Genomic DNA, 115343 nt, shown 5'->3' on the forward strand with positions numbered 1-115343 from the left:
ATTCTCCTACAATTCTATAAGGAATTGTCTTATTTCCTGCCGCATAAACTTTGAAATCTTCTTCTGTTTCTGCTAAGAAATATGGTTTACCGAATTGTTTAGCAACCAATGGTTTTCCTAAAATTACGCGAATTGGCTCAAATGTATATTGATTGAATGTTTCAACTACAACATAATCGATATTTGGACCAACTGTCAGTGCTGTATTTGATGGCAACGTCCAAGGTGTTGTTGTCCAAGCTAAGAAATACACATCTCCATCAAAATTATTGAATAAAGTTGTAGAATCTTTCTTTACTTTGAATTGAGCAACAATCGTTGTATCCGTAACATCTTGATAAGTTCCTGGTTGATTTAACTCGTGTGAAGATAAACCTGTACCAGCTTTTGGAGAATATGGTTGAATTGTATAACCTTTGTACAACAAATCTTTGTTATAGATTTGTTTCAATAACCACCAAACAGACTCCATATATTTTGGTTTATACGTGATATATGGATCTTCCATATCCACCCAATAACCCATTTTTTCAGTCAAATCATTCCACAAATCAGTGTAACGCATTACTGTACGTTTACACGCTTCGTTATATTCTTCAATTGAAATTTTAGTTCCAATATCTTCTTTGGTTATTCCTAATTCTTTCTCAGTTCCCAATTCTACTGGTAAACCATGCGTATCCCAACCCGCTTTACGAAAAACTTGTTTTCCTTTCAAGGTTTGGTAACGACAAAATATATCTTTGATAGAACGTGCTAAAACGTGGTGAATCCCTGGCTTTCCGTTTGCAGAAGGAGGACCTTCATAGAACACAAAAGATGGATTTCCATCGCGCGTAGAAATACTTTTCTCGAAAACATTATTTTGTTTCCAATCTTCTAACGTTTCTTTTGAGACTTGTACCAAGTCTAAGTGCTTATATTCTCTAAACTTTTTTGCCATCGAATTCTTTCTTATTTCTTCTAAATCAAGGAGTGCGAATATAAGAAATTTTTACATATTTTTATTGCTATAGAAACGAAAATCATATTAATAATTGCTTAAATTTATCCCAATATTACAGATTTAACAATTCTTGAATAAAAATCAGATGATTTCAGATTTAATTCAGCATTAACCAAATAATTAACAACAATTCTCAAGATATTTTTTCGATGAAAAAAGGCTTCAAATATTACTCAATTCTATTTCTAATTTTGCTTTTTGCAAGTTGTTCCAAAAACGAAGATTATACGGTTTTGATTCCAACAGATGCAGATTTTGTTGCGTTGATAAATCCAAAATCAATTGCAGAAAAAGGTAATTTTCAGAAATTAGAACAATACAAAATTTATCAATTAGCCGAAGGCGAACTTAGAAATCAAGATCCAACTTTTGATCAATTATTAAATGATATCAAAAACAATCCAACTTCTGCCGGCGTAGATATTATCAGTCCTATTTACCTTTTTGGGCAAAAAATTAATGGAAAAAACATGGTTGCGTTAATAACAAATATGCGCGACAAAGATCAATTTGAAAAACATTTACCAACCATTTACAAAGGTTTATACAAAAAAGATATTTCGTTTGAAAAGAAAGAAGGTTTTACAACGATCTCTGGATTCAATAAACCGTTTATGGCTTGGAACAAATCTCAATTTTTATTGATTGTTTCTGAATTTGGTGTTGGAGAAAAAGCGATTCAAGATTATTTTACAAAAATTATCAACGATAAACATTCACTTGCGAAGGAAAATAATAGTTTTGGAGATTTTGTCAAAAATTCGCAGGATATCAACATTTGGTACACTGGAAATTTTTTGAAAAACTTCTCGAAACATGAAAATTCTGAAAAGAAAAACCTTGATTTTACAAAAAGTTCTTGGGTTAATTTTATTTCCTTTACTTCGGACGGAATTAGTTTTACGCAGAAATTTCATCCAGATGCGATTACAAAAGTTGAATTGCAAAAACATCCGATGTGGAAATCAAAAATCAATACTGATTTTTTTAAATATTTTCCTGCACAAAGTTACATGAATATTGGACTTGGTATTTATCCTGCCAACACGCGATATGTGTTCGAAAATCAAAATTTCTTGACTACTTTTTTAGAGCAATACGAAATCGATTTGAACAAATTAGAACAAAGTTTTGAAGGCGAAGCATTGTTTAGCGTTTATGATTTTGAGATCGGAAAAGCATTCAATCCAAATGATTTTTTTGGTAAGAAAGAAGCTTTTATTAAGCAGGTAGTTTATCCGCAATTTGTTTTGGGTGGAAAAATGAAAAATGATCTTTTCTTCAACGAATTTATTAAATCTCATCAAGAAAATATTCAGAAAATTGGACCTTATTATATGTTACCAATTTCTACAAGTATGAAGATTTATATGACGTACAAAAACAATTTGATGTACATCACAAATAATCAATCGATCATGAATCAATATTTAAACAACATGGTAAGTTCTTCAAATTTTGTTACATCAGAATATGCTACAAATGCTTCAAATCCGATGTTTGGTTACGTGAATTTAAATTTTGATCAATATCCAAAAGAAGTTCAAAATTATATTTATCAACAAATTCCGTTCGGAAATACAAAAGAAATGCAAACGGTTTTATCTTATTTTGATCACATCGATTACCGCGTTTCGAATGAATACACAAAAACAGGAAAAATACATATGAAAAAGACGGATAAAAATAGTTTGGAAGTTATTTTCTTACTTTTAGACCAAGCTTATTCACTATTTTTCAATCAAGCTGCACAACAAAATGGAAATTAAAATCAGTCAACTTGTTCCGCATCCTTTGAAAGAATTTGGGTTCGAACAATCTGAAATTTGGAAAAATACATACACTTTTTCGAGCGGAAATATTTATCAAATCGTTGCACATTCTGGTGTTGGAAAATCGACTTTGATTAATATTTTGTACGGTGATAGAAAAGATTATGACGGAGAAGTTTTATTTGATGGACAAAATATTAAGAATTATTCTTTGAATGATTGGACAAAAATGAGACGCGAAAAAATAGCCTATGTTTTTCAAGGTTTACATTTGTTTGAAGAATTGACTTTGATGGAAAATATTCAATTAAAAAATGTATTAACGCAACATCAATCCGAAAATCAAATTATTGAATGGATTGAAAAAGTTGGTTTAAAAAGTCATTTACATCAAAAAGCGATTCATCTTTCTTATGGTCAACGTCAACGAATTGCTGTGATTCGTGCACTTTGTCAACCATTTGATTTTTTACTTTTGGACGAACCTTTTAGTCATTTAGATGAAGTAAATCAAGAACTTCTGATTGATTTGGTTACCGAAGAAGCTACAAAAAATAACGCTGGAATCATCTTTACAAGCTTACACGAAATTCACGATAAACGCCTTGCAAATGTCATTCAACTCTAAAACTTTAATCGAAAAATTAGTTCGTAAAAACCTAAGTTTCTTGCGAATTACAACCTTTTGTCTTTTCTCAATCATTGGATTTTTCATCTTGATTTTGGCTGGAACAATTTATTTGGATTATGCCAAAAATTTTGGAGAAGATAGTTCAGTTTGGAAAGCAAATTATGTGGTCTTAAACAAAAAAATATCGTCTTTACAAACGTTGACTGGTGAAAAACCAAGTTTTAGTGAAGATGAAATTAATGATTTGAAATCACAGAATTTTGTTGCAAAAGTTGGAACATTCAAAAGCAGTCAATTTCCTGTAAAATTGCAAGTTGGTGGTGTTGCTGGAATTCGTGGTTTTTCGACTGATTTATTTTTTGAATCTGTTCCTGAAGATTTCATTGATGTAAAAGAATCAAATTGGAAATGGCAAGAAGAACAAGATTTTATCCCGATTATTATCCCGAAAAGTTATTTGAATTTGTACAATTTTGGTTTTGCAACAAGTCAAGGTTTACCACAAGTTTCGGAAGGATTATTTACTAAAATTCCTTTTCAATTGATTTTAGGAAAAGGAGAAAATCAGAAAGTATATCAAGCGAAAATTGTCGATTTTACCACAAAAATTAATACGATTTTAGTTCCTGAAAACTTTTTGGAATGGGCAAATCAAACGTATGCCCCTCAAAAAAATACAGAACCTTCGCGAATTGTTGTTGAAACAAAATCTCAAGGTGATGAAAATGCTTCGACTTATTTTGAGCAACAAAATTATGATATCAACAAAGATGAATTGAAAAATAATGAATTGACGTATTATCTAAAATTAGCTTTTTCGTTGGTTTTATTTATTGGTTTAATCATTGTTTTTGCAGCGATTTGGTTGATGATTATTAATTTTCAATTGATGATTGAAAAGAACAAGCATAAAACGAAAGATTTATTTTTGATTGGATATAACATCAATCAATTAGCTCGTCCGTATCTTAAATTTTCGATTATATTTATGTTAATCAGTTATATTATTTCGATTCCGTTAGTTTATTTTGTTTTAGATATCATCAAAGAAAAAGTCGGAAAATTTATGGCAACAGAAAGTTCTCACGTTTGGGAAGTGATCGGTTTTGGATTAATCATCGTGATCATTTTATTCATCATTAATAAAATAATTTTGACACAATCGATCAAAAAAATTGCGTTGAAAGATTAATACTAAATTTTATAAAAGCATAAAAAAGGATTCTGAGTTTTTCAGAATCCTTTTTATTTATACTCAAATATTCTCGACTAGAACGAATACCCTACTCCGAAAGAAAACGAATGATTTTTCACATCTGGTCCTAATTGAGTTCCGTTATTTGTGTTTTCAGAAATCTTAGTCAATCCCATATAATATCTTGCTCCAACATTGATATTATCAGTTACATTATATCCTAAACCAAAGTTAACACCAAAATCAAAATTCTTTACGTTATCTTTCTCATCAAATTTTTCTTCTGTTGTGTAAACTGTATTATTAGCATATGTACTTATTTGTTTTTTATTACTTGCGTACATATTAAATCCAAATTGTGGACCTGCTTCTACATTAAAACGAGAACCTGCTGGATAATACTGAAACATTACAGGAACTTGAATATAGTCTAAAGTTGTTTTGTTTTTACTTTTTACTGTTGTATTTCCTATTTCCGTTACTTCATCTTTGTGTTTTCCTCCCATTCTGGTAAAATTAACCTCTGGTTGAACTGCAAAGCGATCTGTAAGAGGAAAATGTCCATAAACACCTGCACTAAAACCTACTTTATAATCATTATCTTTCACATCTTTTCCGTTAAAAGAAGACATATTAACACTTGATTTGATACCAAATTGTGATGATGTCGTTTTTTCTTGTGCGCTCAAACTTACAACACCTAACATTGCAGCAGCAATAAAAAATAATTTTTTCATCTTTTTAAAATTTTATAGTTCTAATTATGATGCATACATAATTTCAAGTGCTGTGCCAAATAATGTTAAAACCATACTTTAAAAACCTTAAAACAATGACTAACAATAGTTTAAATTCAAACATTTAACATTTAAAGAATTGAATTTAAATGAAAAAGCTACATCGAGAGATGTAGCTTGTATCAATTATAAGTTGTTCTTTAATTAGAATTTGTAAGCAAACCCTACAGATATTGCATCAGCATTGAATTTTTTGCCATCCAAATATTTACTATCTGTAGCTATTCCTTTATATCCTGCATAAACATCAAAGTTAGCAGCAGAATATCCTAATTTAGGCTGCCAAAATAAACCTCCGTCCATTTCACTTTTTGTAGCAAAAGCATAACCTAAATCAGCACCGATAAATATGTTATTACTAAATTCATATTTTGCAGTAGCTGCTAATGGAACAAATCCGAAATCTTCTACTGTATAAACTGTTTGATTATTAATTTTTAAGTCTTTACCAATAAAATGATCATATCCAACTTTTGCTCCTAATTTGAAATTACTTGCAATTGGGTGTAAATATGCAACATCAGCTCCTAAGTTGAAAGACGAAATATCTGATGCACTTCCGACTGGAATACCAATATGAACACCTCCTTCTATACCTGTTGTTTGAGCTGACACTCCTACCATACCTGCTACTGCGAAAGCAGCTGTTAATAATACTTTTTTCATTTTTATAATGTTTTAAAATATTTACAATTTTGTTAAACTTATTTGTATAATTTCAATTTGTATGCCAAACTTAAAATTTCAGAACTGATAAATTTCGTGAAAATTTACAATTACTTAATATTCAAAACTTTATTTCACAAAAAAAGCTCCAAAATTATTTAGGAGCTTTTCTGTTTTTATTGATTTGACTTATTGTCCGACCATTTTGTATAAAATATTCTGTTGTTGTTTCGCATAATTGGTATCAATTTCTGCTGCTACACCAATCATTTCGTCTAAATAATTAAACTGATTCATGATTTTTGCTTGATCTGCTGCATCAACTTTTCCATCTGCAATTACTTCTTTATATAAAGTTTCAAATTTTTTTAAAACTGGATTATAAGCTGATTCAAAAACTTTTAATGCTTTGTCTTTATCACCTCTTTCTCCTAATGCAGAAGCTTCGTTGTAAATTGACATCATCAAATCATTTTTAGCTGCTGCTAAATCTGAACCAATTGAATATCCTTTTCCTGAAGGTAACGACTCGAAAAAAGCAATTTTTGCATTAGCTTCTTTACGAACATGCGCAAACAACTCTTGTGCTTTTTTATCTTCTCCAGCTTTCAAATAAATTCCAGCAATTCTACTTACGCCATAACCAATATCATATTTTGCCAAAGCTGGAATTTCTAACATCACTTTATCTAGAACCTGAATTGCCTCTTTTTTACGTCCTGCTTTCAACAAATCGTCTGCTAAACGAACTGCAGTATTTCTATAAGTAGATGCATAATTACGTTCAGTTAAACTAAAAGATGCATCAGGATTATTATACCCAGACCACTTATATGAATTAAATGTTCTTAGTAACATATCATTATCAGAAGCTCCAATAATTCCTCCTTTACCAAAAGGTGTATAAATTGGAACTAACTTATAACTCATTCCAGCATTTAATAAATAATCATTCATATAGAACGTATTTTCTGGATCAGAAATTCCTCCTCCACTAAAATAAATTGGGCGATCCCAATTATATTTCGCCATCATTGATAACAATAATAAATTGTTTTTAAACAAACTTGATGCTTTAATATTAATTGTAATAGAATCTACCATTTTATCCGCATCTTTTGCACTTACAATTCCATACTTCAAAGCATTTGCTTTATTTACTGGAACTATAATTTTAGAAACAGGTAAATAGTTTGCTTGTCCAATTGAATAACCAAAGTAATCTGCTAAAGCTTGCTTCTCTGGAGATTTATTATTTAAAATAAAATCCATCGCTTCTTTAGCGGTCATACTATCTGTTGTTATATATTTTTGTAATGGTTTCAAGTTTTTATAAACTGTCATCACTTGATTAGGATCAATTTCTGGATCAGCTAAATATTGAGCAACTTGTTCAATTGGCATTTGACTTAATGTTTCCAAAGTTTGATTAGATTCTGGTTTGATGAAACTATTCAATTGATCAAAAATATTTTTGATAGAACCTCCTACCACAAAAATTTGATCGTTTGTTCCAGATTGATAATCTTTCGGTTTCAAATCACTTGGAAGTGGCGCTGCATTATACGTTTTACGTAACAATTGTTCTAAATTCCATGGAGAAGCAGCTAATGTTAAATTCGCTATTTTTATATCATCACGGAAATTCTCCGTTTCTTGCAATCCCCAAAGCGGATACGTATCATTATCACCATATACAAAAAGAATAGCGTTTTTATCTAATGGATTTAAATAATTATAAGCTAACGAATAGGCTACTGAACGCTCTGAACGATCGTGATCATCCCAGTTTTGAGCTCCCATTAAAATTGGAATTCCAGCTAAAATTATAGTTGTTCCTATTGCTAAAGAAGGTTTTAATTCTTTCTTCATTAATTTCTGAATCAACAAATATACTCCTTGCACACCTAATCCAACCCAAATAGAAAAAGCATAAAAACAGCTTACCAAAGCATAATCACGTTCGCGAGGCTCGAAAGGTTTTACAGATGTATAGAAAATAATTCCGACACTAGTTAAAATAAATAATGATAATAATGCCCACCAATTTACAAAGTTTCTATTTAATTGTGTAAATAAACCAATTAAACCTAAAATTAATGGTAACATAAAGTATACATTTGTTCCATCATTTTTATACTCATCTGGTAATTTTGATTGATCTCCTAAACGAGGATTATCAATAAATGGAATTCCAGAAATCCAATTACCTTTTGTTATTTCGAAATTACCTTCTAAATCATTTTGTCGACCAGAGAAATTCCACATAAAGTAACGGATAAACATATAGTTTATCTGATAATCGATAAAATAATTAAATTGTTCTCCAAACGTTGGTGGTTCGATATCTAAAATCTCACCATATTTCTTAAGTTCAGCAACTTTTAATTGTCTATTTTGACGTTTTTCAACCAATTCAGCATACATTTTCTGCGCTTCTTGATCTCCAGCATATTGTGCATTTAAAGAAAATTTTGGAAAAGCATAAACTGCAGCATAATTTTCCATAATACTAGGATCTGGACTGAACATTTTTGGAAAAAACTTGACATATTTATCATCATATGTATAATCTAAACGATCCGAAACTTTCAAGTATTTTCCTGTGCGTTTATCTTTAATATATTCAGAGCTACGAACTGTACTTTCTGGCGCTCCGTTTGCATCACGCTTAATCCCGTCATTTGCAATATGTGCTGTAAAAACAGGTCCGTACATAACTGGCCATGATCCATATTGTTCACGATTAAAATAATCTAAAACTCCTAAAGCTGTATCTGGATCATTTAAATTCATGTGAGGATTCGCATTGGCACGAATCGGAATTACTAACCAACAAGAAAAACCTATCAACATAAAAATCACACACCACGAAATTGTATTCAATAATGCTGAACCATATTTCTGCGTTAATTTAATTGCAAAATAGAAAATTGCAATTAAAATAATAGTAGCGATAATTGTTCCTGAATTGAAAGGCATTCCCAAATTATTGACAACATAAATCTCTGTTCTACCAAAGAATGTCATTACAACTGGGAAAATTATTTTGAATACAAAAGCTAAAATAACTAATGTAATTACATTCGCAATTAAGAAACTTTTGATTGTAAATCTATATTTACGAGCATAGTAAACAAAACAAACAGCAGGTATTGCCAGCATTGCCATTAAGTGGACACCAATTGATAAACCAATCACCAAAGAAATAATAACTAACCATTTGTTTCCTCGCGGTGTATCAGCAACTTGATCCCATCTTGTTATCAACCAAAACAATAATGCTGTAAAGAAAGATGCCATTGCATATACTTCTCCTTCAACTGCTGAAAACCAAAAAGTATCACTAAACATAAAAACTGCTGCTCCAACTAATCCACTTCCTAATGCTATTATTTTTTGAGAAGTATTCATCTCAATTGCATCTACATTAATTGGATCTTGAGTTTTTGCAAACATTTTTCGAACAAAATACGTAATTGTCCAAAACAATAGCATAATCGTTCCTGCACTGTATAAAGCAGATGTACTATTAATTAAAATTGCATATTTGCTACCATCTCCAAATGCTAGACCTGACCAAACTGCTCCTACAATTTGAAATAAAGCTGCACCTGGCGCATGTGTAATCCCTAATTTTGCTGATGATACAATATATTCACCACAATCCCATAAACTTAGGTAGCGTTCCATTGTTGCTAAGTATAAAACCGAGGCTATCAGGAACATAGCTAAACCTAAGGTGTTATTCCATTTTTTGAAATTTATCTCCATCTTATTCAATAAACTATCTTGCGAAAATAAGATAAAAATTTGATATACCTCAGGATTAAAAAGATTAAATTATGATTAGAATCTCTTTAATACAATAATGATTTTACGATTATTTAAAACTTATTTTTCTTATTTGTAATCACTTAATAATCATATTAACAAAACATCAAATACTTCAAAACTTGATTATATTTTCTCAAATAGTTTTGATTCTAAACTTTTTTCATCTAAATTTGCAATGCAAAAAGCAATGCCTTTAACAGACAAAATTCTACAAACGGGCTTCACTTTTGACGATATGTTATTAGTGCCTGCCTACTCAGAGATATTACCGAACCAAGTATCTCTACAAACAAGATTCACAGACAATATCACCCTTAACATTCCGATAGTTTCTGCTGCAATGGATACTGTATCCGAGGCAAGATTAGCGATTGCATTAGCTCGTGAAGGAGGTTTATCTTTTGTTCACAAAAATATGTCAATTGAAGAACAAGCGAATGAAATTGATATGGTAAAACGTTCGGAAAACGGAATGATTTCTGATCCAATTACTTTATCTCGTCATCACAAGTTACAAGACGCTGTAAACCTAATGGAGAAATACAAAATCTCTGGTTTACCAGTTGTTGAGGAAGATAGAACATTGGTTGGAATTATTACAAATCGTGATATTCGCTACCAAGAGAACTTTGATCAATTAGTAGAAGATGTGATGACAAAAGAAAATATCGTAACTTCTGATATTGATACTGACCTTAAGAAAGCAAAAGAAATTCTTTCTCGTTACCGTATTGAAAAATTACCAATCGTTGATGAAAACAATAAATTAATTGGATTAATCACAATTAAGGATATCGATAATTTAACTGAATTCCCTAACGCATGTAAAGATACAAAAGGTCGTTTACGTGTTGGTGCAGGTGTAGGAGTTGGTGCAGATACATTAGAGCGTGTTCAAGCTTTAGTAAATAAAGGTGTTGACATCGTTGCGTTAGATTCAGCTCACGGACATTCAGCGGGAGTTATCAGTAAAGTAGCCGAAGTTAGAAATGCTTTCCCTGAATTAGATATCGTTGGTGGAAATATTGTAACTGCAGAAGCTGCAAAAGCTTTGATTGATGCTGGAGCAAATGCTTTAAAAGTTGGTGTTGGACCAGGATCTATCTGTACAACTCGTGTTGTAGCTGGTGTTGGTGTACCTCAGCTTTCTGCTATTCATGATGTTCATTCTTATGCAAAAACAAGAAACGTTTCAATTATTGGAGATGGTGGGATCAAATTATCAGGTGATATTGTAAAAGCAGTTGCTGCTGGTGCAAACTTGGTGATGTTAGGAAGTTTATTCGCTGGAACGGATGAAGCGCCAGGAGAAGAAATTATTTTCCAAGGTCGTAAATTCAAAGCATATCAAGGAATGGGTTCTTTAGCTGCAATGAAACGTGGTTCTAAAGATCGTTATTTCCAAGCTGATGCGAAGAAATTAGTTCCAGAAGGAATTGAAGGTCGTGTTCCCCACAAAGGTTCTATTGCAGAAGTTGTTTACCAATTATGCGGTGGATTACGTGCTGGAATGGGATACTGCGGAACTCCAACTATTCAAGATTTAATTGAAAACGGAAAATTTGTACGTATCACAGGTGCTGGTCTACACGAATCTCACCCACATGATGTTGTGATCACAAAAGAAGCTCCTAATTATTCGAATTAAGAAAAGAGTATTATAAAAAAGAAGGCAGACTAATTTATTTAGTCTGTTCTAATTTAGACACAAAAAAAACCACCTCGTGCGAGGTGGTTTTTTTATATATAACTACATGATTACTATATTATTTAGCAAAAAATAATTTAGAATCAATTTCGTCTTTGTTTGAAAGCTTCTCTTTAGCTACCTCCCAGTTCTTTCCATTTAATGTTTGTTGAAGAGCTGGATATCTTAAACGAGCTGGAATGTCTTTTGCAACAACATTTCCAGATCTTTGAGGAGTAAATGTATAAGTTGTAACCCCATCCATTAACGTCCCTTGAGCTCCTGGCATTAATAAAATACTACTATTTGGATAACCAGTTCTACGGTATTCATTCCAAGCCTCATCAGCTTGCATAAATAAAGCAATATATTTTTGTACCAATACATTTTCTTGATTAGCAGTAGGTAAACCAGCTAAATAAGTTGTAATATCAGATTTAGCTACACCCCATTTATCCATTGACAACTCAATTCCTTTCACATATTCTGCTTGACTCCAACCATTAACTTCTGATAAAATAAAGTTAACTTCTGATGCTTCAATAAATATCTCAGGTCTTGTTGCATTCAAAACGTCAGGAGAAAATAAATTGAATTTAAAATAATCTTCTACTTGTGCTTTTAATGAATTCGGAATACCATATGGTAAACCTACATAGTCTGATAAATTATTTTTAGTCATCCCTAACCCTCTCTTTCTATCATTATCAATATCAGGTGAATACCAAAAATTTTCACCTTTATTATACTCTGCCCAGTTCATTCCTTTTGGAGCAGCAAACTTAAATAAACGAGGATCTACTTTCTTAAATGTACCTTTTTCTCCTTTTAACAAAGTAACAAAAGTTCTATTTGGAAAGAAATCTATACGAGCTGTACCTGTATAATACATTTTCCAGAATGGATTACCATTAGCAGAAGAATTTTCAAATGCCATCTGAGCATTTTCTGCATTTTGAGTAATTACTCCTTTTGCTATCGCATCTTTAATATGATCATTCGCTTCTGGTAATTTAGCTTTCACACGATTTGCAATTCTCAAACGTAAAGAATTAGCAAACTTTTTCCAAGCAGCAATATCTCCATCATAAATTAAATCTCCTTGAATTCCTTCTTTAGATGCTGATAATTGAGCTTCTGCTTCTTTAAGTTCTTTCAATAAATCTTTGTAGATTTTTTCTTGACTTGCATAAACAGGAGTTTTAAATTTGTCAATATCTAAAGCTTGAAAATCTGGATCTTGATTTCCATAAGACCAATATGGAACATCACCAAAGTGAGTAATCAAATTATCAAATGTATAAGCCAACATAATACGTGCTGAAGCGATTGTATTTTCACCATCAGCATAATTATACCTTTTTAAATAATCAGGATCCTGAGCATACTTAATAATTTGTTTATAATTTGAAGCAGCTCTAAAAGATTCTAACCATCCAGCTTGAGCTTGACCAGCATCACGATAAGCATAACGATCCTCATCTAGATATATATTTTGAGCTGAATATTGCATCCAAGGTAATGAAATACGTGCAGACCACCATCCATTTCTTGTTTGTTCTATCAAATACCTATTAGTACCATTAAACAATGTGCTCATAGGCACTTCTTCTGGGTTATTAGGATTTCCATTAATTTCTTCAAAATTAGTATCACAACTCGTTAATCCTAGAGAAGTAAACCCTAACGATAATGCAACTAATAATATTTTAACTTTTTTCATTTTTCTTTTAGTTTAGAATTGCAATTTTAAATTCATACCAAATGATCTTGTCGAAGGTAAAGAACCTCCTTCAAAACCTTGAATGTTACCACTACCTGCTGTAGTCATCTCTGGATCAAAATTTTTATTATCTAATCCCCACGTAGCTAAGTTTCTACCAAAAGCAGTTACAACGACATTAGCAAAAGGACCTCTAAATCTTTCTGGAAATGTATATGAAAGTGTAACCTCACGTAACTTCACATAGCTAGCATCAAATACATTTTGAGCAGCAGGGCCAGAATAATAATGAGGGAAATATTCCATCGCCTCAACTACTTTTGTATTTTCAACATATGCCCCCTGATTACCATTTGCTGTTGCATCCCAAACAACTCCTTTAGATACAATACCATTCTCACGCACCCCATTAGCAGCTGTCTCTTCTAACATACCTGAGTTCATTCCAAAAATATTAGATGTAGAGAAATATTTTCCTCCTTTTTGAATATCTAATAAAGCACTTAAACTAAATCCTTTATAAGAAAATGAATTTCTAATACCTAAGTTATAATCTGGTAAAATTGACCCTAAATTTTTAATATCACTTGATAGATATAATCCATCAGCACCTACAACTTTATTACCTTTATCATCATAAACAAAATCAGTACCTCTAATTTGTCCATACTTCTCGCCTACAGCAGCAACTAATTGCGCATTAAAAGGAGCATTTGTCAGAACTAAATTTTCAATATCTTCTGTTAAAGACAATAATTTATTTTCATTTTTCGCGAAGTTAAATGACATTCCCCATTCAAATTCTTCTGTTCGAATCGGAACAATATTTACCATTGCTTCAATCCCTTTATTTTCCATTTCTCCAGCATTTAAATACTGTCTATTGTATCCTGTATCAGGTCCAACTTGAACTGGAAAAATTAGGTCAGATGTTTTTTGGTTATAGTATGTTACATCAAAAGATAATCTACTTTTGAACATTGCCATTTCTAAACCAATCTCCCAAGATTTTTTTGTTTCAGGTCTTAAATTAGGGTTATTTTTATCTAAACTCATCATGAAATAAGGATCACCTCCAAATGAAACTGAATTATATATACTATTCAAATATATATCATTCAATTTATAAGGATCTGTATCATTTCCAGACTTAGACCATCCTCCACGAATTTTACCAAATGTTAACCAATTCTGTTTAATTACTTCAGAGAATACAAAACTTAATGTAGCTGAAGGATAGAAAAAAGAATTATTCGATGAAGGTAATGTAGATGACCAGTCATTTCTAACTCCTAAATCTAAATATAACATATCAGCAAAACCTAAAGAAGCTCCACCAAATACAGAATTAATTCTCTTATGATACTCTCCATTTGTTACTGTAGCTGGCTCGTATCCATTAGAAAGATTGTATAGATTTTTAATAATTAATCCTCCATTTGTTGTAGCATCTATTAATGAATTTTTAAAATCTCGTCCTTTCTTACCACGTTTAGTTGTAATTAAAATAACTCCATTACCAGCACGAGACCCATAAAGTGCTGTTGCGGGACCTCCTTTTAAAACACTCATCGATTCAATATCATCTGGATTGATATCAAAAGAAGCATCTCCATAATCACGCCCTCCAGCTCCTCTCTGAGTGTTTGTTGAATTATAATTTGAGTTATCTAATGGAACCCCATCAATAACTATTAAAGGTCTATTTTCACCAGTAATAGAACTAATACCACGTAAAGTAATACGAGCAGATCCACCGATATTACCACTAGGAGTAGATATCTGTGCTCCAGCAACATTACCAGACAACGCTGCTAAAGGATTTGAAGATCTAGAATTTGTTAATAAATCTCCTTTTACTTCTTGTGAAGCATATCCAAGAGATTTCTTATCACGTGTAATTCCTAATGCTGTTACAACAGCCCCTTCTAACTCTACAATCTCAGAAGGTTTAAGAGTCACTTTATAATCTGTTCCTGCTCCAACTGCAAATGTTTGTGTTGGTAATCCCACAGCTTCTACTGTCACTAAATCTCCTTGCTTAGCTTCTATACTAAACACTCCATTTTCATCAGTATAAACTTCTTTTCCTGACGTTGTTTTTACAACAGCATCAGCAACTGGAAAACCTTCTGGATCAGTCACAGTACCTGTAACTGTCTTTTCTTGTGCGTATAAAGAAGTTCCCAAAAGAATTCCTCCTAATACAAACAAGTTTTTTAAATTTCTCCTCATTTGTTAAAATATTTTTAAAACTGTTATAAACTTAAGATTTCTCTAACATTTACAAAACTTTTTTTTATTAAAGTTTAATATTTTTATCAGAATTTCAAAAAAAAATATAATCTTTTATCAAATTAAGAAATATATTAAGCTTTATTTTAATATGATTTTAGTCAGAGAATAAAAATCATTGGTTTCTTATTTAAAAAATATTAATTTTTTTCATAATCATAATCCTTATTATTAATGTTTATACTTTTGTAATAAAATTATATTTTGGAAAAAGTATTAACAAACTTCGAATATGAAATTGGTTGTGATGAAGCTGGAAGAGGTTGTTTAAGTGGTCCTGTTGTTGCTGCTGCCGTTATTCTTGGAAAGGAGTTTGAAAATGATATCATTAATGATTCAAAACAATTATCAGAAAATAAAAGAAATTCTTTAAGAATTTTCATTGAAGAAAATGCTCTTTTTTGGGCTGTTGGAATTGTTTCTCCAGAAGAAATAGACGAAATAAATATTCTTAATGCTAGTTTTCTAGCAATGCATAGAGCAATAGATCAATTAAATTGTCCTAAAGATATGATTATTGTTGATGGTAATCGTTTTAATAAATACAATGATGTTCCGCATAAATGTATTATTAAAGGAGATTCTAAATATATGAATATAGCTGCAGCTTCTATCTTAGCAAAAACTTATCGTGATGAGTACATGGAAAAAATTCATAATGAATTTCCTATGTATGATTGGAAAAAAAATAAAGGATATCCAACAAAAGCTCATCGTTTAGCTATAAAAGAATATGGAGCTTCTCCTTATCATCGAATGAGTTTTAAACTTTTACCTGATCAATTAAGTTTAGATTTATAAAATAAAAAAGGATACAAAATGTATCCTTTTTTATTTTATAAATCTAATTATTTTTTAGTTACTTTCTGTGTATAAGTTCTTTTATCTGTTTTTATACTTAATACATAGATACCTTTTGGATAATTTGAAAAATCAATTTTAGCTTCTTTTTTATCTAATTTATTTAATTTAGATAATAATTTACCTCCCATATCATAAACCTGATAGCTAACAATACTTTCTTTACTTGTTAGTGTTACAAAATCCGTAGTAGGATTTGGATAAATTGAAAATTCTAGTTTATTGATATCTTCTAACCCTAAAGAATTACAATTAATTTGAGCTTCCCATCCTTTTAATTCTAATCCTCCATCAGATCTAAATCTAATTGTAATAGCTCCTGAATCGTCAGTAGAAATAAATGGTCCTGGAATCTTATTTCCATTTAATTCTTTTCCATTTTCAAATAATTTTGAAGCATTACTAGATGTTCCATTATAAACATTCATATAATCATAAACTCCATTTTCATCAGCAGGTTCTACATCAAATTCTGTAAAAGTGATTGACACTTTTTCGCCCGCAACAAGAGGTTTAAATACTTTTATAAAATTTTCGTTAGGAGAATAATTCCCATTTGCTCCTCCAGAATCATAATACAAATCTCCATTACAATAATCTCCTGGAATTTCGATAATTGCCGTTACTGAAGATGAATTAGATGTTTCAGAACATTTATTTGCTACTTCAATTCTATAATAAGCATTTTTATCTAAATTATCAAACTTTAATGTTTTTGTTTTTGTTTCTTTCCATTGAGCTTCTACATCTCCTATTTTTTGAAATTTATAAATCCAAACTGTTCCTATATCATCATTCAACGTATAAGAAATACTCTGCCCATTAAGAGTACCTGAAACTGATTTTATTGTTTGTTGACAAGTCATACTACAATCTGTACTTAAACAAATTTTACCATCAACAGTAGCACGAATTAAATTCCCTGGTTGTTCTCCAAAACCATTAGAAAAGTTAATACCTACTCCACCAACTAAATGACAATAACTCATAATTGTACCTTTATCAGCATAAGGTATTGGTCCTGTAGGACAAGTTCCTTCTGCTAAACTAGGATCATAAGTTGGAGCACAACCATCTATCGCAGTATTATCTCCATTCCAAGAACATGCATGTGTATGAGGAGATCCAAGTGCATGCCCCATTTCATGCGTCATCGCCATAATTGTCCAAGAATAAACTGGTACATCTCCATATGTCATATTAATCCCAGAATAAGCATAATGATATTCATTATTACACATCGAATTTAGGTAAGCAACAGAAGTAGTAGATGGATAATTTACTAAATGTGCAAAATCTCCATCAAAATCCGTTCTCGTTGTTCTGAATTTGTTCAATTGAGCACTGTAATTTCCTGTATAAGGATCTTGTTCTTTCCAAATCATCACCTTAGATAAAGATGTTCTAATGTAATCATTTGTATAAAGTGTAGCTATATTATTATGAATAGCAGTTAACCAATTCAAGGTTTTTGTTTCATCTAAACCATTCTGCTTATAAGGGGCATAAGCAATCTCATAATAAACACGAACACATTTTTCTGTCATTTCATTCGTAGTCTTCTTTAAGATTTTTGGATCATAATTAGGTTTGTAGTTTTTATTTTCTTCTAATTGATCTACAGCACACTTTACATTATTTTTAGCTTCTACATTATAAGAAGAATACGTAACATACTCCTCTGAATTTTGTAGTTTACCTATCACAACATCTCCTAAAGCTGTAGAAGAAGCTACACCAATTACTTGATCTTCAAAAATAGAAATCGCTACGACAGAAGTTCTATCTCCTTTAATAATTCCTTGATAATACAAACCAGGTTTATAGTTAATTAATTGATTATTCTGATCAACCGCTCTAAAATTATCTGTAAATAAAGCTTCATTTTTAATCAATTCTAAACTAATTTCGCGATTTTCGAATGGAACTTCTAATGTTAACGAAACTGGTTTTGATTGATACAATTTAGATAACTCAACTTTTTCTAGCTTAAAAACAGAAACACCTTTTGCAAAATCAGCAAATTGATTTCCTTTTTGTTGAATAGCATTACCAAATACATTGTAAGATTTAAAACTGCGACTCGTTAATTTAGCTTGTTCCACTTTTTTAGCAATTGGTCTTTCTTGACCAAATGTTAGCGTGCTAAATACGAATGCAATTAATAGTAAAATTAATTTCTTCATATCATTCATTTTGTGTTAATTGTTGTAAATATATTGCTTTTCAATTTTTATAACACAAAAAAAGAGCAGATAAATTATCTACTCTTAAAATATTTTATAGAAAAATTTCTTCCTAAATCCTCACAACATCGGGAACAAGAATTTCATATTTACCTCCATTTCGCATTACATCTCGAACAATACTAGAACTAATGTATGCTTTTCCAGAAGACGTCAATAAAAAGATTGTTTCTATATTATGATTCGTGATTGCTCGGTTTGTATGAGCAATTGCCTTCTCAAACTCAAAATCGGCTGGATTACGAAGTCCACGTAAAATAAATTGTGCATTTACTTCATCACAAAAGTCAACTGTCAAACCTTCATAAGCCATTACTTCTACATTTTCGAATCTCGCAACAGAATCTTCAATAAACTTGATTCGTTGTTCCAAGGAAAACATATAATTTTTCGATGAGTTTGTTCCAATTGCAACAATTATCTTATCAAATAACGGAACTGCACGTTCTATTATATCTAAATGTCCCAAAGTAATTGGATCAAAAGACCCAGGGAAAACTGCTATTCTTCTATCCATGGTGAAGATCTATTTAAGGCAAATTCTATTTCACTATCCATCAAATCTTCCAAAGCAATTCCTGCGTAAGCAGCTTGCTGAGGAAAAATACTTGCAGGAGAAAAACCTGGTAACGTATTCATTTCAATAAAATGCGGTTCTCCATTTACAATAATATATTCAGAACGAGAAAATCCAGACATATTAATACATTTATATGCTTTTGCAGCAACATCACGCACACGTTGTTCAACTTCTGGCGTTAAACGAGCTGGAGTAATTTCATCAGACAATCCATTATATTTTGCATCATAATCGAAAAATTCAGTGTGCGAAACGATTTCTGTAATCCCCAAAACCATTGTCTCTCCTTTGTAATTTAAAACTCCGACCGAAACCTCAGTTCCATCTAAGAAAGATTCGATCAAAACTTCTTTATCTTCAAGAAAAGCTTTTTGCATTGCAGCTTCAAATTCATCTTCTTTATGAACTTTAGAAATTCCTAAACTTGATCCTGAACGATTTGGTTTTACGAAACAAGGTAAACCAACTTCATCAATAATTTCTTTTGAAGTATAATTGTCTCCTTTATTAATATATATTGATTTTGCATGTGGTATTCCATATTTGCTCAATACTGCAATACAATCTTTTTTATTAAATGTTAAGGCAGATTGATAAAAAGGACATCCATTGTATGGTAAATCAATCATTTCAAAATACGCTTGCAAATAACCATCTTCTCCTGGCGTACCATGAATTGTATTAAAAACGACATCAAACGTAATTTTTTCTCCATTTTTTTCAAATGAGAAATCACCTTTATTAATTGGATATTTTTCGCCTTCAATTTCGGCAAACCAACCTTCTTTTAAGATTCGAACCCTTGTTCTGTCGTACTTTTCTGGATTTAGACTTGAGTAAATTAACTCGCAACTTTTTAACGAAATCACACTTTCATCCGTATATCCACCTGCTACAACTGCTACTCTTAACATGTTTAATTTAAAATTTATTCAAATATAGAACTTTGACATCAATCATAAATATTATTTTTAAACTATATTTGTGCGACAATTTATCATTTCAATGAAAGGAGTAAAATCAATCATTCAAGTTTTGCTGAATGTAGCTATTGTAATAGCACTATCATTTGGGCTTTACCATTTTATTTTTAACGTTTGGTTAGATTCGTATACAAATCACAATGAATTTGTTGAAGTTCCGGATTTATCTAAAATGAATATTACTGATGCTACAGCCAAGTTAGAAGAACTTGGGTTGACATACGAAGTAGATAGTTCTCGTTTTGATCCAAATACGAAACCTTTTGCAATTATGGATTTTTATCCAGCAGCAGAATCACGTGTAAAAGAAGGTCGTCGTATCTTTATTAAATCAAATCCGAAAACATATCGTCCAGTTGAATTACCAGATTTAATTGGAAAATCAAAACGTTTAGCTTTTACACAATTAGAAATTTCTGGACTTAAAATCGGAAAAATTATTTATGAACCAGATTTAGCAAAAGATGCCGTTCTTAAAATATTATACAACGGAAAAATTGTAAAAGCAGGTGAACAATTACCTCGTTTTGCAACAGTTGATTTGGTGTTAGGACGCGGAATGTTATCTGGAGTTAGAATGCCTAATTTGGTTAATTTAACACTTACAGATGCTAAAAAATCAATTAAAGACAATTTCTTCGAGATTGGTCAAATCAAATTTATTGGAACTTCTCATGATACAATCAATGCAAGAGTTGTTTATCAATTTCCTTTTGCAACAGATACATATGATCAAGGTCAGCCAATTGATATTTGGTTATCTACAGAACCTCGAGAAAAAATTAGAACACAGCTAAGAGAACTAGATATTCAGTACAAAAATTTTGGCGAAGATACTATTAGCGGTACTCAATACAGAGATATTATAACACAAAAAGCTGAACAGCAAATCAAAGATATGCAACAGCAACAACAAAATAATCCAACAACAGAGCTACCAAAGCCTACAGAAACGCCTAAAGCTCCAGAAGAGATTATTATAGAATAGAAAGAGAATAAATGACAGAAGATTTAGAAGATTTCTTACAAGAGGAAAACGACAATAAATTATACGAGCATTTTTCAATAACGGTTGACAAAGGTCAATCGTTATTGCGTATAGATAAGTTCTTAATGGTTAGAATTGAGAACGCAACAAGAAATAAAATTCAACAAGCAGCTGATAACGGAAACATTTTAGTTAACAATGAATCTGTAAAATCGAATTATAAAGTAAAGCCTGGAGATTTTATTCAGATTATGTTAGAAACTCCTCCTCGCGAGAATGAAGTTATAGCAGAAGATATTCCAATCAAAATTATTTACGAAGACGATCAAGTTGTCGTAATTGATAAAGAACCTGGAATGGTTGTACATCCTGGACATGGAAATTACACAGGAACTTTGGTAAATGCCTTAAAGTTTCATTTTGATAATTTACCATCAATGTCAGATCAAATGGAGCGTCCTGGTTTGGTACATCGTATCGACAAAGACACAAGTGGACTTTTAGTTATTGCAAAAACGGAAGTTGCGATGACAAGTTTAGCAGAGCAATTTGCGGCTCACACAACAGACCGTTTGTACAATGCATTGGTTTGGGGAGTTTTGGCAGAACAAGAAGGAACAATCACAGGACATATTGGTCGACACTTAAAAGATCGTATGCAAATGGCAGTTTTTCCTGACGGAGATCAAGGTAAACATGCTGTGACACATTATAAAGTAATGGAGAATTTTTCTTACGTTACATTGGTCGAATGTAAATTAGAGACAGGTCGTACACATCAAATTCGTGCGCATTTCAAACATTTGGGACATCCATTATTCAATGATGCTCGTTATGGCGGAGATCGCATTTTGAAAGGAACAACATTCAACAAATACAAACAGTTTGTTGACAATTGTTTCGCAGCTTGTCCTCGCCAAGCTTTACATGCACGCACATTAGGGTTTGATCATCCTACAACAGGAGAACGTATGTATTTCGAATCTCCGATGCCTGCAGATATGATAGATATTTTAGAACGTTGGAGAAATTATTCAGCAAACTCTGTTCATGCAACAGAACCTGATGAAAAAATTGATCGCAACGCAAAAGAAATGGAATAGATTTATTTTTAATTATAAAGCACTTCTACGGAAGTGCTTATCTATTTCTATATAAACTTACACGATTTTAATCAATGAATTTTTCAGAATTAAATATAATTGAACCAATTTTAAAAGCAATTGAAGAGGCTGGATATACAGAACCAACCGAAATTCAAGAGCAATCTATTCCTTTAGTTTTAGAAGGAAATGACATTATTGGTTGCGCACAAACAGGAACAGGGAAAACGGCATCTTTTGCAATTCCTATTCTACAAAATTTAACAAATTCTCCGAGCAAAGGAAGAAAAGTTAGAACATTAATTTTAACGCCAACGCGTGAATTAGCCATTCAAATCAACGAAAGTTTTAAATTATATGGTAAAAACTTACCGTTAAAACATTTAGCTATTTTTGGAGGTGTTAATCAAAATCCACAAATCGGTGCTATCAAAAATGGTGTTGATATTTTAATTGCAACACCTGGTCGTTTGTTAGATTTGATTGGACAAGGACATTTAAAAATTAATCAAATCGAGATTTTTGTTTTAGATGAAGCCGATCGTATGTTGGATATGGGATTTGTTCATGAAATCAAAAAGATTTTAGAAATCATTCCAAAAGAAAGACAATCACTTTTCTTTTCTGCAACAATGCCAAAAAACATTCGAAAATTCTCTCATTCAGTTCTTCGTCGTCCAAAAGAAGTTAGCGTAACACCTGTTTCTTCAACTGCCGAAACGGTTGAGCAATTTGTTTATCATGTAGACAAGGATATGAAAGTGAAACTTTTAGTCAGCATTTTAAATGAACATCCAGAAGATCGTACTTTGATTTTTACACGTACAAAACATGGCGCAAATCGTTTGGTAAGACACTTGGAAAAGGCTGGAATTCCAGCTGCTGCGATTCATGGTGATAAATCTCAAAATGCAAGACAGCGTGCTTTAAATGATTTCAAAGAAGAAAAGTTGAAAGTTTTAATTGCGACTGATATTGCTGCTCGTGGAATTGATATTGATCAATTACCTTATGTGATCAATTATGAATTACCGAATGTTCCTGAAACGTATGTACACCGAATTGGACGTACTGGTCGTGCGGGACGCGAAGGAAAAGCAATTTCTTTATGTGCTGCTGACGAAAGAGGTGATTTGGCAAATATTGAGAAATTAATTGGTAATTATGTGACAGTTATTAAAACGCCAAAAGAGTTTTATAAATTACCTGACGCGAATAGCAACAATAATAATTTCAAGAAAAATAATACAGGTTTTAAACCCAAAAAAGATACAAAACCAAAGAATCCTCATCGAGGAAAAAGAAAATAAATTCCAATCCCTACATTAAAATTTTTAATATAAGAATATTCACTAAACTTTGTCAATCCCCAAGATAAGCGCAAGCCAGCTTCTAATCTATCATTTATCTTATACCCTCCACCAACAGCTATAGCAGCTTGAAAATGTTTTATATTTTCCAATTTACCGTCCTCAGAAGGAATTTCATTTAACTTATCAGTATATTTCCCATGTACTGATAGTAAATAGGCTAACTCTGGACCCGCTTCAACATAAATTTTATTTGGTTGATACTTTAGTAACAAAGGTAATTTAATAAGATGTGTTTTATATTTAAAATCAAAACGTGGTTCGGTTGTATTATCATTTTGTCCAATTTGAAAATATTCAGTGTAAGAAACATTTACATTATTAAAAGATTGATAAGAATACATCAATTCTGGTTGAAAACTAAAATTATCTTTCAACTGAATTGTATAAAATCCTCCAACGTAAAAACCATATTGATTTTGATTATCTCCCATTTCTGCTTTTGTAATCCCTGTTGTTTGTCCACCAACTTTTATCCCATAAGATTGCTGTGCTAAACTCGGAACAGAAAACAAAATAGCTCCAATTAAAAATAGTTTATTCATAAATTTTGTCAAATAATTCATTAATATATCTATTAACGTTTATTTTAAAAAAATATTATGCTTTTGGATTTTCTGTATATTTATCCACAATCATACTCAATGCACCATCAGTTGTAATGTTACATGCTGTTCCAAAACTATCCTGCAATGCGAAAATAGTCAAGATTAAAGCGACTCCAGCTTCATCAAATCCTAAAACATTTGATATTAATCCTAACGAAGCGACAACTGTTCCACCCGGAACTCCTGGTGCTCCAACTGCAAAAATTCCTAAAAGTAAAACAAAAGTTACCATTGTTCCTAGATCAGGAATATGACCATACAAGACTTGAGAAACCGTCATCACAAAGAAAACTTCAGTCAATACTGAGCCACATAAATGTGTATTCGAGAAAAATGGAATCGTAAAATTAGAAATCGTAGGTTTGATTACTTTACTATCATTCACCGCTTTTACCGCAACTCCCAAAGAAGCCGCCGAAGACATTGTTCCAACTGCCGTTAAGTAAACAGGTGGATAATATTTTAAGAGTTTGAATGGATTAGTTTTATGATAAAACCCAGCAATTGTATACATTAATGTCATCCAAATAAAATGACCAACAATGACTATCAAAATTACTTTTAAGAAAACAGGTAATTGCTTTTCAATAGACCCTTCGTAACTTAAAACAGCAAAATTTGCTGCAATGAAAAAAGGTAAAATTGGAATCAAAACTTTATTCACCAAAAGAATCACTATATCTTTAAATTGATCAAAAATCTTTTCTAATTCCTTTGCTTTTGTAATCAAAATTCCCATTCCCAACATCAATGAAATAACCAAAGCTGTCATCACCGAAAAAATTGGCGGAACATCTAATTGAAATAAAATTTTTGGAACTTCACGCAACGAATCGACTGAAGTTGGAATTGATAAATTTGGAATAATTTGATAACCTGCAATCATCGAAAATAACCCCGCTCCTATAGAAGATAAATAGGCAATTAATAATGAAAAACCTACTATTTTAGCTGAGCCTTCGCTTAATTTCGTAATTGAAGAAACAATAAAACCGATTACAATTAACGGAACCAAAAAGAAGATTAATTGTCCTGTAAAATATTTTAAGGATAATACAACTTGAATTGTATTTTCGTTCAGATAATTTCCTAAAACCAAACCGGCAATCACACCCAAAAGCAATCGAAATAATGTATTGCTCGCAATCTTTTTTAACATTTGACACAAAATTTGCGACAAATATAAACTCTATTAATTTAATAGACTAAATATGTTTTAGGAAATATTTAAATCTTTTTACTAAATTATATGACATTAAAAAAGTACAAAATAAAAAGTACACTGTCACTCTGAGCCTGTCGAAGAATCTTTTCTATTTTTTGATAATAAAGGTAAATCTTCAAATCTATTATTAATTAAAGCTTCTTTTTTAGCTCTACTCCAACCTTTCAGTTTCTTCTCAAAAATTATTGCATCGTTTACGTCTAAAAATTCTTCATTAAAAACTAATTTAATTGGTCTTCTCGAAAAAGTATGACTCATAGGATTTATTCCGTCGTTATGCTCATTAATTCTTTTTTGGAGATTATTTGTCACTCCTACATAATACGAATTGTCTGAACATTTTATAATATAGACATAATATATTTTTCTCATAACAAAGCTTTATTCTTCGACAAGCTCAGAATGACCGCTGTATTATTTATAATCTTTTCATATCACTTTGAGTGTCCAAGAGTTATTATTTTAACACTCCTCTCTCACAAACTGAATTGCCAAATTAAGTGCATTATTGGAAACAATTTTGGTGAAATCTTCTCGGTCCAAATAGGGATAAAAATATTTTTTATTCAATGTTATATTACCATTTGTGATCGAAATCCAAACCGTTCCAACCTCTTTTCCGTCTTCACCTTTATTTGGACCAGCAACACCAGTTGTAGAAATACTAATATCAGTTTTTAATTGATTTCGAACACCTTTTGCCATTTGTTTAGCAACTTGTTCCGAAACAACTGTAAATTCATCAATGTCAGATTGACTCACGTTTAGCAAATTTACTTTTACCGAAGTGTCGTACGAAACAATTGTTCCGAAATAATAAGCAGAACTTCCCGAAACAGACGTGATCAAACTTGCTATATTTCCTCCTGTACAACTTTCGGCAGTCGAAATTGTCAATCTTTTTTCTCGTAAAATATCACCCAAAACTTGTTGCGCACTTCCAGAATTTTCGGAAATTAGAAATTCTCCAGCAATTAATTTGAATTTATTAATCTGATATTGAATTTCATTTTGTAAAAATTCTTTATTCGTTCCAAAAGCTGAAAATCGTAAATCAATAGAAGTTCTGTTGGGTAAATAAGCCAAGTGAATAAATTCGGGCAAATTATTTTCCCACTCTTCAACTAAAAGAGCCAAATCACTTTCAGGAATTCCACTCACCAAAATATCACGATGAACAATAGTTTCTGATTGAAATTGGTTTTGTAATCTTGGAATAATTTCATCGCGTATCAAACCTTTCATTTCAAAAGGAACACCTGGCAAATTGATGATAATTTTATCATTAACAGTAGTCCAAAGACAAGGCGCAGTTCCATATTTATTTTGAATAAAAGTAGATTTCTCTGGAATTAATCCTTGATCTTGATTCAAACTATTTAACTCTTTTGCGTAACCTCTTGTTTGAAATAATTGAATAATATTCTCTAAAACCTTAGGTTCTTGAACTAATTCACAATTCAAAAATTGACACAAAGCTGCTTTGGTTTTATCATCTTTTGTTGGTCCTAAACCACCTGTTACAATTACAATATTTGATTTAGAAATTCCTCGTTGAAAAGCTTCGACAATATGATTCATTTCGTCTTGAACAGAAATAATTTCTTCCACCTCAATCCCAATCGTATTCAATTGTTTGGCAATAAATGCAGAATTTGTATCCACAATTTGTCCGATAAGAATTTCATCACCAATTGTAAGTAATGTCGCTTTAATTTTCATACACAAAAAAACTTGCTTAAAGTTAAGCAAGTTTAATGTCATTATCTATTTTTTATCAATACCTTCATTGTTAACTTCATTTCTTCTTTTATCAAGATCGTCCCATATTTTCTCTAATTCATCATTCGAAATTTTGTTTCCTTTTGTAGGAATAACAATCTTATATTTTGATTTTTCTTTTACTGAATTTGCTTTATAAAAACCAAAATATTCTCCCATTTCATCTTCATAACTAATCTCAAGATCAAGAACCAAACCTCCAGGACTCATGAAATTAATTAGCATTAAATCTGTTTTAATTTCTGGAACAAACCAAGCAACAAAGATTCTGTCATTAAAATTTGCAGTTGCTTTTTGTGCTTTATATCCGAGAATTTCTTTTGTTTCATTTGATAATTTCCAATCAAGATTATTTATTTTATCATAAACAATATATTTTTTTCCATAAACATCTTGTTGCATCAACACTTCTTGTTTTTCAGTATTGAAATAAGTTGTTCCAAAATACATATATGGTGCACTTTTCTTAATAAAAACAATTTGTCCTTGTACATTCTCAACTTTTGGTAATTCAATTGTGTTTGCTTCGTCTTTATGCAGAATAAATTTAAACTCTAAAGCAGCTGGATTTTCATTTTGATCAATATTTTGTTTTCTTAACTCAAAATCAGTAATATCTTTATAAAAGTCTAAACCTTTTTGATTATATTTTACTTTAATCTGTGTTTCATATTCTACCTCATAAAATTGTGCATTCACATAGCTAGAAACTAAAACTATTAGTACGATTAGTTTTTTCATATTAGATATTATTAATATCTAAATATAACAAAAAAGAGACACAACTAATTGTGTATCTTTAAAATATAATAAAAAAATTTAATTATAAAATATGTTTCTCAGCATGATAAGAAGAACGAACCAATGGCCCAGATTCTACATGACGGAATCCTAATCCGCGTGCAAAATCTTCGTATTTCTTGAATTGTTCTGGCGTGATAAATTCTTTCAAAGGCAAATGTTTTTTTGTTGGTTGCAAATATTGACCAATTGTAATAACATCTACTTTTGCATTAGCAACTTCCTGAATTGTTTCAAAAACCTCATCTTCAAACTCACCCAAACCAAGCATAATTCCAGTCTTTGTACGACGTTGACCTGCTTCTTTTGCGTAACGTAAAACTTCTAACGATCGATCATATTTTGCTTGTATACGAACTTCTCTTGTTAAACGACGAACAGTTTCCATGTTATGAGATAATACTTCTGGTGAAGCCTCAACTAAACGATCAATGTGTTTTTCAATTCCTTGAAAATCTGGAATCAAAGTTTCCATTGTTGTTCCTGGACTAATTCTACGAACAGCATGTATAGTTTCTGCCCAAATAATAGATCCCATATCTTTCAAATCATCACGATCTACAGACGTTAAAACTGCATGCTTTATTTGCATTAATTTGATAGAACGAGCTACTTTTTCTGGCTCTGCCCAATCCACCTGTTCTGGACGACCAGTTTTTACACCACAAAAACCACACGAACGTGTACATACATTTCCCAAAATCATAAATGTTGCAGTACCTTCTCCCCAACATTCACCCATATTTGGGCAACTACCACTTTGACAAATGGTATTCAATTTATATTTATCAACTAAACCTCTTAATTCTCGATGTTTTTTTCCTGTTGGTAATTTAACACGTAACCATTCAGGTTTTTTTACTCTTCCATCTGGTAATAGCTCAACACTCATACATTACTTTTCTGATTGGCTAATTTACAAAGATTTTTTGGAAGATTTTACATTCTAAACATTGGATTAAATTTTGAATAAAAACAAAAAAAATACAATTTTTAACATTATTTGGAATATTATTTGGGATTAATTTCATATAAAATATTGTGTAAATTAAATATCAAAACTCAATGAAAAAATTAATAATGGCTATTTCTTTCACTAGTTTAATAATCTTTAGCTGTGAAACTAAAAAACATGAAAACATAAACAAGACAGAAGATGTAACATTGGATTCATCTACCACTAACCTTCCTAAAGATAGTTTAACTACAGGTCATGTTGATGAACATAATTCTAAAACATCTATTGATTGGGTTGGTACTTATGAAGGAGTTTTACCTTGTGCTGATTGTGAAGGAATAAAAACAACTTTAACTATTAATAAGGATGAAACTTTTACTTTATCTCAAGAGTATTTAAACAAAAATTTCAAATTAGAAGACAAAGGTAAATTAGAATGGTCTAAAGATGGTGGATCTATCAAAATTACAACTAAAGAGAATGGTAATTTTAATTATAAAGTCGGTGAAAATAAATTATTTTCATTAGATCAAGAAGGAAAAGAGATTACAGGTTCTCTTGCTGATAAATATGTTTTAATAAAACAATAATTTGATAAAGAAATCCCGATACTTTTCGGGATTTTATTTTAAAATAATTTTAATTGTTTAGATTCTAGTTCTAATAGATATTGTTTACGTTTTTTTCCTCCAGCATAACCTGTTAAAGATCCATCAGAACCAATAACTCTGTGACAAGGCACTACTATTGCAATTTTATTTTTCCCATTAGCATTTGCTACAGCTCTTATCGCTAATAAATCTCCAACAGCTATCGATTGATCTTTGTACGATCTTGTTTCTCCAAACGGAATTTTAATTAATTCGTTCCAAACTTTTTTCTGGAAATCAGTTCCAATCAAATCAAGTGGAATTGTAAATTCTTTTAGATTTCCTTCAAAATAATCATTCAATTCATTTTCTAAACGATTCAAAACTTCATCATCCTTTTCCAAAATTTCACCCAAGTTTTCTATTTCTTTGAGTTGTTTTTCGGTCGATTTTCCATCAAAAAACTCTAACATACAAAGTCCTTTTTCCGACTTTATTGCAAGCATTTCTCCAAGAGGTGTTTGTATTTTTTTTGAGCGAAACATTTTATAAAATTTTAGTTGAAAGTTAGAAAAATATAGTCGTAATTTGGTATCAAATTTGTTGTTAAAAATATCATAAAATTAATTTATGAAAAAATCTATTTTTGCGAGTGTTTTCGCATCATTCATTATATTCTCTTGTCAATCAAAAGGTGTTCAACAAGAACAAAAAAATACAGATTCCTCTACAGAAATTACAGAAGCTGTAAAAAAAGAACACAATTCTATGAATTCGTTGGATTGGGCTGGAAAATATGAAGGAACTTTACCTTGTGCCGATTGCGAAGGAATAAAATATATTGTTGAATTGAAAAAAGATGGTAACTTTTTTATTGAGCAAGAATATCTAGGAAAAGAAACAGTTTATCAAGACGAAGGATTTTATAAATGGGATGCTTCTGGAAATGTTTTACATTTAAATTCGAATGTAAGTCCGTTAGTATTGAAAGTTGAAGAAAATAGATTGAAAGTTTTGGATCAACAAGGAAAAGAAATTACAGGAAATTTGAAAGATAAATATATCTTGAAAAAGACTAAATAATAAAAAGCAAAAGGCAATTTCGATTACGGATTGCCTTTTATTTTTGAAATTATATTTAGTTCAATAAATGATCTTTTGTCAATTTGTCAAAAACTTTGATTACACCTATTACTTGAATTTCTTCTTGTAAATATTCTTCAAAAGTAAAATAGTTGTAAGCTTCAATTTCGTTTGTTGGTATTATTTCTTCATTCAAATCGTACAAAAAACAATCTTGTTCCATCAAAAGATTCAGTTCTCCATATGCTTCAGCTGTAATATGACAATAAAAATTGAGATCTTCTTTTACCAAATCTAAACTCAATTCTTCTTTTATCTCTCTTATCAAAGCTGATTTAGAATTTTCACCTTCATCAATTTTCCCTCCAGGTAAATACCACGCCTTTTTATTTTTGCTAAATGTCAAAAGCAGTTTATTGTTTTTAATTACTAATAATCCTGCTGTTGGTAATTGAATCATTTTTATTTTTTTAAACTTTTCTGCCATTCCCAAGCTGTACGCATACTTTCTGCAAGTTTAGTTTCTGGCTTCCATCCTAATTCTTTTTCTACAAGTGAGTTATCCGCATAAGCTTCGATAATATCTCCTGCACGACGTTCTTTTATTTGATAATTTAGTTTCAAATCATTTGCTTCTTCAAACGCATGAACAACTTCTAAAACAGTCGATCCAGTTCCTGTTCCAAGGTTAAAGAATTCTAGCTTCGCTTTATTTTTATTTTCGATCAAACGAGTTACAGCTTTTACATGCGCATCAGCCAAATCATTTACATCTATATAATCACGAATCGCCGTACCATCACGTGTTGGATAATCGTCTCCCCAAACCGATAACTCTTCTCTAATTCCAGCTGCAGTTTGTGTTACATAAGGAATCAAATTATTTGGAATTCCTTTTGGTAATTCTCCAATTTTAGCTGTTGGATGCGCACCTACTGGATTGAAATAACGTAAACAAATCACATTTTTGTCAAATGCAGTAGAGAAATCTTCTAAAATTTCCTCTCCCATTTGTTTCGTTTTTCCATAAGGAGATTCAGGTTTCTTTAAAGGAGTTTGTTCATCTATAGGCATCTTATCTGCTTGCCCATAAACCGTACAAGATGAACTAAAAATAATATTATCAGCGTCAAAATCTTTCATTGCGTCTAAAAGATTAATTAATCCTAAAAGATTGTTACGATAATACATCAACGGTTTTTCAACAGATTCTCCAACCGCTTTATGCGCTGCGAAGTTAATAATTCCATCTATTTTATTTGTTTTGAAAAATTCGTTTACTTTTTCTTGATTCTTTAAATCTATTTCAAAAAAGGCTGGTCTTACATTTGTAATTGATGTAATTCTATCCAAAAAATCAATATCTGTATTTGATAAATCGTCAATTATTACTACTTCATAACCTGCATATTGTAAAGCAACAACAGTATGAGATCCTATATAACCTAAGCCTCCAGTTACTAATATTTTACTCATTTCGTATTTTAAAGTTTCTTTAGTTATTCAAATTTAGGAAAATAAAAAAAGCTTCTGAAACAAATCAGAAGCTTTTAATTTTATCTTAATAAATTATTTTGCAAAAAATTCTCGAACAGCAGATGTGATATAAGCTAATTGCTCTTCATCCAACTCTGTGTGCATTGGTAAAGAAATTACTTCTTCTACCAATTTATTTGTATTTGGAAAATCTGCATCATTATAATGTCCATTATCATATGCCTTTTGCTTACGCAATGGAACTGGATAATAAATCATAGCTGGAATTTCTTTTTCAGTCAAGAAAGCTTGTAATTCATTACGTTTTCCATTTGTTACACGTAATGTATATTGATGGAATACGTGAGTTGTATCTTCCTCTTTTACTGGCGTTAATAATGCGTCAATATCTTTAAAAGCTTCTGTATAATAAGTCGCTGCTTTATTACGAGCCGCATTATAATCATTCAATAAAGGTAATTTACGACGTAAAACTGCTGCTTGAACAGAATCTAAACGAGAGTTCACACCTACTTCATCATGGTAATAACGTTTGTACATTCCATGATTTACAATTCCACGTAAACGATGCGCCAAATCATCATCATTAGTAAAGATTGCTCCACCATCACCATAACAACCTAAATTTTTAGATGGAAAGAAAGATGTACAACCAATATGACCAATTGTTCCAGCTTTTTGCCCTTTGTAATCGGCTCCAATTGCTTGTGCAGTATCTTCTACAACATACAAATTGTGTTCTTTTGCAATTGACATAATCTCGTCCATATTTGCACATTGACCAAATAAATGAACTGGAATAATCGCTTTAGTTTTTGGTGTAATTGCCGCTTTCAATTTCTCTGTATCAATTGTAAAAGTATCATAATCAACATCAACTAAAATTGAATTTAATTTCAATAAATCAATAACTTCTACTGTTGCAGCAAATGTAAAATCAGCCGTAATAACCTCGTCACCTGGCTCTAAACCTAATGCCATCAAAGCAATTTGCAACGCATCAGTTCCGTTTCCGCAAGGAATTACGTGTTTTACATTTAAATAATATTGCAATTCAGTTTCGAACTGTTTTACTTCTGGTCCATTAATAAAAGCAGCCGAATCTAAAACATTCATAATTGCTGCATCAACGTCTCCTTTTATTTTTTGATATTGACTTTGTAAGTCAACCATTTGTATTTTTTTCATAACTTAATGAATCTTTCAAAATCTACAACTTTAAAAAGTCGTTATTATTACAACAAATGTACAAAAAAAGCTCATTCTAAATTTTTAACTTTGCAACATTGTGCAAGGATTTTATAACACATCAATTAAGGCGTACGGAATGGCGTTAAAATTGGCTTCGAATTTCAACGAAAAAGCAAAACTTTGGGTAGATGGCAGGAAAAATTGGGAAGAAAAAATAGCTTCTAAAATTTCTGAAACAGATAAAGTTTTGTGGATACATTGTTCATCTTTAGGCGAATTCGAGCAAGGTCGACCTGTCATTGAAGCGTTAAAAGAAAAATATCCAACACATAAAATTGCTGTTTCGTTTTTTTCACCTTCTGGTTATGAAATCAGAAAGAATTATCAAGGTGCAGATGTTATTTTTTATTTGCCTTTGGATACAAAATCGAATGCAGAAAAGTTGATAAAAGTGCTTCATCCAGAGATTTTGGTTTTGGTAAAATACGAATATTGGTTCAATTTGATTACAGAATTACATCAACAAAAGATTCCAATAATTGTAGTTTCATCTATTTTTAGAGAAAGTCAAAACTTTTTTAAGAAAAATGGAAATAATTGGTTTGCAAAAAAATTGAGTTTAATTAATCACTTTTTTATTCAAAACCAAAAATCTAAAAATTTATTAGATTCGATTCAAATTACTCAAAATACAATTGCTGGTGACACGCGTTTTGACCGTGTAAAACAAATTGTTCATCAAGATAATCAGTTGGATTTTATGAATAGTTTTAAACAAAATTCAAAATTAATTGTGGTTGGAAGTTCTTGGCCAAAAGATGAAGAATTATTTATTAATTTAATCAACCAAAAATTAACTGATGATTGGAAAATTGTTTTTGCACCACATAATTTGAATGATGCTGAAATCAGTTCTTTTCTGAGTAAAATCAATCAAAAAGCAGTTAAATTTTCTGATTTAGAAAAAACATCACAACAAGATTTAATTGATTCGAAAATTTTTATTCTGAATACAATTGGTATTTTATCAAAAGTCTATTCTTATGCAGATATTACGTATATTGGAGGAGGTTTTGGTGCTGGAATTCATAATACGTTAGAAGCCGTAACATTTGGAACCCCTGTTATTTTTGGTCCTAAATACAAGAAATTTCAGGAAGCAGTTGATTTAATTGAAATTGGCGGAGGATTTTCTATCACTAATCAAAATGAATTTGATACAATTATGAATCGTTTGATGAATGATGAAAATTATCGAAAAGAAAGTGGAAAAAAAGCAGGAGATTTCGTTCAAAATTCGCCAAATGCAACTAAAATTATTTTACAATATTTAGAGAATATGTTGTAAATCTTTAAATTTTATCACTTTTCAACAAAAAAGGCATAGATATTGTGAGTCAAAAAAGCATTATTGATTTTTTTGATAATGAATCAATTATAATATATGAATAAAACTTTACTTTTGAATTTTATATAAATAACTCAAACTTAAGTAATAAAAAAAATGAAAAAACTAATCTTAGGGATAGCACTTTTCGGTGGATTAAGTGCAGCAAACGCGCAAATTGATTTAGGAATAAAAGGAGGTCTTAACTTCCCTACTTTATCAGGAGACTCAAGACAATTGTATGAGAATCAAACAAAATTTAGAACAGATTTCTATGTTGGTGGTTATGCAAACTACAAAATAACGGATCAAATTAGTTTTCAACCAGAACTTTTGTATTCTAAACAAGGTGCTGGATTAAAAACAAATGATAATTCAAAAGCTAAATTAATTACGCATAATATTAATATTCCTTTAATGGGACGTTACGAAATTATGGACGGTTTAAATGTTGAATTTGGTCCACAATTAGGTTTCTTAGTTTCTGCTAAAGAAAAATATGAATTAGGTAAAGAAAATACGAAGATAAAAGCTACTGACAATTTCAAAACATTTGACTTCGGCTTAAATTTTGGTGCAGCATATAAAATCACTGATGAATTAGAAATTAATGCTCGTTTTACAAAAGGATTATCAAATATTAATGATTATTATCCGCAAGCAATAAATGATAATTACAAAATTACTAACACATATTTTAGTGTTGGTGTCGCATATAAATTAACAGAAATGTAATTTATTTCAAATAAAAATATACAAAGGAGCTAAAAGCTCCTTTTTTTTGTGGTTAATTGTAAAACAATTTTGTCTTGTCAAATTAAATTCTATATTTGTAGTAATTAAATTACAATTGTAGATATGAAAGTTAAATTATCAAGAAGAGAAGAAGAGGTTATGGAAGTTATTTGGAGCGGAAAACAAGTTTTTGCGAAAGATATTATTGATTCTTATGACGATCCGAAACCTGCAAATACTACAATTTCCACCTTATTAAAAAGGATGCATGACAAAGGATATATTGATTACGAGCAAATGGGAAACTCGCGTCGATACTATGCTTTAGTAAAAAAGGATGATTATTTTTCGAAAGAAGTAAAAGGAATTATTTCAAACTTCTTTAATAATTCGGCAACACAATTTGCTTCATTTTTTGCAAAATCGAACAATATGTCAGTCGAAGAATTAGAAAAATTACGTGATATAATTGACAACGAAATAGATCGCAAAAAGAAATAGCCTATGGTTGCTTTTTTTATAAAATTTATTCTTTGTTCCGGATTTTTATATTCGTTTTATAAACTTTTTTTGGAACGCGAAAGCATGTATAAAATCAATCGTTTTTATCTGTTGTTTTCGTTGATATTTTCGTTGATGGCACCTTTGTACAAAATCGATTTGCCTATAACAGCGACTGAAGCGAATATTTCACCTGAACTCTTAGCTTTTTTAATGCAAAATCCTGAATTATTGCAACAAGAAAAAGGAGTTAATTTTGGTGATATTTTGAATGTTATTTACATTTTGGTTGGTGTAATTTTTCTTGTAAGATTTATCTACAATTTGTACGAATTGATGTTCAAAATAAAGACAGAAGAAAAAATAAAAGATCAAAATATTACTTATATTCTTGATTTAGATTCGAATCAACCGTATAGTTTTTGGAAATATATTTTTATTCCTGAAAAACAACTTAAAAATTTACATCAAAATTTAATTGACCACGAAAAAGCACATTGTATTCAGAAACATAGTTTGGATATTTTGTTAATTGAAATTTTTCAAATTCTTTTTTGGTTCAATCCGTTTGTTTATTTCTATAAAAAATCAATCAAACTAAATCATGAGTTTTTGGCTGATGAGTATGTATTGAAAAAGAACTCAGATTTAAAAACTTACCAATATCAAATTTTAGATTGTATTGCAACGCAAAATCCATCAATGATGGCAAGTAATTTCAATTTTATTCTAACTAAAAAACGCCTACTTATGATGACGAAAAATACATCAAAACGAAAAGTAAAAATTCTTTCTTTTGCTTCATTGCCTTTTATATTGAGTGCTTTTGTTCTTTTTAGTCAAAAATCGTTTGCGCAAGAAGTAGAGAAAAAAGCTCAAAAAGTAGAACAAGCCTTGGAAAAACCTGTTCAATCTCAAGCTGAAACTCTTCTAAACCATGCTAATAAATTAAGTGATTCTCTTCTTAAAACAGCAAAAATTGAAGATGTAAAAAAAGCTGATCAATTAGAAAAAATTTTGACAAAAGATGAATTAAAAAATATTCTAAAAAGTAATCCGCAAAACAAAATTATCTTAAATGATGCTGGAGACATTATCCTAAATGATTCAATCAAAATAAAAGATATTGTCTTGAGAAAAGACTTAGTTCCTACAATTCTATATGGAACAGATAGAAAAGTTTTGCAAAAAATTGATCCAAAAGAGATTGACAAAATGTTTGTTAAAAAGAATGAAGGTTTAATTGAAATTATCAAAAAAGATTCAAGTGTCATTAAAATTTTTAATTTAGAAAAGAATATTCCTAATATTGATAAAAAAAATATAGGAAAAACAACTCCTACAAAAATGCTAATGATAACGAATAACATAACATTTAAAGATGGTTTGTCTATTTATACAGATAAAAATGAAGTTGAGCATAAAATCCAAAATTCTGAAATTGATAAAATTTATATCACAAAAAATAAAAATGGAATAACCGAAAGTAAAGAGTTCGATATGTCTAAATTTCCAAAAACAATTACGAGTCTAAAGATAAATAAGAAAAATGATAACGATGATGACGTAAATATCACTGTTCTTCCTAAAAATGGATATTCTTATAATTATACCTTTACAAAATCTAATCAGCCTTTATCAAAACAATTAGATCTACGAATGAAAGAATTAAAATTACAAGAAGAAAATACAAAAAAACAAATAAAGGAAATCGAGAGATTACAAAAAGAAGAACGTAAAAATAATAAATAGAATTAGTATCTTTTTTATGTTATTGTTATATTTTTACAGAACTTTAAAATTTTACTTATATGAAAAAATATTTATGTTTTATTCCATTATTAGCATTAGCTATTAATTCAAACGCTCAAACTAAATTTGGAGCTAAAGCAGGTCTTAATATTTCAAATTTATCTGGAAACAGTCAAAATGCTGATGCAAAGGTTGGTTTTCACGTTGGAGGTTATGCTAATATCAAATTTGCAGATAAGTTTGCTTTTCAACCAGAATTATTATATTCTACACAAGGAGCTAAAGAATCTGGGGAAATTTATGTTAATGAACAAATTGGTGATGTAAATGCTGATGTAAAGTATAAACTAGATTATATTAACGTTCCTTTAATGTTTAAATTTTATCCTACACAAGGTTTCAATATTGAAGCTGGTCCACAAGTAGGCTTTTTAGTAAGTTCTAAATTAAATGTAAAAACTACTGCTCTAGGACAAAAAATTGATCAAGATGTAGATATGAAAGATTACTTAAAATCTATAGATTTCGGATTAAACATTGGATTAGGATATGAGTTTTCAAATGGTCTTAATGCAGGAGCTCGTTACAATTTTGGGCTTTCAAATATCTCAGATGAAAATGGAGGTAAAATTAAAAACTCAGTATTTTCAATTGGTTTAGGATATTCTTTCTAATTAATATCATAAAAATATATAAAAAAGGAAACTTACATGAAGTTTCCTTTTTTTAAATACAATAAAAAAATGTATTAATAAAATAATTATATCTAATTAAAATCATAAACAAATTGAAAATATAAAATTTTAATTGACTTTAAATTACGATATTTTTAAAAAAATCACTTTTTTCACATTTTTTAAAAATATTAATGTTAATATAATATTGATAATTTGAAACTTATCTGTTTTATAAACGAATATATATAACTATCTGATTTTAATCATTTTACAAACGATTCATTCGCTATACATTTGTTGAACAATTTAAATCATATAAATATGAAAAAAATATTTTTACTAGTTGCAACTGTTTTTGCTTTTTCTAATGCTAATGCCCAAGAAAACGAAGGTTTTAAAGGGAAATGGTTCTTAATGGGACAAGCTGGTTATGGAACTTCTAATGATGGTGATACTCAAAATTATAGTATTTTACCAGCTGTTGGTAATTTTATTTCACCAACTGTCGCTGTTGGAGGAGCTGTTGGATATGTAGGAGGCAAAAATGAAACAGGTGTGTCTACAATTAAAACAAATCAGTTTATTGTTCAACCTTTAGTAAGAAAATACTGGGGAATAAATGATAAATTATTTATTTTCGGACAAGCTGCTGTTCCTCTTGTTTTTGGAAAAGACACTTATGAACCTCTAACTGGAGGAAAAGACGAGTCTAAATACACTGCATATGGAATTGAGATTGCACCAGGTTTAGATTATTTCTTATCTTCTCATTGGTCTATTGAAACAACTTTTGGTCTTGCTTCTTGGAGCTCTGTAAAACCTAAAGATGGAGATGCTTCAAATGACTTTAACTTCGGATTAAATTCAGGTTTATTAAGTGGTGTAAAAATTGGAGTAAAATATATATTCTAAATAATTTAGAATATAAACTTTTTTCATTATAACATTTCTATGGAAGCTCAATTGAGCTTCCTTTTTTATTACGTCATGTTTTGTCTTTCTGATTTCTTATTTTTGAGAAGATTGTTTAACTTTCCTAAAAATTCAGAATTTGTTACAAGCAGGCGATTTCAAAATTTACAATGCTTCCGCTGGAGCAGGTAAAACTTACACCTTGGTAAAGGAATTTCTTTCGTTGTTATTAACCAATGAAAGCGATTATCATTTCGAGCATATTTTAGCCATTACGTTTACCAACAAAGCGGCTGGCGAAATGAAGGAACGTATCATCGAAACCTTAGAAGAAATTGCTAAAAATCCTAACCCAAAAGAAGATCAATATATTCTCGAATTAGCTTCTGAACTGAATTTGAAGCCTGAAATTATCAAGACAAAAGCGTACAATATTCTGATTGCAATTCTTCATAATTATTCTAAATTTTCTATTTCTACGATTGATAAATTTAATCTACGATTGATGAAATCTTTCGCACAAGATTTAGGTTTATCAATGAATTTTGATGTCGAAATGAATACGAATGAGATCATTAACGAATCGGTTGATTTGTTGTATTCAAAAATTGGAGAAGACGAAAAATTAACGCAAACAATGATCAAAATTGCGTTGGATAATATGGACGAAAATAAATCGTGGGATATTCGAAAAACGCTTTCTTCAGACACTTCGGACATTTCTAATGATCGACATTTACAAGATTTAGAAAAATTAAAAAACATTTCGTTAGACGAATTTATTCGTTACCGAAAAGTTATTTTTGATGATATAAAAACTTTGAAAGATGGTTTGATTACAATTGGAAATGAGTTTTTCGAGTTGCTTGCAAACAATGGAATTTCGGTAAATGAATTACCAGGAAAAAGTCGAGGAATTGCTGCTTTTTTCCAGAAATTAAAAAACTTTGATGGTTTTGGTTTGATTTTACCAACCGATGCGAATACAAAAGATATTTTGGAAGAAGGATATCTTTCGAAAGTGAAAGATGCAATTGCTGAATCTATTTTTCCTCAAGTGAAAGATTTGTTCGAAAAAGCTGCGAACATCAACGATCACTTACTTTTATTAACTTCAATTCAGAAAAATATTTCATCAATTTCGTTGATTAATGAGGTTGAAAAATCATTGGATTCGATCAAAAAAGATTCGAATGTTTTGTTGATTAATGAATTTAACACCATTATCAGTAAAAATCTGCAACAACAACCTGCCAATTTTATTTATGAGAGAATCGGTTCGCGCTATAATCATTATTTTATTGATGAATTTCAGGATACATCGACGTTACAATGGAATAATCTGAATCCGTTGGTCGAAAATGCACGCGCCCAATCTGACACGATTATGCTAGTAGGTGATGCAAAACAGTCTATTTATCGTTGGCGTGGTGGGAATCCAGCGCAAATGATTGATTTAATTGACAGAAAAGAGGAAGAAAATATAAAAGTTGAAGAATTAGAAAAAAATTGGCGAAGTCACGAAAATATTATTCAATTTAACAATGAATTGTATTCTTTTATCGCGCCACAACTCAATTTACCGAGTTTTCAATATTTGTACGAAATCGGAAATAAACAATTAACTAATCATCAAAAAAATGGTTTTGTCAAAATAAATTTCATTGAGCAAGAAGGTCGCTCGAAAGATTTATTTAAAGAACAAAATTTAGAATTGGTTCTAAAAACAATTGAAGATTGTCGAGCAAATGGTTTCTCATTAAATGATATTGCGATTTTGGTTCGTAGCAATGCGCAAGGAATTTTATTAGCGAAATATTTGACCGAAAATAATTTAATTGTCATTTCTAATGAAGCCTTGTTGTTAAAAAATTCTTTCGAGATTCAATTAATTGAATATTTGTTCAAAATCACATCAAATCCACAAGACGAACAATCAAAAATTCGTTTTTTGATGGTTGCTTACGAATTAGAATTATTCAAAACAGAGGATTTAACAATCACAGTTGAAAAAGCATTAAAAGGTGATTTGTCAAAGTTTTTAAAATTAACCAAATTACTTGGAATTGATTTAGATTTTATTCAAGATCAAAACCTTTCGTTATATGATTTTACAGAAAAAGCTATTCGAACGTTACATTTACAAGAACGTTCACCCGCTTATATTTTAAGTTTTTTGGATATTATTTTAGAATATTCATCGAAGAATGAATCTGATCTGAATTCATTTCTTGAGTTTTGGTCAACTATCAAAGATAAAGCGAGTATCAAAACACCAAAAGGTGTCGATGCAATCCAGATTATGACGATTCATAAATCAAAAGGTTTGGAATTTCCAATTGTAATTTTACCATTTTTGGATTGGCAAAGTAAGAATTCTAAAATTTGGATTCCATTACAAAAAGATGAAGAAAATCCCTTCGAAACATTTTATGTTGGAATTAATAATGAATTGAAATCAATCAAAAATAAGGCGATAAAATCGAAGATTGATGAAGAAGAAAATTTGGTTCAATTGGATGAAATTAATACGCTTTATGTTGCAACAACGCGTGCAAAAGAGCAATTGTATATGATTGCGCTAAAACCAAAAGAGTCTTCAAAATCAAAAAACATTGCAAATTATTTACACGAGTTTGTTTTCAGTAAAGGTTTTTCTGAGGATGAAGTTATTTTGAAAGGTTCTCCTGAACGAATTTCAACTCCAAAAATTATAGAAAACTCTTCGGCTGAGTTAAAAATTTATTCTTCGGATTGGAATACGCGTTTAGTAATTAATACCAATTCGGAAAAAGCGCAAGAAAAGTTGAAATTCACCGAATTTGGAAATACAATTCATAACATTTTATCACAAATTGTTATACAAAATGATTTGCCAAAAATCATTGAAAGTGAAAAACAACGTGGTACAATTTCTGCCGAAAATGTTGAACATCTACAAAAAACCTTGCAAAATTTATTACAAGACGCTAAATTAGTTCCATATTTTGCTGAAAGTTTAACGGTTTTGAATGAACGCGATTTTATTGATGAAAATGGACAGATTTTCAGAGCCGATCGTGTGGTAATTGATGTAGAAAATAATTGTTCGATTATCGATTATAAAACTGGTCAACCCGATTTAGATCATCATTTTCAAGTGAATAGATATGCTGATTTTTTTAGAAATTTAGGTTATAATATTCAGACCAAAATCTTGATTTATATTGATGATGAACAGCAAAAAATAAATGTTGTAGAGGTATTTTGATGAATGAAAATGTAAAATTAAAATTAGCGAGTTTACCCGAAACGCCCGGTGTTTATCAGTATTATAACAAAAAAGGGGATTTGTTATACATTGGCAAAGCGAAAAACTTGAAGCGTCGCGTGAATTCGTATTTCAATAAACAACACGATTCGAAACGTTTGCGTGTTTTGGTGAGTAATATTGATAACATCGAAACCATCAACGTAAATTCTGAATATGACGCATTGTTGTTGGAAAATAATTTGATTAAAGAACATCAGCCGCGATACAATATTTTATTAAGAGATGATAAAACCTATCCTTGGATTTGCATTAAAAATGAACGATTTCCACGTATTTTTTCGACTCGAAATGTTATCAAAGATGGTTCGGAATATTTTGGACCATATTCTAACGGAAAAGCGATGAAAGTTTTGTTAGGTTTGATCAAAGAATTGTATCAACTAAGAACGTGTTCGTATGATTTGAGCGAGAAAAATATCGAAAATCATAAGTTCAAAGTTTGCTTGGAATATCATATTGGCAATTGTCTTGGACCTTGTGAAGCTTATCAAATAGAAGAAGAATATAACGAACAAATTTCGGCAATTCGTAATATTATCAAAGGAGAATTTAACGAAGCAAAGCAATATTTGGTTAACCAAATGACGAAATATGCTGCTGAATTGAAGTTTGAAAAAGCGCAAATGATTAAAGAAAAAATCGAAGCGTTGCAGAATTATCAATCTCGTTCTACAATTGTTTCGCCTACCATTACCAATGTTGATGTTTTTTCGATTACGTCGGACGAAGAATATGCCTATGTCAATTTTATGAAAATTTATCATGGCGCAATTATACAGTCGCATACGGAGGAATGGAAAAAGAAATTGGACGAAACGGATGAAGATTTATTGGAGCGTGCAATTATTGATTTTTCGGAACGATTTAATTTAACTTCTAAAGAAATTTATATTCCATTTGAATTGAGTTTAGAAATTCCGTTCAGAAAAATTACAGTTCCAAAAATTGGAGATAAAAAACATATTGTCGATTTATCGTTAAAAAATACCCGAATTTATCGTTTAGAACAGCTTAAACAAACCAAAATCGTCGATCCTGATCGTCATACAAATCGTATCATGAATCAGATGAAAGTTGATTTACGTTTGCCTGCAGAACCTCGACATATCGAAGGTTTTGATAACTCTAATATTCAAGGAACGAATCCTGTTTCGGCTTGTGTGGTGTTCAAAAATGGAAAACCAAGTAAGAAAGATTATCGCATTTTCAATGTTAAAACCGTAGAAGGACCGAACGATTTTGCTACGATGGAAGAGGTGATTGAAAGACGATATTCGAGAGTTTTGGCAGAAGGCGAATCTTTGCCTCAATTAATTTTGATTGATGGTGGAAAAGGGCAATTAAGTTCGGCTCTAAAATCGATTGATCGTTTAGGATTACGCGGAAAAGTTTCGGTGATTGGAATTGCGAAACGTTTAGAAGAAATTTATTATCCAGATGATCCTTATCCGTTATATTTGGACAAAAATTCTGAAACCTTGAAAGTGCTTCAACATGTGCGAGATGAATCGCATCGATTTGGAATTACACGTCACCGAAATCGACGTAGTAAAAACGCTTATAATTCGGTTTTGGAAGATATAGAAGGTATCGGTCCGCAAACAATTAAAGAATTATTAACAAAATTTAAATCGGTCGAACGAATAAAAAATGCATCTTTGTTAGAATTAACCGATTGTATAGGAAAATCTAAAGCAAAAAAAATAAAAGATTATTTTTCGAATGATGAAAAATCTACTAATTGACAGAGATTTAACGTCTCTTTTGAACAATCCAAAGCTACAAGCCACTTTGGCAATTGTTCCTATCACTTTATTTGTACTTGGCTTGTTAAGTTATTTTGGAATTTTTTATTCTATGTTTAGCACGCTCGATGCGCAGCTAGGACATTTAGGAAGTTCTAAATCGTTATTGAGTGCGTTATTAGGAAATCTTATCATTTTTATCTTTTTGGTATTAATGAGTTTTTTCACTGGCGTAATCTCTTTTGTGTACTTTATTGTGCATGCTTTAAAGAATCCAAATTTGATAAAAAGTGACGATCGTTTAGTTTGGATTACAGTTATTATTTTTGGGAACGGAATCGGAATTTTTGTTTATTGGCTTTCGCAAATTAAACGAAAATCACCTAGACCAATTATTGATTTATACACAGATGATATTTAAAACTATAAACTGCTTTACAATTTAGTAAAGCAGTTTTTTTATGAATTATTTCAAAAATTTGTACCTTTTAACTACAAATCAAAAATTATGAAAATAGTAGAATTATTAGCAAAAGAACTGCAAAATGAATATCAAATTACAAAAGAATTCATTGCTAAATTTCCTGAAAAGAAAACGGATTATAAACCACACGAAAAAAGTATGGATATTACAACCTTGACGAATCACATTGTCGAAATATTTTCGTGGCCAGCTTTGATCTTGACAACTGATAAATTAGATTTTACTGCGGGAGATTACAAACCTACAAGTTTTACTTCTGTGCAAGATTTACAAAAAAAATTAGACGAAGATTACCAATCTGGTGAAAAAGCATTAAAAAACGCAACAGATGAAGAACTGAATAATAACTGGAAAATAGTAGCTGGAGATACAGTCTATGCAGATTATTCAAAATATGAAGCAATTCGTCATGCCTTAAATCAAATTACACATCATCGTGCTCAATTGGGAGTTTATTATCGTCTTTTAGAAATTTCCCTTCCATCGAGCTATGGGCCTAGTGCTGATTCTCAAAAATTTTAAAAATAAAAAAGACCTCTAATAGAGGTCTTAAAATCATAATTAGTGTTAATTCATATCACTGATAGTAATATTATTTTCTCAAAAATATAATATTTATCATCTTTAAACAAACCAAATTAAGTTTATTTTTAATAATTATTAACATTTTTATTAGATTCTCACTTTTAAATCAGTATTTTTTATTTTATCTAAATAAGACATCAAAAAAAATATCAAATAATATGAATTCATAAAAAAAGCTTTCGAAATCCTCGAAAGCTTTTTTATATTTTGACTTTATATTGTTTTAAACAAAAGGAGTTTTTACAACTTCTGCTAATACATTTTTATCACGAATTTGAATTCTAATTGTTGTTCCAACTTTTGCAAAATCTGTATGAACATATGCTAAACCAATTCCTTGTTTCAAGATTGGAGATTGCGTTCCTGAAGTCACAATACCTATTGTATTTTCGTTATCGTCTACAACTTTATAATCGTGGCGAGGAATTCCTCTTTCGATCATTTTGAAACCAATCAATTTCTTCTCAACTCCAGCCTCTTTTTGAGCTTTCAAAATATCAGAAGAAATAAAATTTGTATCCAATTTCGTTACCCAAGCAAGACCAGCTTCTAATGGAGTTGTATCATCGTTGATATCATTTCCATATAAACAGTAACCTTTCTCTAAACGCAATGTGTCACGAGAAGCTAAACCACAAGGCTCGATATCAAAAGACTTTCCAGCTTCCATTACTTTGTCCCACATTTCGTTTGCTTGCTCATTCGCAAAATAAATCTCGAAACCTCCAGAACCAGTGTAACCAGTTGCAGAAATAATTACATTTTCCATACCTGCAAACGTACCAATTGCGAAATGATAGAACGGAATTTCAGCTAAATTAACATCTGTCAACGATTGCATCGCTTCGATTGCTTTTGGACCTTGAATTGCTAACAAAGACATCTCATCAGATTTGTTTGTTAATTCTGCACCAAACTTATTGTGTTTGTTCATCCATTCCCAATCTTTATCAATATTAGATGCATTTACAACCGCCATCCACTCATCATCAGAGATTTTATAAATGATTAAATCATCTACAATTCCTCCTTTTTCGTTTGGCATTGCATTATATTGAGCTTGACCAATGGCAACTTTCGTTACATCATTCGTCAATAAGTGTTGTAATAAATCTGTTGCTTTCTCTCCTTTTACAAAAAATTGTCCCATGTGAGAAACGTCAAAAACACCAACTTTTTCGCGAACAGCAAAGTGTTCTTGGTTAACACCTGCGTATTGCACTGGCATTTCATATCCAGCAAAAGGAACCATTTTCGCACCTAAATCTTTGTGCTTTTGGTTTAATGCAGTTACTTTCATTGTTTGTTTGCTTTGATAAGTTTATAATTCACCCAAAAATAAGGAATTAATCGTTAGGAAAATTTCTTAAATAGAAGATTATCTAATTTTGTGAATAATTTTTAAATTTCCTTCCGTGGCTTTATACGGTTCAAAGCGCATGACTGATTTCCCTTTACCAAATTTGTTCATAAACTTTTCGTTTATTTTTCCAGCTAATTTCAATGGTTGACAACCTTCGCAAGGAATAATTAAAATAGTATCGTTTGTTTTGCCTTTTACTTTTACAATTTCATACGAATAATCTGTATCCAAACGAGAATTAATAACATTTTCAATTGGTTTATCAAAGCTCTCAATAAAGAAAACGCGTCGATCTTTGTTGCTTCCAATAATAATTGCAACACCAACTAAAATCAATAAAACGACAATTGATATGGTCAAAATTTTTTTAAAATCCATCTTTTTGGTTAATTCGTAGTTTAAAAGTAATAATTCATTCCGAATGAAAAAAATATTCGTTTTATTTCCTATCTTTTTACTCCTATTTACATTGACAATGAATAGCTGTACAAAAGCAAAAATATTAAAAGAAAAACATACAATTTCATTACAAAATATCCAAAATGGAGATTTGATTTTTGTTGGTGCGCAAACAGAAGAACTTTCAGGCGCGATAAATAGGGTGACAAAAATAAATGATGAAACAAATTTTGATCATGTTGGATTGATTGAAAAAACTGATGATTCTATTTTTGTTTTACACGCCGCTCCAATGGGCGGATCACAACGAGAAGAAATTCATCATTTTTATACTTCTCAAACCGAAAAAAACAATAAAATTGTCATTTATCGTCTCAAAAATGAATATCAATCAACGATTCCTCATGCAATTAAAAAAGCTAAAACAATGCTCGGAAAACCTTATAATTGGTTATATATTTTGAATGATGACGAATTATATTGCTCCGATTTTATAGAAAGAGCCTTTCGTGATGATAAAGTTTTTGAACTAATTCCGATGAATTTCAAAAACAAAGAAACCGGAATTATTGATGATTTTTGGATAGATTTTTATCGTAAAAAAGGAAAAAAAGTTCCGCAAGATGAACCTGGAACAAATCCAAATCAATTGGCAACTTCTAAGAAATTAATTAAGGTTGGGGAGGTGATTTTATGAAAAAGAAAAAAATAATAGGAGTTATATTTCTAATTATATGCTGCACATCTCTCTATTTTAATTCTAATTATTATATAAATAATCAGAATTGGAAATATAGAAATGGGTATTATATTGGAGACATTTTAGATAAATCTAAAGATGTTTCTAACAATGAAACTCAGTATTGTTTTGGATATATTTTAATTATAAAAAATAATCAAACCAATGAAAAAGGGTATTATATTAGAAAGTAATATGACGCAATAACAAATATCTAGTTTCTAACCTTTACTTTTCATTAACCGCAAAAGAAACAAGTTTCGAAGTTCTAATTAGAGAGTTGAAGTTTTAAGACAACCCTAAACATCATAAATTATTAAATGAGAAATTGTAAAAAACTACTAAACAAATCTATCTGCCTAATCCTAGAAAATTCAAATAAAGAAGATGACATAAAAATATATTATGGTAAAGTTTTAAAAGACAAAAATGAATCATATTATTTTACTGATAATTCATCAACAATACATTTAACTTTAGATGAAGAAGATTTAGATAATGCGAAAGTAATAACCCAAGAAAAACAGAAAGAAAATGAAATATTTAGAAATTGTGATTATTCTATTTGGATAACAGTAAATATAATAGAAATTGATGAACCAACAGACGATATGAAAAAAACTAATATGAAATGGGATTAATCCCTACTTTTACAATATGAAACAAAATATAATTTATAGTATCATTTTCTTTTTCGTGTTATTTGGACTAAAATATTTGTTCGATAAAAGCGATGTACAAACAATGTTGGTTTATTCGGCAATTGGAACAGTTATCTTTTTTATTTATCGCGTTGTTGTAAGAAAAATGTTATACAAACAAAAAGACCAAGAAAACTAATTTCCTTGATCTTTTTTTATTGCTTTCATTGCTTCCTCGATGTGTGTTTCTGCTACATTTGAAACAATGTGTTTGATTAATTGTCCTTGTTTATTGAATACAAAAGTTTCTCGCGGGGTGATTAAACCAAATTTCTTTTTAATTCCCAACAATTTCGACAACTTTGCTCCTTTATCAGAAAGCAACGGAAAGTTTAGTTGATGTTTTGTATAAAACTTTTCGTGAGAAGATGTTGATTGTCCATTTATTCCAACAATCACAGCATCTAAACCATTAAAATCTGCATTTACATCACGAAACTGGCATACTTCTTTTGTACACATTGGCGTAAAATCCATCGGATAAAAGAATAAAACAAAATATTTTTTGTACAAAAATTCGTCCGAATTAAACCAATTTCCTTTGTTATCCTCCAACGAAAAAGTTGGAATATGATCGCCTAATTTCATTCGCCTGCGTATTCTACAAAATTACGTGGAGTTTCGTATAAGGTTACTTTCAATTCTAAATCAGTCGCTAATTTTGCTCTAATTTTATTCCAAATCAAAATCACAATATTTTCGGCAGTTGGATTGATAGTTTTAAATTCTTCAATATCAACATTCAAATTTTTATGATCCAAATAATCTTCAACTTCAACCGCGATAATTTTTCGTAATTCGTCCAAATTCATCACAAAACCTGTTTCTGGATCAACTTCACCTTTCACCGCCACAATAATTTCATAATTGTGTCCGTGATAATTTGGGTAAGAACATTTTCCGAAAACTTCAAAATTCTGTTCATCGCTCCAATTCTTGTTAAACAATCGGTGCGCAGCGTTAAAATGTGCTTTTCTGTTGACAGTAACCTTCATCTGTATAAATTTTTATTCTTCGATATACGAAACGTAATGTTCAAAAATTATTTTGAACCAAGCTGTATAATTCTGAGGATTTTTTTCCATATCTTTTTTCAAATCATCTAATTCTACCCAACGATAAGCCATCACTTCATCAGGATTTAGCTTTGGTTCGTCATCAAATGTTCCGATAAAAACATGGTCTAATTCATGCTCAATCAAATCATTTTCTAAATGTGCTTTGTAGATGAAATTAAATTTATATTCTAATTCGCAATCAAATCCCATTTCTTCTTCCAAACGTCTGTGCGCCGCTTGTTCGTATGTTTCGTTATCGCGCGGGTGACTACAACATGTATTCGTCCACAACGTTGGCGAATGGTATTTGCTCGCAGCTCGTTGCTGAATCATCAATTCTCCTTTGGAATTAAATACAAAAACAGAAAATGCACGATGCAACAAACCAGCTACATGAGCCTGTTGCTTCTCCATCAATCCTAATTTTTGATCGTCCTGATCAACTAAAACTACAAATTCTTCCATAAAACAAAAATAACCTTTTCTATATGATTAAAAAAGAAGTTCGATTTCTTTGTGCTTAAATTCTTGCAATTCTTGATTGATTTCGATCAGTAAATTTCCCGCTTCATTTACATCTCTAATAATTCCGTCTACTCCTACTCCATCCAATCTAAAATGTGAGATTTCATCTTTTCTAAATAGATTATCTAAATATGTTTGATGAATTTGTTCGAAATTTTTCTGTTCTAAAATTGAATATTCTTTTTCGAAATAATGCATTAAATCTGCCAAAATTTCCTCGATGTCATATTCTTTGTCAGTTACTTTTCGAATAGATGTTGCTTTTGGTAAGTGATTAAAATCAGCTTCATTGACATTAATTCCTATTCCAATCACAGAATTCATTATTCCATTGGAACGATGATTTTCGATTAAAATTCCGCAAACCTTTTTATCATTTAAAATGATATCATTTGGCCATTTTACGTTAGTTTTTGGATGAAATTGTTTTAAAAATAGGCAAATAACATTAGAAATCCATTCATTAAAATAAATTAATTCTTGAAAACTATAATCCGTTTTCAGTAAAAAACTAAAGGTTAAATTTTCTCCTGCAACAACTTTCCATTCATTTCCTGCATAACCTTTTCCTTTTGTTTGATTTTTAGCATGTATGACAGTCCAACTATTGGCATCTTTTTTGGACAAATCCATTAAGAACTCATTCGTATTAGGCAAAGAATCAAAACTAATTAAGTACATTTTATTTTACTATTTTTATAGAGTGGTTAAAGTTATTTTAAAAAGTTTAAACTTTAACAAGGATTCATTAAATTTGCGAATTACAAAATAAAAGATGATAGATACTCAATATACAAAAGACTTGCTAGATAGCATTGTTGACGGAATTACAAATGTTAAAGGAGAAGAAATTACAATTTTAGACTTACGTGAAATTGAAAATGCATTTTGTCAATATTTCGTTATTTGTACCGGAAATTCGAATACACAAGTTAGTGCTTTAGCAGGTTCGATTGAAAGAACAGTAAAAACAGAAATGTCTGAAAGACCTTTTCATGTAGAAGGAACACAAAATAATCAATGGGTTTTGTTGGACTACACAAATGTTATTGTCCATATTTTCCAAAAAGAATACAGAGAATATTACGATATCGAAAGTCTTTGGGGTGATGCTGTAGAGACACGTATCGAAATGGAATATTAATCATAACTGAAACCAAAAAAAATTGAAAAAAAATAATTTAAAACCTTCGGGGTTTAATCCTACATGGATATATGCTATAATAGGATTATTGCTTATTGCAATGCTACTTTTTTCTGATAGTTTTGGAGCTATAGGAGGAACATCAAAAGATATTGACCGTACAACTTTTCTTTCTTATGTTGAAAAAGGTTATATAAAACAAGCTAATTTAGAAAAAGAAACAGGACGAGTTAGTGCATATCTAACAGATGCAGCATTAAATTCAGAAGAATTTAAAAAGTATAAACGATCAAATGATAATTTTAAAAATCCTTTTACTGCCGACACTCCAAATTTGACTTTAAATGTAGCTGATGCTGGTAACTTTGAAAAAGATTTTTATGCTAACGTAGAAAAGAGTCCTAATAAAACTGCTGTTCTTAACACACAAGTATCAAGTGGTTTTGGTGGATTATTCATGAATCTTTTCATTTCACTTATTTTCTTCGGATTAATTTATTTCTTATTATTCAGAAGAATGGGAGCTGGAGGTTCTGCTGGAGGTGGTGGCGGAATTTTTTCTGTAGGAAAATCTAAAGCAAAACTATTTGAAGGTGATGATCATATAAAAACTACTTTTAAAGATGTTGCTGGTTTAGAAGGTGCAAAAGAAGAAATTGAGGAAATCGTTGAATTCTTAAAACACCCTGAAAAATTCACAAAATTAGGTGGACGTATTCCAAAAGGGGCATTATTAGTAGGACCTCCAGGTACAGGTAAAACATTGTTAGCAAAAGCTGTTGCTGGAGAAGCAAAAGTTCCTTTCTTCTCTTTATCTGGTTCTGATTTTGTTGAAATGTTTGTAGGTGTTGGTGCTTCTCGAGTACGTGATCTATTTAAAAATGCAAAAGAAAAATCTCCTTCAATTATATTTATTGATGAGGTTGATGCTATTGGACGAGCTCGTGGAAAATCAAACTTTACTGGTTCTAATGACGAACGAGAGAATACATTGAACCAATTATTAACAGAAATGGATGGTTTTGGAACAGAATCTAACGTTATCGTTCTTGCTGCTACAAACCGTGCTGATGTATTAGATAAAGCTTTAATGCGTCCAGGTCGATTCGATCGTATTATTCATGTTGATTTACCTGAATTAAACGAACGTAAAGAAATCTTCGCGGTTCATTTACGTCCATTAAAATTAGGTGAAGATGTAGAAATCGAGTTTTTAGCAAAACAAACTCCTGGATTTTCTGGAGCAGACATATTTAATGTTTGTAATGAAGCAGCTTTAGTTGCTGCTCGTAAAAATAAAGAAGTTGTAGAAAAACAAGACTTTTTAGATGCTGTTGATCGTATTATCGGTGGATTAGAAAAGAAAAGTAAAGTTATTAAACCTTCTGAGAAAAAACGTATTGCTTATCACGAAGCAGGACACGCAACAATCGGATGGTTAACAGAACATGCTGCACCATTAGTAAAAGTAACAATCGTCCCTCGCGGAAGATCATTAGGAGCCGCATGGTATTTACCTGAAGAAAGACAAATTACAACGACAGAACAATTGTTAGACGAAATGTGTATGACAATGGGAGGTCGAGCTGCTGAAGAAGTAGTTTTTAACAACATTTCAACAGGCGCTCTAAGCGACTTAGAAAAGGTTACAAAACAAGCTTCTGCTATGGTTAGTATTTACGGTCTTAATAAAGAAGTTGGGAATGTTTCATATTATGACTCTTCTGGACAAAATGAATATGGATTTAGTAAACCTTATTCAGAACAAACTGCTCAAGTAATTGATAAAGAAGTCAAAAAAATGATTGAAGCTCAATATGAAAGAGCAAAAGATATTTTACATGACCATCGTAATCAATTGGACATTTTAGCTCAAAAATTAATAGAGAAAGAAGTAATTTTTAGAGAAGATTTAGAAGAAATTTTCGGTCCAAGGAAATTTGAAAATGAATTAGATCTAATAGAAGAAAAACAAGAAGAAGCTATTGATGCTAGCCCAGAACAAGTTATTCAACCTGAGTCAGGCAATGACATATAAAATATATTCAATATAAATTTTTTTAAAAAATCGTCTTAGTAAGACGATTTTTTTTTTACATCACATTATATTGTTAAAAATTATTACCTTTAGACTGAAATTGTATAATCCAATACAAAAATCATAAATTTCCATGTGGAAAGCAATTAAAAATCTACTTAAGAAAGCAATAGAAAAACCTAAGAATAAAGAGGATGATAATCAAATTGATTTATTTCACCCTAATTATTTTGAGGACAATATTTCTATGGACGAAGTTTTTGCTACAAACTTCAATGCTGGTGGTGGGCATTTTCTATTCTGTGGTAACGATCAAGAAGCTTTTCAAAATTTAAAAGAAATTACTAACTATGAGAATGTAACGGAATTAATCTGTCTTGACCCTACACTTCAAAAAATATTAACAAGTATTGATATTCCTTATGTAGAGAACCCATGTGATTCACGTTACACTCTTAGCTTTCTTTGTTGTGAATTCCTAATTGCCTTCGATGGTAGTATTATGTTATCTGCACATCAAACTTGTGGTAGAAATATAGATGATTTTCCGTCAAATTTTATTATCTATGCACGTCCGTCACAATTAGTAGAAAATGTTGGTGCGGCATTACAAAAATTACGAACATTAAAAAAAGATAACCTTCCATCTAAAATAACTTCGATTCGTGGGAAAAATATGCACAAATTTCCAAACATACAGAATGCGAAGAATATTTATTTGTTATTGGTTGAAGAATAGTAATGAAAAACTTAGCAATTAGAGCTTTCTCGGGACTTATTTATGCACTTATAATATTTTTTGGCACAACGATACATCCAAAAGGTTTAATCGTTTTGATGATGATCTTTGGACTTTTTTGTTTGTACGAATTCTTCAAAATTACCAATCTTAAAAATAAACTTTATCAATTAGGAGCTCTTTTAGCTGCTTTGGTTGTTTTTGGATATTATGGAAAGGAATTTCTAGAAGCTTTTGAAACTTCAAACCATTATTATTTCTATCTAAGAAGTTTATATTTTATTATTCCTGTATTATTTATTTTTAGCATTTATGTTATTTTTAAATCAACAAACGAATTGTTAAATGATTTTGGAAAAGCTACTTTAGGCTTAACCTATGTTATTGCACCTTTTGCTATTGCTTTAACATTACCAAGTTTTGATTATAATCTTGGCGAAAAAGTAATGCATTACGAAGTTTTCTTCGTTTTCTTATTACTTTGGTGTAGTGATACATTTGCTTATTTGACAGGGAATTTAATTGGCAAACATAAATTAGCTCCAAAAATTTCGGGAGCAAAAACATGGGAAGGCTTTTTTGGTGGAATTATTTTTACTTTATTAGCTGGTTTTTTTATTCAAAAATATTTTGGAGAAAACTTACATGGAAACTGGATGATTATTGGTTTAATTGTCGCTGCATTAGGACCTTTAGGAGATTTAACAGAATCTAAATTAAAACGATTTTTTGATGTAAAAGACAGCTCTAACCTTATTCCCGGTCATGGTGGTTTTTTAGATCGATTAGATAGTTTTATATTTGTCGTACCATTTGTTTATTTATATTATTTATTAGTATATACTTTATGAAACTTCACAGAGAAGGAACAGCAATTTTGATAGGTTGCTTAATTTTATTTGCAATCGCAACAGGAATATTACATTACTTTTTTCCTGTATATGGCTTTTATTTTGCCTTACCATTATGGATACTTTATGGATTTATCGTTTGGTTTTTCAGAAACCCAATTCGAGAATCACATTCATCTGAAAACTGCGTTATTGCACCTGTAGATGGAAAAGTTGTTGTATTAGAAGAAGTATTTGAAAGCGAATTTTTGAATCAGAAATGTATTCAATTATCAATTTTCATGACACCACTTAATGTACATGTAACGCGTTATCCTGTAAACGGAAAAGTTATTTATTCTAAATATCATCCAGGAAAATTTTTGGTTGCATTTCATCCAAAATCATCAGAATTGAATGAGAGAACAACTGTTGTTGTAGAAAATGCAGATCACACAAAAATTCTTTTTAGACAAATAGCAGGAGCTGTTGCACGAAGAATTGTTTGTTACAGTAAAGAAAATGACGACGCTGTAGCAGGTAAAGAATATGGTTTTATCAAATTTGGATCTCGTGTAGATATATTCTTACCACTTGATACTGAGATAAATGTAAAAGTTGGTGATAAAACAAAAGGTGGAATTCAGAAAATTGCACAATTGAAATAAATCAGTTAGTTGAACTCAATGTTTTTAACTAATTTTGTCAAAACAATTATAATAATATACCCATACAATAAATTTGTAAGACATGAAAAAATTAATTCTTTTAGTAGCTGTTGCGGCATTTGCTACTTCTTGTAACTCTAAGCCAGGAGTAAATCACGGAGTTATTCCTGTAGTTCATGAACCTGCAACTGCAGAAGAAATGCACCACAAAGCTGAAGCTGCTCACGAAGGACACGGAAAACATGAGGAAGCTGTTGAAGAAAAACACGAAGAAGTGAAAGATTCTACAAAAACGGCAGAAACTCCGAAAGTTGAGAAAAAAGATACTGTAAAAGCTGGTCATTAAGATTCAGCTTTTTTTTGTTTTATAGGAATTAACTTTTCTAGAAAAGTTTGTTCGTATTTATTTTTTGAAACCTCATCAGGAGAAATTAAATGAATTACTTTTGCTAATTCAGCTAAAGGAAAATCGTCATAAGAATCTGTAAACAAAATATCGAATTCTTCTTTTGGATTTAAAAAACCTTGCTTTATTAAGTTTTCTACTTTTCTTAATCCAAAATTATCATTTAAAACATTTTTTTCAATTGTTGTTCCTTCCACTAAAATTTGTTTGATTGGAATATATTTTTCTACAAATTCTTTCAAATAATTTTCAGGTGCAGCAGAAGAAATTGCAATCTTATAATCATTTTTAGCTAATTCAATTAGCTCATACAAAACATCTTTATTTATAAATTCAGCTAACTTTACAAGAAACAACTCATTATAATCTTTTCTTATATCAAGTTCTACCAAAGCTTTTTTGAAATTTTGATGTGAAATAGTTTTGATTATTTTTCTCTTAAAAATTAAAATGGATACTTTATAAAACAATTTATAATCTCCATTTTTAAAAGATTTAGACAACAAAAAAGCAACCCATTTTGTAAAAGAGTTTACATAAATCAAAGTTTGATCAAAATCAAAAACAACTTTTTTATCCATCTAAAGACCAAGGAAATCTAATTAATACATCTGAATATAAATAATAATCTGGAAGCATGACTGCTTTTGTATTCGTAACAACTACAGATAATGAATAAATCTTTTTATTAGAATAAGACTCTTCTAATCTCGCAATCACATTTTTTAATGTATAGCCTGAATCCACTGCATCGTCTACTACTATTATTTTATCATATTCTCTTAGATTTAATTTAGAAGTAAAAACAATATTTCTATCCAAATTATTTTTCTGTCTCATCAATAAGTTATGTTCAATAATCCTAATTCCATTTAAAATAAGCCGAGGTGTTATTTTAAACACTTTCTTCAATATTTTTTTTATGAATTGATTATTTTTTTTTCGTTCTGTAGATGGACGTTGACATTTTATAACTTCCAAATCAACTTTATCAAAAGTTGTTGTTTTTAAATATTTTACAACAAACTCTGCCAACGGAACACCTCCTTCTTTGATTCCTATGACCAAACATGAAGCATCTTCAACCAAAAATAAATTTAGCTTTTCCTTTAAAAAAGTCTCAAAAAGATTTTGATCAAAGTTGATTACTTTCATATTTAAAATTTATTTTCAGAATACGGAATTCGATGTTGTATAGAACGAACAAGCGTTGCTTCGTCTGCATATTCTAGCTCATCTCCTACTCCAAGACCTCTCGCAATCGTAGAAAAAACAATTGCAACATTCTTTAATTGTCGATACAAGTAAAAAACTGTTGTATCTCCTTCCATTGTAGAACTTAAAGCAAAAATTATTTCTTTTACATTTTCATTCTGAACACGATCAACCAACGTTTGTATATTCAATTGCCCTGGTCCAACTCCTTCCATAGGGGAAATCTTACCTCCTAAAACGTGATATTGCCCTTTAAATTGTCCTGTATTTTCTATTGCCATTACATCCCGCACATCTTCTACTACACATATTATAGTTTCATCTCTCAAAGGATTATTGCATATATCGCAAACATCATCATCTGAAATAGTATGACAGTGTTGACAATATTTAACATCATTCACTAAATGAGAAAGCGCTTCAGACAAAGCTGTTGTTTGGGACTTTGGACGATTCAACATATGTAAAACAAGTCGTAAAGCTGTTCTCTTTCCTATTCCCGGCAAATTTGACATCTCTTCTACTGCTCGCTCTAAAACCTTGCTTGGGTAATTCATTCGTTTTAAAAAATTATAGACGACAAATTTACAATTTTATCTTCTTTAAATTAATCTACCATCATTAAACCAAAAATATTAAATTTGGGCTTATTTACTAAATAAATTATGAACTCAACAATTTTACTACTTTGTGTTATCGTATACTTTGTAGGACTTTTAGTTATCTCTTACTTCACCAGTCGAAATTCGGACAATCAATCTTTTTTTAATGGAAACAAAAAAAGTAAATGGTGGTTAGTTGCATTCGGAATGATTGGTACAAGCCTTAGTGGAGTTACCTTTATTTCAGTTCCAGGTACAGTAGGAAAGTTAACTGGTTCCGAATATATTTATGGTGGATTCGAATACTATATGATGGTAATCGGGTTTTTCCTTGGTTATTTTATCGTAGCTGGCGTATTGCTTCCACTTTATTACCGTATGAATCTGACCTCGATTTACACCTATTTAGGAAAACGTTTTAATGTTGAAGCACACAAAATAGGTTCGGTTTTCTTTATTATTTCACGTGGAATTGGTGCTACTGCTCGTTTATATTTAGTAGTAAATGTGTTACAAATCTTTTTGTTAGACAATTTAGGCGTACCATTTTGGGTAACAACATTCGTGTTATTATTGATGATATTATTATACACGTTTGAAGGTGGTGTAAAAACAATTGTAGTTACAGATACATTACAAACTTCCTTTATGATTATTAGTTTGATTGCTTGTATATGGTTTATTCTTTCGCATCTTAACTTATCTGTGGGTGAAGCTTACGATATGATGCAAGCGAAAAACTACACACATTTCATTAACCTTGACCCAAACTCGAAAACATATTTCTTGAAAACTATTTTGGGTGGAATGTTTATCACAATTGCAATGACTGGTCTTGACCAAGAAATGATGCAAAAAAATATTTCGGTTGACAACCTACAAAACTCAAAAAAGAATATGTTAACATTCGCTGGAACGTTACTAATTGTCAATTTAGCCTTCTTATTTTTGGGCGGATTACTTTATTTATATGCGATGAGCGAAGGTGGTTTTTATACTGCCGACGGTTTCTTTATGGAACAAGGAGGTCAAAATATTATGGGTGATGACATGTTTCCAGCTCTTTCTCTTTTAGGACATCATTTCCCAATGATTATTTCGATTATCTTTATTATCGGATTAATCTCTGCATTATTCCCTTCTGCCGACGGAGCATTAACAGCTGTTACAAGTTCTTATTGCGTCGATTTATTAAATATTAACGAGGATAAAGTAAAATCAGAAAAGGAAAAGAAGAAGATTCGTATTCGTGTTCATTTAGTATTCACTGTCGTTTTCTTTATTTTGATTATGGTTTTCAAAATGATTAATAACAAATCAATTGTATATTTGGTAATGGAAGTTGCAGGTTATACATACGGACCTTTATTAGGTTTATTTGCTTTTGGTATTTTGACAAAGCGCAACATTTACAAAAAATATTCAATCATTACAGTCGCTTTATTAGCTCCTGTTTTAACTTATATCATCAATGAAATGGTTATTAATTTTAGCGACTATAGAATTGGTGTTGAGTTAATTATTTTAAATGGTTTATTAACATTTATCGGTTTATGGCTTGTAAGTTCTAACCAACAAAAAGAAGTTTCACATTAAACTATACATCACTAATTCTAACACTATACTACTTATGAAAAAGATTGCAATTATTGGAGCAGGAAATTTAGGCATCTCTATTATAGAAGGTCTTATAAAGAATAAAGCTTTTGATGGTAAACAAATCATTGCAACGCGAAATAATTTAACTAAAATTGAGCATCTTAACAAACAAGGTGTCACAGTTACTAATGACAATCATTATGCAGTAAAAGAAGCTGATTACGTCTTGCTTTGTGTAAAACCATACAAAGTAGAAGAAGTTTTGACGCAATTAAAAGACGATTTTACCACCAACAAAATATTAATATCAGTTGCGACTGGTATTTCATTGCAAACGTATCAAAACATTTTACCGCAAGGAATGTCAATTTTTCGTGCAATGCCTAATACAGCTGCTTCTGTGGAAGAATCGATAACTTGTATTTGCGGAAATAAAACAGATAGTACATTAGTCAACGAAATAAAAGCGATTTTCAATCCAATAGGTGAAACTGTTGTTATTAACGAAGAATTGATGAACGCAGCAACTGTTATTGGTGCATGTGGAATTGCTTATGTTTTACGTTTTATAAGAGCAATGATACAAGGCGGAATAGAAATTGGGTTTGATACACAAACTGCATCTAAAATTGTAACACAGACAGTAAAAGGAGCCGCTGAACTTTTAATTGAAAATGGCTTACATCCTGAACAAGAAATTGATAAAGTGACAACACCAAAAGGTTGTACAATTGCAGGATTAAATGAAATGGAACACCAAGGATTTAGTTCTGCTCTAATAAAAGGAATTAAAACCTCATTTGAAAAAATTTAGAATGGAAAAGAAATTAAAATTAATCTGGGATTTCTATGGTCCCGATGCTATACCAACTGCTAAGCACCACGCAATTCACTTGAAGCAATATGCAGAGAAAGAAAAATTACAAAGTACATTTTCCGAATTTGTAGAAGTTGAACCCGAATATGCAGTTGCTTATCTGGTTGTCGTAGAATCTGAAATGATACAAGTTCGCGATGCTTTAATACCTCATCGTGGTGAGTGGCACGTAGACGAATAATCACTAACGGATGTAGTAATAACTACATCCGTTTTGTTTATAAACAAGCCTTATGTACCCCTTATCAGTAGAGGCTTACAAAAACCTAGTGAGGAATCAAGCAAAACCTAGTTAAGAGTTTAGTGAAACCTGCGCAGCTTTTGATCAAAACCTAACGAGGTTTGCCTTAAAAGCTGCGCAGGTTTTTCTTTATCAAAAATTATCCTCCCCAATTGTAGTGATTTATCTACTATCATTTTTTTGCCCATTAAAAAAGAATTATTTTTGTTCAAATTTTTATAAACAAACAATGACACTTCAAGAACTTCAAACACAAGTACAACAAACAAGGAGAGATATTTTGAGAATGGTACATGCCGTAAATAGTGGACACCCAGGTGGATCATTAGGATGTGCAGAATTCTTTGCCGCATTATATGGTAAAGTAATGACGTATTCTAAAGATTTCTCTATGGACGGAAAAGGAGAAGATTTGTTCTTCTTATCAAATGGTCATATTTCACCAGTTTTCTATAGTACATTAGCTCGTTCAGGATTTTTCCCTGTAAGCGAATTAGCTACATTCAGAAAACTAGATTCTCGTTTACAAGGTCACCCTACAACACACGAAGGTTTACCAGGTATTCGTATTGCTTCTGGTTCTTTAGGACAAGGATTATCTGTTGCTTTAGGAGCTGCACAAGCAAAAAAATTAAACAATGACGACAAATTGGTCTACACATTACATGGTGATGGTGAATTACAAGAAGGTCAAGTTTGGGAAGCTTTTATGTATGCTGCTGGTAAAAAAGTAGATAACGTAATTGCTACAATTGATTACAATGGTCGTCAAATTGACGGTGATACAGATGTAGTAATGCCTTTAGGAGATTTAAAAGCTAAGTTAGAAGCTTTTGGATGGATTGTTTTAGAGGAAGAAAATGGTAATGATTTAGAAAAAGTAATTGCTGTTTTAGAACAAGCTAAAACATTAACAGGAAACGGAAAACCAGTTTCTATCTTATTACATACAGAAATGGGTAATGGCGTTGACTTTATGATGGGAAGTCATTCTTGGCATGGTAAAGCTCCTAACGATGAGCAATTAACATCTGCATTAGAGCAAAACCCTGAAACTGAATTAACAGATTACTAAAATTAACATTAACCCCAAAAATACTATGAAAACGTTATTTTATTCTATACTTACGCTTTGTTCTTTGACAGCCTTTGGGCAAGAAAAAACATTTTCTTTTGACAAAAAAATCTCTTATAAGATTAGTATGCCTGATGAAATTCAAGGTTATTTAACAGGAGAAGAAGAAATGTTTTTTATTAATTATCTCTCAAAAGAAGCAATATTAGGAACCTTTGAAGGAAATAATTATATCTATCAAACTGATGTAACAAATAGTTTCAATCACGAATCTTTTTTAACATTGAATAATAGACTTTACAATGTCTTTGCAAACTCTTTAGAAAATGATTTAAAGATTAAAATACCATATTATTATGAAGGTATTGACGAAAAGAACTTGTTACCTTATGATGATGAATTTTTTCCTGAAGTTCTTTCAATAAAAAGCATGAACTCTACACAAACTATTAATGGATATAAGTGTAATGATTATGAAATAGAATCGAAAGCTTTTGAAGAAGTAAAAAAGTCTACAATTTGTATTGATGAAAAAAATCAATTGGATAACATGAGTCATTTGTTTCCAAAAAGTAAATTGAAAGGTCTTTTAGTTCGTATTGATGCAGGAGATTTTGTTGGTTTTACAATCGATAAAGTATCCAATGCTAACGTAAAAGTGAAGTTTGATGAAAAGAAAGAAATCGAAAACTTTACAAATGTAATAGCAAAAAAGAAGCAAGAATATGACAACCTAATGGCAAGTGTAGATACCACTTATGCTACTGAAGCTTACACACCAGACAATCGTTACGAAGATCCGATTATTAATTATTATACATATCAAACATCTGATAATAGTAATGTCAACAATCTTTTTGGAACTATTGCTTCTCTCAACTATAGCTTAGTCTATACAGATAATGATTATGATGGAAATCCTGACATTGATCGTCCTAGAGCTTTATCAACAGCTGAAGCTTCTACAAGTCAGTTAGTAAAACAATTCAAAAAGAATAAATTAGCAAACAAAGGTGAAGTAAAAGAATTAAATAATCTTTTCAAAACATATTTTGATGATGCTAAAAAGTTTAAGTTAGCAGAAGTAACAACAGATTATGAAGCAGCAGCCGTTGCAGTAGATTCAGCTGTGGCTGATTATTCTATGGCAGACTACTATGATCCATATTCTTCTGTTTACAAAACAACAGATATTAGCAAAATAGATTTAGCAATAGACAATCCTAATGTTCAAGACTTTATGAAAGTTGCTCCTGAACATTGTAAAGATTTAAAAACTAAAATTCCTACTTTTCTTGATAAAGAATTAGGAAACTTAGTTTACAATTATGCAGGACAAGTGTGCGATTTGTACATCTATCAAAGCGGAAGTGTTGGTTTATCTGAAACAATTGATGCAATGAGAAAAAGTGTTTTAGAAATTAACAATAAATACGATAAACTGAAAAAAGAAGACAAAGATAAATTAACAACTTTCTTGAATTCTTTGGATTAATAATTATCAAATGTCTCGATAATGAAAAAGTCTATCAGCTTCATTTTAATAATTTTGACAAGTTTTACTTTTGCTCAAATGCAATCGTATAAATTTGAAAACGTTATACAATATCGTATCAAAAGTGATTTCTATTCAGATTTTCTGGATATTTTATCGACAAAAGATTACAAAACACATTTGATGATAACAAGAACTCCTATGGGAAATTTTGCTTCATTAAAAGTAAACGACAATATGTATTCTGTTTACAGTGAAGAAAAAAATCCTAAGGTTTTTAAAATTGACTTTGAAGGAACAAAAGATTTATTAGGAAATACATTTTTAGTAACTGATAATCCTAGTTTAACGAATTCAATTATAGGAAATAAGTATGTTGCAAACAGAACAGGTCAAAAAGAAACGATTCTAAATCAAAAGTGCGAAGTATTCAACATTTTTAGAAAAGATAACAACAACGATGATGGAACAGAAATTTGTATCGACACAAATTCTAATATCAACACCGTTCCGTTTATCAATTCTGAACTAAATTTGAAAGGCTTGATTTATCGAGTTGGACATAATATTGTGTTAGAAAATGTTGAAACACTACAAAATTGGATAAAAAAGAGCGCTGGAGAGGAAGAAGTTAATATTTCACCAAATGATTTCATTTATCAATTTGATGAAAAAACAGAATTAGAAGAATACAGAAACGAATACAAAAAACAAAAACAATGATAGACTTAACATACACAGAAAAAAAAGATACACGTAGTGGATTCGGAGACGGATTAACAGAATTGGGAAGAACAAACCCTAATGTTGTTGCATTATGTGCTGACTTGATTGGTTCATTAAAAATGGATCAGTTCATTAAAGAAAACCCAGAGCGTTTTTTCCAAATTGGTATTGCAGAAGCAAATATGATGGGAATTGCTGCAGGTTTAACTATTGGAGGTAAAATTCCTTTTACGGGAACTTTCGCTGAATTTTCTACAGCTCGTGTTTACGATCAAATTCGTCAATCTATCGCTTACTCTAACAAAAATGTAAAAATCGCTGCTTCTCACGCTGGTTTAACACTAGGAGAAGATGGTGCAACTCACCAAACATTAGAAGATATTGGTTTGATGAAAATGTTACCAGGAATGGTAGTTATCAATCCTTGTGATTATAATCAAACAAAAGCTGCCACTCTTGCTGCCGCTGAGTATGAAGGTCCTGTTTACTTACGTTTCGGACGTCCTGCTGTTCCAGTTTTCACACCAGCTGACCAAAAATTTGAAATTGGTAAAGGTATATTAATGAATGAGGGTTCTGATGTAACAATTGTTGCTACAGGTCACTTAGTTTGGGAATCTTTAGTTGCTGCTGCTGAGTTAGAAAAAGAAGGAATTTCTTGTGAGGTAATCAATATTCATACAATTAAACCATTGGATGAAGAAATTATTTTAAACTCTGTAAAGAAAACAGGAAAAATTGTAACAGCTGAAGAACATAATATCTTAGGAGGTTTAGGTGAATCTGTTGCAAGAGTTTTAGCACAAAAATTACCCACAAAACAAGCTTTCGTTGCTGTAAACGATCAATTTGGTGAATCTGGAACTCCTTCAGATTTAATGAAAAAATATGGTATTGATTCTACTGCTGTAATTGAAAAAGTGAAATCTTTACTTTAATCCATTTTATAAAATAATAAAAAGGAGCTTATAATAAGCTCCTTTTTTAGTAAATTAGAAAAATGATATTTCAAATCATTTAGGTTGGTTGATAAGCAAAATGCTTTTCTATCCATAGGTATTTTGCAAATATAGACCAACTTATCCGAATAAAAAATACTCATTAATTAGTATAAATTTTTGATTTTAATTCATGAAAAAATTAAGCCAAAAATCTTTCGAAGAACATGTTAATACTGTAAAAAAATTTTGGAGTAAGAACACTGAAAAAAGGATTAATTCAGAAGAGAATAATAATTTTAAAACAATTGATGATTTTCAGCGTATTTATGGTTGTCTTTCTATTGGTGAATATTTCATATACATAATTAATCCAAATAAAGGAACTTTTGAATATGTTTCTCCTCAAGCAGAAGTTATTTTAGGTTATCCTGCTAACGAATATAGTGCAGAGCTATGTGTTCAGATGGTTCATCCAAAAGATTTAGAATATGTTATAGATATTCAACAGAAGATAGCAAATTTTAGCATGGAAATAATTCCAGAAGAGAGAGTTAATTATAAGTTTACTTACGATTTTCGTGTTCTTGATAATAATGATAATATTCATCAAATTCATCTTCAACATTTTTTTTATGAATTGGGTAAAAACCTATTACCAAACCGAGTAATTTGTTTAGCAACTGATATTACACAATTAAAGGTTGGAGGAATTCCAAAAATGCTTGTTTATGATATTAAGAATGGATTGAATAACCTTCTAAATCCTAAAGTAAACTCTACTCTTCATTTAACAAAAAAAGAAAATGAAATTATAGAATATCTAATAAAAGGTTATACGAGCCAGGATATAGCAAACGCTATAGGTTTAAGCAAACATACTGTTGATACGCATCGTAGAAATATTTTGAAAAAGAACAACTGTTCTAATACTTCAGAATTATTTAGTCTTTATTTTAAAAAATAAAAAAGCAAGCCGATAAGCCGGGTTCTGTCATCTTAATGAATTAAAATGCTTTGTCATTTATCTAGTATTTTAGTTACCTAAAACATCAATCTGCCTACCCCCCAGCAACGAACGAGTAGCCCTTAACTGCTGGTATACATGGCATTGCTCCGCATAGAGTTTACCTGGTTTCACTACAGCCGAACTGTACATACTTTCTGTTGCACTTGTCCTCGCCTCTCGACGGACGGGCGTTACCCGCTATGCTTACTCTTTGGAGCCCGGACTTTCCTCTTCACATACATGAAGCGACAAAGTGGCTTGCTGAGCGCAAATGTACGGTAAAAGTTACCGAAATAAAAAAAGGCTCGAACAAAAATATTCAAGCCTTTCTATTATAGAAACTTAGATGTTATTCTGATTTTTCTTCTTTTGTTTTTCCTTTTACAGAAATTTTAACGCCATCTTTTGCTTCATTTAAATCAAGGATTAATTCATCTCCTTCACTAATTACAGCATTGATGATTTCTTCTGCCATCGGATCTTCGATATATTTCTGAATAGCACGTTTCAACGGACGAGCACCATAATCTTTATCAAATCCTTTGTCAGCTATAAAATTCTTCGCTTCCTCAGTTAATTCGATATGATAATTTAAAGCTGTTAAACGCTCTATTAAACTTGCCAATTCAATATCGATGATTTTCATGATATCTTCTTTTGTTAACGAATTAAAGAAGATAATATCATCAATACGATTTAAAAATTCTGGAGCAAAAGCACGTTTTAAAGCTGTTTCAATTGTTGATTTTGCGCGTTCATCAGCAGAATCTTTTTTAGATGAAGTTCCAAATCCAACACCATCTCCAAACTCTTTCAATTGTCTTGTACCAATGTTAGACGTTAAAATGATAATCGTATTACGGAAATCAACTTTACGACCTAAACTATCAGTTACATGACCATCATCTAAAATTTGTAATAAAATATTGAATACATCTGGATGCGCTTTCTCAATCTCATCTAACAAAATTACCGCATATGGTTTACGACGAACTGCTTCTGTCAATTGTCCACCTTCTTCGTAACCAACGTAACCCGGAGGTGCCCCAACTAAGCGAGAAACGGCAAATTTCTCCATGTATTCTGACATATCGATACGAATTAATGAATCGTTAGAATCAAAGATTTCTTTTGCCAAAACTTTCGCTAATTGTGTTTTACCAACCCCCGTAGTTCCTAAGAAAATGAATGAACCAATTGGTTTGTTTGGATCTTTCAATCCTGCACGATTACGCTGAATTGCTTTCACAACTTTCGTTACCGCTTCATCTTGACCAATTACTTTTCCTTTCATTAACTCATTCATCTGAGCTAATTTTTTCAATTCTTTCTCAGCTACACGATGTACAGGAACTCCAGACATCAACGAAACAACTTCCGCTACATTTTCTTCTGTAACTGTTTCACGATTCTCTTTCGATTCTTGTACCCATTTTGCTTGCTCACGTTTCAAATCACTTTCTATCTGTTTCTCTGAATCACGTAAACGAGCAGCTTCTTCGTATTTTTGAGATTTTACAACTTTCGTTTTCTCTTCGCGAACTTCTTCTAATTTTGCTTCAAGATCTAAAATTTCTTGTGGAACTTTTATATTCTTGATATGTACACGAGAACCCGCTTCATCTAAAGCGTCAATCGCTTTATCTGGCAAGAAACGATCTGTAATATAACGTGTTGTCAAATTAACACAAGCTTGTAACGCTTCGTCTGTATAATTTACATTGTGATGCGCTTCATACTTATCTTTGATGTTATGTAAAATCTGTAATGTTTCTTCTGGAGTTGTTGGCTCAACCATCACATTTTGAAAACGACGAACTAATGCGCCATCTTTTTCAATATATTGACGATATTCATCTAACGTTGTGGCACCAATACATTGTAATTCACCTCTTGCTAATGCAGGTTTGAACATGTTAGAAGCATCTAAAGAACCTGTTGCTCCTCCTGCTCCAACAATTGTATGTAACTCATCAATGAAAAGAATAATGTCATCATTTTTCTCTAATTCATTCATGATTGCTTTCATACGTTCTTCAAATTGTCCACGATATTTAGTGCCAGCAACTAATGACGCTAAATCTAATGTTACCACACGTTTGTTAAACAACACACGTGAAACCTTACGTTGTACAATTCTTAAAGCTAAACCTTCTGCAATTGCAGATTTACCAACACCTGGTTCTCCAATTAACAATGGATTATTCTTTTTACGACGAGAAAGAATTTGAGAAACTCGTTCTATTTCTTTTTCACGTCCAACTACAGGATCTAATTTTCCTTCTTGCGCAATCGCTGTTAAATCTCGTCCAAAATTATCTAAAACTGGAGTTTTACTTTTCGAAGTAGATTTACTTGTTGACGCACGCTCAAAATCGTTATCAGAATCACCTCCATCAAAAGATGGATTTTCTGCACGAGGAGATTGAATTTCCTCATCTTGAAATTGAAATTTGAATTCTTCCTTTACAGTATTGTAATCAATATCCAACTTATTCATCAATTTTGTAATCGGATCGTTTTCATTACGAAGAATACACAATAATAAGTGAATTGTATTTACAGTCGGACTTTTAAACAATTTAGCCTCTAAGAATGTTGTTTTCAACGCTCTTTCAGCTTGTTTTGTCAAACTCAAATTTTTTATATTATTACCTGGAGTTTCTTTTGCTGGGTTAAGGTTTTCTATTTTTTGACGCATTTCGTCTAAATCGACATTCAATGCTTCTAAGACAGAAATGGCTTTCCCTTCACCGTCGCGAATAATCCCCAACAGAAGGTGTTCCGTTCCTATTTGGTCGTGGCCTAATCTCAACGCTTCTTCCTTACTATAAGAAATAACGTCTTTTACTTGTTGTGAGAAATTATCGTTCATTTTATTATTTAAGCTGTCTTTAACAAATATAATTATTCTGATAGACTATAGCATAAATTATGCCTATGTCCGAAATGATTTGATGATTCCTTAAAATAACGAATTATTGTCTATTAATTTCAAAATAGCTGACAATATTTCATCTCAATTCTTAAAGAATTCATAACAATTTGAGAGATAGATGTCGTTGCTAAAAAATCGTACAAATCGCCTTTTTTCATTTTCATATCATCGTGAAGTTCTAAAATTTCTTCGGAATTCAACTCACTATTTTGACTAAAAATTTCATCAATTTCATTTCTTCTTTCAGGACTGTACAATGTCGACGAACACCATGTCACAATTTTTTCTTGCGAAACATCTTTTACACTCAGTTTATTTTCATTCCAAAACAAAAGGTAAGCATTTTTAGTTGTTCTTTCAAAAACAAAAATTGTAAAAGGTGCGATTTCTGACAAATTTTCCGAATTAATAAACTCATTTACAGAATTATATTTCAATAAATCTAACAAGATAATTCCTCTACTTTCTCTGTATTTTTCTTTGAAATGCGTTGGTTTTTCTATTCCTCCATTCAAAATACACGCAACATATTGCTCCGAATAAAAAATCCAAGTTCCATTCGCACGCTCATCTACAGGCGAAAAATAGGTTTTATCAAAACGCTTTTGCTCCACAATCTCTTTAGAAGAAGAACGATTAATTTCCTCATCTCGGTTGTGCGTCAACACAAATTCATCTTCATTTCTGTAAAAACTGATTATACACATCTCATTTTTCAATTTAGTTCAAATGTAAAAATTTATCTTTGCAAAGAATTATGAGTATTCAGAAAACTATAGCGCATTCTTTTGATGAAATGAAATCGATTCTTTTGCAATTTGACGATATGTCTTTTCAAAAGGAATTAGAAATCATTTCTGATGCTTCTGTTGGTCAACATTTTCGCCATATTATCGAATTTTATTCGTGCTTTTTACACGCACAAAAAAACAATTGCATTTGTTATGATGAGAGAGAACGAAATCGAGCTTTAGAAAATTCGGTTGTCGAAAGTTTGAATACGTTAAATCTGCTAAAATCAGAAATAGAACATTTAGATTTAGAAAAAACAATTCAGCTAAAACAGAATTATTATGGAGAAAAATTCACAATTAATACCACAAATTATCGCGAATTAATGTATTGTTTTGATCATAGTATTCATCATTTTGCGTTGATTAAAATTGCGATTGAAACTCATTTTTCGTCAATTAAAATTCCACAAAATTTTGGAATTGCATCTTCTACAATTGCTTTTCAAAATCAAGAGAAATGAATCCGAAAATAACAAAATGGACACGATACGAATTTTGGCCATTCTGGTTATTTTATGCGCCATTGACGCCTTGGTATATTTATAAAATTTTTCAAGCTGGCGCTCCAGCTTACTTTTGTTCGGCAAATCCGAAAATGAAATGGGGCGGATTTATTGATTATTCTAAAATAGATTTACTCAATCAAATTGATAAAAATTATAAGCCAAAAACCATTTTTTTTGAAGAATTTACAACACAAGAAATTCCGTTTGATTTTCCTTTTATTGCGAAACCAAATCTTGGTGAACGTGGAATTGGTGTTGAATTAATCAGAAATAAAATTGATTGGAAAAAATATTTAGAGCAAAATAATCGCGATTTAATTTTACAAGAATATATTCAATCTAATTTTGAGTTTGGTGTTTTCTATGTTCGATTACCAAAGGAAAAAAATGGTAAAATACTTTCAATAACAGCAAAAGATTTTTTGACGTTTACAGGTAATGGAAAATCAACTTTGAAAGAATTAATAGAGCAAAATTTAAGAGCTTTTTATCGAAAAGATTATTTGTTTAAACGTTTTCAAAACGAGCTAAATTCAGTTCTCAAAAAAAATGAAAAATTATTGGTTGAACCAATTGGAAATCATAGTCGAGGAACAACTTTTTTGAACGGATCTTCTCTAAAAACATCTAAATTAGAAGAAAATATAGATCAAATTGCAAAAAAAATTGACGGTTTTTATTACGGACGAATCGATTTGAAAGCAAAAAGCTTAGAAGATTTTCAGAACGGAAATTTTGTCATACTCGAAATTAATGGAGCAAATTCTGAAGCAACTCACATTTACGACCCTTCATTTAATCTGATAAAAGCTTATAAAGAAGTGATTAAGCATTTAAATTATCAACATAAAATTGCTATTCAAAATCATCAACTTGGTGTAAAATGGACAGATTGGAAATTGCTTGCGAGAGAGTTAATAAAACGCTATCAAACTTAATTTAACCAAAATTGGCAGATTTTATGGAAAGGAATAAAGATTGAAAGATGTTTTCGAAACCAATTTTATGAGTTATCCTTTTCCAAAGAAAACTATTATAATTCCTTTCTTATTACTTATTCCAATGTGGATTATCTTTTTGTTTCAACAAAACGGATACAATTTAGACAGTTGTTACGGCGTTATTCCGAGAACTTTCGTAGGATTGAAAGGAATACTTTTTTCACCACTTTTTCATTCTGGTTGGAAACATATTATCAGCAATACTTTTCCGTTAGCTTTTCTTAGCTTTATAGCACTATTGATGTATGATAGATTAGCTTATTATGTTATTTTTTTTGGTTGGATTTTATCAGGAATTATTCTTTGGATTATTGGAAATCCGCTCTTCTTAGATGATAATGTAAGCTGCCATATTGGAGCAAGTTCTATCGTTTATTTATTGGCTTCATTCATATTTTTCAGTGGTATCATTAGAAAAGAACGTGGTTTAATGGCGATTTCATTAATCATTATTTTATTATACGGCGGAATGATCTGGGGAATGGTTCCTCAAGAAATATTACCTCAACTAAAATCAGAAGTTGGAAATAATTCTATTTCTTGGGAAGGACATTTGAGTGGTTTCATATCAGGCGCTTTTTTCGCTTTTCTATTTAGAAAAATTGGTCCGCAAAAAGAAACACCTAAATGGGATCAAGAAAATTATTATGATCCACAAGCCGAGCATTTATGGGAAGTCTACCAAGAGCAAGAACGATTAAAAACTGAATATTTACAATCAGTAGAAAAAGAAGAAGATTATTCTGACAATGATTTTAAAAACATGTCTAATTCATAAATTTCTTCTGGTGCTCTTCCTGCATCGTAACTAGGAGAATAATAATTAATTTCGTTTTCTTTTACAGATAAATTAACAATTGGCGCTCCATCAAATTGATGCCTTTGAGCGCTTTTTTCAACAACAATATATTCTAATTTCGGTAGATTAACCTTTCGTGATAAATCCTTTACTTTCTTCCAATCTTCCTTTTTTGTTTGTCGAATAATTGTATCGAAATTATGTATAATATATGTTTTCTCGAAATTAATAATTTGACTTTCACTATTTCCTCTTGTTGATTGGATTCTTGTAACTTCAATAGTTTTCGAATCATTTTCGATCAACTTATTATTTGTAGAACAGCTCGTTATTATGAATAACATAACTATTATTGTATTTATTTTTAACATGTTTTGTATTTTATTTTCTAATTTAATGAAAAATTACTCCTAATAGACCATTTTTTTTTCCATCTATTACACTCAATACCTTTCTCCAAATATGTTCCTCTCATATTCAGTATACTAAAAAATTCCATAAAGTTTTTACTGTTTGTCATTTATTGTAAAAAACAGTTTGTCAACTAAATAAAATAGATCTTTTCATTCTACTGATATTCACTAAACTAAAATACAAAATTCATTATTTTTATTTAGATTAAATATAAATATTTATTATTTTTACTTTGTTTGTTAATTTTTTTAAGATAGTTTTGTCTAAATTTAAAATACTTATGAAAAAAAATATATTTTATTTATTTCTTTTACTTTCCTCAAATTATTCTTTTGGACAAAACTGGACGTTAGTAAGTGAATCTGAAGCTTATCCAACTGCCAGAAAAGAATATCAGGATAAAAGGAACCAGAAAATTTTCAAATTAGATCGAAGAACATTAGATCAAAAATTAGTAAACGTTTCTTCTCGTAATACAAATCAAGGAGGTACAGTAATTAGTATGCCTAATGCCAATGGTACTATTGAACGTTTTGAAGTATGGGAAGCTTCTAATTTTTCAGCAAAAGACCAAGCAAAATACACTAACTTACGCTCTTATGTTGGAAAAAGTTTAGAAGATCCTTCAGCTTACTTACGTTTTAGTACAGGCCCTTCGGGAATTAGTTCTACAATCTTCAGAACTCATGACAAATCTGAATTTTTAGAAACTTATTCAAATGATGGCAAGTTCTTCGAAGTACATTCTAAAAATGGAAAAAATAATTTTAATTGTTCTACTCCAGAAGAACATGCAACGCATAAAACGGCTGAAATGATTGATGCAAAAAGTAACGATCAAAAATTCAGAACATATCGTTTAGCTTTATCAGTCACAGGAGAATATAGTCAGACTTTTGGCGGAACATTAGAAAAATCTCTTGAAGCCATGAATAATACGATGACTCGTGTAAATGGTATTTTCGAAAAAGATATGGCAATCAATTTCGTTTTTGCTGATGACATTCAAAAGCTTATTTACTTAGATCCTGAGACAGACCCTTATTCTACTTCTGATGTAGGTCTTGACGATGACCCCGTATATGGAGGTTACCCTGAATATGCATCTGTCTGGAATGTAGAGTTACAGCGTAATTTACGTGATAATTTTGGAGAACAAAACTACGATATCGGGCATTTATTTGGACACGATGGAGGTGGTGGAAATGCCGGCTGTATAGGTTGTATATGTGAAACTGCTTTTCCTCAAGGAAAAGGAAGTGGTTTTACATCGCCTGGTAGCGGTTTGCCAAAAGGAGATAGTTTTGATATCGATTATGTGACACATGAAATAGGACATCAAATTGGAGCGAATCATACGTATTCACATCGAAATGAAGGTACTGGTGTTAATGTTGAACCTGGTTCAGGATCTACTATCATGGGATATGCTGGTATTACTTATTTTAATGTTCAATCTCATTCAGATGATTATTTTACCTATAGAAGTATTCAACAGGTTCAGAATAATTTGAAAAATAAAACGTGTGGTATAGAAAAACCTATTTTTAATACACCTCCAAAAATAGAACTAGCCAAATCTCTTTATAATATTCCTGTTGGTACAGCTTTTAAATTAGATGCAACAATCTCTGATGCCGAAAATGATGCATTTTTAACTACATGGGAACAAAATAACTCTGGAAATTCTTCTACAGCAAATGAAAATAGTAGAGTTAAAGGTACTAAAACTATAGGTCCTAACTTTAGGTCTTTTAAACCTACAAAAGAATCATATAGATATTTTCCTAATTTCACTAGTATTTTGAACAATAGATTGATTCATACAGGAACAGGTAATGCTGTGTGGGAATCGTTAACATCTGTTCCTAGAACATATGATTTCACTGTGACAGCAAGGGATTATAATATTACAGGACCTCAAACGAATACAGAAGCTGTTAAAGTAATCGCAACAGCAAATGTAGGTCCATTTATCATTACGTCTCCTGAAAAACTAGCCATCAATACGGATGAATTTACAGTGACTTGGGATGTTGCAAATACAAATACAGCTCCAGTTAACACGACAAAAGTTAAAATTTCTATTTCATGGGATGAAGGGACTTCTTTCAAAGAATTAGGAATCGTCGATAATAATGGTTCTGCTACTTTTGCAATGCCTCAAGATGCTATTTCAGTTACAAAAGGTTATGTTATGATAGAAGCAGTAGATAATATTTTCTTAGCTGTTAAGAAATTTGAAACTGAAGTATTAGCGACAAAAGATTTAACAACAAAAGAATCTAAACTTTATCCTAATCCATCAAATGGAACTTTTACAATAGAGCAAAAAATAACAGGGAAAGTTAAAATAGATATTTTAGATTTGAATGGACGAATAGTATATGCTACTACAGAAGATGCTATTGGTAATTTCAAAAAACAAATTAATACAAAACTACCTAGCGGGATTTACTTCGTTCGAGTTTCATCAAATGAAGGAGAAAACACTTCGAAATTAATTATAAAATAACTCGGTATTATCTATAAATAAAAACCCCTGAAATTAATTTCAGGGGTTTTTATTTTTTTTAAATTCTTCTTAGAAAGGCATTCCAGGAATGTTTGGTAAGTTTTCTTGAGCCGTTTTTTTCGCTCTGTCAATTGCTTCTGTTTTTACTTGTTCCAACGCTTTGTTTAACGTCATTACTAACAAATCTTCAATTTCTTCTTTTTCCATTCCTTCGGCAAGTTCAATATCTTTTACTGTTGCCAATTTAGACATTGTAATTTTTACTTTTCCATCGTTAGAAGTCGTTGTAAAAATTTCTCCATCTAATTCATTTTTCAAATCAGAAAATTTATCTTTAAATGAATTGATTTTTCCCATCATTCCCATGATGTCTCCAAAATTTCCAAACATTTGTTTTTATCTTTAATAATTAGTTATTCATGTAGTTTTTTCCACAATAAATCTTTCAATTCTGTGATTCCTTTTCCAGAAACAGACGAAATAAATATTGTATCAATATCAGTTGGTAATTGCGCTTTAATCTCAGCTTCCAATTCATCATCTAACATATCTGACTTAGAAATTGCTAAAATTCGTTCTTTATCTAACAATTCAGGATTGAATTTTTTCAATTCATTCAACAGAATTTCATATTCTTTTTTATAATCTTCTGTATCGGCAGGAATTAAAAATAATAAATTAGAGTTACGCTCAATATGACGCAAGAAACGATGTCCAAGACCTTTTCCTTCTGCCGCACCTTCGATAATTCCAGGAATGTCTGCCATAATAAATGACTGATGATTACGGTATTCTACAATTCCCAAGTTAGGTGTTAACGTTGTAAATGCGTAATCTGCAATTTTTGGTTTAGCAGCCGAAACAGCTGATAACAAAGTAGATTTTCCTGCATTTGGAAAACCAACTAAACCAACATCTGCCAAAATTTTCAACTCCAATGTAACTTGACGTTCATCACCATCCAAACCTGGCTGTGCATAACGAGGCGTTTGACGCGTTGCAGAACGGAAATGCCAGTTTCCTAAACCGCCTTTTCCTCCTTGCGCAATAATTAATTCTTGCCCATTTTCTGTTACTTCGCCAATAATATTTCCTTCCTCATCTTTGGCAATTGTTCCGATCGGAACTTCCAAAATAATATCTTCACCGTCAGCACCAGTAGAACGAGATTTACCTCCACGTCCACCGTTTTGCGCACGGAAATGTCTTTTGAATCGAAATTCTAACAAAGTCCAAAGATTTGAGTTTCCTAGAAGCGTGATGTTTCCTCCACGTCCACCATCTCCACCGTCTGGTCCACCTTTGTCAATATATTTTTCGCGATGCAAACTTGCTGAACCCGCACCTCCATGTCCGGCTCTACAATTTATTTTTACGTAGTCAACAAAATTTGATTGCATAATTTTTCTCTTTTAATTAGTCTGCAAAAGTACAATTTCTAATTTGTTTATTAAAATCTTGTATTATCTATTTTGAATGAATAATTTATAATGACTCAGATTTTTATTTATATTTATTCAATTAATTAACACACTAATATGAATACTAAAAAAAATCTGTCCGATTATACTGATGAAGAACTTCTAATAACTCAAAAACAAACAAAAACTATTGTAATTGCATTGGGATCTTTTATGTTTCTTGCGTTTATATTCTTTATCTACACTGCAATAAAAACAAGTAATTATGCCTTCATAGCTATTGGATGTGGAACTTCTGTTTCATTAATGCCTCTAATCGCTAAACTTTCTATGATTAATAAGGAGATTAAACTACGCAAAAAATAGATTGAAGATTTATGAATAACGAGCATATACAACGCTTACTTCCTTTTGGTTACATTTATTTAGTTATCATGGGAATTATTAAAGAATCTATTTTTTACTATCAATTGGATATTAATATTCTGAAATTTTCGAGCATTATGGATATTTTAATTAGTCCAATTGCCGAAATCACTGCACATCCTTTCTTACTTATATTTTTTATTCTTCTTGTTTTTTCACTTTATGGTTTCAAACAATATTCATTAAAATATCCTGAGAAAAAATTTATTAAAAAATATTACAAAATAAAAGAGACAGAAAACATCACTAATGAAGAATTTACAAAGAAAATTAATCAAAACTTAATTGGATTCTTTTTTGTTATGTTGATTTGTTTCTTTTTAGGATTTGGAATTGGTGGTGGTAATTTTCTATCAAAACGAATAAAAAATGGAGATTTAAAATTCGAAAAATATGGACAAACCTTAACTTTCAATTCTGGTGAGAAAAAAGAAATTTATCTTATCAATACCAATAGTCTCTACTATTTTTATGTTGTAAAAGGTCAAAAAACTGTTGAAATTTCGCCAATTGGCACAATACAATCAATCGCAAAAAATAAGTAATCAAAACATATTTTTATAATGAATAAGATTGATTAATTTTGCAGCATGTACAAACAATTCAAAAACATTTTATTTCAATTACAGCCCGAAGATGCGCATCATTTCGTTACGCGAAATCTAAAAAATTATGCTGCATTTCCTGGAGTTGGAAAATTATTAGATAAATTTTATCAATACAATCATCCAAGTTTAGAACGAGAAGTTTTTGGAATTAAATTCAAAAATCCAATTGGTTTAGCTGCTGGTTTTGATAAAAATGCTGAATATATTGAAGAATTGAACCACTTCGGATTTGGCTTTATCGAAATTGGAACCGTTACACCAAAACCTCAACCGGGAAATGACGCGCCACGTATGTTTCGTTTGGTAGAAGATGAAGCGATTATCAACCGAATGGGATTTAATAACAAAGGTGTTGATTTTGCTGTTTCGAAAATTAGAGAATTAAAAAATCGTGAAAACTATATTATTGGTGGAAATATTGGTAAAAATAAATTAACGCCAAACGAAGATGCTGTTGATGATTACATCAAATGTTTCAATGCTTTGTTTGACTATGTAGATTATTTTGTAGTTAACGTGAGTTCGCCAAACACGCCTGGATTACGTGATTTGCAAGAAAAAGAACCTTTATTGTACATTCTAAATTATTTGCAACAATACAATAATCAGAACGAAAAATCGAAACCAATTTTACTTAAAATCGCACCAGATTTAACAGATTCGCAATTAGACGATATTATAGATATTGTATTAGAATCTAAAATTGCTGGAGTGATTGCTACAAATACAACCATTTCAAGAGAAGGATTAAAATCTAGTCCTGAAATTGTAAAAGAAACTGGTGGAGTTTCGGGAAAACCACTTAAAAATCGCTCAACAGAAGTAATTCGTTATCTTTCTGAAAAATCAAACAAAGCATTTCCAATTATCGGAGTTGGTGGAATTCATACAGCCGAGGATGCGAAAGAAAAACTGGAGGCTGGTGCAAGTTTGTTACAAGTTTATACAGGTTTTATTTATGAAGGTCCTGCTGTTGTAAAAAACATTTGCAAAGGCTTGGTTTAAAATCTAAAATTTTTATATTAATTTGGTATTTAGTTATACTTAATTAGCACTGATGAATACAGTTAAAATAGGTGATGAATTTGAAAATATTTCATATAAATTAATCAAAAACTCCATTCAGAATGGAGAACTAGGAATTTTAGAAAGTTCTGCAAAAGTTTTTCAGAAAAAAGGATATTATTCAAAAGATAGAGAAAAAAATATAATTTTTGATATATCTATAGAAATTTGGCCAAATAATGCTGATAAATATAGTATTCTTTATTTAATTGAATGTAAAAGTTCAACTAAAGGAAATAAAGTTCCTGTTGATGACGTTGAGGAATTTTTCACAAAAGCTTCTCAAGTTACAGGAAGCGGTGTCAAACCAGTAATGATTACTAATTCTTCATTTCAATCTGGTGGTCTAACGTTTGCTAAGAATAAAAATATAATGTTAATTGAAGTTGATAACGAAAATAATCACAAAGTCAAATTATACAGAACTAATTCAAGAACAATAACAGAATCTGAAAATATTGATAAAACCATTAGCATTTTTCTAAAGAAAACTTTATCAAAAAATAAAATTAGTGGATTAAAAAAGTTGAAATCAGAACAAATTGAAGAAATAACCAAAAATTTACTAACTGATTTTAATAATTATCGTCCTATAAATATTCATTCTTTAATTAATTACTTAAAAAGAAGCTATAACTTAAATTTCGATTTCAGTAAATCTCTAGAAACTATAGATGGAAACGAATTAATGGGGTATTTCGATAATTCTATAAATACAATTTTTATTGACAAATCTTTGGTTAATAAAGAACAATTTCCATTTATTTTAGGACATGAAATAGGGCATTTCTTTCTACATAAAAATTTAAAAATCGATCAAGAACTTTATAATGATTTTGCTGATTCTGAATATAATTATTTTCTAGATAAACATATTTTACAAAATGATCGAAATTGGATTGAATGGCAAGCAAATAAATTTTCTATTTCATTATTTGTTCCAAAAGATTTATTTTACGGTCATTTAATATTATTTCGAAAAAATAAAGGAATTAGCAAACCTCATTTAATATATTTAGATGAGCAAACAATTAACATCCGTGATTATAATGATACTATTAATTTTCTTTCAAAAAAATTTGGAATTAGTAAAACTGTAATAAAATATAGAATTGACGAATTAGGTATTTTAACTTATGGTAAAACCAAGATAGATACTAGAAATTTAAGAGACTTTATATATTAAAAAAAGGATTCTCAATGAGAATCCTTTTTTTATATAATGTAAAAGTTGTTCTTATAAAACTTCTTTAATTGCTGCGTTCAATTTTTCGGTAATATCTTCAATAGAACCTACTCCATCAATCTCAATCCATTTCCCTTGCGCTTTGTAGTGTTCTGCTACAATTGCAGTTTTTTCGTAATATTCTGTAATACGATCACGAATAATTTTTTCGTCCACATCATCAGCACGACCAGAAGTTTTTCCGCGCTCTAATAAACGTTGAACCAAAATTTCGTCATCCACAACTAATGCTAATGTAATCGAAACTTCGCTTTCGTATTTATCTGCTAAGATTTTATCTAAAGCTTCTGCTTGAGATGTTGTACGTGGATATCCATCAAAAATATATCCATAAGAATTTGGATTATTATCTAAATGATCAACCAACATATTTGTTGTTACCTCATCTGGAACTAATTGTCCCTTGTCCATATAAGATTTCACAAGAGCGCCTAATTCTGTTTCATTTTTAAGGTTGAAACGAAATAAGTCTCCTGTAGAAATTTGAGGAGTTTGGTACTTTTCTTCTAAAAATTTAGCTTGTGTTCCTTTACCACTGCCAGGAGGTCCGAACAATACAATGTTTAGCATTTTGTTTTAATGTTTTATTTGATAAATATCTGGTAAATTTCTTCCTAATCCGTCAAAATCTAATCCATAACCTACTACAAATTTATCAGGAATAGAGATTCCTACTAAATCTACCTTTAAATCTTTTTTGTAAGCATCTGGCTTAAATAATAAAGTTGCTACTTTTAATGATTTTACCTTTTTCTCTTTCAAGATTCGGTGCAACTCTACTAACGTATTACCTGTATCTACAATATCTTCTAAAATAATTACGTGACGTCCTTCAACATTCATCGGAATATCCATCTCAATAGTAATTTTCCCTGTTGATTCTGTTCCTTCGTAAGATTTTAATTTCAAGAATGAAATCTCACATTCTCCTTGATATTGTTTTAAGAAATCGCTGAAGAACATTACAACTCCGTTCAATACACCAACAAAAATCGGTCTTTCGTCTTTGTATTCTTCGTAAACTTCGTTTGCCATATTTTTGATGGCGTGTTCTATTTCTTCAAAAGCGATGTACGGAATAAATTTTTTACCGTGAATTTCTATTTCTTTCATTGTTTGAGATATTCAAATATATACTTTTTTTGATAAAGTTTAAAACATTTATCTATTTTATTAGATTGTCATTGAGAAAATACGTGTTTCTGGCTCGTTATCTATCATTCTCTTATCGAATGTCATACACACATTTCTAACATATGGACGTCCTTCTTCTTTTACGATCAAACCATTTTCTACAAATTCAATCAAATTATCGTCAACCATATCTTGCAACATAGTTTTAATACGATCTACATCATCAAATTTCATATTATCATCAGCCCAAGAAGTTTCTAAATTACACATTAAATTTAGAATATGACGACGCATAATCAAATCTTCTTCTGATAAAATATGACCTTTGAAAACGGATAATTCTCCGTTATTTATTGATTTTTCATACTCTTCTACCGTCTTCTCGTTTTGTCCAAAACTGTACCAAGAATCGCTGATAGAAGAAACTCCCAAACCAAACATTAATTGTGTTTTCGAAGAAGAATATCCCATAAAATTACGATGTAATGTATGGTTTTTCATCGATTGATACATCGAATCTTGTTCTAAGGCAAAATGATCCATTCCAACTTCGAAATAGTTCATTTCCTCGAACATTTTCTTTCCTTTTTCATATAATGCACGTTTCAATTCTGGCGAAGGCAAATCATCATCATGAAAACCACGTTGTCCAACACCTTTTATCCACGGCACGTGCGCATAACTGTAAAATGAAATACGATCTGGATTTAATTCTTTTGTTAAATTAATTGTTTCCATCATACCTTCCATTGTTTGATGTGGAAGACCAAAAATCAAATCGTGAGAAATCGATGTAAAACCAATTTCGCGCGCTTCTTCTGTTGCTCTTTTCACATTCTCGAAAGGTTGAACACGATTAATCGCTTCCTGAACTTTCAGATCATAATCTTGTACACCATACGAAATACGTCTAAAACCTAAATCGTATAAAGCCTGTAAATGTTCTCTTGTTGTGTTATTTGGATGCCCTTCTAAACTAAATTCATGTCCTTCGGCAACATCCGCATATTCAAAAATACCATCAATTAATTTCTTCAAATTTTCTGGAGAGAAAAATGTTGGTGTTCCTCCTCCTAAATGAATTTCTTTAATTTTTGGTCGAGATGAAAATAAATCCACATATAATTTCCATTCTTTCAAAACTGTATCAATATACGGAACTTCTACCGAATGCTGTTTCGTAATACGTTTGTTACATGCACAAAACGTACACAACGATTCGCAATAAGGTAAATGAATATAAATTGATATCCCTTCTTCAGCATTGCTTTCATCGAAAGATCGTTGAAAACTTTCAATCCAACCTTGTTTAGTAAAATCATCATTGTCCCAAAACGGAACAGTTGGATAACTTGTGTAACGAGGTCCTGGAATATTATATTTCTGAATTAAATTATTCATTATCTAAAAAATTAAAAATACTTAATCAACTTGACTAAGTATTATTTAATAAATTTTCTTTAAAAATTATTTTTATAGAATTGCCTGACGAACTCTAACTAATTTCGTTAATAATTCTTCTAACAAATCTAATTGTAACATGTTTGCTCCGTCACTTTTTGCGTTTTTAGGATCTGGATGCGTCTCGATAAAAATACCGTCAGCACCAACAGCAATTCCAGCTTTTGCAATTGTTTCGATTAATTCTGGCTTTCCTCCTGTTACACCCGAAGCTTGATTAGGTTGTTGCAAAGAATGTGTGATATCTAAAATAACTGGCGCATAATTCTGCATCACAGGAATTCCACGATAATCTACCACTAAATCTCCGTAACCTAACATAGTTCCACGCTCGATAATTGCAACATTATTATTACCAGAATCTGTTACTTTCTCTACAGGAAATTTCATTGCTTCTGGCGAAAGAAATTGACCTTTCTTCAATGTAACATGTTTCCCTGTTTGTGCAGCTGCAACCACTAAATCGGTTTGACGAACCAAGAAAGCAGGAATTTGTAACACATCTACATAAGCCGCCGCCATTTCTGCATGAAAAGGTTCATGGATATCTGTAGTTGTTGGCACATCAAATGTTTCTCCTACTTTTTGGATAATTTTCAATGCTTTTTCATCTCCAATTCCTGTAAAACTATCAATACGAGAACGATTTGCTTTTTTGAAAGATCCTTTAAAAACATAAGGAATCTCTAATTTATCAGTAATTGTTACTACTTTTTCAGCAATTCTCAAAGCCATATCTTCACTTTCGATGGCACATGGACCAGCAAGTAAAAAGAAGTTTGGCGAATCTTTGTGTTTTATCTTTGATAAAGTTTCTATCATTGTGCAAATTTACACAAAGTTATCGACTTATTTTTCATAATTTTGCCTATACTTTATCATTCTTATTTATCGTTTTATGGATTTTTTATCTAACATTAGTATAGCCGATATTTTTGGCTATCTTGCTTCAGTCTTTATTGTACTAGCATTCTTTTTTTCAAAGATTACAATTATTCGCATTATCAATGCAATTGGTTGTGTATGTTTTGTAATTTATGCTGCTATGATTGAGGCTTGGCCAGTCCTTATTCCAAATGCAATTTTATTTTTAGTTCAGGCATATTATATTGCTTTCAAACCTGGAAAATAATCTTAAAAAACCATAAAATTGAAAATCCTATCTGCTGTACTAAATAATATTGAAACCGATCAAAGATTAGATAAAGTTTGCCATTCTTTGTTAAAATTTGGGTACGATGTAGAATTGATTGGCGCAACTATAAACGGAAGACCAGAATTGAATAAACCGTACAAGACATTTTTGATGGAACAAAAAAATCAATCAACAATGAAAAAGTATGCAGAATTTAATTACAAATTGTTTTTCACCTTACTTAAAAAAGCTGATAAACAAACTATTTTATTAGCCAATGATTTGGATAGTTTACTTCCTTTTTATTTGGTTAGTAAAATCAAAAAAATTCCTTTAGTTTTTGATAGTCATGAAATTTATTCAGAATTACCATCATTACACAATCGTCCTAAAACAAAAAAAATTTGGAAAACTTTAGAACGTTCTCTTGTTCCAAGAATTAAATATTTTTATACGGTAAGTAATGGATATGCCAATTGGTTTCGCAAGGAATATGGTGCTAATCCGGCTGTGATTAGAAATGTTCCCAACCGAACAAAACTTAACGATAAACAAGATTTAATTTTCTTTCGCTTACCCGAAAATCCAACAAACGATAAAATATTATTGTATCAAGGCGTAATTAACATGAGTCGAGGAATTGACAGAATGATTGAAGCCTTCAAATACATTGATAATTGTCAATTTTGGATTGCTGGCGAAGGGCCCAAAAAAACTGAATACGAACAATTGGTAAAAGATTTAGATTTAACTAATCGCATTCATTTTTTAGGAAATATTCCCCCAAAAACTTTAAAAACTATAACACCTTTAGCTGATGTAGGAATGAGTATGGAAGAAGATTTAGGATTAAGCTATCGCTACGCTCTACCGAATAAATTATTTGACTTTATTCAAGCTAGAGTACCAATTTTAGCAACAAATTTACCAGAAATCAAAAAAATGGTCGAAGAATATAAAGTTGGAAAAGTGATTGACAACCACGAACCAAAACATTTGGCTGAAAAACTACAAGAAATCTTAAACGAAGGAAAAAGAAGTTACCAAGAAAACCTTGCAAATGCTGCAAACGAACTTTGTTGGGAAAATGAAGAATTAAAATTGAAGGAGATATTTGATCGTGCAAAATAGATGATAAGTATTTGTATTCCGATATATAATTTTGATGTAAAACCGTTAGTTTACGAACTTTCGAAACAAATTTCTATGCAAAATAATATCGAAATCATTGTGATTGACGATGCTTCGGATTTATATTTTCAAGAAATTAATTCTGAACTAAAAGATCCCTTCAAATTTATACAATTAAAAGAAAATATTGGTCGCTCGAAAATCAGAAATTTATTTCTAAACTATGCGACTCAACCTTATTTACTTTTTTTAGATTGCGATGGTTTAGTTCATCATAATCCTCATTTTATTTCAAATTATTTAAAAACAGTAAAACAAAATTTAGATGTTGTTTGTGGAGGAAGAATTTATCCTGAAAAATGTCCTAATAAAAACGTTTCTCTGAATTGGAAATACGGCAAAAAAGTAGAAAGTCCGGCTATTATTAGAAGTTTTATGTCAAATAATTTTCTAATTAAACGTACAGTTTTTGAATCAATCCTATTTGATGAGACTATTCGAAATTACGGACATGAAGATACTCTTTTCGGAATTGAACTAGCGAAAAATAATATTCAAATCACCATTATAGACAACTCTGTTTTTAACGCACATTTAGAAAACAACAAAACGTATTTAGAGAAAAATATTTCAAGTTTAAAAAACTTAAATTTATTAATTAACTCGAATAAAATTAAAGTTGAGGATTTTCAGTACATCAAACTTTTAAACTTTTATCTTCAATTAGAAAAATATCGATTAACAAGTATTTATTCAAAGTTTTATTCTGTTTTCAAACAATATATTTATTCTAATTTACTTAGTCAAAATCCGAATCTGACTTATTTTAATTTATATAAACTTGGCGAATTTATTCGCATAAAAAAAGAGTCTACAACTAAGTAAACTCTTTCTTTAAAATTATATTGTGTGATTTTTTCTTATTCTGTAATTGCTTCTGCAACTTCAAATAATTTTCCGTCTTCGCAACGTACTTTACGCGCAGGATAACGACGAATAATTTCGTAATCGTGTGTAGCCATCAAAACTGCACAATTATTTTGCTTCGAAACTGACAACAACAAATCCATAATGTCATTCGACGTTTCTGGATCTAAATTTCCTGTTGGCTCGTCGGCTAAAATTAATTCAGGATGATTTAACAATGCACGAGCTATAGAAACACGCTGTTGTTCACCTCCAGAAAGACGAAACGGCATCATTTTCTTTTTAGACAACATTCCTACCGAATCTAAAACCTCATCAATACGTTTATCGATTGTCGCTTTATCTTTCCAACCTGTTGCTTTCAAGACGAACGTTAAATTTTGTTCTACCGTACGATCTGTTAACAATTGAAAATCTTGGAAAACAATTCCTAAATGTCTTCTAAGATCTGGAATTTTACTTGTTTTCAGTGATTTCAAATCCATTCCAACCACAGAACCTTGTCCAGATTGAAGCGGTAAATCACCATAAAGTACTTTTAATAAACTACTTTTTCCACTTCCTGTTTTACCGATTAGATAAACAAATTCTCCTTCGTTAAGTGTAAAATTAACGTCAGATAATACTAAATGATTTCTTTGATATATAGATGATTGACTTAACTCAATTACATTTTTAGCTTCCATACTTTCTACAGTCTTTAAAACAAATGTAAAAAAAAAGCTTGAAAGAACGACCTTCAAGCTTATTTTTTATGAATTGTAGCGATTATCTTTTAGCTCTTACTTCACTAACAGTTAATGCTTTTCTTCCTTTCTTTCTACGAGCAGCTAATACTTTGCGCCCGTTTTTAGAAGCCATACGCTCACGGAATCCGTGTTTGTTTCTTTTTTTTCTGTTACTTGGTTGAAATGTTCTCTTACTCATCTTTACTAAGTTTCTAATCCATTACTCGAATGGGTTGCAAATATACAGTTATTATTATTAATTCAAAAATCAAATTGATAGAAAATTACAAAAAAGCTGAATTAATAGTAAACCGTGTTCCGTTCTACACTTTGTAATTTTCGAAGTGCAAATATAGAAACTTTTTTTTGTTAAGCAAGAGAAAATTAAAACAATAACATTTAAAACTTATCAACAATTTTATTTTTGAAGATCTAACAAACCTATTTTCGGAAGGAACAGAAAAGTTTCCTTAAAACTTTCATAAAACATCAAATATCTTGTTTTTATCAGTCTTTTTTTAGCTTAAAATTCGTATATTAGCCACCTTATATAACAAAACAATATGACTGAAGGAGAAAGACTAATCCCAATTAACATTGAGGATGAAATGAAATCCGCTTACATCGATTATTCGATGTCGGTAATCGTATCTCGTGCGCTTCCGGATGTGCGTGATGGTTTAAAACCTGTACACCGTAGAGTATTATTCGGAATGTATGAATTAGGTGTTTTTTCTAATCGTTCTTACAAAAAGTCGGCACGTATTGTAGGGGAAGTTTTAGGTAAATTTCACCCACACGGCGACAGTTCTGTTTACGACACAATGGTACGTATGGCGCAACCTTGGTCTTTGCGTTACTTACTAGTTGACGGACAAGGTAACTACGGTTCTGTAGATGGTGATCCACCTGCTGCAATGCGTTATACTGAAGCAAGACTTCAAAAAATTTCAGACGAATTACTAGCTGATTTAGATAAAGAGACAGTTGACTTTCAACTAAACTTTGACGATACTATCCAAGAACCTACTGTACTACCTACTCGTGTTCCAAACTTATTAGTAAATGGTGCATCTGGTATTGCGGTTGGTATGGCCACAAATATGGCACCACATAACTTAACAGAAGTTATCGATGGAACAATTGCTTACATTGACAATCGTGAGATTACAATTGATGAATTAACACAGCATATCAAAGCACCTGACTTCCCAACAGGAGGTACTATTTACGGTTACGATGGTGTAAAACAAGCTTTCGAAACTGGACGCGGACGTGTTGTTCTACGTGCAAAAACTAATTTTGAAGAAGTGCATGGTCGCGATTGTATTATAGCAACAGAAATCCCTTACCAAGTTAATAAAGCAGACATGATTGCAAAAACTGCAGAGTTGGTTAAAGATGGTAAATTAGATGGTATTTCTGAGATTCGTGACGAATCTGACCGTAAAGGTATGCGCATTGTTTATGTTCTTAAAATGGATGCGGTTCCTAACGTTGTTTTAAACAAACTATATAAATTTACTCAATTACAATCATCTTTCAGCGTAAATAATATTGCCTTAGTTAATGGTAAACCAGAGCAATTGAATTTGAAAGATATGATTTATCATTTCGTAGAACACCGTCACGAAGTGATTGTTCGTCGTACTGAATACGAATTGAGAAAGGCACAGGAAAGAGCACATATCTTGGAAGGTTACATGAAAGTAATCGGAACACAAGATGATCTTGATCGCGCAATTAAAATCATTCGTGAATCTGCAACACCAGAAGAAGCTCGCACTGGATTAATGGTAGCTTTCGAGTTATCAGAAATTCAAGCACGTGCAATCTTAGATTTACGTTTACGTACATTAACAGGTCTTGAAATTGATAAGATTCGTGAAGAATACGAAGAAATCATGAAAATGATTAATCATTTGAAAGATATTTTAGCAAACGAAGATTTACGTATGCAAATTATCAAAGATGAGTTATTAGAAGTTCGTAAAAAATATGGAGACGAACGTCGTACTGATATCGATTATGCAGGTGGAGACTTAAATATCGAAGATTTAATTCCTGATGAGCAAGTTGTTTTAACAATTTCTCATATGGGATACATCAAACGTACGCCTCTTTCTGAATATCGTAAACAATCTCGTGGAGGAGTTGGTAATAGAGCCGCTACAACACGTGACGAAGATTTCTTAGAGTATATGGTTTCAGCATCTAACCACCAATACATGTTATTCTTTACAGAAAAAGGAAAATGTTATTGGATGCGTGTATACGAAATTCCAGAAGGTTCTAAAACATCTAAAGGTCGTGCAATTCAAAACTTGATCAACATCGAGCCAGATGATAAAGTAAAAGCATATATCCTTACACACGATTTAATGAACGAAGAATACGTAAATAATAATTACGTAATCATGGTAACTAAAAATGGTATCATCAAGAAAACATCTTTAGAAGCTTATTCTCGTCCACGTGTTAATGGTATCAACGCAATTACAGTTCGCGAAGGAGACACATTATTAGAAGCTTTACTAACAGATGGTAAATCTCAAATTATGATCGCTTCTAAATATGGTAAAGCTATCCGTTTCGAAGACGAAAAAGTTCGTCCAATGGGACGTACTGCTTCTGGTGTTCGTGGTATCAATTTAGGAGATCAACCAGATAATGAGGTTATCGGGATGATTGTTGTAACTGATGTAGAAAAAGAAACTGTATTAGTTGTTTCTGAACAAGGTTATGGAAAACGTTCTTCTATCGAAGATTATCGTGAAACAAATCGTGGTGGTAAAGGTGTAACAACACTTAACATTACTGATAAAACAGGAAAATTAATCGCAATTGAAGCTGTTACAGACGAAGATGATTTAATGATTATCAATAAATCTGGAGTTGCAATTAGAACTGGTTTAGATGAAATTCGTGTAATGGGTCGTGCAACACAAGGTGTTCGATTGATTAACTTGAAAAAGAACGATGAGATTGCAGCAATTGCAAAAGTACAAGTTGAAGAAGAATTGGAAGATGAAGTAGAACTTGATGAAGAAGGAAATCCAATTGTTGTAGAAAACACAAACGAAAACAACGAAACTCAAGCAGAAAAAACAACTGCTGAGGATCCAAATAATGAATAATCAATGAAAAAATTATTATTTAGTTTAGGTTTAGTTTTAGCAATGTCAACATCGTTTGCTCAAACAAACACAGAAGAATTAACAACAGAACCTACAGTTTTAGCTGAAAAATACAATAAATCAGCAAAAGAAAACTTATCAAAAGGAGATGTTACGAAAGCAAGCCAAGATTTAGCAAAATTATCTAAGTATGAAAACGGGAAAGTTTGGCAAGTCAAAAACAAAGACACTAAAAAAGATGAGTTTTACTATTCTCAAGCTGATTTAGATAAAGCTACATCTACTGGTAACTATGCTAAAGCGAAAGAAGTTACATTACAACCAAAATACGGTTTCTTGTTACAATCTGAAGTTTCTAATTTGGCAAACAAAGAATTAGAAGCTGCTAATAAAGCTATGGATACAAAACAGTTTACTGAAGCTGGAACAAAGTTTTTAAATGTTTACAACTTAGTAGAAGCATTAGGAACAAAAGAAGACATCTATAAGTATCAAGCGGCAATTTGTTTTTACAATGCAAATGATTACGATAAATCATTAACAATTTTGAAAGAATTGGCGGCAAAAGGATTTACAGGTAAATCTACTAATCAAACAAAAGATTACAATCGTGATATGTACGTTTTAGCACTTAATGGCTTGTATAACGCTAAGAAATACGATGCTATTGTAGAGGAGGCTATTGCTAAATATCCTGGAGATGCAGATATCAATAACATTGCAACAGGCATTTACCAAGTTTCTGGAAACTCTGATAAAATGTTAAAACGCATCGAAGAAGCTATTAAGATCAGTCCTAATGATGCACAAAATTATTATAATTTAGGAGTTTTATATTTAGATGATACTTCAAAAGCTGAAGAATCAAAAAAAATGTTCAAAAAAGCGATTGAATTAAATCCTAAACATTTCGAGTCTTACAACAATTTAGTTTTAGCTATTTTGCAACCAGACAAAGAAATTGTTGAAACAATGAACAACAATTTAGGAACATCTAAAAAAGAGAAAGAAATTTACAATACAAACGAAGTAAAACGTAAAGCTTTGTTTACGGAAGCAGTTCCTTATCTTGAAAAAATGTACGAAATTCAACCAGAAAATCGTCAAGTTATTCGAAACTTAATTCAAGCTTATAAGACGTTAGGAAACGAACAAAAAGAAACTTTCTATCGTGATGCTGAGAAAAAATTAGTGAAATAATAATTTTCACATAAAATAAAAAAGGACTTCAATTGAAGTCCTTTTTTATTTATTCAAATGAAGATTTACAAATCCCAATTTCTTAAATCTGTCAAGAAATGATGAGCTGTCAAATCATAACGTACAGGTACAACTGAAATATAACCTTCTTCTAAAGCTCTTTCATCTGTATCTTCTCCTTTATCAAGATTCTTAAATTCGCCACTCATCCAATAATACGTTCTTCCTCGCGGATCTTCTCGCTTATCAAATTTTTCTTCCCATTTAGCATCAGCTTGGCGACAAACTTTTATCCCTTTTATTTCTGTTTCTTTCAGTTTAGGAATGTTAACGTTTAACACAACTCCTTTTGGTAATTTATGCTCAAGAACTTGTGAAATAATAATTCTGATAAATTTCTCTGAAGATTTAAAATCTGCATTATAAGAAAAATCACACAACGAAAATCCTATCGCAGGAATCCCTTCAATACCTGCTTCCACAGCAGCAGACATAGTTCCTGAATAAATTACATTTACAGAAGAGTTTGATCCATGATTAATTCCTGAAATACACAAATCTGGCTTACGTGGTAATATCTGAGAAACAGCCAATTTAACACAATCTACTGGTGTTCCAGAACATGCATATTCTTTTATATCTCCATCTACTTCTATCTCATCACAAAATAATGTTGAGTTTATAGTTACTGCATGTCCCATTCCACTTTGCGGACTATCTGGCGCAACAACATAAACATTCCCAAATTCTTTTGCGATTTCTATTAAAGCTCTTATTCCCGGAGCAGTAACTCCATCATCATTTGTCACTAAAATTAGCGGTCTTTCCATATTTTATTCTTACTTTTATTCATCATTTTTGCAAATGTAAAAAACTTCCTTCTAATTTCTTTTTTGTTTTATATTTGAAGGACTCTTAAATTATTAATTTATATAACACCAACGCAATATGTTAATTAAAAAAACGTATGTTTTACTATCGTTTTTATCAATGAGTTTACTTGCTTTTTGTTTTTGTAAACCCATGCTTGACACTAACGAAGAAAAAGAAAAGCTAATCGTAAAAAACGCGAGAAATACTTTAACTTATCTACATTACAAACCCGCTACAATTGACGATAAATTTTCAGAAAACGTATTTAATAAATACTTAGAGTATATCGATCCAAGTAAACGCTTCTTATTACAATCTGATTATGACTTATTCAAAAAAGATTATCACAATTTAGATGATTATTATAAATCTGAAAATCTAAGTTTCTATAATTCTACTGCAGACACAATCTATAAAAGAATTGCTGAAGCGGAAAAGTATTCAATGAATGCTTTATCAAAACCTTTCGACTTTAATCAAAAAGAGAATTTCAATATCGATTACAAAACGTCTAAATATGCAAAAGATAAAAACGAAGCAAAAGATTTATGGCGTAAATATCTAAAATATAACGTGATGTTAGAAATCGTTTCAATGCAAGAAGAATTGAAAGGAGAGAAAAAAGATACAATTGATAACGGAAAGTCTTTAAAAGCAATCAAGGATCCTTTAGCCGATAAAGACAAAAAGAAAATCACAAAAGAAACGCCTTTTGCTGAAGTAGAAAAAATGGCTCGTGAAGAAGTTAAAGATTTAATTTCTGACTATTTCCGTCGTATCAAACAAACGAAACGCGAGAATTATTTCTCTATTTACCTAAATTCTTTTACAGAGCAATATGATCCACATACGACATACTTCTCTCCAACAAGTAAAGAGGATTTCGATTTCGAAATGTCTGGACAAATGGAAGGAATTGGAGCTAAATTACAAGACAAAAAAGGATATGCGACAATTGCAGAATTAGTAATTGGAGGTCCTGCTTGGAAAAATGGTAAACTAGAAGTAGGAGATCAAATTATCAAAGTTGCGCAAGGGAAAAATGGAGAGGCTAAGAATATTGTAGGAATGTTACTTAACGATGCAATACGTTTAATTAGAGGTAAAAAAGGAACTGAAGTTGTTCTTACTGTTAAGAAAAAAGACGGTTCTCAACAAACTATTTCTTTGATTCGTGATGTAATCGAATACGATGAAGTATTTGCTCGCTCATCTGTTATAACAGATGAAAAAGGAGATAAATATGGAATGATTTACTTACCTGAGTTCTACACTCCAATGGGAAAAGAAGGTGGACGTTACCCTTCAGATGATATCAAGAAAGAAATTGAAATATTGAAGAAAGAAAACATCAAAGGTCTTATTTTCGATGTTCGTAATAATGGAGGAGGTTCTCTTGATGAAGTTGTAAAAATATCTGGATTATTCATTAACAAAGGACCAATTGTACAGGTAAGACGTTCAGACGGAATGCTTAAAATTCACGAAGACAAAGATAATTCTATCGCATACGACGGGCCTTTAGTAGTAATGGTTAACGAGCTTTCCGCATCTGCGTCAGAGATTTTTGCAGCAGCAATGCAAGACTATGGTCGCGCTGTTATTGTAGGTTCTCCTCAAACGTTTGGTAAAGGTACAGTACAAACTATCTTACCTTTAGATCGTCAATCAGGAAGTGATGAGTACGGAGCTATTAAATTAACAATTCAAAAATTCTACCGTGTAAACGGAGGATCAACACAATTAAAAGGAGTTCAATCAGATATTTCTCTAGTTGATCAATTCACTTACGAAGATATCAGTGAAGCATCTCGTCCAGAAGCCTTGAATTGGGATCAAATCAAACCATTGGTTATTGCAAAATGGCCTACAACTTTCGACTTAACTAAGATTAAAGCAAATAGTAAAAGTCGTTTAGAAAATAATGCTCACTTGAAATTAATGAACGAAAGTTTCAAGTTCATTAAATCAATGGAAGATGTGAAAGAGGTTCCTTTAAACTTAACAGATTACAAAGCTTTTCGTAAAACTCGTGAAGATAAAATAAAGAAATTCGAAGCTTTAGATAAATATAAAAACAATTTCAAATTTACAATGAATCAAAATGATTTAACTACAACTAAAACAGATACTGTTTTAAAAGCTAAACGAGACAATTGGTTCAAAGGAATGCAAAAAGACTTTTATTTAAACGAAGCTGTTAACGTTTTAAGAGACATTAAATAATGGAACAAGAAAACGGTTCATTTTCTCATATCGTATTCAATAAATTAAGAAAGAACACCCTTGGTGTTCTTTCTTTTAGTGTAATAGTATTAGCTGCAATCATTTCTATTTTTGCCTATGTCTTTGCGTCTGATAAAACAGAAAATGCAAACAGACAAGACCTAACTATTGCATATGCTCCTATAGGTTATCAGCAAAAAACAATCGAAATCCCTTTACCAAATTATTCAGGAAAAACAAGCTTTTCTGATTTTATATTCGGGAAAGAGATCGATACCGAACAAATAAGTATCACATCTTACAAGAAAGATGAAAAAAGCATCACTTATGTTCCATATATAGGAAACGGACTAAGTGGTGAAGCAATAAAGATAGATTTATCAACTTGGACTAATCATAACATCAAAATACAAGATATAGAGAAAGATTTTATCTACACAAAAACTTATTTACTTGGTACAGATTCTTACGGAAGAGACTTTTATTCGAGATTAATTATAGGGACAAGAATTTCTTTTCTTATCGGGTTTATCGCTGTTTTCATTTCATTAGTTGTCGGAATCTCCTTGGGCGCGCTTGCAGGTTATTACAAGGGACGAACAGATAACATAATAATGTGGTTGATAAACGTTGTGTGGTCTATCCCAACACTACTATTGGTTATTGCTATTACCTTAGCTATCGGAAAAGGATTTTGGCAGATATTTATCGCTGTTGGACTAACGATGTGGGTAGAAGTTGCACGTGTAGTTCGTGGACAATTCCTATCATACAGAGAAAAAGAATTTGTAGAAGCAGCAAAAGCATTAGGATTTTCGGACACTAGAATTATCTTCAACCAAATATTACCTAACGTTGTTGCACCTATCATCGTTATATCTGCTGCCAATTTTGCTTCGGCAATTTTAGTAGAAAGCGGTCTTAGTTTCCTTGGAATTGGAGCACAACCTCCTACTCCGTCTTGGGGAAATATTATTAAAGAACATTATAATCATATTATTTTAGGGAAACAACATTTGGCAATTCTACCGGGATTAGCTATTATGTTATTGGTTCTTGGGTTTAATATCTTTGGGAATGTTCTACGAGATATAATGGATATTAAGCAATAAGAAATATAGATTTCAATAACTTACAAAGCTGTTAAATATAATTATTTAGCAGCTTTTTTATTCAGTCAAACAATATTAACCAAGATTAACTTGTTATATTAAAACTGATTAATCATTAGTTATGTTAAAAAAATATTTCATTTTCTTATTGTTTCCACATATATGTATAACTCTTTTTTCTCAAGAACATATATTTAAAAACACATGTTATATAGGAGGAGAAGTACATACTCAATCTTTTGATACCATACAATCCAAAGAAAAATTAGATTTATTATTCTATAATAAACACTTTGATTTATATACTCCAACTTTTTTTCCTGATCAATTAGTAACAAAGACTAAACAAACAAAACCTCGTTTATCAAAAACTAAAGAAGGATATATTGTTGAATATTTCAATGAAAAAAATCAATTAATAAAGTATTCCTATGACATGCAACCAGGTAATTTTGATGTATATATTGTTTATTCTGATAAAGATTACCCAGTATTTTTAGTCGAATCATTTTTAAATCTTGGTCATGTTTACAATTTAATTAATTCAGTATCTTATAATTTAAAATATAATACAAAAGGAGAAGTTATTTATATAGAAATGATTGATTATAATAATTATATATGTGAATTAGAAAAAATCAATTAATCTATTTTATAAAACCTCTCTATCTTTTATATAAAATGTAAGGAGATTTTAAACAAAATGTCAAGTAATTTCATTCAAAATCACTTGACATTTTTAATTACTTCAATTAGAAATTAGAAAAACTATTGAATTATTTCTTTTTTTCATACTTTAAAGTAGCTAAAGTATCTCGTAAATCAAGACCAGGTCTAAAAAGTATTTTAGCACTTTTTATTAAAGATGCATTTACTTTATTAGCTGTATCTACTCCTTCACTACTGATACTAATCTGAAAAGAACCAAAATCTCCTAATCGAACAATCTTTCCATCAGATAAATGTTTTGATAACATTTTAGCCAAATCAATTAATGTTGCATAAACATCACTCTCACTTATAGAAGATGTTTGAGCTATTTCTTTACTAAGATTACGTAATGTAACTTCTCCATCTGCAACAGAACTTGCATAAAATTTTTTAGGCGCTGTAGGATCTCCAGGATATCCTTTTTCGATAACATTGTACTTTACTGACATAGGTAATAAGATTTAATTGTTAATTCATAATGTCTTCTAATCTAGTGATTTATATTTAATAAACAAAATAGAACTACTGATTATCAGTAAAATACATTATATCATAAAAATAAAAAAGGCTTTCTTATATAAGAAAGCCTTGCTATTATCTTGAAACTTTGGTCGAAAGTTTAGCTGTTGTTTTTGGTACGATTGGTTTTTGATGCAACCTCATCGAATCTTTATTTGGTGCTTTCAGCGGATAAGTTCCTGTAAGTCCAGCCAATTTAAACGCACTATATATATTTTTATTCTGTTTATTTCCTAATGCAATTATAGTAAACTGATTGTTAACATCGTGTACAAAAACAGTATTATTTCCGTGCCACCAACCATTATGATACAATAATTTTTTACCATTATCATATTCTAATAAACGCATTCCAAGCCCATAATTCTTGAAACCTTTTTGCTCATAACTATATCCCTTAAAAGCTTCTTTCTTTATCTTCTTTGGTAAGAAATCATCCGAATACATGGCAACATCTAACTTATATAAATCTCTTGGTGTAGAGTATATATTTTTATCTCCATATGTACGGTCAAAATCATCCCAAGCCCACTCATATCCATTATATTTATAAGAACGAGCTACTGTATCTTTATCGCGATCATAGTCAAAAACAAAGGTATGATTCATTTCAAGAGGATCAAAAACCATGTATTTCATTGCTTTTGGATAATCCATTTTCATAATCTTTTCAATGACAAGTGCAAGAAAAGCAAAATTGGTATTCGAGTAATAAAACCCTTTATCTGCGGGACGAATTTGTTTAACGTCAAATTCTCTAAAGATATCTAACACATCTTGATTAGAAATTGGTTTCTCGCGATCCATCATTACCTTCTTGTTATTCCATAAAACGTTAGCATAATTTGGCAAACCACTGCGGTGATTTAACAAATTACGAACCGTGATATCATTGTAAGGGAAACCTTCTAATATTGTATTTACTTTTTGATCTAATTTGATTTTACCTTTTTCTACAAGCTTAAGAATCGCCATAGATGTAAAAACTTTCGAGATAGATGCGATGTGAATTGGTGTTTCGGCAGTAATTGGACGTTTATGTCTTTCGTCTGCCATTCCTTGATATTCCTCTAAAAGTACTTGTCCATTCTTCACTACAAGCAATCCTCCACTTACTTTTCCATCAACCCAAAAGTCTTTATAAAAGGTATTAAGTTTATTTCTGTAATCATTAAGTTCTGCTTGTGTGTACTTCATTGGTTTGAAATCTGCTTTCCAATCCAACGAATCATAGCGTAAGGCATGAGGATCCTTCTTTCTAACTTCTTCTTTTTGTTCGTTTTTCTTGCTACAGCTTCCCATAAACAGCATTGCAGACGCAAGAACAACCGCTACATATTTCATGTGTTTTTTCTTAATCTTATTGTTTGTTTCTACTAAAGTATATATTTATTTGTGGAATAGTTACCCGTTTATAAACATTAAGTTTTTTTTATGATTTATGAGAAAGTTGAGACTTAAACTCGCCCAATATGACACTTGTTGCAACAGCTACGTTAAGACTTTCGGTAGAACCATTTTTCCCAAAGAACGGAATGCTTAGTTTATTTGTCGTTAACTTCTCGATTTCTGGTGAAATTCCATTCGCTTCGTTCCCCATAACCAAGATACCTTCTTGCGGAAGTGTTTGTTCGTAAATAGATTCTCCTTCCATAAAAGTCCCGAAAATGTTTCCTTTATATTCAGATAAATATTTCTCCAAATCTATATAATGTACTTTTACGCGTGTAAAAGATCCCATTGTCGACATCACAACTTTTGGGTTATACATATCCACAGATTCTTTGGTACACAAAATATCCTCTACACCAAACCAATCAGCCAAGCGGATAATTGTTCCTAAATTACCTGGATCCCGAATATCATCTAAGGCAATGGATAAACCGTTCAATTGGATATCTTCATCATAATTTGGCAGTTCACAAAGTGCTAAACCTACATTTGGAGTAGTCAAGAAACTGATTTTTTTCAAATCTTTTTCTTCAATAAAAGTCTTTTTAATATGAGTAACTTCTGGCCAAAAGTCTTCAATTATAAATAATTCTTTAATATTTATAGAACTTTTTATAACTTCCCCAATATTTTTAACACCTTCTACGACAAACAAATTATATTTTTGTCTATATTTTTTAGAACCCAGAGAAGTTATTATCTTAATAACGTTATTTGATAACATATTTATGCAAAAAAAAATTACAACAAATATAGCACTTATCTCTTGTTTAGGATTACTTTTTTATAGCTGTAGTACAACTAAAAAAGTTCCTGAAGGAGAATATTTGTTTGTAAAGAACAAATTTGTCTATGACAAAGACGATCCTGATATTAAGAAGAAAAAATCTATAATCAACAAAGATTTAAGTGATTACGTAAAACAAAAACCAGCTGGAAAGTTTCTTGGATTTTTTCCTCTTTGGCAATGGGTTTACAATTGGTCACCTGCAAAATTTGATGAAACTTTTCATGAATATTATCGTCAAGACGCCTCTGTTCGTAACCAAAAATTATTAGACAGTTTATTAACAAAGAATAATTTGAGTGAATATGTTGGACAGAGTTTGTGGAAAGAGCGTCTTTATTATAGTCAAGGGGAAGCGCCTATTTTATTAGATGAAGAGCAATCAGAATTTTCAGCAAAAAACTTAAATCGATTGTTTCATGATAAGGGATATTTTGACTCGAAAGTAGTTGTTTCTTATGATAAGGATTCTGTATCAAAAAAAGCAGAGACTGTTTATGATATAAAATTAGGAGAACCTTCTTACATAGAAACTTATAGTCAAAAAATTTCTGACATTAAAATTGAAGAGTATTTAAATTCTACATTAGGTCAACAGAGCTCTTTACATGCTGGAGATCAATATAAGTTTGACAAATTTGAAGAAGAGAGAGACAGAGTTGTTGATCTATTAAAGAATAGAGGTTACTATGACTTTAATGATTCCGGAGAAGATTTATATTTTGAGGCTGATACTTTAAAAAGTAATAAACGCCTTGATATTACCATGTTTATTGATAAATATAATCAAGACTCTATAAAAATAGATAGTATAACACCTTTCACACAATATCGCTTTGGAAAAATTAATATCTATGCTGACGTGCGTAGTCAAGTTGATGATGAAAGTAAATTAATAAAGGAAGAGTACAAAGATTATAATGTCTTCTATTCAAAAGAAGCAGAATATAAACCAAGATATTTTACAGATGCATTTGTTATCCGTCCTGGTCAGTTATATCGTCAACGACAAGAGATACAGACTAAACGAAATATTTTCAAAAAAGAAAATATTAATCTTCATGGATTTAGAGTATCTAAACAAGATTCCATTCTTAATGTTGATGTTTTCTTTACGCCTAAAAAGAAGTATGATTTAAATCTCTTTGTTGAAAGTTATGCTTCTCGTTATATGAATTTTGCTATTTCTCCCGGTATGACATTAACTTCAAGAAATTTATTTGGAGGAGGAGAAAACTTAGAAACAACCTTAAAAGGAACTTTAGGTTCTGTTGATAAAGATTTTTCTTTGAACAAAGCTTTCTTAAATGCTTATGAAATTGCTATTGAAACAAAACTGAAGTTTCCATATTTATTAACCCCAATTAATTTAGACAATATTTTACCAAAGCGTTTTTCTGCAGAATCTGCAATTCGAATGAATGCAAGTACACAAAAAAATGTAGGTTTAGATAAAACTACTTATGGTTTTGGTTTTGATATGGATATCTCTAGTTCAGAGTTTCAACATAAAGTATCTTTATTTAATACAGAGTTTATTAGCAATCGAAAAAAAGATCGATATTATGATGTTTTTACAACAGATAATAGAACGAAAGAAAAAGTAAAAGATTTATATTATCAATATGATCCAAATGCGCCAATTTATTTAACTGATGACGAATTGACTAATGCGATTGAAGCAGACAAAGCTTTTCAAAATTCACTAACAGGAGATGATGCAAAACTTTATGTTGACTTTGAGAACATGTTGTATAGAAAAGCAAATATTTCTCAAAATGTATTAATCAATTCCTTTATTTATCAGTTTACATATAATCAGGAAAATGCATTCCGACCAAAAAGTAATCCTTGGTTTATACAAGCAAGAGTTGAATTAGCTGGAAATGTATTAAGAGGTTTAGACAAGGCTTTTGGTTTTAATAAAGCTGAACCTGATCGAGATGGAAATCAAACAGGTTTGATATTTGGAATTCCATATTCGCAATTTATAAAGTTAGACATTGATATTAGAAGAAAATTTAAATTAAATTATAATTCAAGCGTAGCTGGACGTTTTTTATTTGGGATTATACAACCTTATGGAAATTCAGACTCGGCACCATTCGTAAGAAGTTATTCTGCTGGTGGAGCGAATGATGTTCGTGGTTGGGCTCCATTAACACTAGGACCAGGTAGTAAACCTCGTATCAATTCTAAAAATCAAAGTTTAGAATTTGAAAGTATGAAATTGTTATTCAATGCAGAATATCGTTTCAATCTTTTTGGAAGTTTAGAAGGCGCATATTTTATTGATGCAGGTAATATTTGGGGCGTTAACAAAAGTCGTCAAGAAACTTTATTCAAATTCAAAGACTTTTATAAAGAATTCGGTATCGGATCTGGAGTTGGTTTCCGTTACCACATTGGTACCTTTGCAATTGTAAGATTTGATTTAGGTTATAAAATTTATGATCCTTCTTATGAGTTGGGTAATCGTTGGCAATTTGATAATTTTAATATTCTAAAACCAAGATTACATTTCGGAATTAACTATCCTTTCTAAAAAAACATCTATATTTGTTTCACAAAATACTAACATAATGAGCAGAAAATTTCCTGCCGGTGTTGCTACCGGTTCATTAGTTCAAGACATTATCAATGATGCAAAAGCAAATCAGTACGCTTTACCAGCGTGTAATGTCATCGGTTCAGACACAGTTAATGCAGCAATGGAAGCTGCTGTCGAGGTAAATTCTCCTATTATTATTCAATTTTCAAACGGAGGTGCTTCTTTTAATGCTGGAAAAGGCTTAAAAGGTGAAAATCAACTTTCTGCTATTAAAGGCGCTATCGCTGGAGCAAAACATATTCATACTTTAGCTGAATCTTATGGAGCTACTGTAATTTTACATACAGACCATTGTGCAAAAAAATTATTGCCTTGGATTGATGGAATTATGGATGCTAATGAAGAACATTTCAATAAATTCGGAAAAACTTTATTTAGTTCTCACATGTTAGATTTATCTGAAGAACCTTTAGAAGAGAATGTAGAGACGTGTAAAAGATATTTAGAAAGAATGTCTAAAGTTGGAATGACTCTAGAAATGGAATTAGGTATCACAGGTGGTGAAGAAGATGGAGTTGACAACTCTAATGTTGATAACTCTTTACTATACACACAACCAGAAGAAGTTGCTTACGTTTATGAAAACTTAAAATCAGTATCTGATAATTTCTGGATTGCTGCTGCATTTGGAAATGTACATGGTGTTTACAAACCAGGAAATGTTGTACTAACTCCAAAAATTTTAGACAATTCACAAAAATACATAAACGAGAAATATAGTGTAGATAACGCTGTAAACTTTGTTTTCCATGGAGGTTCAGGTTCTACTTTAGAAGAAATCAGAGAAGCAATAAGTTACGGAGTTATCAAAATGAATATTGATACTGATTTACAATATGCATTTATGGAAGGTGTTCGTAAATATTTTGACGAAAATGCAGCTTATTTACAAGGACAAATTGGTAATCCAGAAGGACCAGAAGCACCTAACAAAAAATACTATGATCCTCGAGTGTGGTTAAGATCTGGTGAAATATCTTTCAAAGATAGATTAATTCAATCTTTCCACGATTTAAATAATATTAATACTTTAGGATAATCTTTTTATAAAGATTTTCTATTCAAATAAAAACAGAGAATATGCCTTGGTTTATTAGAAGCAAGAAAAATATTACAACGCCTACAGAGTCTAAAAAAGACGTTAAAAAAGGCTTATGGTATAAAACACCTTCGGGAAAAATTATTGAAACTGAAGAATTGAAAGCAAATGCGTACGTAAGTCCAGAAGACGATCACCACGTACAAATTGGTTCTCAAGAATATTTTGATATCTTATTTGACGAAGGGAAATTTACAGAATTAGATACAAAAGTTGAAAGTAAAGACCCTTTAAATTGGACAGATACAAAACCTTATAAGGATCGTTTAAAAGAAATTAAAAAGAAAACGGGAATGACAGATTCTATTCGCAATGCGACAGGAAAAATTCATGGACGTGATATTACAATTTCTTGTATGGATTTCAAATTCATTGGTGGTTCTTTAGGATCTGTAATGGGAGAAAAAATTGCTCGTGCAATAGATTATTCTATTAAACATAAAACCCCTTATATTATCATTACACAATCTGGTGGTGCACGTATGATGGAAGCTGCTATATCCTTAATGCAATTAGCAAAAGTAGAAGCTAAATTAATCCAATTAGCAGATAACAATATTCCTTATATCACTATTTTAACAAATCCATCTTTTGGAGGAATTACAGCTTCTTTCGGATCAATTGGAGACGTTATTATGGCAGAACCAGGAGCTTTAATTGGTTTCGCTGGACCACGTGTTATCAAAGAAACAATTGGTAGAGATTTACCAGAAGGATTTCAAACTTCTGAATTTTTATTAGAAAAAGGTTTCGTTGATATGATCGTTCACCGTAAAAAGATGAAAGATAAAATAAAAGAAGTAGCTGATATGTTAATGCCTATCAACTAATTAAAATAAGTGCAAATATATTTTTAAAGTTTTATTCAAATTTGATTTGGATTATTAAGGATTGATTTTATATATTTGCACTCCAATCGCGAGAATAGCTCAGTTGGTAGAGCGCAACCTTGCCAAGGTTGAGGTCGCGGGTTCGAGCCCCGTTTCCCGCTCTTTGAAATATAAATTCAAAAATCAAATTTTGCCTTGGTGGTGGAATTGGTAGACACGCAGGACTTAAAATCCTGTGTCCATTAGGACGTGCGGGTTCAAGTCCCGCCTGAGGTACTTTTTTAATTTGATTTTGAAATTTACACGCGGGAATAGCTCAATTGGTAGAGCGTCAGCCTTCCAAGCTGAATGTTGCGGGTTCGAGTCCCGTTTCCCGCTCTAAAAAGCCAAAGAGAAATTTCTCTTTGGCTTTTTTTATAATTTTATAGTCAAATTATAAAACAAAAAAGTTCTCAGTTTTGAGAACTTTTTTGTTTTATTTTACTACAAACGTTATTTGCTTTGTATTAGATGGAGCAACTTCTTCCCAACCTCTTTTGTAATCAAATTGAATTGTACACTCTCCTTTGCTACCTGCTTTCACAGTATATACATTTTTACTTGGTACACCTACCATTCCTTCTTGTTGTTTTTTAACATTCACTTTATTTACAATTTTCACGTTACAACCTTCTGGCTCTGCAGTAAACCAATCGAAACCTGTAGAAGGATTGGCTGTTACTTCTAATTTCACTTGATCACCTTCATTCAATTTAATTGTTTTTACGTTTTCGACTGTATCCAAACTGATTGTTTGTTCTTTGCTCGAATTTGTTGCACATGCTGTCAACAAAGCTACACTTCCCATAATTAGTAAAGTCTTTTTAATCATACTTATTTTATTTTGGTTATTTTTTTATAAAAACAGTTATAAAGCTATTCAACTAAGTGCTTTTTCAACTAATTTTGTACTTTATTTTTTTAGTCAATAATTATGCCTCAAAATGTAACGATACGAATTTCTCCTACAGAAGCTGCAAACGAGAAAATTTTGAAACAACGTTTAGCATCTGCTGTTAAAACAAAACCAGAGAATATCAATGCTTACCAAATTATTCGTCGATCTTTAGATGCGCGAAGCCGAAATATTATTTCCCAATTACAAGTCAATGTTTTTATAAATGAAGAATTTTCGGATGCTTTCGAATTTCATCCAAATCTTCAAAATGTAGAAAACAAACATGAAGTTTACATTGCTGGTGCTGGTCCTGCTGGATTATTTGCTGCGTTAGAATTAATTGAACAAGGTCTGAAACCAATTATCATCGAGCGTGGTAAAAATGTTCGTGATCGTCGTCGTGATTTAGCAGCAATGAATAAAGAAGGAAAAGTAAATCCTGAATCTAACTATTGTTATGGTGAAGGTGGTGCTGGGACTTATTCGGACGGAAAATTATATACACGTTCTACAAAACGTGGAAATATCCTGAAATCATTGCAATGGTTTGTACATTTCGGTGCGACAGAACGTATTTTGCAAGAAGCGCATCCACATATCGGAACGAATAAATTACCTGGAATTATCGCCAACATGCGCGAAGCAATTATCGAATGCGGTGGTGAAGTTTGGTTTGATACAAAATTAACGGATATTATTATCGAGAATAATCAAATCAAAGGAATTGAAATCAATCATGATAAAAAAATTAAAACTTCTTCTTTAATCTTAGCAACGGGACATTCGGCTCGTGATATTTTCAGAATGTTAGATAAAAAAAACGTTTTAATCGAAGCAAAACCTTTTGCATTAGGCGTTCGTGTAGAACATCACCAAAGTTTGATTGATTCTGTTCAATACCATTGTCCAATCGGAACGGAACGGAACGAGTTTCTTCCTCCCGCATCTTATTCGTTAGTTTCTCAAGAAGCTGGTCGCGGCGTTTTCTCTTTTTGTATGTGTCCTGGTGGAATTATTGCACCTGCATCTACAGACGAAGGAGAATTGGTAGTAAATGGTTGGTCTCCTTCCAAACGTGACGGATTTTTTGCAAACTCGGGAATGGTTGTGACAGTTGATGAAAAAGATTTTGCTAAATATGGTTTTACTGGACCTTTGGCTGGAATGAAATTTCAACAAATGGTCGAGCAAAAAGCGTGGCAAGTTGGTGGAGGTAAATTAAAAGCACCTGCACAACGAATGACCGATTTTGTTTCAGGGAAGTTATCTAATTCATTAAATGATTGCTCTTATTTACCAGGTTTAACATCAGGTTTATTGAACGAAGTTTTACCAAAAGAAGTTCATCAATCTTTGAAATTAGGTTTTCAAACATTTGGTAAAAAAATGAATGGTTACTATACCGAAAACGCAAATATTGTCGCAACAGAATCTCGAACTTCTTCACCTGTTCGTATCCCGAGAAATGAAGAAACTTTAGAACATACGCAAGTTACTGGTTTATTTCCTTGCGCTGAAGGGGCTGGTTACGCTGGTGGAATTATTTCTGCCGCAATGGACGGAGCAAAAGTTGCGATTGCTGTGAAGAATTTTATCGAAAAATAGTTTTATATTTAATACTCAAAATAAAATACAGATGTCAAGCTGAACTTACTTCAGCTTCGCATCTTTAAAAATGATGAATCTCTTAAAATATATAGTATTAATTTTTATTTCTTCTATAAGTTTTGCTCAAGTAAAAGTTTTAGAAGATTATATTTCTGTTGAAAATAATTCATCTGAAGTTTCAAATAAGATTATTTCAAATGAAGATTTTTTAAGAGTTTTAATTGATGAATACTATAAACTAATATTTGAAGAAGATTTAATCGATAATGAATTGATAAATTATCAAATTGTAAAAAATGAATTTGATTTCAATAATATTAATCTAAGAAAAAATATCAATCATAAATTTTCTTTTAAATCTAAAAAAAATAATAAATACAGATATTCAAATCCACTTATTTCAAAAAACAAAAATTATGCTATCATTTACGAACTTGATAATCCAAATGGATTAAGCGGTGGTGGAGATTTAATTTTATTAAAACTTGAAAATAATAAATGGAAAAAAATAAGAATTTTATATAGTTGGATGGCATAATGAATCTTTTAAAATCTATACTATTTGTTGGTTTAGGTGGCGCTTTTGGTAGTGTTGCAAGATTTTTAATTTCATACGGAATCGGAAAATATTATTCGCAACCTTTTCCATTTGCTACGTTTTTGACAAATATTATCGGTTGTTTTTTGATTGGCTCTTTATATGGATATTCAATCAAAAATGATTTAGGAAATTCCTATTTCAATTTTTTACTGATAACAGGAGCTTGTGGAGGTTTCACTACTTTTTCTAGCTTTTCGTATGAAAACTTCAATTTAATTCAACAACAAAATTACATCACTCCAATTATTTATATTTTATTGAGTGTATTTATTGGGATAACTTTTACAGTAATCGGTTTTAAATTAATAAAATAAATCATTTTCAATATTCTATCTTTCCTCAACAATAGATAATAAAAAATTCTTATTTTAGGAAAATAAAATTTATCTCATGAGGAAATCGTTATTAATCTGCGGAATCATTTTTGGTTCTGTATTTACTCACGCACAATTAAAAACAGTGAAAAAAACTGACAACAAAGGATATACCTATGAAATGGTAGAAAACGATCCTTCTAATACTAGAATTTACACATTAAAAAATGGTTTAAAGATTTATTTGGCTCAATTAAAAGATGAACCAAGAATTCAGACTCATATTGCTGTAAAAACAGGCTCTAACAACGATCCAGAAGACAATACTGGTTTAGCTCACTATTTAGAGCACATGGTTTTTAAAGGAACTTCTAAAATTGGAACACAAAACTGGGCAGTTGAAAAACCTTTAATAAAACAGATTTCTGATTTATACGAACAACACAAAGCAGAAAAAGATCCTGCTAAAAAAATCGAAATTTATAAGAAAATCGATCAAGTTTCTCAAGAAGCATCTAAATATGCTGTTGCCAATGAATATGACAAATTAATTTCTTCTTTGGGAGCCTCAGGAACTAATGCACATACATCTTTAGAAGAAACAATTTACCATAATAATATTCCAAATAACGAATTAGAAAAATGGTTAAAAGTAGAATCTGAACGATTTAGTGAATTAGTTTTAAGACTTTTTCATACAGAATTAGAAGCTGTATATGAAGAGTTTAATCGATCTCAGGATAATGATGGACGCTTAGTTTTCTATAAAATGATGGAGACTTTATTTCCTAAATCCCATTATGGAACGCAAACAACAATTGGAACTTCAGAACATTTGAAAAATCCATCAATGGTTGCTATTCATAATTATTTCGATAAATATTATGTTGCCAGTAATATGGCTGTTATGTTGATTGGTGATTTTGATTTTGATACGGCTGTTCCTATGATTGACAAATATTTTGGAAACTACGCTACAAAACCTGCTCCACAACAATATGTAGCAAAAGAAGATCCTATTAAATCAATTGTTACAAGTGAAGTTTTTAGTCCCTCTTCAGAGCGTGTACAATTTGCTTATCGTTTTAATGGGACAAATAGTGATGATGCAAAATATGTTACTTTGATTGATTATATCTTAAGCAATTCTACGGCAGGATTAATTGATTTGAATATCAATCAACAACAAAAAGCTTTAGGAGCAGGAAGTGGAGCTTCTTTTTTCCGTGATTTAGGGATGCATTCTTTTTCAGGAACACCAAAACAAGGTCAAAGTCTAGAAGAAGTTCGTGATTTAATTTTAGGTCAAATTGAAAACATCAAACAAGGAAAATTTGAAGATTGGATGATTGACGCTGTTGTAAATGACTTAAAAAGATCTCGTTTACAAAACTGGGAAAACTCTCGTTCATTAGCAGCTAGTTTATATAAATCTTTCATCAATGAAACTCCATGGGAAAATATTGTTTATCAATACGATGATTTATCTAAGATTACAAAGCAACAATTAATGGATTTTGCGAAAAATAATTACAATGATAATTATGTGATTGTTTATAAACGCCAAGGAGAAAACAAAGATCTAGTTCGTGTTTCAAACCCAGGAATTACTCCTATCCAATTAAATCGTGATGCTGAATCACAGTTCTATAAAGATTTCCAAAAAATTGAAACAAAAGATATTCAACCTGTTTTTGTTGATTTCAAAAAAGAACTAAATGAAAGTAAAGTTAAAAATACAACATTTACTTCTGTTAAAAATAATTCTAATGACTTAAGCTCAGTCTACTATATTTTAGATATGGGATCTGATCATAATAAAAAACTAGGATTAGCAATTAACTATCTTAATTATTTAGGAACTTCTAAATATTCACCAGAAGATTTAAAAAAAGAATTTTATAAATTAGGTATAGAGTATAATGTAAATTCAGGTACAGATAGAAGTTTTGTTTATTTAACTGGTTTACAAAAGAATTTACCAGAAGGAATCAAGTTATTTGAACATTTATTAAATGATGCAGTTTCAGACAAACAATCATATCAAGAATATGTAAAAACGATCTTGAAATCAAGAGAAAATTCAAAGAAAAATAAAAACGCGATTGCTGTTGCACTTAATAACTATGCGCAATACGGAGAAAATAATCGCTTTAGAGATATTATTTCTGAAAAAGAATTGAATACAATTAATCCAACGGAATTAACTCAATTGATTAAAAACGTGTTGAATTATAAACATCAAATTTTCTATTATGGAAATGATGAAAAAGCAACTAAAAAAGCTTTAGAAAAGTATCATAATTTTGGAAAAGGATTAGATTATCCAGCGAAAAAAGAGTTTCCTCAACCTGTCACAGACGGTAAAGTTTATTTTGCTCCTTACGATATGGTACAAGCTGAAATTAATTTTGTAGCGAGAGATAGCAAATTTGACAAAAATTTATTAACTTCTTCTGGAATTTTCAACGAATATTTTGGAGGAGGTTTATCTTCAATTGTTTTTCAAGAAATACGCGAATCAAAATCATTGGCTTATTCAGCTAGAGCAAATTATGCAAATGCAACTAAAAAAGATTTGTATAACTATGTAAGAGCAAACATTGGTACACAAGCTAACAAATTACCACAAGCTGTGGAAGCAATGAATGAATTGATGAATAATATGCCTAAAGCTCCAAATCAATTTGAAAATTCTAAGCAAGCTGCATTGAAACAGATCGCTACAAAACGTTACACAAAAACTAATATATTCTTCTATTGGTTAGCATTACAAGATCGCGGATTGACGTATGATATCAACAAAGATATTTACATGCAAACATCTACTTTAACTTTAGATCAATTGAATGAATTCTTTAATAAATATATCAAAGGTCAAAAGTATAATGTTGGTTTAATAGGAAATAAAACGAACTTAGATTGGCCTTCTGTAGAGAAATTAGGACAAATAAAAGAATTGACTTTAGAAGATTTATTCAATTATTAATCGACTAAAATCACATAAATCAATAAACGCGTTTAGGAAAATCCTATAACGCGTTTATTTTTAAAATAACCTACGAATGAATAATCATTCAAAAACTAAATATGGCTCAATCTCCTTAAACTTTTCTTCACTTATCGCATAACACTTTTTTAATGTCTTCGCATCTTTAAAATTACCTCCTAGCGAACGTTTAAAATTAAGAATCGTATTTGCTTGTTTCTCTGTAAAACCAAGTTTTATCCAATCTTCATGATTCAAATTATTTGGATTAAACTTGCCTTTTATTTCTATTTTTTCTGCTACTTTATCTTCATTTTTTGGTAGATCAACTTTTGTCTGCTCAGACTTAAAATTAACATTTTCAGGTAAATCAACGTAAGGTTCCATTTCAAGATATTTTTCATCCGAAATTATATAACACTTTTTCAATTGTTCTTTTGATCTGAATTGTCCTCCTAAAATATTTTTATATTTCAGAATTGAAGCAGCTTGTTTAGACGAAAAACCTACTCTTTGCCAATCATTTTCAGAATAATTATTTGGATTAAATTTTACATACTGAATATTTTTCCTAATTTGTTTTTTTTCATTTTTTTCATCTTCTTTCGATTTTTCTGGCAATAAAATATATGCTTTCATCTCTGCGTATTTCCTATCATCTATCACGAAACATTTCCTCAACTGATCCTTAGAAGTAAACTTCCCTCCTAAAATCTGTTTATATTTCATAATAATTTCTGCCTGTTTTGGAGAAAAACCGAGCTTTTCCCAACCTTGTTGTGGCAAATCATTTGGATTGAAATTTTTGTAAACGATTTTCGTCTTTGGTGATGAATAATCTATAAAACTCAATTTAGATTGTTCTGGTAAAAGAACAAAAGGAGCTAATTCATTATATTTTACTTCATCGATAACATAACATTTCTTAATTTGTTCTTTTGATGTAAATTCTCCTCCAACAATTCCTTTATATTTTAAAATAATTTCGGATTGACGTTCTGAAAATCCTAAATTCATCCAATCTTCTAAAGACAAGTCATTTGGATTAAATGGTTTTATTGAATCTTTTAATTGTTTATTCGAAGTAGAATTAAATGTATAACTCTTTGATGTTATTTGATAATTCGCTAACAAAGCTTTATCTGCTTCTGTTAATTGATATGTTTCTTTTTCAACTGAAATATGTTGAAAAGTTTCAAATAACAAAATCAAAACAAATAACAAATACAAGCCAAATCGTTGCAATTTATTCAGATAAAAAGTAGATTTTTTTAAATATTTCATCTTGGTTAAAAAAGAAGTGAAAATAAATACCTTATCACACACTTATATTATCGAAAAACGATATAACCATCAAATTTTGAAATAAGTTAAGAATAGAAAAATTAATAATAGGTTTTAAGTATTTGTAAATATTTTTTTTTACAAATCAAAAACTGATTTTCGTTTAATAACAAAACAATCTTTTACCCAAAAAAAGAATAACATAATAAAATAACCAACAAACGTTAAACCAAAAGTAGCGAAGGTTAAATAGATGAAAATCAAACGTAATTTTGCAACGCGAATTCCTAATTTATCTGCAAAACGAGAGATAACATTAAACCATTCTGTTTCTGTAAAATTCCTAATTTGATCTTTCATTTAACGTAAAATTTGTTGTCCGATAGCGCAATTTAAACATTTTTTTTCGGAGCAATATCTTTTTTTGAGTTGAATTAATTGTTGCGAATCTTTTGCATTTTTATTTTCAAAACCAATTCGTTCAAACTCATCTAAAATCGAGTTGTTTTCTGCTTCCATTTCAGTCAATAAATCCAAATAAAAATCAATTTCTACCTCATCTTTTTGTCTCTCGAATGCATAACGAATCGGAATAAAAGAATTGATGAGCAAATTATTTATTTTATCTTTTGAAAGATTTTTGAGTTGAAGTTTCGATTCATTTTTAAATGTATAATGAGTTTCCCAAAAAGAATTTAATTCCAATTTTCCGAAAATTTCATAAAATTCTTTCAAGTTTTTTGGCTGAATAATTTCTGAAAACAAACTTTGATAATTCACATAAATCGATGCTAATTGCGCCAAACGAATTGTCGGAAAACCAATTGGTCGCATTTTCGAAAATCGAAACAAACTATTTTCAATTGGTTGTAACTGATATTTATTTTCCAGGAATTGATATTCATTTTTTAATTGTTTAAAATAATCATTTTCATGATTTTCTACTAGAAATCCAGCTTGTCCAAAAAATAAAGCTTCAACTTTTAATCGATCAAATTGAATTTTTTGTAAAACTTTAAATGGAAAAGAGTTTGCCCAAATTTCAAATGTCTCCACATTAACTTTCAAGCCAAAATTTTTTGCCAAACTTTTAAACAACGTTTCTTCCCAATTCGAATTATTTTGATTCAAAATTTCTAAAACAATCTGTGTTTTCTCCTCAAAACGTTCAATTAATATTCGTTCAAACCAAAAAGAAAATTGTTTCAAATCAATTAAATCTAAAAATTCTTCACAGTAAATTTTATCCAACTTAGAATTAATAATATTTTGATAATTAAAAATAATTTCCGGCTTTACAAAATCTTGTAATATCAAAGTTTGAACATTACGTTGACGCAAAATATCAACTTCGCGATCATGATTCCATACAACATGCAAAATCACATTTTGATAAGCAATGTCATCAGAATGTTGATGAATATTCCAATCTGAAGAATTTACATGCATCTCCACACTACCAATCCATAATTTATCACCAATTATAATTTCAGCTTCCAAAAAATCTGGTCCAGCATGATGATTTAACTTTCCAACTTTAACAATTTCAATGAAATCACCATGAAAAGTTTGCAAATTTTTATGAGAAAATTGATTCAATTTCCAAATATAATGTAGAAAAACCTCTTTCATAGTCAAAAGATAATCAGTTTATTAGAATATATTTTAAAAATAAATACTTAAAAAATAAAAAATTAATTAAACGTTTGTTTAACTTTGCGCGTTCAATTTTTATAAGATGGAATTAAGTGAAAAACAAATAGAAATTTTAGTAGCTGCTGAAAAAATTTTTGGAAGACGTGGAATAGATGCTGCAAGTGTTCGTGACATTGCAAAAGAAGCAAATATTAATGTCGCAATGATCAGCTACTATTTTGGGTCAAAAGATAAATTAGTTGAAAATTTGTTCAGTTGGAGAATTTCTACTTTCAACACTTCTCTAGAATTAATTTCACAAAATACAACTCTATCCCCTTTTGAAAAACTTCAAGGTATTTTGAAAGCTTATTTGAATAGAATTTTAGAAAAACCTGAATTTCATAGAATTATGGCAAGAGAATATTCTAAACGTGATTCTATTCTTGAAGTAGACAATAAAATAAATGAATTGAAAATTAAAAACTTAGAATACATCACTAACATTATTAGCGAAGGATATTCTGAAGGCTTTTTTAAAAGAAAAGCTCCTGCCGAAGCTGTTGTAATGGTAGTTATTGGAGGAACTTCTTATTTGATATTGAACGAAAAAACATATATGAAACAATGGGGATTATCTTCTCATGAAGAGTTTACAGAACATATTCACGAAGAATATTACCCTTATTTAATAGATTCTTTAAAAGCAATTTTACTATACGATGAAAAATAAAATTTTCTTACCGATTTGTTTAGTTGTTGCTACTTTCGCTCATGCGCAGGAAACCAACGTTTCTTTGCAGGAAGTTATTCAACAAAGTTTGCAGAACAACAAATCTGTGAAAGTTGCCGAAGCTGCTAAAAATACAAGTGAGTATAAAGTACAAAGCGCTAAAAACAATCGTTTACCAGACATTTCGTTAAGTGGACAATACATGCATTTGTTTACTACAACAAATGTAGACATCAAACTTCCGATGCAATCTTCTGGAGGAGGAATGGGAGTTGAACCAAATCAATTATTATTAGGACAAGCAAGTGCTTCTGTTCCTATTTTTGCTGGATTTAAAATTAAAAATGCAATCAAAAGCAGTGAATTAATGGTTGATTTATCGAACTTACAAATCGAAGCAACAAAAGAAAATGTGGTTTGGCAAACTATCAATCTATATTTTGGATTGTACAAAACGCAACGTTCTATCGATGTGTTAAACGAAAACTTAGTCAGAGCAAATCAACGTGTGAAAGATTTTCAGAACTTTTTGGATAACGGAATCATCGCAAGAAATGATTTGTTAAGAGCAAAATTACAAGCTTCGAATGTACAAGTTGCAATTGATGAAGCCGAAACGCAATACAAAAACATCAATTACCGATTGAATTTATTGACTGGGCAAGACGAAAGTAAAATCGTTCATGTTGATAATGTAGAAACTTTGAAAACCATCAATCAAAATTCTCAAGATTACGTCAATCGTACTGATGTAAAATCATATGATGTAAAAAATCAGATTGCTGATAGTCAAATCAAAATCGCAAAAGCAGCTTATTACCCTCAATTAGCAGTTTCTGCTGGCTATGTTGCAATGGATATTGACAAAGTTGCCTCCGTTACAAATGCGACAAATGTTGGTGTTGGATTGAAATATGATTTGTCTTCTTTGTATAAAAATAAAGCAGAAGTTGAAATTGCAAAAGCTCAGAAATTAGAAAATGAGATGCAAAAAGAAACGACAATTGATAAAGCTAAAGTTGAAATGAACGAAGCTTTTCAAAAGTATGATTTAGCAAAAAAGAAAAATAATGTTTACAAAGAAGCTGTAGAACAAGCGAACGAAAACTACAGAATTGTAAAAGATAAAAACGACAACGGATTGGCTGATACAAATGATTTATTAGAAGCGGATGTACAACAATTACAAGCAAAAATTAATCAAGTTGTTGGAGATGCAGACGAACAATTGGCAATCTACGAATATTACTATACTACAGGAATTTTATTAGAAAACGTACAATAACACCTCTCGATATGGAAGAAAATAATCAAGAAAAGAAAAAAATAAATTCAAAATTTATCATCGTTTTAGGAGCATTAATCATCCTTGGAGGTGGATATGGAATTTATAAATATATGCACGGACAAGCGCACGAAATCACTGATGATGCACAAGTTGAAGCTAAAATAACACCTGTTATTCCTAAAGTCTCAGGATATATTCAGAAGATTTTAGTAGAAGATAACCAAATGGTTCACAAAGGTGATACATTAGTTGTTTTAGACGGATCTGAATTTGCCTTGAAATTACAACAATCTAATGATGCTTTATTACAAGCAGAAGGTCAATTAGGTGTTGCTCACGCAGGCGTTTCTCAAGCTGGTGCAGCAATCGGAGTAACAGAAGCTGGTGCAGTTGCAGCAAATACTACAATCGAAACAGCTCAAGCAAGTGTTAATACAGCTCAAGCAAATGTAGAAGCAGCAAAAGTACAAGTTTGGAGAACGAAAAATGATTTTGATCGTTACAATAAATTATACCAAAATCAATCAATCACAAAACAACAATACGAGCAAGCTTTAGCAGCAAAAGAGACGGCAGAAAAACAATTGCGAATTGTACAAGAACAATTAGGTGTTTCTCGTGCTCAATTAGCTTCTACAGCAAAACAAGCACAAGCTACAGCAAAACAAGTAAACACTTCTAAAGCACAAGCTGATGCTTCTAAAGCACAAATTAAAGTAGCTGAAGCAGCAATTGGTCAAAGCAGAACAAACATCGAAAATGCAAAATTATATTTATCTTATACGTATGTAATTGCGGCTGAAGATGGTCAAGTCTCTAAAATTAACTTACAACCAGGACAATTGGTACAAGCTGGTCAATCGTTATTCAATATTGTAAAAGCAAATAATCTTTGGGTTGTAGCAAATTACAAAGAAACACAATTAGAAAAAATTAGAGAAGGACAAGAAGCAATCATCAAAGTTGATGCATATCCAAACCACGAATTCAAAGCAAAAGTAACGTCTTTATCTCCTGCAACAGGTGCTAAGTTTGCGTTATTACCTCCAGATAATGCGTCTGGTAACTTCGTAAAAACAGTTCAACGTGTTCCTATTAAAATCGAATTTATCGATAAAAATGACGAAATGTTGAAATTGATTCGTCCAGGTATGAACGTGGAAGCTGATATTCTTTTAAAATCGAATACTTCTGC

At 30.8% G+C, this 115343-nt stretch carries 109 protein-coding genes, 3 tRNA genes and 1 other RNA gene (2 of these 113 cut by a window edge); 65 read left to right on the plus strand and 48 right to left on the minus strand.

Annotation, left to right across the window (positions count from 1 at the left end):
• Positions 1–943 carry the beginning of an isoleucine--tRNA ligase gene (ileS, locus tag E4J94_RS00255; RefSeq protein WP_135833912.1) on the minus strand. Its footprint begins 2465 nt before the window's first position, so only the first 943 of its 3408 coding nucleotides appear in the window; its start codon is at positions 941–943; its stop codon lies off the left edge, out of view.
• A 212-nt stretch (positions 944–1155) separates the two neighbouring features.
• Here ileS and E4J94_RS00260 point away from each other — a divergent pair, with 212 nt between their 5' ends.
• From E4J94_RS00260 to E4J94_RS00270, 3 genes are read left to right on the plus strand one after another with little or no spacing between them, the layout of a single operon-like run.
• Positions 1156–2775, plus strand: coding sequence for a DUF4836 family protein (locus E4J94_RS00260; protein WP_135833913.1), 1620 nt, complete (start codon positions 1156–1158; stop codon positions 2773–2775).
• Positions 2765–3406, plus strand: coding sequence for an ATP-binding cassette domain-containing protein (locus E4J94_RS00265; RefSeq protein ID WP_135833914.1), 642 nt, complete (start codon positions 2765–2767; stop codon positions 3404–3406). Before E4J94_RS00260 ends, E4J94_RS00265 begins: the two co-directional genes overlap by 11 nt.
• A complete protein-coding gene (locus tag E4J94_RS00270) occupies positions 3390–4601 on the plus strand; it encodes an ABC transporter permease (protein WP_135833915.1) in 1212 nt (403 codons plus the stop codon). The genes E4J94_RS00265 and E4J94_RS00270 overlap by 17 nt, the downstream gene beginning before the upstream one ends.
• A 77-nt stretch (positions 4602–4678) precedes the next feature.
• On the opposite strand, the gene E4J94_RS00275 is transcribed toward E4J94_RS00270, so the two are convergent.
• From E4J94_RS00275 to E4J94_RS00285, 3 genes are all read right to left on the minus strand, one after another.
• Entirely contained in the window at positions 4679–5341 is a 663-nt protein-coding gene (locus tag E4J94_RS00275) for a porin family protein (protein ID WP_135833916.1), read from the minus strand.
• Between the two features lie 204 nt (positions 5342–5545).
• Positions 5546–6067, minus strand: a complete 522-nt coding sequence (locus E4J94_RS00280) for a hypothetical protein (RefSeq protein WP_135833917.1) — start codon at positions 6065–6067, stop codon at positions 5546–5548.
• A gap of 189 nt (positions 6068–6256) precedes the next feature.
• Complete coding sequence (locus E4J94_RS00285) at positions 6257–9841, minus strand: glycosyltransferase family 117 protein (protein ID WP_135833918.1); 3585 nt, start codon at positions 9839–9841, stop codon at positions 6257–6259.
• A 250-nt stretch (positions 9842–10091) separates the two neighbouring features.
• Between E4J94_RS00285 and guaB the strand changes: the two genes are divergently transcribed.
• Positions 10092–11552, plus strand: a complete 1461-nt coding sequence (guaB, locus tag E4J94_RS00290; protein WP_135834222.1) for an IMP dehydrogenase — start codon at positions 10092–10094, stop codon at positions 11550–11552.
• A gap of 118 nt (positions 11553–11670) precedes the next feature.
• Here the strand turns inward: guaB and E4J94_RS00295 are convergent, their stop codons facing one another.
• A complete protein-coding gene (locus tag E4J94_RS00295) occupies positions 11671–13314 on the minus strand; it encodes a SusD/RagB family nutrient-binding outer membrane lipoprotein (RefSeq protein WP_135833919.1) in 1644 nt (547 codons plus the stop codon).
• Positions 13315–13326: 12 nt separating this feature from the next.
• Positions 13327–15549 (minus strand): TonB-dependent receptor domain-containing protein, encoded by a 2223-nt coding sequence (locus tag E4J94_RS00300; protein ID WP_135833920.1) that lies wholly within the window; start codon positions 15547–15549, stop codon positions 13327–13329.
• 264 nt (positions 15550–15813) lie between these two features.
• On the opposite strand from E4J94_RS00300, the gene E4J94_RS00305 reads away from it, so the two are divergent.
• Entirely contained in the window at positions 15814–16410 is a 597-nt protein-coding gene (locus E4J94_RS00305; protein WP_390891512.1) for a ribonuclease HII, read from the plus strand.
• 47 nt (positions 16411–16457) lie between these two features.
• On the opposite strand, the gene E4J94_RS00310 is transcribed toward E4J94_RS00305, so the two are convergent.
• The 3 genes from E4J94_RS00310 to E4J94_RS00320 all read right to left on the minus strand — a co-directional run bounded on the left by E4J94_RS00310 (position 16458) and on the right by E4J94_RS00320 (position 20210).
• Positions 16458–18656, minus strand: coding sequence for a T9SS type A sorting domain-containing protein (locus tag E4J94_RS00310; protein ID WP_168801803.1), 2199 nt, complete (start codon positions 18654–18656; stop codon positions 16458–16460).
• A 112-nt stretch (positions 18657–18768) separates the two neighbouring features.
• The gene (gene coaD, locus E4J94_RS00315; protein ID WP_135833923.1) at positions 18769–19233 is read right to left on the minus strand and encodes a pantetheine-phosphate adenylyltransferase; all 465 of its coding nucleotides are present in this window, start codon (positions 19231–19233) and stop codon (positions 18769–18771) included.
• Positions 19218–20210 carry a D-alanine--D-alanine ligase gene (locus E4J94_RS00320; protein ID WP_135833924.1) on the minus strand — a complete coding sequence of 331 codons (993 nt, stop codon included), beginning with the start codon at positions 20208–20210 and terminating at the stop codon, positions 19218–19220. The genes coaD and E4J94_RS00320 overlap by 16 nt, the downstream gene beginning before the upstream one ends.
• Before the next feature lie 70 nt (positions 20211–20280).
• Between E4J94_RS00320 and E4J94_RS00325 the strand changes: the two genes are divergently transcribed.
• The 3 genes from E4J94_RS00325 (at position 20281) to E4J94_RS00335 (ending at position 23680) form a co-directional block, all read left to right on the plus strand.
• Positions 20281–21267 (plus strand): PASTA domain-containing protein, encoded by a 987-nt coding sequence (locus E4J94_RS00325; protein ID WP_246034218.1) that lies wholly within the window; start codon positions 20281–20283, stop codon positions 21265–21267.
• A gap of 11 nt (positions 21268–21278) precedes the next feature.
• The gene (locus E4J94_RS00330) at positions 21279–22370 is read left to right on the plus strand and encodes an RluA family pseudouridine synthase (RefSeq protein ID WP_135833926.1); all 1092 of its coding nucleotides are present in this window, start codon (positions 21279–21281) and stop codon (positions 22368–22370) included.
• A gap of 74 nt (positions 22371–22444) precedes the next feature.
• Positions 22445–23680 carry a DEAD/DEAH box helicase gene (locus E4J94_RS00335; RefSeq protein WP_135833927.1) on the plus strand — a complete coding sequence of 412 codons (1236 nt, stop codon included), beginning with the start codon at positions 22445–22447 and terminating at the stop codon, positions 23678–23680.
• Here the strand turns inward: E4J94_RS00335 and E4J94_RS00340 are convergent.
• The 6 genes from E4J94_RS00340 to lipA form a co-directional block, all read right to left on the minus strand.
• A complete protein-coding gene (locus tag E4J94_RS00340; protein ID WP_168801804.1) occupies positions 23659–24285 on the minus strand; it encodes a porin family protein in 627 nt (208 codons plus the stop codon). The two genes, E4J94_RS00335 and E4J94_RS00340, sit on opposite strands and share 22 nt — an antisense overlap.
• 55 nt (positions 24286–24340) lie before the next feature.
• Positions 24341–25507, minus strand: coding sequence for a dicarboxylate/amino acid:cation symporter (locus E4J94_RS00345; RefSeq protein ID WP_135833929.1), 1167 nt, complete (start codon positions 25505–25507; stop codon positions 24341–24343).
• 126 nt (positions 25508–25633) lie between these two features.
• Positions 25634–25945, minus strand: coding sequence for a GIY-YIG nuclease family protein (locus E4J94_RS00350; protein ID WP_135833930.1), 312 nt, complete (start codon positions 25943–25945; stop codon positions 25634–25636).
• 90 nt (positions 25946–26035) lie between these two features.
• Positions 26036–27295: a CinA family nicotinamide mononucleotide deamidase-related protein gene (locus E4J94_RS00355; RefSeq protein WP_135833931.1), complete on the minus strand. Its 1260-nt coding sequence runs from the start codon at positions 27293–27295 to the stop codon at positions 26036–26038.
• Between the two features lie 45 nt (positions 27296–27340).
• On the minus strand, positions 27341–28096 hold the full coding sequence (locus tag E4J94_RS00360; protein WP_135833932.1) for a GLPGLI family protein: 756 nt from the start codon (positions 28094–28096) through the stop codon (positions 27341–27343).
• An 82-nt stretch (positions 28097–28178) separates the two neighbouring features.
• Positions 28179–29048, minus strand: coding sequence for a lipoyl synthase (gene lipA / locus E4J94_RS00365; RefSeq protein ID WP_135833933.1), 870 nt, complete (start codon positions 29046–29048; stop codon positions 28179–28181).
• 173 nt (positions 29049–29221) lie between these two features.
• On the opposite strand from lipA, the gene E4J94_RS00370 reads away from it, so the two are divergent.
• Positions 29222–29704 carry a copper resistance protein NlpE gene (locus tag E4J94_RS00370; protein ID WP_135833934.1) on the plus strand — a complete coding sequence of 161 codons (483 nt, stop codon included), beginning with the start codon at positions 29222–29224 and terminating at the stop codon, positions 29702–29704.
• Positions 29705–29742: 38 nt separating this feature from the next.
• On the opposite strand, the gene E4J94_RS00375 is transcribed toward E4J94_RS00370, so the two are convergent.
• Entirely contained in the window at positions 29743–30249 is a 507-nt protein-coding gene (locus tag E4J94_RS00375) for a methylated-DNA--[protein]-cysteine S-methyltransferase (protein ID WP_135833935.1), read from the minus strand.
• Between the two features lie 85 nt (positions 30250–30334).
• On the opposite strand from E4J94_RS00375, the gene E4J94_RS00380 reads away from it, so the two are divergent.
• Positions 30335–30787 carry a copper resistance protein NlpE gene (locus E4J94_RS00380; protein ID WP_135833936.1) on the plus strand — a complete coding sequence of 151 codons (453 nt, stop codon included), beginning with the start codon at positions 30335–30337 and terminating at the stop codon, positions 30785–30787.
• 55 nt (positions 30788–30842) lie between these two features.
• On the opposite strand, the gene E4J94_RS00385 is transcribed toward E4J94_RS00380, so the two are convergent.
• The 3 genes from E4J94_RS00385 to E4J94_RS00395 form a co-directional block, all read right to left on the minus strand.
• Positions 30843–31247: an NUDIX hydrolase gene (locus E4J94_RS00385; RefSeq protein WP_135833937.1), complete on the minus strand. Its 405-nt coding sequence runs from the start codon at positions 31245–31247 to the stop codon at positions 30843–30845.
• Between the two features lie 2 nt (positions 31248–31249).
• Positions 31250–32263 (minus strand): UDP-glucose 4-epimerase GalE, encoded by a 1014-nt coding sequence (gene galE, locus E4J94_RS00390; RefSeq protein WP_135833938.1) that lies wholly within the window; start codon positions 32261–32263, stop codon positions 31250–31252.
• 93 nt (positions 32264–32356) lie between these two features.
• Complete coding sequence (locus tag E4J94_RS00395; protein WP_135833939.1) at positions 32357–33472, minus strand: DegT/DnrJ/EryC1/StrS family aminotransferase; 1116 nt, start codon at positions 33470–33472, stop codon at positions 32357–32359.
• 100 nt (positions 33473–33572) lie between these two features.
• Here E4J94_RS00395 and E4J94_RS00400 point away from each other — a divergent pair, with 100 nt between their 5' ends.
• The 10 genes from E4J94_RS00400 (at position 33573) to E4J94_RS00445 (ending at position 45503) form a co-directional block, all read left to right on the plus strand.
• Positions 33573–34823 (plus strand): 3-deoxy-D-manno-octulosonic acid transferase, encoded by a 1251-nt coding sequence (locus E4J94_RS00400; RefSeq protein ID WP_135833940.1) that lies wholly within the window; start codon positions 33573–33575, stop codon positions 34821–34823.
• A gap of 156 nt (positions 34824–34979) precedes the next feature.
• Positions 34980–35597, plus strand: a complete 618-nt coding sequence (locus E4J94_RS00405; RefSeq protein WP_135833941.1) for a porin family protein — start codon at positions 34980–34982, stop codon at positions 35595–35597.
• A gap of 123 nt (positions 35598–35720) precedes the next feature.
• Positions 35721–36098, plus strand: coding sequence for a BlaI/MecI/CopY family transcriptional regulator (locus E4J94_RS00410; RefSeq protein ID WP_135833942.1), 378 nt, complete (start codon positions 35721–35723; stop codon positions 36096–36098).
• An 84-nt stretch (positions 36099–36182) separates the two neighbouring features.
• Complete coding sequence (locus E4J94_RS00415; RefSeq protein ID WP_168801805.1) at positions 36183–37850, plus strand: M56 family metallopeptidase; 1668 nt, start codon at positions 36183–36185, stop codon at positions 37848–37850.
• A gap of 59 nt (positions 37851–37909) precedes the next feature.
• A complete protein-coding gene (locus E4J94_RS00420) occupies positions 37910–38524 on the plus strand; it encodes a porin family protein (protein WP_135833944.1) in 615 nt (204 codons plus the stop codon).
• 324 nt (positions 38525–38848) lie between these two features.
• Positions 38849–39439: an outer membrane beta-barrel protein gene (locus tag E4J94_RS00425; RefSeq protein ID WP_135833945.1), complete on the plus strand. Its 591-nt coding sequence runs from the start codon at positions 38849–38851 to the stop codon at positions 39437–39439.
• A gap of 139 nt (positions 39440–39578) precedes the next feature.
• Complete coding sequence (locus tag E4J94_RS00430; RefSeq protein ID WP_135833946.1) at positions 39579–42689, plus strand: UvrD-helicase domain-containing protein; 3111 nt, start codon at positions 39579–39581, stop codon at positions 42687–42689.
• On the plus strand, positions 42689–44497 hold the full coding sequence (uvrC, locus tag E4J94_RS00435) for an excinuclease ABC subunit UvrC (protein WP_135833947.1): 1809 nt from the start codon (positions 42689–42691) through the stop codon (positions 44495–44497). Before E4J94_RS00430 ends, uvrC begins: the two co-directional genes overlap by 1 nt.
• Positions 44478–44918 carry a hypothetical protein gene (locus E4J94_RS00440; protein ID WP_246034219.1) on the plus strand — a complete coding sequence of 147 codons (441 nt, stop codon included), beginning with the start codon at positions 44478–44480 and terminating at the stop codon, positions 44916–44918. The genes uvrC and E4J94_RS00440 overlap by 20 nt, the downstream gene beginning before the upstream one ends.
• Before the next feature lie 87 nt (positions 44919–45005).
• Positions 45006–45503 carry a DinB family protein gene (locus E4J94_RS00445; protein ID WP_135833949.1) on the plus strand — a complete coding sequence of 166 codons (498 nt, stop codon included), beginning with the start codon at positions 45006–45008 and terminating at the stop codon, positions 45501–45503.
• 286 nt (positions 45504–45789) lie between these two features.
• Here E4J94_RS00445 and gcvT read toward each other — a convergent pair whose 3' ends face one another.
• Entirely contained in the window at positions 45790–46866 is a 1077-nt protein-coding gene (gene gcvT / locus E4J94_RS00450) for a glycine cleavage system aminomethyltransferase GcvT (protein WP_135833950.1), read from the minus strand.
• 78 nt (positions 46867–46944) lie between these two features.
• Positions 46945–47307 (minus strand): hypothetical protein, encoded by a 363-nt coding sequence (locus tag E4J94_RS00455; RefSeq protein ID WP_135833951.1) that lies wholly within the window; start codon positions 47305–47307, stop codon positions 46945–46947.
• 43 nt (positions 47308–47350) lie between these two features.
• Between E4J94_RS00455 and E4J94_RS00460 the strand changes: the two genes are divergently transcribed.
• The 3 genes from E4J94_RS00460 (at position 47351) to E4J94_RS00470 (ending at position 48907) form a co-directional block, all read left to right on the plus strand.
• Complete coding sequence (locus E4J94_RS00460) at positions 47351–48025, plus strand: YiiX/YebB-like N1pC/P60 family cysteine hydrolase (protein WP_246034220.1); 675 nt, start codon at positions 47351–47353, stop codon at positions 48023–48025.
• A gap of 362 nt (positions 48026–48387) precedes the next feature.
• Positions 48388–48708 (plus strand): hypothetical protein, encoded by a 321-nt coding sequence (locus tag E4J94_RS00465; protein ID WP_135833952.1) that lies wholly within the window; start codon positions 48388–48390, stop codon positions 48706–48708.
• A gap of 16 nt (positions 48709–48724) precedes the next feature.
• Positions 48725–48907, plus strand: a complete 183-nt coding sequence (locus E4J94_RS00470; RefSeq protein WP_038331833.1) for a hypothetical protein — start codon at positions 48725–48727, stop codon at positions 48905–48907.
• On the opposite strand, the gene E4J94_RS00475 is transcribed toward E4J94_RS00470, so the two are convergent.
• Genes E4J94_RS00475 through E4J94_RS00490 form a run of 4 tightly spaced genes read right to left on the minus strand, consistent with a single transcriptional unit; the run spans position 48904 to position 51032 of the window.
• Positions 48904–49356: a peroxiredoxin gene (locus E4J94_RS00475; RefSeq protein ID WP_135833953.1), complete on the minus strand. Its 453-nt coding sequence runs from the start codon at positions 49354–49356 to the stop codon at positions 48904–48906. The two genes, E4J94_RS00470 and E4J94_RS00475, sit on opposite strands and share 4 nt — an antisense overlap.
• Positions 49353–49763, minus strand: a complete 411-nt coding sequence (locus E4J94_RS00480; RefSeq protein WP_038331829.1) for a 6-pyruvoyl trahydropterin synthase family protein — start codon at positions 49761–49763, stop codon at positions 49353–49355. The genes E4J94_RS00475 and E4J94_RS00480 overlap by 4 nt, the downstream gene beginning before the upstream one ends.
• Positions 49764–49775: 12 nt before the next feature.
• Positions 49776–50291, minus strand: a complete 516-nt coding sequence (gene idi, locus E4J94_RS00485) for an isopentenyl-diphosphate Delta-isomerase (protein ID WP_115001587.1) — start codon at positions 50289–50291, stop codon at positions 49776–49778.
• Positions 50292–50318: 27 nt separating this feature from the next.
• Positions 50319–51032 (minus strand): biotin--[acetyl-CoA-carboxylase] ligase, encoded by a 714-nt coding sequence (locus tag E4J94_RS00490; protein ID WP_135833954.1) that lies wholly within the window; start codon positions 51030–51032, stop codon positions 50319–50321.
• Between the two features lie 94 nt (positions 51033–51126).
• On the opposite strand from E4J94_RS00490, the gene rsfS reads away from it, so the two are divergent.
• From rsfS to E4J94_RS00520, 6 genes are all read left to right on the plus strand, one after another.
• Complete coding sequence (gene rsfS, locus E4J94_RS00495) at positions 51127–51495, plus strand: ribosome silencing factor (RefSeq protein WP_038331822.1); 369 nt, start codon at positions 51127–51129, stop codon at positions 51493–51495.
• 22 nt (positions 51496–51517) lie between these two features.
• Positions 51518–53533: an ATP-dependent zinc metalloprotease FtsH gene (ftsH, locus tag E4J94_RS00500; RefSeq protein WP_135833955.1), complete on the plus strand. Its 2016-nt coding sequence runs from the start codon at positions 51518–51520 to the stop codon at positions 53531–53533.
• A 133-nt stretch (positions 53534–53666) separates the two neighbouring features.
• Positions 53667–54272 carry a hypothetical protein gene (locus E4J94_RS00505; protein ID WP_135833956.1) on the plus strand — a complete coding sequence of 202 codons (606 nt, stop codon included), beginning with the start codon at positions 53667–53669 and terminating at the stop codon, positions 54270–54272.
• A 2-nt stretch (positions 54273–54274) separates the two neighbouring features.
• Complete coding sequence (locus E4J94_RS00510) at positions 54275–55123, plus strand: phosphatidate cytidylyltransferase (RefSeq protein ID WP_135833957.1); 849 nt, start codon at positions 54275–54277, stop codon at positions 55121–55123.
• Complete coding sequence (locus E4J94_RS00515) at positions 55120–55770, plus strand: phosphatidylserine decarboxylase family protein (RefSeq protein ID WP_135833958.1); 651 nt, start codon at positions 55120–55122, stop codon at positions 55768–55770. Before E4J94_RS00510 ends, E4J94_RS00515 begins: the two co-directional genes overlap by 4 nt.
• Positions 55771–55852: 82 nt before the next feature.
• Positions 55853–56116, plus strand: coding sequence for a hypothetical protein (locus tag E4J94_RS00520; protein WP_135833959.1), 264 nt, complete (start codon positions 55853–55855; stop codon positions 56114–56116).
• Here E4J94_RS00520 and E4J94_RS00525 read toward each other — a convergent pair.
• The 3 genes from E4J94_RS00525 to recR are packed head-to-tail and all read right to left on the minus strand — an operon-like array spanning position 56113 to position 57948.
• Positions 56113–56757, minus strand: a complete 645-nt coding sequence (locus tag E4J94_RS00525; protein ID WP_135833960.1) for an HAD family hydrolase — start codon at positions 56755–56757, stop codon at positions 56113–56115. The genes E4J94_RS00520 and E4J94_RS00525 overlap by 4 nt on opposite strands.
• Positions 56750–57331 carry a phosphoribosyltransferase family protein gene (locus tag E4J94_RS00530; RefSeq protein WP_135833961.1) on the minus strand — a complete coding sequence of 194 codons (582 nt, stop codon included), beginning with the start codon at positions 57329–57331 and terminating at the stop codon, positions 56750–56752. The genes E4J94_RS00525 and E4J94_RS00530 overlap by 8 nt, the downstream gene beginning before the upstream one ends.
• A 2-nt stretch (positions 57332–57333) precedes the next feature.
• Positions 57334–57948, minus strand: coding sequence for a recombination mediator RecR (gene recR, locus E4J94_RS00535; protein ID WP_135833962.1), 615 nt, complete (start codon positions 57946–57948; stop codon positions 57334–57336).
• 108 nt (positions 57949–58056) lie between these two features.
• On the opposite strand from recR, the gene E4J94_RS00540 reads away from it, so the two are divergent.
• The 8 genes from E4J94_RS00540 (at position 58057) to E4J94_RS00575 (ending at position 65911) form a co-directional block, all read left to right on the plus strand.
• Entirely contained in the window at positions 58057–59589 is a 1533-nt protein-coding gene (locus E4J94_RS00540; protein ID WP_135833963.1) for a sodium:solute symporter, read from the plus strand.
• A 34-nt stretch (positions 59590–59623) separates the two neighbouring features.
• Positions 59624–60406 (plus strand): pyrroline-5-carboxylate reductase, encoded by a 783-nt coding sequence (gene proC / locus E4J94_RS00545; RefSeq protein ID WP_135833964.1) that lies wholly within the window; start codon positions 59624–59626, stop codon positions 60404–60406.
• 1 nt (position 60407) lies between these two features.
• On the plus strand, positions 60408–60650 hold the full coding sequence (locus tag E4J94_RS00550; protein WP_135833965.1) for a hypothetical protein: 243 nt from the start codon (positions 60408–60410) through the stop codon (positions 60648–60650).
• A gap of 289 nt (positions 60651–60939) precedes the next feature.
• Complete coding sequence (locus E4J94_RS00555; RefSeq protein ID WP_135833966.1) at positions 60940–61785, plus strand: transketolase; 846 nt, start codon at positions 60940–60942, stop codon at positions 61783–61785.
• Positions 61786–61810: 25 nt separating this feature from the next.
• On the plus strand, positions 61811–63280 hold the full coding sequence (locus tag E4J94_RS00560) for a hypothetical protein (RefSeq protein ID WP_135833967.1): 1470 nt from the start codon (positions 61811–61813) through the stop codon (positions 63278–63280).
• Positions 63281–63301: 21 nt separating this feature from the next.
• Positions 63302–64003, plus strand: coding sequence for a hypothetical protein (locus E4J94_RS00565; protein WP_135833968.1), 702 nt, complete (start codon positions 63302–63304; stop codon positions 64001–64003).
• The gene (locus E4J94_RS00570) at positions 64003–64944 is read left to right on the plus strand and encodes a transketolase family protein (protein WP_185145626.1); all 942 of its coding nucleotides are present in this window, start codon (positions 64003–64005) and stop codon (positions 64942–64944) included. Before E4J94_RS00565 ends, E4J94_RS00570 begins: the two co-directional genes overlap by 1 nt.
• 193 nt (positions 64945–65137) lie before the next feature.
• Entirely contained in the window at positions 65138–65911 is a 774-nt protein-coding gene (locus E4J94_RS00575) for a LuxR C-terminal-related transcriptional regulator (protein ID WP_135833970.1), read from the plus strand.
• Here E4J94_RS00575 and rnpB read toward each other — a convergent pair.
• The 3 genes from rnpB to E4J94_RS00590 all read right to left on the minus strand — a co-directional run bounded on the left by rnpB (position 65909) and on the right by E4J94_RS00590 (position 69598).
• Positions 65909–66218, minus strand: an RNA gene (rnpB, locus tag E4J94_RS00580) — RNase P RNA component class A. The two genes, E4J94_RS00575 and rnpB, sit on opposite strands and share 3 nt — an antisense overlap.
• Positions 66219–66302: 84 nt before the next feature.
• The gene (locus tag E4J94_RS00585) at positions 66303–68828 is read right to left on the minus strand and encodes an ATP-dependent Clp protease ATP-binding subunit (protein ID WP_135833971.1); all 2526 of its coding nucleotides are present in this window, start codon (positions 68826–68828) and stop codon (positions 66303–66305) included.
• Positions 68829–68947: 119 nt separating this feature from the next.
• Positions 68948–69598: an NRDE family protein gene (locus tag E4J94_RS00590; protein WP_135833972.1), complete on the minus strand. Its 651-nt coding sequence runs from the start codon at positions 69596–69598 to the stop codon at positions 68948–68950.
• A gap of 50 nt (positions 69599–69648) precedes the next feature.
• Here E4J94_RS00590 and E4J94_RS00595 point away from each other — a divergent pair, with 50 nt between their 5' ends.
• The 3 genes from E4J94_RS00595 to E4J94_RS00605 all read left to right on the plus strand — a co-directional run bounded on the left by E4J94_RS00595 (position 69649) and on the right by E4J94_RS00605 (position 71970).
• On the plus strand, positions 69649–70146 hold the full coding sequence (locus E4J94_RS00595) for a hypothetical protein (protein WP_135833973.1): 498 nt from the start codon (positions 69649–69651) through the stop codon (positions 70144–70146).
• Positions 70143–71129: an ATP-grasp domain-containing protein gene (locus E4J94_RS00600; RefSeq protein WP_135833974.1), complete on the plus strand. Its 987-nt coding sequence runs from the start codon at positions 70143–70145 to the stop codon at positions 71127–71129. The genes E4J94_RS00595 and E4J94_RS00600 overlap by 4 nt, the downstream gene beginning before the upstream one ends.
• 67 nt (positions 71130–71196) lie before the next feature.
• Positions 71197–71970 carry a rhomboid family intramembrane serine protease gene (locus E4J94_RS00605; RefSeq protein ID WP_246034221.1) on the plus strand — a complete coding sequence of 258 codons (774 nt, stop codon included), beginning with the start codon at positions 71197–71199 and terminating at the stop codon, positions 71968–71970.
• On the opposite strand, the gene E4J94_RS00610 is transcribed toward E4J94_RS00605, so the two are convergent.
• Positions 71931–72335, minus strand: coding sequence for a hypothetical protein (locus E4J94_RS00610; RefSeq protein ID WP_135833976.1), 405 nt, complete (start codon positions 72333–72335; stop codon positions 71931–71933). The genes E4J94_RS00605 and E4J94_RS00610 overlap by 40 nt on opposite strands.
• 350 nt (positions 72336–72685) lie before the next feature.
• Between E4J94_RS00610 and E4J94_RS00615 the strand changes: the two genes are divergently transcribed.
• Positions 72686–74920: a zinc-dependent metalloprotease gene (locus E4J94_RS00615; RefSeq protein WP_135833977.1), complete on the plus strand. Its 2235-nt coding sequence runs from the start codon at positions 72686–72688 to the stop codon at positions 74918–74920.
• Positions 74921–74989: 69 nt separating this feature from the next.
• On the opposite strand, the gene E4J94_RS00620 is transcribed toward E4J94_RS00615, so the two are convergent.
• Positions 74990–75310, minus strand: coding sequence for a YbaB/EbfC family nucleoid-associated protein (locus E4J94_RS00620; RefSeq protein ID WP_038333099.1), 321 nt, complete (start codon positions 75308–75310; stop codon positions 74990–74992).
• Between the two features lie 23 nt (positions 75311–75333).
• The gene (obgE, locus tag E4J94_RS00625) at positions 75334–76320 is read right to left on the minus strand and encodes a GTPase ObgE (RefSeq protein ID WP_038333097.1); all 987 of its coding nucleotides are present in this window, start codon (positions 76318–76320) and stop codon (positions 75334–75336) included.
• Between the two features lie 398 nt (positions 76321–76718).
• On the opposite strand from obgE, the gene E4J94_RS00630 reads away from it, so the two are divergent.
• From E4J94_RS00630 to E4J94_RS00640, 3 genes are read left to right on the plus strand one after another with little or no spacing between them, the layout of a single operon-like run.
• Positions 76719–77312 carry a hypothetical protein gene (locus tag E4J94_RS00630; RefSeq protein ID WP_135833978.1) on the plus strand — a complete coding sequence of 198 codons (594 nt, stop codon included), beginning with the start codon at positions 76719–76721 and terminating at the stop codon, positions 77310–77312.
• A 45-nt stretch (positions 77313–77357) separates the two neighbouring features.
• Entirely contained in the window at positions 77358–78380 is a 1023-nt protein-coding gene (locus tag E4J94_RS00635; RefSeq protein ID WP_135833979.1) for a quinone-dependent dihydroorotate dehydrogenase, read from the plus strand.
• A 52-nt stretch (positions 78381–78432) separates the two neighbouring features.
• Positions 78433–79626 carry an ImmA/IrrE family metallo-endopeptidase gene (locus E4J94_RS00640; protein ID WP_135833980.1) on the plus strand — a complete coding sequence of 398 codons (1194 nt, stop codon included), beginning with the start codon at positions 78433–78435 and terminating at the stop codon, positions 79624–79626.
• A gap of 51 nt (positions 79627–79677) precedes the next feature.
• Here the strand turns inward: E4J94_RS00640 and E4J94_RS17770 are convergent, their stop codons facing one another.
• The 4 genes from E4J94_RS17770 to kdsA form a co-directional block, all read right to left on the minus strand.
• Positions 79678–80256 carry an adenylate kinase gene (locus tag E4J94_RS17770; RefSeq protein WP_246034222.1) on the minus strand — a complete coding sequence of 193 codons (579 nt, stop codon included), beginning with the start codon at positions 80254–80256 and terminating at the stop codon, positions 79678–79680.
• Positions 80257–80262: 6 nt separating this feature from the next.
• Positions 80263–80799, minus strand: a complete 537-nt coding sequence (hpt, locus tag E4J94_RS17775; RefSeq protein WP_038333090.1) for a hypoxanthine phosphoribosyltransferase — start codon at positions 80797–80799, stop codon at positions 80263–80265.
• A gap of 60 nt (positions 80800–80859) precedes the next feature.
• Positions 80860–82221, minus strand: coding sequence for an oxygen-independent coproporphyrinogen III oxidase (hemN, locus tag E4J94_RS00650; protein WP_135833981.1), 1362 nt, complete (start codon positions 82219–82221; stop codon positions 80860–80862).
• A gap of 72 nt (positions 82222–82293) precedes the next feature.
• Entirely contained in the window at positions 82294–83103 is an 810-nt protein-coding gene (gene kdsA / locus E4J94_RS00655) for a 3-deoxy-8-phosphooctulonate synthase (protein ID WP_135833982.1), read from the minus strand.
• 76 nt (positions 83104–83179) lie between these two features.
• On the opposite strand from kdsA, the gene E4J94_RS00660 reads away from it, so the two are divergent.
• From E4J94_RS00660 to E4J94_RS00670, 3 genes are read left to right on the plus strand one after another with little or no spacing between them, the layout of a single operon-like run.
• The gene (locus E4J94_RS00660) at positions 83180–83413 is read left to right on the plus strand and encodes a uroporphyrinogen decarboxylase (protein ID WP_135833983.1); all 234 of its coding nucleotides are present in this window, start codon (positions 83180–83182) and stop codon (positions 83411–83413) included.
• A gap of 18 nt (positions 83414–83431) precedes the next feature.
• Entirely contained in the window at positions 83432–84547 is a 1116-nt protein-coding gene (locus tag E4J94_RS00665) for a glycosyltransferase (protein ID WP_135833984.1), read from the plus strand.
• Positions 84548–85432: a glycosyltransferase family 2 protein gene (locus E4J94_RS00670; protein ID WP_135833985.1), complete on the plus strand. Its 885-nt coding sequence runs from the start codon at positions 84548–84550 to the stop codon at positions 85430–85432. It abuts the gene before it with no gap.
• 35 nt (positions 85433–85467) lie between these two features.
• Here E4J94_RS00670 and E4J94_RS00675 read toward each other — a convergent pair whose 3' ends face one another.
• Positions 85468–86160, minus strand: a complete 693-nt coding sequence (locus tag E4J94_RS00675) for a cell division ATP-binding protein FtsE (RefSeq protein WP_135833986.1) — start codon at positions 86158–86160, stop codon at positions 85468–85470.
• An 82-nt stretch (positions 86161–86242) separates the two neighbouring features.
• Entirely contained in the window at positions 86243–86401 is a 159-nt protein-coding gene (gene rpmH, locus E4J94_RS00680) for a 50S ribosomal protein L34 (protein ID WP_019974979.1), read from the minus strand.
• 364 nt (positions 86402–86765) lie between these two features.
• Between rpmH and gyrA the strand changes: the two genes are divergently transcribed.
• Together gyrA and E4J94_RS00690 are read left to right on the plus strand one after the other, a co-directional pair.
• Positions 86766–89339, plus strand: a complete 2574-nt coding sequence (gene gyrA / locus E4J94_RS00685) for a DNA gyrase subunit A (RefSeq protein ID WP_135833987.1) — start codon at positions 86766–86768, stop codon at positions 89337–89339.
• A gap of 3 nt (positions 89340–89342) precedes the next feature.
• The gene (locus E4J94_RS00690; RefSeq protein WP_135833988.1) at positions 89343–90539 is read left to right on the plus strand and encodes a tetratricopeptide repeat protein; all 1197 of its coding nucleotides are present in this window, start codon (positions 89343–89345) and stop codon (positions 90537–90539) included.
• A gap of 65 nt (positions 90540–90604) precedes the next feature.
• Here E4J94_RS00690 and surE read toward each other — a convergent pair whose 3' ends face one another.
• A complete protein-coding gene (gene surE / locus E4J94_RS00695) occupies positions 90605–91369 on the minus strand; it encodes a 5'/3'-nucleotidase SurE (protein WP_135833989.1) in 765 nt (254 codons plus the stop codon).
• A 193-nt stretch (positions 91370–91562) separates the two neighbouring features.
• On the opposite strand from surE, the gene E4J94_RS00700 reads away from it, so the two are divergent.
• From E4J94_RS00700 to E4J94_RS00710, 3 genes are all read left to right on the plus strand, one after another.
• Positions 91563–93638, plus strand: a complete 2076-nt coding sequence (locus E4J94_RS00700) for a carboxy terminal-processing peptidase (protein WP_135833990.1) — start codon at positions 91563–91565, stop codon at positions 93636–93638.
• On the plus strand, positions 93638–94750 hold the full coding sequence (locus E4J94_RS00705) for an ABC transporter permease (protein WP_135833991.1): 1113 nt from the start codon (positions 93638–93640) through the stop codon (positions 94748–94750). The genes E4J94_RS00700 and E4J94_RS00705 overlap by 1 nt, the downstream gene beginning before the upstream one ends.
• Before the next feature lie 121 nt (positions 94751–94871).
• Positions 94872–95396, plus strand: a complete 525-nt coding sequence (locus tag E4J94_RS00710) for a hypothetical protein (RefSeq protein WP_135833992.1) — start codon at positions 94872–94874, stop codon at positions 95394–95396.
• 130 nt (positions 95397–95526) lie between these two features.
• Here the strand turns inward: E4J94_RS00710 and E4J94_RS00715 are convergent, their stop codons facing one another.
• From E4J94_RS00715 to E4J94_RS00725, 3 genes are all read right to left on the minus strand, one after another.
• Positions 95527–95910 carry an HU family DNA-binding protein gene (locus E4J94_RS00715; protein ID WP_135833993.1) on the minus strand — a complete coding sequence of 128 codons (384 nt, stop codon included), beginning with the start codon at positions 95908–95910 and terminating at the stop codon, positions 95527–95529.
• Between the two features lie 145 nt (positions 95911–96055).
• A complete protein-coding gene (locus E4J94_RS00720) occupies positions 96056–97324 on the minus strand; it encodes a serine hydrolase domain-containing protein (RefSeq protein WP_135833994.1) in 1269 nt (422 codons plus the stop codon).
• 88 nt (positions 97325–97412) lie between these two features.
• On the minus strand, positions 97413–98156 hold the full coding sequence (locus E4J94_RS00725) for a TrmH family RNA methyltransferase (RefSeq protein ID WP_135833995.1): 744 nt from the start codon (positions 98154–98156) through the stop codon (positions 97413–97415).
• A 4-nt stretch (positions 98157–98160) separates the two neighbouring features.
• Between E4J94_RS00725 and tamL the strand changes: the two genes are divergently transcribed.
• The 6 genes from tamL to E4J94_RS00755 all read left to right on the plus strand — a co-directional run bounded on the left by tamL (position 98161) and on the right by E4J94_RS00755 (position 103137).
• Positions 98161–100764, plus strand: a complete 2604-nt coding sequence (gene tamL, locus E4J94_RS00730) for a translocation and assembly module lipoprotein TamL (RefSeq protein WP_135833996.1) — start codon at positions 98161–98163, stop codon at positions 100762–100764.
• A 37-nt stretch (positions 100765–100801) separates the two neighbouring features.
• Entirely contained in the window at positions 100802–101869 is a 1068-nt protein-coding gene (gene fbaA / locus E4J94_RS00735; RefSeq protein ID WP_135833997.1) for a class II fructose-bisphosphate aldolase, read from the plus strand.
• A gap of 41 nt (positions 101870–101910) precedes the next feature.
• The gene (gene accD, locus E4J94_RS00740; RefSeq protein ID WP_135833998.1) at positions 101911–102759 is read left to right on the plus strand and encodes an acetyl-CoA carboxylase, carboxyltransferase subunit beta; all 849 of its coding nucleotides are present in this window, start codon (positions 101911–101913) and stop codon (positions 102757–102759) included.
• 88 nt (positions 102760–102847) lie between these two features.
• Positions 102848–102920, plus strand: a tRNA-Gly gene (locus E4J94_RS00745).
• A 31-nt stretch (positions 102921–102951) separates the two neighbouring features.
• Positions 102952–103035, plus strand: a tRNA-Leu gene (locus E4J94_RS00750).
• Positions 103036–103064: 29 nt separating this feature from the next.
• Positions 103065–103137 (plus strand) — tRNA-Gly (locus E4J94_RS00755).
• A gap of 97 nt (positions 103138–103234) precedes the next feature.
• Here E4J94_RS00755 and E4J94_RS00760 read toward each other — a convergent pair.
• Entirely contained in the window at positions 103235–103630 is a 396-nt protein-coding gene (locus E4J94_RS00760; protein ID WP_135833999.1) for a protease inhibitor I42 family protein, read from the minus strand.
• A 102-nt stretch (positions 103631–103732) separates the two neighbouring features.
• On the opposite strand from E4J94_RS00760, the gene E4J94_RS00765 reads away from it, so the two are divergent.
• The 4 genes from E4J94_RS00765 to E4J94_RS00780 all read left to right on the plus strand — a co-directional run bounded on the left by E4J94_RS00765 (position 103733) and on the right by E4J94_RS00780 (position 109208).
• Positions 103733–105301: an NAD(P)/FAD-dependent oxidoreductase gene (locus E4J94_RS00765; RefSeq protein ID WP_135834000.1), complete on the plus strand. Its 1569-nt coding sequence runs from the start codon at positions 103733–103735 to the stop codon at positions 105299–105301.
• Positions 105302–105371: 70 nt separating this feature from the next.
• Entirely contained in the window at positions 105372–105842 is a 471-nt protein-coding gene (locus tag E4J94_RS00770; RefSeq protein ID WP_135834001.1) for a hypothetical protein, read from the plus strand.
• Positions 105842–106219 (plus strand): fluoride efflux transporter CrcB, encoded by a 378-nt coding sequence (gene crcB / locus E4J94_RS00775; protein WP_135834002.1) that lies wholly within the window; start codon positions 105842–105844, stop codon positions 106217–106219. Before E4J94_RS00770 ends, crcB begins: the two co-directional genes overlap by 1 nt.
• 76 nt (positions 106220–106295) lie before the next feature.
• Positions 106296–109208, plus strand: a complete 2913-nt coding sequence (locus tag E4J94_RS00780) for a M16 family metallopeptidase (protein ID WP_135834003.1) — start codon at positions 106296–106298, stop codon at positions 109206–109208.
• An 84-nt stretch (positions 109209–109292) separates the two neighbouring features.
• On the opposite strand, the gene E4J94_RS00785 is transcribed toward E4J94_RS00780, so the two are convergent.
• The 3 genes from E4J94_RS00785 to E4J94_RS00795 form a co-directional block, all read right to left on the minus strand.
• Positions 109293–110492 carry a helix-hairpin-helix domain-containing protein gene (locus E4J94_RS00785; protein WP_135834004.1) on the minus strand — a complete coding sequence of 400 codons (1200 nt, stop codon included), beginning with the start codon at positions 110490–110492 and terminating at the stop codon, positions 109293–109295.
• Between the two features lie 138 nt (positions 110493–110630).
• Positions 110631–110852: a PspC family transcriptional regulator gene (locus E4J94_RS00790; RefSeq protein ID WP_038332996.1), complete on the minus strand. Its 222-nt coding sequence runs from the start codon at positions 110850–110852 to the stop codon at positions 110631–110633.
• Entirely contained in the window at positions 110853–112124 is a 1272-nt protein-coding gene (locus E4J94_RS00795) for a DUF2851 family protein (protein ID WP_135834005.1), read from the minus strand. It lies immediately after the preceding gene.
• Positions 112125–112230: 106 nt separating this feature from the next.
• Here E4J94_RS00795 and E4J94_RS00800 point away from each other — a divergent pair, with 106 nt between their 5' ends.
• The 3 genes in view from E4J94_RS00800 to E4J94_RS00810 are tightly spaced (at most 11 nt apart) and all read left to right on the plus strand, a layout consistent with a single transcriptional unit that may run on beyond the window.
• Positions 112231–112860 carry a TetR/AcrR family transcriptional regulator gene (locus E4J94_RS00800; RefSeq protein WP_135834006.1) on the plus strand — a complete coding sequence of 210 codons (630 nt, stop codon included), beginning with the start codon at positions 112231–112233 and terminating at the stop codon, positions 112858–112860.
• On the plus strand, positions 112850–114145 hold the full coding sequence (locus E4J94_RS00805; RefSeq protein WP_135834007.1) for a TolC family protein: 1296 nt from the start codon (positions 112850–112852) through the stop codon (positions 114143–114145). The genes E4J94_RS00800 and E4J94_RS00805 overlap by 11 nt, the downstream gene beginning before the upstream one ends.
• Before the next feature lie 11 nt (positions 114146–114156).
• On the plus strand, positions 114157–115343 hold the 5' portion of the coding sequence (locus E4J94_RS00810) for an HlyD family secretion protein (RefSeq protein ID WP_135834008.1). It continues 7 nt past the right edge of the window; the window shows 1187 of its 1194 coding nt (coding positions 1–1187); it begins with the start codon at positions 114157–114159; its stop codon lies beyond the right edge, outside the window.

It is taken from the genome of Empedobacter tilapiae, from assembly GCF_004785645.1.
Classification (GTDB): domain Bacteria; phylum Bacteroidota; class Bacteroidia; order Flavobacteriales; family Weeksellaceae; genus Empedobacter; species Empedobacter tilapiae.

Coding starts and splice junctions, on each gene's coding strand:
- E4J94_RS00260 (WP_135833913.1), top strand. CDS start 1,156: ATGAAAAAAGGCTTCAAATATTACTCAATTCTATTTCTAATTTTGCTT.
- E4J94_RS00265 (WP_135833914.1), top strand. CDS start 2,765: ATGGAAATTAAAATCAGTCAACTTGTTCCGCATCCTTTGAAAGAATTT.
- E4J94_RS00270 (WP_135833915.1), top strand. CDS start 3,390: ATGTCATTCAACTCTAAAACTTTAATCGAAAAATTAGTTCGTAAAAAC.
- E4J94_RS00275 (WP_135833916.1), bottom strand. CDS start 5,341: ATGAAAAAATTATTTTTTATTGCTGCTGCAATGTTAGGTGTTGTAAGT.
- E4J94_RS00280 (WP_135833917.1), bottom strand. CDS start 6,067: ATGAAAAAAGTATTATTAACAGCTGCTTTCGCAGTAGCAGGTATGGTA.
- E4J94_RS00285 (WP_135833918.1), bottom strand. CDS start 9,841: ATGGAGATAAATTTCAAAAAATGGAATAACACCTTAGGTTTAGCTATG.
- guaB (WP_135834222.1), top strand. CDS start 10,092: ATGCCTTTAACAGACAAAATTCTACAAACGGGCTTCACTTTTGACGAT.
- E4J94_RS00295 (WP_135833919.1), bottom strand. CDS start 13,314: ATGAAAAAAGTTAAAATATTATTAGTTGCATTATCGTTAGGGTTTACT.
- E4J94_RS00300 (WP_135833920.1), bottom strand. CDS start 15,549: ATGAGGAGAAATTTAAAAAACTTGTTTGTATTAGGAGGAATTCTTTTG.
- E4J94_RS00310 (WP_168801803.1), bottom strand. CDS start 18,656: ATGAAGAAATTAATTTTACTATTAATTGCATTCGTATTTAGCACGCTA.
- coaD (WP_135833923.1), bottom strand. CDS start 19,233: ATGGATAGAAGAATAGCAGTTTTCCCTGGGTCTTTTGATCCAATTACT.
- E4J94_RS00320 (WP_135833924.1), bottom strand. CDS start 20,210: ATGTTAAGAGTAGCAGTTGTAGCAGGTGGATATACGGATGAAAGTGTG.
- E4J94_RS00330 (WP_135833926.1), top strand. CDS start 21,279: ATGACAGAAGATTTAGAAGATTTCTTACAAGAGGAAAACGACAATAAA.
- E4J94_RS00335 (WP_135833927.1), top strand. CDS start 22,445: ATGAATTTTTCAGAATTAAATATAATTGAACCAATTTTAAAAGCAATT.
- E4J94_RS00340 (WP_168801804.1), bottom strand. CDS start 24,285: ATGAATAAACTATTTTTAATTGGAGCTATTTTGTTTTCTGTTCCGAGT.
- E4J94_RS00345 (WP_135833929.1), bottom strand. CDS start 25,507: ATGTTAAAAAAGATTGCGAGCAATACATTATTTCGATTGCTTTTGGGT.
- E4J94_RS00350 (WP_135833930.1), bottom strand. CDS start 25,945: ATGAGAAAAATATATTATGTCTATATTATAAAATGTTCAGACAATTCG.
- E4J94_RS00355 (WP_135833931.1), bottom strand. CDS start 27,295: ATGAAAATTAAAGCGACATTACTTACAATTGGTGATGAAATTCTTATC.
- E4J94_RS00360 (WP_135833932.1), bottom strand. CDS start 28,096: ATGAAAAAACTAATCGTACTAATAGTTTTAGTTTCTAGCTATGTGAAT.
- lipA (WP_135833933.1), bottom strand. CDS start 29,048: ATGAGTGTTGAGCTATTACCAGATGGAAGAGTAAAAAAACCTGAATGG.
- E4J94_RS00370 (WP_135833934.1), top strand. CDS start 29,222: ATGAAAAAATTAATAATGGCTATTTCTTTCACTAGTTTAATAATCTTT.
- E4J94_RS00375 (WP_135833935.1), bottom strand. CDS start 30,249: ATGTTTCGCTCAAAAAAAATACAAACACCTCTTGGAGAAATGCTTGCA.
- E4J94_RS00380 (WP_135833936.1), top strand. CDS start 30,335: ATGAAAAAATCTATTTTTGCGAGTGTTTTCGCATCATTCATTATATTC.
- E4J94_RS00385 (WP_135833937.1), bottom strand. CDS start 31,247: ATGATTCAATTACCAACAGCAGGATTATTAGTAATTAAAAACAATAAA.
- galE (WP_135833938.1), bottom strand. CDS start 32,263: ATGAGTAAAATATTAGTAACTGGAGGCTTAGGTTATATAGGATCTCAT.
- E4J94_RS00395 (WP_135833939.1), bottom strand. CDS start 33,472: ATGAAAAAAATACAAATGGTTGACTTACAAAGTCAATATCAAAAAATA.
- E4J94_RS00405 (WP_135833941.1), top strand. CDS start 34,980: ATGAAAAAACTAATCTTAGGGATAGCACTTTTCGGTGGATTAAGTGCA.
- E4J94_RS00410 (WP_135833942.1), top strand. CDS start 35,721: ATGAAAGTTAAATTATCAAGAAGAGAAGAAGAGGTTATGGAAGTTATT.
- E4J94_RS00415 (WP_168801805.1), top strand. CDS start 36,183: ATGTATAAAATCAATCGTTTTTATCTGTTGTTTTCGTTGATATTTTCG.
- E4J94_RS00420 (WP_135833944.1), top strand. CDS start 37,910: ATGAAAAAATATTTATGTTTTATTCCATTATTAGCATTAGCTATTAAT.
- E4J94_RS00425 (WP_135833945.1), top strand. CDS start 38,849: ATGAAAAAAATATTTTTACTAGTTGCAACTGTTTTTGCTTTTTCTAAT.
- uvrC (WP_135833947.1), top strand. CDS start 42,689: ATGAATGAAAATGTAAAATTAAAATTAGCGAGTTTACCCGAAACGCCC.
- E4J94_RS00440 (WP_246034219.1), top strand. CDS start 44,478: ATGAAAAATCTACTAATTGACAGAGATTTAACGTCTCTTTTGAACAAT.
- E4J94_RS00445 (WP_135833949.1), top strand. CDS start 45,006: ATGAAAATAGTAGAATTATTAGCAAAAGAACTGCAAAATGAATATCAA.
- gcvT (WP_135833950.1), bottom strand. CDS start 46,866: ATGAAAGTAACTGCATTAAACCAAAAGCACAAAGATTTAGGTGCGAAA.
- E4J94_RS00455 (WP_135833951.1), bottom strand. CDS start 47,307: ATGGATTTTAAAAAAATTTTGACCATATCAATTGTCGTTTTATTGATT.
- E4J94_RS00460 (WP_246034220.1), top strand. CDS start 47,351: ATGAAAAAAATATTCGTTTTATTTCCTATCTTTTTACTCCTATTTACA.
- E4J94_RS00465 (WP_135833952.1), top strand. CDS start 48,388: ATGAGAAATTGTAAAAAACTACTAAACAAATCTATCTGCCTAATCCTA.
- E4J94_RS00470 (WP_038331833.1), top strand. CDS start 48,725: ATGAAACAAAATATAATTTATAGTATCATTTTCTTTTTCGTGTTATTT.
- E4J94_RS00475 (WP_135833953.1), bottom strand. CDS start 49,356: ATGAAATTAGGCGATCATATTCCAACTTTTTCGTTGGAGGATAACAAA.
- E4J94_RS00480 (WP_038331829.1), bottom strand. CDS start 49,763: ATGAAGGTTACTGTCAACAGAAAAGCACATTTTAACGCTGCGCACCGA.
- idi (WP_115001587.1), bottom strand. CDS start 50,291: ATGGAAGAATTTGTAGTTTTAGTTGATCAGGACGATCAAAAATTAGGA.
- E4J94_RS00490 (WP_135833954.1), bottom strand. CDS start 51,032: ATGTACTTAATTAGTTTTGATTCTTTGCCTAATACGAATGAGTTCTTA.
- rsfS (WP_038331822.1), top strand. CDS start 51,127: ATGATAGATACTCAATATACAAAAGACTTGCTAGATAGCATTGTTGAC.
- E4J94_RS00505 (WP_135833956.1), top strand. CDS start 53,667: ATGTGGAAAGCAATTAAAAATCTACTTAAGAAAGCAATAGAAAAACCT.
- E4J94_RS00510 (WP_135833957.1), top strand. CDS start 54,275: ATGAAAAACTTAGCAATTAGAGCTTTCTCGGGACTTATTTATGCACTT.
- E4J94_RS00515 (WP_135833958.1), top strand. CDS start 55,120: ATGAAACTTCACAGAGAAGGAACAGCAATTTTGATAGGTTGCTTAATT.
- E4J94_RS00520 (WP_135833959.1), top strand. CDS start 55,853: ATGAAAAAATTAATTCTTTTAGTAGCTGTTGCGGCATTTGCTACTTCT.
- E4J94_RS00525 (WP_135833960.1), bottom strand. CDS start 56,757: ATGGATAAAAAAGTTGTTTTTGATTTTGATCAAACTTTGATTTATGTA.
- E4J94_RS00530 (WP_135833961.1), bottom strand. CDS start 57,331: ATGAAAGTAATCAACTTTGATCAAAATCTTTTTGAGACTTTTTTAAAG.
- recR (WP_135833962.1), bottom strand. CDS start 57,948: ATGAATTACCCAAGCAAGGTTTTAGAGCGAGCAGTAGAAGAGATGTCA.
- E4J94_RS00540 (WP_135833963.1), top strand. CDS start 58,057: ATGAACTCAACAATTTTACTACTTTGTGTTATCGTATACTTTGTAGGA.
- proC (WP_135833964.1), top strand. CDS start 59,624: ATGAAAAAGATTGCAATTATTGGAGCAGGAAATTTAGGCATCTCTATT.
- E4J94_RS00550 (WP_135833965.1), top strand. CDS start 60,408: ATGGAAAAGAAATTAAAATTAATCTGGGATTTCTATGGTCCCGATGCT.
- E4J94_RS00555 (WP_135833966.1), top strand. CDS start 60,940: ATGACACTTCAAGAACTTCAAACACAAGTACAACAAACAAGGAGAGAT.
- E4J94_RS00560 (WP_135833967.1), top strand. CDS start 61,811: ATGAAAACGTTATTTTATTCTATACTTACGCTTTGTTCTTTGACAGCC.
- E4J94_RS00565 (WP_135833968.1), top strand. CDS start 63,302: ATGAAAAAGTCTATCAGCTTCATTTTAATAATTTTGACAAGTTTTACT.
- E4J94_RS00575 (WP_135833970.1), top strand. CDS start 65,138: ATGAAAAAATTAAGCCAAAAATCTTTCGAAGAACATGTTAATACTGTA.
- E4J94_RS00585 (WP_135833971.1), bottom strand. CDS start 68,828: ATGAACGATAATTTCTCACAACAAGTAAAAGACGTTATTTCTTATAGT.
- E4J94_RS00590 (WP_135833972.1), bottom strand. CDS start 69,598: ATGTGTATAATCAGTTTTTACAGAAATGAAGATGAATTTGTGTTGACG.
- E4J94_RS00595 (WP_135833973.1), top strand. CDS start 69,649: ATGAGTATTCAGAAAACTATAGCGCATTCTTTTGATGAAATGAAATCG.
- E4J94_RS00600 (WP_135833974.1), top strand. CDS start 70,143: ATGAATCCGAAAATAACAAAATGGACACGATACGAATTTTGGCCATTC.
- E4J94_RS00605 (WP_246034221.1), top strand. CDS start 71,197: ATGAGTTATCCTTTTCCAAAGAAAACTATTATAATTCCTTTCTTATTA.
- E4J94_RS00610 (WP_135833976.1), bottom strand. CDS start 72,335: ATGTTATTCATAATAACGAGCTGTTCTACAAATAATAAGTTGATCGAA.
- E4J94_RS00615 (WP_135833977.1), top strand. CDS start 72,686: ATGAAAAAAAATATATTTTATTTATTTCTTTTACTTTCCTCAAATTAT.
- E4J94_RS00620 (WP_038333099.1), bottom strand. CDS start 75,310: ATGTTTGGAAATTTTGGAGACATCATGGGAATGATGGGAAAAATCAAT.
- obgE (WP_038333097.1), bottom strand. CDS start 76,320: ATGCAATCAAATTTTGTTGACTACGTAAAAATAAATTGTAGAGCCGGA.
- E4J94_RS00630 (WP_135833978.1), top strand. CDS start 76,719: ATGAATAACGAGCATATACAACGCTTACTTCCTTTTGGTTACATTTAT.
- E4J94_RS00635 (WP_135833979.1), top strand. CDS start 77,358: ATGTACAAACAATTCAAAAACATTTTATTTCAATTACAGCCCGAAGAT.
- E4J94_RS00640 (WP_135833980.1), top strand. CDS start 78,433: ATGAATACAGTTAAAATAGGTGATGAATTTGAAAATATTTCATATAAA.
- E4J94_RS17770 (WP_246034222.1), bottom strand. CDS start 80,256: ATGCTAAACATTGTATTGTTCGGACCTCCTGGCAGTGGTAAAGGAACA.
- hpt (WP_038333090.1), bottom strand. CDS start 80,799: ATGAAAGAAATAGAAATTCACGGTAAAAAATTTATTCCGTACATCGCT.
- hemN (WP_135833981.1), bottom strand. CDS start 82,221: ATGAATAATTTAATTCAGAAATATAATATTCCAGGACCTCGTTACACA.
- kdsA (WP_135833982.1), bottom strand. CDS start 83,103: ATGATAGAAACTTTATCAAAGATAAAACACAAAGATTCGCCAAACTTC.
- E4J94_RS00660 (WP_135833983.1), top strand. CDS start 83,180: ATGGATTTTTTATCTAACATTAGTATAGCCGATATTTTTGGCTATCTT.
- E4J94_RS00670 (WP_135833985.1), top strand. CDS start 84,548: ATGATAAGTATTTGTATTCCGATATATAATTTTGATGTAAAACCGTTA.
- E4J94_RS00675 (WP_135833986.1), bottom strand. CDS start 86,160: ATGGAAGCTAAAAATGTAATTGAGTTAAGTCAATCATCTATATATCAA.
- rpmH (WP_019974979.1), bottom strand. CDS start 86,401: ATGAGTAAGAGAACATTTCAACCAAGTAACAGAAAAAAAAGAAACAAA.
- gyrA (WP_135833987.1), top strand. CDS start 86,766: ATGACTGAAGGAGAAAGACTAATCCCAATTAACATTGAGGATGAAATG.
- E4J94_RS00690 (WP_135833988.1), top strand. CDS start 89,343: ATGAAAAAATTATTATTTAGTTTAGGTTTAGTTTTAGCAATGTCAACA.
- surE (WP_135833989.1), bottom strand. CDS start 91,369: ATGGAAAGACCGCTAATTTTAGTGACAAATGATGATGGAGTTACTGCT.
- E4J94_RS00700 (WP_135833990.1), top strand. CDS start 91,563: ATGCTTGACACTAACGAAGAAAAAGAAAAGCTAATCGTAAAAAACGCG.
- E4J94_RS00705 (WP_135833991.1), top strand. CDS start 93,638: ATGGAACAAGAAAACGGTTCATTTTCTCATATCGTATTCAATAAATTA.
- E4J94_RS00710 (WP_135833992.1), top strand. CDS start 94,872: ATGTTAAAAAAATATTTCATTTTCTTATTGTTTCCACATATATGTATA.
- E4J94_RS00715 (WP_135833993.1), bottom strand. CDS start 95,910: ATGTCAGTAAAGTACAATGTTATCGAAAAAGGATATCCTGGAGATCCT.
- E4J94_RS00720 (WP_135833994.1), bottom strand. CDS start 97,324: ATGAAATATGTAGCGGTTGTTCTTGCGTCTGCAATGCTGTTTATGGGA.
- E4J94_RS00725 (WP_135833995.1), bottom strand. CDS start 98,156: ATGTTATCAAATAACGTTATTAAGATAATAACTTCTCTGGGTTCTAAA.
- tamL (WP_135833996.1), top strand. CDS start 98,161: ATGCAAAAAAAAATTACAACAAATATAGCACTTATCTCTTGTTTAGGA.
- fbaA (WP_135833997.1), top strand. CDS start 100,802: ATGAGCAGAAAATTTCCTGCCGGTGTTGCTACCGGTTCATTAGTTCAA.
- accD (WP_135833998.1), top strand. CDS start 101,911: ATGCCTTGGTTTATTAGAAGCAAGAAAAATATTACAACGCCTACAGAG.
- E4J94_RS00760 (WP_135833999.1), bottom strand. CDS start 103,630: ATGATTAAAAAGACTTTACTAATTATGGGAAGTGTAGCTTTGTTGACA.
- E4J94_RS00765 (WP_135834000.1), top strand. CDS start 103,733: ATGCCTCAAAATGTAACGATACGAATTTCTCCTACAGAAGCTGCAAAC.
- E4J94_RS00770 (WP_135834001.1), top strand. CDS start 105,372: ATGATGAATCTCTTAAAATATATAGTATTAATTTTTATTTCTTCTATA.
- crcB (WP_135834002.1), top strand. CDS start 105,842: ATGAATCTTTTAAAATCTATACTATTTGTTGGTTTAGGTGGCGCTTTT.
- E4J94_RS00780 (WP_135834003.1), top strand. CDS start 106,296: ATGAGGAAATCGTTATTAATCTGCGGAATCATTTTTGGTTCTGTATTT.
- E4J94_RS00785 (WP_135834004.1), bottom strand. CDS start 110,492: ATGAAATATTTAAAAAAATCTACTTTTTATCTGAATAAATTGCAACGA.
- E4J94_RS00790 (WP_038332996.1), bottom strand. CDS start 110,852: ATGAAAGATCAAATTAGGAATTTTACAGAAACAGAATGGTTTAATGTT.
- E4J94_RS00795 (WP_135834005.1), bottom strand. CDS start 112,124: ATGAAAGAGGTTTTTCTACATTATATTTGGAAATTGAATCAATTTTCT.
- E4J94_RS00800 (WP_135834006.1), top strand. CDS start 112,231: ATGGAATTAAGTGAAAAACAAATAGAAATTTTAGTAGCTGCTGAAAAA.
- E4J94_RS00805 (WP_135834007.1), top strand. CDS start 112,850: ATGAAAAATAAAATTTTCTTACCGATTTGTTTAGTTGTTGCTACTTTC.